The 111,909-nt window shown below is 58.2% G+C and carries 117 protein-coding genes, 2 tRNA genes and 1 riboswitch (2 of these 120 cut by a window edge); of the genes, 55 read left to right on the plus strand and 64 right to left on the minus strand.

Annotated elements, in window-relative coordinates; translation table 11 throughout:
* A protein-coding gene (locus RA28_RS16875) for a DEAD/DEAH box helicase (protein ID WP_193747416.1) crosses the window boundary here: on the plus strand, positions 1–250 show its final stretch. Its footprint begins 1,094 nt before the window's first position; the window shows 250 of its 1,344 coding nt (coding positions 1,095–1,344); its start codon lies beyond the left edge, outside the window; it ends in the stop codon at positions 248–250.
* On the opposite strand, the gene RA28_RS16880 is transcribed toward RA28_RS16875, so the two are convergent.
* The 3 genes from RA28_RS16880 to RA28_RS16890 are packed head-to-tail and all read right to left on the minus strand — an operon-like array spanning position 247 to position 2,269.
* Positions 247–1,149 carry an EamA family transporter gene (locus RA28_RS16880; protein WP_039531143.1) on the minus strand — a complete coding sequence of 301 codons (903 nt, stop codon included), beginning with the start codon at positions 1,147–1,149 and terminating at the stop codon, positions 247–249. The two genes, RA28_RS16875 and RA28_RS16880, sit on opposite strands and share 4 nt — an antisense overlap.
* 21 nt (positions 1,150–1,170) lie before the next feature.
* Positions 1,171–2,073, minus strand: coding sequence for a fatty acid desaturase (locus RA28_RS16885; protein ID WP_039531147.1), 903 nt, complete (start codon positions 2,071–2,073; stop codon positions 1,171–1,173).
* Positions 2,066–2,269, minus strand: a complete 204-nt coding sequence (locus tag RA28_RS16890; RefSeq protein WP_039531150.1) for a DUF2061 domain-containing protein — start codon at positions 2,267–2,269, stop codon at positions 2,066–2,068. The genes RA28_RS16885 and RA28_RS16890 overlap by 8 nt, the downstream gene beginning before the upstream one ends.
* Before the next feature lie 108 nt (positions 2,270–2,377).
* Here RA28_RS16890 and RA28_RS16895 point away from each other — a divergent pair, with 108 nt between their 5' ends.
* From RA28_RS16895 to RA28_RS16905, 3 genes are all read left to right on the plus strand, one after another.
* Positions 2,378–3,238 carry a helix-turn-helix domain-containing protein gene (locus tag RA28_RS16895; protein ID WP_039531786.1) on the plus strand — a complete coding sequence of 287 codons (861 nt, stop codon included), beginning with the start codon at positions 2,378–2,380 and terminating at the stop codon, positions 3,236–3,238.
* A 98-nt stretch (positions 3,239–3,336) separates the two neighbouring features.
* Positions 3,337–3,519 (plus strand): hypothetical protein, encoded by a 183-nt coding sequence (locus tag RA28_RS16900; protein ID WP_039531789.1) that lies wholly within the window; start codon positions 3,337–3,339, stop codon positions 3,517–3,519.
* Positions 3,520–3,723: 204 nt separating this feature from the next.
* On the plus strand, positions 3,724–4,704 hold the full coding sequence (locus RA28_RS16905) for a GlxA family transcriptional regulator (protein WP_039531791.1): 981 nt from the start codon (positions 3,724–3,726) through the stop codon (positions 4,702–4,704).
* Between the two features lie 71 nt (positions 4,705–4,775).
* Here RA28_RS16905 and RA28_RS16910 read toward each other — a convergent pair whose 3' ends face one another.
* From RA28_RS16910 to RA28_RS16920, 3 genes are read right to left on the minus strand one after another with little or no spacing between them, the layout of a single operon-like run.
* The gene (locus tag RA28_RS16910; protein WP_039531153.1) at positions 4,776–5,822 is read right to left on the minus strand and encodes an aldo/keto reductase; all 1,047 of its coding nucleotides are present in this window, start codon (positions 5,820–5,822) and stop codon (positions 4,776–4,778) included.
* A 26-nt stretch (positions 5,823–5,848) separates the two neighbouring features.
* Positions 5,849–6,313 (minus strand): DNA polymerase III subunit chi, encoded by a 465-nt coding sequence (locus tag RA28_RS16915; protein ID WP_039531155.1) that lies wholly within the window; start codon positions 6,311–6,313, stop codon positions 5,849–5,851.
* 4 nt (positions 6,314–6,317) lie between these two features.
* Positions 6,318–7,784 carry a leucyl aminopeptidase gene (locus RA28_RS16920; RefSeq protein WP_039531157.1) on the minus strand — a complete coding sequence of 489 codons (1,467 nt, stop codon included), beginning with the start codon at positions 7,782–7,784 and terminating at the stop codon, positions 6,318–6,320.
* A gap of 231 nt (positions 7,785–8,015) precedes the next feature.
* Here RA28_RS16920 and lptG point away from each other — a divergent pair, with 231 nt between their 5' ends.
* The 5 genes from lptG (at position 8,016) to rsmA (ending at position 14,408) form a co-directional block, all read left to right on the plus strand.
* Complete coding sequence (lptG, locus tag RA28_RS16925) at positions 8,016–9,116, plus strand: LPS export ABC transporter permease LptG (protein WP_039531160.1); 1,101 nt, start codon at positions 8,016–8,018, stop codon at positions 9,114–9,116.
* A complete protein-coding gene (locus RA28_RS16930; RefSeq protein WP_052261487.1) occupies positions 9,116–11,275 on the plus strand; it encodes an LPS-assembly protein LptD in 2,160 nt (719 codons plus the stop codon). Before lptG ends, RA28_RS16930 begins: the two co-directional genes overlap by 1 nt.
* Positions 11,266–12,519 (plus strand): peptidylprolyl isomerase, encoded by a 1,254-nt coding sequence (locus RA28_RS16935; RefSeq protein WP_039531164.1) that lies wholly within the window; start codon positions 11,266–11,268, stop codon positions 12,517–12,519. The genes RA28_RS16930 and RA28_RS16935 overlap by 10 nt, the downstream gene beginning before the upstream one ends.
* Positions 12,516–13,481 carry a 4-hydroxythreonine-4-phosphate dehydrogenase PdxA gene (pdxA, locus tag RA28_RS16940; RefSeq protein ID WP_039531168.1) on the plus strand — a complete coding sequence of 322 codons (966 nt, stop codon included), beginning with the start codon at positions 12,516–12,518 and terminating at the stop codon, positions 13,479–13,481. Before RA28_RS16935 ends, pdxA begins: the two co-directional genes overlap by 4 nt.
* 84 nt (positions 13,482–13,565) lie before the next feature.
* Entirely contained in the window at positions 13,566–14,408 is an 843-nt protein-coding gene (gene rsmA / locus RA28_RS16945; RefSeq protein ID WP_039531171.1) for a 16S rRNA (adenine(1518)-N(6)/adenine(1519)-N(6))-dimethyltransferase RsmA, read from the plus strand.
* A gap of 54 nt (positions 14,409–14,462) precedes the next feature.
* On the opposite strand, the gene RA28_RS16950 is transcribed toward rsmA, so the two are convergent.
* From RA28_RS16950 to prfA, 3 genes are all read right to left on the minus strand, one after another.
* Entirely contained in the window at positions 14,463–15,044 is a 582-nt protein-coding gene (locus tag RA28_RS16950) for a DUF4167 domain-containing protein (protein WP_039531174.1), read from the minus strand.
* A gap of 239 nt (positions 15,045–15,283) precedes the next feature.
* Positions 15,284–16,129, minus strand: a complete 846-nt coding sequence (gene prmC, locus RA28_RS16955) for a peptide chain release factor N(5)-glutamine methyltransferase (RefSeq protein ID WP_039531177.1) — start codon at positions 16,127–16,129, stop codon at positions 15,284–15,286.
* A complete protein-coding gene (gene prfA, locus RA28_RS16960; protein ID WP_039531794.1) occupies positions 16,126–17,181 on the minus strand; it encodes a peptide chain release factor 1 in 1,056 nt (351 codons plus the stop codon). The genes prmC and prfA overlap by 4 nt, the downstream gene beginning before the upstream one ends.
* 63 nt (positions 17,182–17,244) lie before the next feature.
* Here prfA and RA28_RS16965 point away from each other — a divergent pair, with 63 nt between their 5' ends.
* A complete protein-coding gene (locus RA28_RS16965; RefSeq protein ID WP_039531180.1) occupies positions 17,245–17,547 on the plus strand; it encodes a hypothetical protein in 303 nt (100 codons plus the stop codon).
* On the opposite strand, the gene RA28_RS16970 is transcribed toward RA28_RS16965, so the two are convergent.
* The 4 genes from RA28_RS16970 to RA28_RS16985 all read right to left on the minus strand — a co-directional run bounded on the left by RA28_RS16970 (position 17,473) and on the right by RA28_RS16985 (position 21,101).
* Positions 17,473–17,871 carry a DUF1499 domain-containing protein gene (locus RA28_RS16970; RefSeq protein WP_241481153.1) on the minus strand — a complete coding sequence of 133 codons (399 nt, stop codon included), beginning with the start codon at positions 17,869–17,871 and terminating at the stop codon, positions 17,473–17,475. The genes RA28_RS16965 and RA28_RS16970 overlap by 75 nt on opposite strands.
* A 62-nt stretch (positions 17,872–17,933) precedes the next feature.
* Positions 17,934–18,881 carry an agmatinase gene (speB, locus tag RA28_RS16975; protein ID WP_039531186.1) on the minus strand — a complete coding sequence of 316 codons (948 nt, stop codon included), beginning with the start codon at positions 18,879–18,881 and terminating at the stop codon, positions 17,934–17,936.
* An 81-nt stretch (positions 18,882–18,962) separates the two neighbouring features.
* Positions 18,963–19,925, minus strand: a complete 963-nt coding sequence (gene speB, locus RA28_RS16980) for an agmatinase (RefSeq protein WP_039531189.1) — start codon at positions 19,923–19,925, stop codon at positions 18,963–18,965.
* Positions 19,926–19,937: 12 nt separating this feature from the next.
* A complete protein-coding gene (locus RA28_RS16985; RefSeq protein WP_039531192.1) occupies positions 19,938–21,101 on the minus strand; it encodes a M20 aminoacylase family protein in 1,164 nt (387 codons plus the stop codon).
* A gap of 66 nt (positions 21,102–21,167) precedes the next feature.
* On the opposite strand from RA28_RS16985, the gene mazG reads away from it, so the two are divergent.
* The 3 genes from mazG (at position 21,168) to RA28_RS17000 (ending at position 23,742) form a co-directional block, all read left to right on the plus strand.
* Positions 21,168–22,025, plus strand: coding sequence for a nucleoside triphosphate pyrophosphohydrolase (gene mazG, locus RA28_RS16990; protein WP_039531796.1), 858 nt, complete (start codon positions 21,168–21,170; stop codon positions 22,023–22,025).
* Between the two features lie 63 nt (positions 22,026–22,088).
* Positions 22,089–23,030, plus strand: a complete 942-nt coding sequence (locus tag RA28_RS16995; RefSeq protein WP_039531195.1) for a nucleoside hydrolase — start codon at positions 22,089–22,091, stop codon at positions 23,028–23,030.
* A 262-nt stretch (positions 23,031–23,292) separates the two neighbouring features.
* On the plus strand, positions 23,293–23,742 hold the full coding sequence (locus RA28_RS17000; RefSeq protein ID WP_039531196.1) for a GNAT family N-acetyltransferase: 450 nt from the start codon (positions 23,293–23,295) through the stop codon (positions 23,740–23,742).
* On the opposite strand, the gene RA28_RS22860 is transcribed toward RA28_RS17000, so the two are convergent.
* From RA28_RS22860 to RA28_RS17025, 6 genes are all read right to left on the minus strand, one after another.
* Positions 23,739–23,906: a hypothetical protein gene (locus tag RA28_RS22860; RefSeq protein WP_193747417.1), complete on the minus strand. Its 168-nt coding sequence runs from the start codon at positions 23,904–23,906 to the stop codon at positions 23,739–23,741. The two genes, RA28_RS17000 and RA28_RS22860, sit on opposite strands and share 4 nt — an antisense overlap.
* Positions 23,907–24,036: 130 nt before the next feature.
* A complete protein-coding gene (locus tag RA28_RS17005) occupies positions 24,037–24,351 on the minus strand; it encodes a hypothetical protein (RefSeq protein WP_039531199.1) in 315 nt (104 codons plus the stop codon).
* A 222-nt stretch (positions 24,352–24,573) separates the two neighbouring features.
* Positions 24,574–25,851, minus strand: a complete 1,278-nt coding sequence (gene eno / locus RA28_RS17010) for a phosphopyruvate hydratase (RefSeq protein ID WP_039531798.1) — start codon at positions 25,849–25,851, stop codon at positions 24,574–24,576.
* A gap of 145 nt (positions 25,852–25,996) precedes the next feature.
* Entirely contained in the window at positions 25,997–26,878 is an 882-nt protein-coding gene (locus RA28_RS17015; RefSeq protein ID WP_039531203.1) for a DMT family transporter, read from the minus strand.
* A 134-nt stretch (positions 26,879–27,012) separates the two neighbouring features.
* The gene (locus RA28_RS17020) at positions 27,013–27,426 is read right to left on the minus strand and encodes a Fur family transcriptional regulator (RefSeq protein WP_039531205.1); all 414 of its coding nucleotides are present in this window, start codon (positions 27,424–27,426) and stop codon (positions 27,013–27,015) included.
* Positions 27,427–27,514: 88 nt separating this feature from the next.
* The gene (locus RA28_RS17025; protein ID WP_039531207.1) at positions 27,515–28,219 is read right to left on the minus strand and encodes an endonuclease/exonuclease/phosphatase family protein; all 705 of its coding nucleotides are present in this window, start codon (positions 28,217–28,219) and stop codon (positions 27,515–27,517) included.
* Positions 28,220–28,433: 214 nt separating this feature from the next.
* Here RA28_RS17025 and RA28_RS17030 point away from each other — a divergent pair, with 214 nt between their 5' ends.
* A complete protein-coding gene (locus RA28_RS17030; protein WP_039531209.1) occupies positions 28,434–29,345 on the plus strand; it encodes an FHA domain-containing protein in 912 nt (303 codons plus the stop codon).
* On the opposite strand, the gene RA28_RS17035 is transcribed toward RA28_RS17030, so the two are convergent.
* A complete protein-coding gene (locus tag RA28_RS17035; protein WP_039531212.1) occupies positions 29,321–30,739 on the minus strand; it encodes a protein adenylyltransferase SelO in 1,419 nt (472 codons plus the stop codon). The genes RA28_RS17030 and RA28_RS17035 overlap by 25 nt on opposite strands.
* A gap of 86 nt (positions 30,740–30,825) precedes the next feature.
* On the opposite strand from RA28_RS17035, the gene RA28_RS17040 reads away from it, so the two are divergent.
* Both RA28_RS17040 and RA28_RS17045 read left to right on the plus strand, forming a co-directional pair.
* Complete coding sequence (locus tag RA28_RS17040; protein ID WP_039531800.1) at positions 30,826–31,245, plus strand: cupin domain-containing protein; 420 nt, start codon at positions 30,826–30,828, stop codon at positions 31,243–31,245.
* A 5-nt stretch (positions 31,246–31,250) separates the two neighbouring features.
* The gene (locus RA28_RS17045) at positions 31,251–32,141 is read left to right on the plus strand and encodes a fatty acid desaturase (RefSeq protein ID WP_039531215.1); all 891 of its coding nucleotides are present in this window, start codon (positions 31,251–31,253) and stop codon (positions 32,139–32,141) included.
* Here the strand turns inward: RA28_RS17045 and RA28_RS17050 are convergent.
* The gene (locus tag RA28_RS17050; RefSeq protein WP_039531217.1) at positions 32,107–33,249 is read right to left on the minus strand and encodes an anhydro-N-acetylmuramic acid kinase; all 1,143 of its coding nucleotides are present in this window, start codon (positions 33,247–33,249) and stop codon (positions 32,107–32,109) included. The two genes, RA28_RS17045 and RA28_RS17050, sit on opposite strands and share 35 nt — an antisense overlap.
* A 163-nt stretch (positions 33,250–33,412) precedes the next feature.
* Between RA28_RS17050 and tyrS the strand changes: the two genes are divergently transcribed.
* Positions 33,413–34,663 (plus strand): tyrosine--tRNA ligase, encoded by a 1,251-nt coding sequence (gene tyrS / locus RA28_RS17055; RefSeq protein WP_039531802.1) that lies wholly within the window; start codon positions 33,413–33,415, stop codon positions 34,661–34,663.
* 251 nt (positions 34,664–34,914) lie between these two features.
* Here the strand turns inward: tyrS and RA28_RS22865 are convergent, their stop codons facing one another.
* Positions 34,915–35,589 (minus strand): hypothetical protein, encoded by a 675-nt coding sequence (locus RA28_RS22865; protein ID WP_052261488.1) that lies wholly within the window; start codon positions 35,587–35,589, stop codon positions 34,915–34,917.
* 189 nt (positions 35,590–35,778) lie between these two features.
* Between RA28_RS22865 and RA28_RS17065 the strand changes: the two genes are divergently transcribed.
* Together RA28_RS17065 and RA28_RS17070 are read left to right on the plus strand one after the other, a co-directional pair.
* A complete protein-coding gene (locus tag RA28_RS17065; RefSeq protein WP_039531220.1) occupies positions 35,779–36,534 on the plus strand; it encodes an SDR family NAD(P)-dependent oxidoreductase in 756 nt (251 codons plus the stop codon).
* Positions 36,535–36,543: 9 nt separating this feature from the next.
* Positions 36,544–37,092, plus strand: a complete 549-nt coding sequence (locus RA28_RS17070) for a sugar O-acetyltransferase (RefSeq protein WP_039531223.1) — start codon at positions 36,544–36,546, stop codon at positions 37,090–37,092.
* Here the strand turns inward: RA28_RS17070 and RA28_RS17075 are convergent.
* From RA28_RS17075 to RA28_RS17085, 3 genes are all read right to left on the minus strand, one after another.
* A complete protein-coding gene (locus RA28_RS17075) occupies positions 37,089–38,897 on the minus strand; it encodes an ABC-F family ATP-binding cassette domain-containing protein (RefSeq protein WP_039531224.1) in 1,809 nt (602 codons plus the stop codon). The genes RA28_RS17070 and RA28_RS17075 overlap by 4 nt on opposite strands.
* Positions 38,898–38,965: 68 nt before the next feature.
* Positions 38,966–39,721, minus strand: a complete 756-nt coding sequence (locus RA28_RS17080) for a GNAT family N-acetyltransferase (RefSeq protein ID WP_052261504.1) — start codon at positions 39,719–39,721, stop codon at positions 38,966–38,968.
* Between the two features lie 97 nt (positions 39,722–39,818).
* Positions 39,819–40,292 (minus strand): outer membrane protein assembly factor BamE, encoded by a 474-nt coding sequence (locus RA28_RS17085; protein ID WP_039531227.1) that lies wholly within the window; start codon positions 40,290–40,292, stop codon positions 39,819–39,821.
* A gap of 85 nt (positions 40,293–40,377) precedes the next feature.
* Between RA28_RS17085 and RA28_RS17090 the strand changes: the two genes are divergently transcribed.
* The 8 genes from RA28_RS17090 to RA28_RS17125 all read left to right on the plus strand — a co-directional run bounded on the left by RA28_RS17090 (position 40,378) and on the right by RA28_RS17125 (position 45,746).
* The gene (locus tag RA28_RS17090) at positions 40,378–40,914 is read left to right on the plus strand and encodes a YceD family protein (protein WP_039531229.1); all 537 of its coding nucleotides are present in this window, start codon (positions 40,378–40,380) and stop codon (positions 40,912–40,914) included.
* A gap of 207 nt (positions 40,915–41,121) precedes the next feature.
* Positions 41,122–41,328: a 50S ribosomal protein L32 gene (rpmF, locus tag RA28_RS17095; RefSeq protein WP_039531231.1), complete on the plus strand. Its 207-nt coding sequence runs from the start codon at positions 41,122–41,124 to the stop codon at positions 41,326–41,328.
* Positions 41,329–41,352: 24 nt separating this feature from the next.
* Positions 41,353–42,441: a phosphate acyltransferase PlsX gene (gene plsX, locus RA28_RS17100; protein WP_039531234.1), complete on the plus strand. Its 1,089-nt coding sequence runs from the start codon at positions 41,353–41,355 to the stop codon at positions 42,439–42,441.
* A gap of 21 nt (positions 42,442–42,462) precedes the next feature.
* Positions 42,463–43,434, plus strand: coding sequence for a beta-ketoacyl-ACP synthase III (locus tag RA28_RS17105; RefSeq protein WP_039531237.1), 972 nt, complete (start codon positions 42,463–42,465; stop codon positions 43,432–43,434).
* Between the two features lie 96 nt (positions 43,435–43,530).
* Positions 43,531–43,833 (plus strand): integration host factor subunit alpha, encoded by a 303-nt coding sequence (gene ihfA, locus RA28_RS17110; RefSeq protein WP_008755922.1) that lies wholly within the window; start codon positions 43,531–43,533, stop codon positions 43,831–43,833.
* Positions 43,834–43,851: 18 nt separating this feature from the next.
* The gene (locus tag RA28_RS17115) at positions 43,852–44,466 is read left to right on the plus strand and encodes a MerR family transcriptional regulator (protein WP_039531243.1); all 615 of its coding nucleotides are present in this window, start codon (positions 43,852–43,854) and stop codon (positions 44,464–44,466) included.
* Between the two features lie 62 nt (positions 44,467–44,528).
* Positions 44,529–44,605, plus strand: a tRNA-Pro gene (locus RA28_RS17120).
* 61 nt (positions 44,606–44,666) lie between these two features.
* Positions 44,667–45,746, plus strand: coding sequence for a 2'-deoxycytidine 5'-triphosphate deaminase (locus RA28_RS17125; RefSeq protein ID WP_039531808.1), 1,080 nt, complete (start codon positions 44,667–44,669; stop codon positions 45,744–45,746).
* Positions 45,747–45,750: 4 nt separating this feature from the next.
* Here the strand turns inward: RA28_RS17125 and RA28_RS17130 are convergent, their stop codons facing one another.
* The 6 genes from RA28_RS17130 to argS all read right to left on the minus strand — a co-directional run bounded on the left by RA28_RS17130 (position 45,751) and on the right by argS (position 51,376).
* Positions 45,751–45,981, minus strand: coding sequence for a hypothetical protein (locus tag RA28_RS17130; RefSeq protein ID WP_039531810.1), 231 nt, complete (start codon positions 45,979–45,981; stop codon positions 45,751–45,753).
* A 63-nt stretch (positions 45,982–46,044) separates the two neighbouring features.
* Positions 46,045–46,698, minus strand: coding sequence for an SMC-Scp complex subunit ScpB (gene scpB, locus RA28_RS17135; RefSeq protein ID WP_039531246.1), 654 nt, complete (start codon positions 46,696–46,698; stop codon positions 46,045–46,047).
* On the minus strand, positions 46,691–47,485 hold the full coding sequence (locus RA28_RS17140; protein ID WP_039531249.1) for a segregation and condensation protein A: 795 nt from the start codon (positions 47,483–47,485) through the stop codon (positions 46,691–46,693). The genes scpB and RA28_RS17140 overlap by 8 nt, the downstream gene beginning before the upstream one ends.
* Complete coding sequence (nagZ, locus tag RA28_RS17145; RefSeq protein WP_039531252.1) at positions 47,475–48,482, minus strand: beta-N-acetylhexosaminidase; 1,008 nt, start codon at positions 48,480–48,482, stop codon at positions 47,475–47,477. Before nagZ ends, RA28_RS17140 begins: the two co-directional genes overlap by 11 nt.
* Positions 48,479–49,591 (minus strand): SPOR domain-containing protein, encoded by a 1,113-nt coding sequence (locus tag RA28_RS17150; RefSeq protein ID WP_241481154.1) that lies wholly within the window; start codon positions 49,589–49,591, stop codon positions 48,479–48,481. The genes nagZ and RA28_RS17150 overlap by 4 nt, the downstream gene beginning before the upstream one ends.
* A 39-nt stretch (positions 49,592–49,630) precedes the next feature.
* Positions 49,631–51,376 (minus strand): arginine--tRNA ligase, encoded by a 1,746-nt coding sequence (gene argS / locus RA28_RS17155; RefSeq protein ID WP_039531812.1) that lies wholly within the window; start codon positions 51,374–51,376, stop codon positions 49,631–49,633.
* 135 nt (positions 51,377–51,511) lie between these two features.
* On the opposite strand from argS, the gene RA28_RS17160 reads away from it, so the two are divergent.
* On the plus strand, positions 51,512–52,063 hold the full coding sequence (locus RA28_RS17160; protein ID WP_039531256.1) for a hypothetical protein: 552 nt from the start codon (positions 51,512–51,514) through the stop codon (positions 52,061–52,063).
* Here RA28_RS17160 and RA28_RS17165 read toward each other — a convergent pair.
* A complete protein-coding gene (locus tag RA28_RS17165) occupies positions 52,045–53,205 on the minus strand; it encodes a deoxyguanosinetriphosphate triphosphohydrolase (protein ID WP_039531258.1) in 1,161 nt (386 codons plus the stop codon). The two genes, RA28_RS17160 and RA28_RS17165, sit on opposite strands and share 19 nt — an antisense overlap.
* A 76-nt stretch (positions 53,206–53,281) precedes the next feature.
* Between RA28_RS17165 and RA28_RS17170 the strand changes: the two genes are divergently transcribed.
* Together RA28_RS17170 and xth are read left to right on the plus strand one after the other, a co-directional pair.
* Positions 53,282–53,605 (plus strand): HesB/IscA family protein, encoded by a 324-nt coding sequence (locus RA28_RS17170; RefSeq protein WP_039531260.1) that lies wholly within the window; start codon positions 53,282–53,284, stop codon positions 53,603–53,605.
* Between the two features lie 282 nt (positions 53,606–53,887).
* Complete coding sequence (xth, locus tag RA28_RS17175; protein WP_039531262.1) at positions 53,888–54,667, plus strand: exodeoxyribonuclease III; 780 nt, start codon at positions 53,888–53,890, stop codon at positions 54,665–54,667.
* A 4-nt stretch (positions 54,668–54,671) separates the two neighbouring features.
* Here xth and RA28_RS17180 read toward each other — a convergent pair whose 3' ends face one another.
* Together RA28_RS17180 and dksA are read right to left on the minus strand one after the other, a co-directional pair.
* The gene (locus RA28_RS17180; RefSeq protein WP_039531264.1) at positions 54,672–55,820 is read right to left on the minus strand and encodes an FAD-dependent monooxygenase; all 1,149 of its coding nucleotides are present in this window, start codon (positions 55,818–55,820) and stop codon (positions 54,672–54,674) included.
* A 72-nt stretch (positions 55,821–55,892) separates the two neighbouring features.
* Entirely contained in the window at positions 55,893–56,315 is a 423-nt protein-coding gene (gene dksA / locus RA28_RS17185; protein ID WP_039531267.1) for an RNA polymerase-binding protein DksA, read from the minus strand.
* Between the two features lie 370 nt (positions 56,316–56,685).
* Here dksA and RA28_RS17190 point away from each other — a divergent pair, with 370 nt between their 5' ends.
* From RA28_RS17190 to RA28_RS17205, 5 genes are all read left to right on the plus strand, one after another.
* Positions 56,686–57,531, plus strand: a complete 846-nt coding sequence (locus RA28_RS17190) for an AAA family ATPase (RefSeq protein ID WP_039531813.1) — start codon at positions 56,686–56,688, stop codon at positions 57,529–57,531.
* A gap of 184 nt (positions 57,532–57,715) precedes the next feature.
* Positions 57,716–58,105 (plus strand): GNAT family N-acetyltransferase, encoded by a 390-nt coding sequence (locus tag RA28_RS17195; protein WP_082029846.1) that lies wholly within the window; start codon positions 57,716–57,718, stop codon positions 58,103–58,105.
* Entirely contained in the window at positions 58,102–59,466 is a 1,365-nt protein-coding gene (locus tag RA28_RS17200) for a DUF2927 domain-containing protein (RefSeq protein WP_039531272.1), read from the plus strand. The genes RA28_RS17195 and RA28_RS17200 overlap by 4 nt, the downstream gene beginning before the upstream one ends.
* Positions 59,467–59,472: 6 nt before the next feature.
* Positions 59,473–59,643: a hypothetical protein gene (locus tag RA28_RS22870; protein ID WP_193747418.1), complete on the plus strand. Its 171-nt coding sequence runs from the start codon at positions 59,473–59,475 to the stop codon at positions 59,641–59,643.
* A gap of 4 nt (positions 59,644–59,647) precedes the next feature.
* Entirely contained in the window at positions 59,648–60,832 is a 1,185-nt protein-coding gene (locus RA28_RS17205) for a vWA domain-containing protein (protein WP_039531275.1), read from the plus strand.
* A 254-nt stretch (positions 60,833–61,086) separates the two neighbouring features.
* On the opposite strand, the gene RA28_RS17210 is transcribed toward RA28_RS17205, so the two are convergent.
* The 3 genes from RA28_RS17210 to RA28_RS17220 form a co-directional block, all read right to left on the minus strand.
* The gene (locus RA28_RS17210; protein ID WP_039531277.1) at positions 61,087–61,458 is read right to left on the minus strand and encodes a hypothetical protein; all 372 of its coding nucleotides are present in this window, start codon (positions 61,456–61,458) and stop codon (positions 61,087–61,089) included.
* A gap of 229 nt (positions 61,459–61,687) precedes the next feature.
* Positions 61,688–61,870 (minus strand): hypothetical protein, encoded by a 183-nt coding sequence (locus tag RA28_RS22875; RefSeq protein WP_039531280.1) that lies wholly within the window; start codon positions 61,868–61,870, stop codon positions 61,688–61,690.
* Between the two features lie 44 nt (positions 61,871–61,914).
* A tRNA-Leu gene (locus RA28_RS17220) sits at positions 61,915–62,001 on the minus strand.
* A 141-nt stretch (positions 62,002–62,142) separates the two neighbouring features.
* On the opposite strand from RA28_RS17220, the gene RA28_RS17225 reads away from it, so the two are divergent.
* Both RA28_RS17225 and lipB read left to right on the plus strand, forming a co-directional pair.
* Positions 62,143–62,802 (plus strand): DsbA family oxidoreductase, encoded by a 660-nt coding sequence (locus tag RA28_RS17225; protein ID WP_039531282.1) that lies wholly within the window; start codon positions 62,143–62,145, stop codon positions 62,800–62,802.
* Between the two features lie 39 nt (positions 62,803–62,841).
* Positions 62,842–63,501, plus strand: a complete 660-nt coding sequence (gene lipB / locus RA28_RS17230) for a lipoyl(octanoyl) transferase LipB (protein WP_039531284.1) — start codon at positions 62,842–62,844, stop codon at positions 63,499–63,501.
* A gap of 437 nt (positions 63,502–63,938) precedes the next feature.
* Here the strand turns inward: lipB and RA28_RS17235 are convergent, their stop codons facing one another.
* Positions 63,939–64,358, minus strand: a complete 420-nt coding sequence (locus tag RA28_RS17235) for an HIT family protein (RefSeq protein WP_039531286.1) — start codon at positions 64,356–64,358, stop codon at positions 63,939–63,941.
* Between the two features lie 294 nt (positions 64,359–64,652).
* Between RA28_RS17235 and ctaD the strand changes: the two genes are divergently transcribed.
* The 3 genes from ctaD to RA28_RS17250 all read left to right on the plus strand — a co-directional run bounded on the left by ctaD (position 64,653) and on the right by RA28_RS17250 (position 67,597).
* Positions 64,653–66,311 carry a cytochrome c oxidase subunit I gene (ctaD, locus tag RA28_RS17240; protein ID WP_039531288.1) on the plus strand — a complete coding sequence of 553 codons (1,659 nt, stop codon included), beginning with the start codon at positions 64,653–64,655 and terminating at the stop codon, positions 66,309–66,311.
* A gap of 154 nt (positions 66,312–66,465) precedes the next feature.
* Positions 66,466–67,065, plus strand: coding sequence for a 2-hydroxychromene-2-carboxylate isomerase (locus RA28_RS17245; protein WP_039531290.1), 600 nt, complete (start codon positions 66,466–66,468; stop codon positions 67,063–67,065).
* 43 nt (positions 67,066–67,108) lie between these two features.
* Positions 67,109–67,597: a DUF2244 domain-containing protein gene (locus RA28_RS17250; protein ID WP_039531292.1), complete on the plus strand. Its 489-nt coding sequence runs from the start codon at positions 67,109–67,111 to the stop codon at positions 67,595–67,597.
* 2 nt (positions 67,598–67,599) lie between these two features.
* On the opposite strand, the gene RA28_RS17255 is transcribed toward RA28_RS17250, so the two are convergent.
* The gene (locus tag RA28_RS17255) at positions 67,600–68,082 is read right to left on the minus strand and encodes a GatB/YqeY domain-containing protein (protein ID WP_039531294.1); all 483 of its coding nucleotides are present in this window, start codon (positions 68,080–68,082) and stop codon (positions 67,600–67,602) included.
* Between the two features lie 183 nt (positions 68,083–68,265).
* Here RA28_RS17255 and carA point away from each other — a divergent pair, with 183 nt between their 5' ends.
* Together carA and RA28_RS17265 are read left to right on the plus strand one after the other, a co-directional pair.
* Complete coding sequence (carA, locus tag RA28_RS17260) at positions 68,266–69,432, plus strand: glutamine-hydrolyzing carbamoyl-phosphate synthase small subunit (protein WP_039531814.1); 1,167 nt, start codon at positions 68,266–68,268, stop codon at positions 69,430–69,432.
* 80 nt (positions 69,433–69,512) lie between these two features.
* Positions 69,513–71,384 carry a glycosyltransferase gene (locus RA28_RS17265; RefSeq protein WP_039531296.1) on the plus strand — a complete coding sequence of 624 codons (1,872 nt, stop codon included), beginning with the start codon at positions 69,513–69,515 and terminating at the stop codon, positions 71,382–71,384.
* Between the two features lie 6 nt (positions 71,385–71,390).
* On the opposite strand, the gene RA28_RS17270 is transcribed toward RA28_RS17265, so the two are convergent.
* Positions 71,391–72,038, minus strand: coding sequence for a GntR family transcriptional regulator (locus RA28_RS17270; protein ID WP_039531815.1), 648 nt, complete (start codon positions 72,036–72,038; stop codon positions 71,391–71,393).
* A 101-nt stretch (positions 72,039–72,139) separates the two neighbouring features.
* Between RA28_RS17270 and RA28_RS17275 the strand changes: the two genes are divergently transcribed.
* From RA28_RS17275 to RA28_RS17285, 3 genes are all read left to right on the plus strand, one after another.
* Positions 72,140–72,784 (plus strand): pyrimidine 5'-nucleotidase, encoded by a 645-nt coding sequence (locus RA28_RS17275; protein ID WP_039531297.1) that lies wholly within the window; start codon positions 72,140–72,142, stop codon positions 72,782–72,784.
* Between the two features lie 85 nt (positions 72,785–72,869).
* Positions 72,870–73,118, plus strand: coding sequence for a hypothetical protein (locus RA28_RS17280; protein ID WP_039531299.1), 249 nt, complete (start codon positions 72,870–72,872; stop codon positions 73,116–73,118).
* A gap of 74 nt (positions 73,119–73,192) precedes the next feature.
* Positions 73,193–74,389, plus strand: a complete 1,197-nt coding sequence (locus RA28_RS17285; RefSeq protein WP_039531301.1) for a UbiH/UbiF family hydroxylase — start codon at positions 73,193–73,195, stop codon at positions 74,387–74,389.
* A gap of 12 nt (positions 74,390–74,401) precedes the next feature.
* Here RA28_RS17285 and RA28_RS17290 read toward each other — a convergent pair whose 3' ends face one another.
* On the minus strand, positions 74,402–75,529 hold the full coding sequence (locus tag RA28_RS17290; protein ID WP_039531303.1) for an aminotransferase class V-fold PLP-dependent enzyme: 1,128 nt from the start codon (positions 75,527–75,529) through the stop codon (positions 74,402–74,404).
* 230 nt (positions 75,530–75,759) lie between these two features.
* Between RA28_RS17290 and RA28_RS17295 the strand changes: the two genes are divergently transcribed.
* Entirely contained in the window at positions 75,760–76,461 is a 702-nt protein-coding gene (locus tag RA28_RS17295; protein ID WP_039531305.1) for a GntR family transcriptional regulator, read from the plus strand.
* 7 nt (positions 76,462–76,468) lie between these two features.
* On the opposite strand, the gene RA28_RS17300 is transcribed toward RA28_RS17295, so the two are convergent.
* Positions 76,469–76,927 carry an Lrp/AsnC family transcriptional regulator gene (locus tag RA28_RS17300; protein WP_039531307.1) on the minus strand — a complete coding sequence of 153 codons (459 nt, stop codon included), beginning with the start codon at positions 76,925–76,927 and terminating at the stop codon, positions 76,469–76,471.
* A complete protein-coding gene (locus tag RA28_RS17305; RefSeq protein ID WP_039531309.1) occupies positions 76,924–77,379 on the minus strand; it encodes an Lrp/AsnC family transcriptional regulator in 456 nt (151 codons plus the stop codon). The genes RA28_RS17300 and RA28_RS17305 overlap by 4 nt, the downstream gene beginning before the upstream one ends.
* 131 nt (positions 77,380–77,510) lie before the next feature.
* Here RA28_RS17305 and ilvC point away from each other — a divergent pair, with 131 nt between their 5' ends.
* Positions 77,511–78,533 (plus strand): ketol-acid reductoisomerase, encoded by a 1,023-nt coding sequence (gene ilvC / locus RA28_RS17310; RefSeq protein ID WP_039531314.1) that lies wholly within the window; start codon positions 77,511–77,513, stop codon positions 78,531–78,533.
* 45 nt (positions 78,534–78,578) lie between these two features.
* On the opposite strand, the gene RA28_RS17315 is transcribed toward ilvC, so the two are convergent.
* Entirely contained in the window at positions 78,579–79,034 is a 456-nt protein-coding gene (locus RA28_RS17315; RefSeq protein WP_039531316.1) for an SRPBCC family protein, read from the minus strand.
* Positions 79,034–79,339: an ArsR/SmtB family transcription factor gene (locus RA28_RS17320; protein ID WP_039531318.1), complete on the minus strand. Its 306-nt coding sequence runs from the start codon at positions 79,337–79,339 to the stop codon at positions 79,034–79,036. The genes RA28_RS17315 and RA28_RS17320 overlap by 1 nt, the downstream gene beginning before the upstream one ends.
* 78 nt (positions 79,340–79,417) lie before the next feature.
* On the opposite strand from RA28_RS17320, the gene RA28_RS17325 reads away from it, so the two are divergent.
* Positions 79,418–80,320 (plus strand): DMT family transporter, encoded by a 903-nt coding sequence (locus RA28_RS17325; RefSeq protein WP_039531321.1) that lies wholly within the window; start codon positions 79,418–79,420, stop codon positions 80,318–80,320.
* Here the strand turns inward: RA28_RS17325 and glmM are convergent.
* From glmM to RA28_RS17365, 8 genes are all read right to left on the minus strand, one after another.
* Entirely contained in the window at positions 80,317–81,660 is a 1,344-nt protein-coding gene (gene glmM, locus RA28_RS17330; RefSeq protein WP_039531324.1) for a phosphoglucosamine mutase, read from the minus strand. The genes RA28_RS17325 and glmM overlap by 4 nt on opposite strands.
* Positions 81,661–81,692: 32 nt before the next feature.
* Positions 81,693–82,691 (minus strand): dihydropteroate synthase, encoded by a 999-nt coding sequence (folP, locus tag RA28_RS17335; protein WP_039531325.1) that lies wholly within the window; start codon positions 82,689–82,691, stop codon positions 81,693–81,695.
* Positions 82,688–83,608 carry a dihydroneopterin aldolase gene (locus RA28_RS17340; protein ID WP_039531328.1) on the minus strand — a complete coding sequence of 307 codons (921 nt, stop codon included), beginning with the start codon at positions 83,606–83,608 and terminating at the stop codon, positions 82,688–82,690. The genes folP and RA28_RS17340 overlap by 4 nt, the downstream gene beginning before the upstream one ends.
* 122 nt (positions 83,609–83,730) lie before the next feature.
* On the minus strand, positions 83,731–84,372 hold the full coding sequence (locus RA28_RS17345) for a cell wall hydrolase (protein ID WP_039531330.1): 642 nt from the start codon (positions 84,370–84,372) through the stop codon (positions 83,731–83,733).
* A gap of 188 nt (positions 84,373–84,560) precedes the next feature.
* The gene (locus tag RA28_RS17350; protein ID WP_052261489.1) at positions 84,561–87,122 is read right to left on the minus strand and encodes a putative PEP-binding protein; all 2,562 of its coding nucleotides are present in this window, start codon (positions 87,120–87,122) and stop codon (positions 84,561–84,563) included.
* Between the two features lie 68 nt (positions 87,123–87,190).
* Positions 87,191–89,512, minus strand: a complete 2,322-nt coding sequence (gene glyS, locus RA28_RS17355) for a glycine--tRNA ligase subunit beta (RefSeq protein WP_039531332.1) — start codon at positions 89,510–89,512, stop codon at positions 87,191–87,193.
* Between the two features lie 9 nt (positions 89,513–89,521).
* Positions 89,522–90,736: a sodium/glutamate symporter gene (gene gltS, locus RA28_RS17360; protein WP_039531335.1), complete on the minus strand. Its 1,215-nt coding sequence runs from the start codon at positions 90,734–90,736 to the stop codon at positions 89,522–89,524.
* Between the two features lie 7 nt (positions 90,737–90,743).
* Entirely contained in the window at positions 90,744–91,265 is a 522-nt protein-coding gene (locus tag RA28_RS17365; RefSeq protein WP_039531338.1) for a DUF6446 family protein, read from the minus strand.
* A 91-nt stretch (positions 91,266–91,356) separates the two neighbouring features.
* On the opposite strand from RA28_RS17365, the gene RA28_RS17370 reads away from it, so the two are divergent.
* Positions 91,357–91,989: a MarC family protein gene (locus tag RA28_RS17370; RefSeq protein WP_039531340.1), complete on the plus strand. Its 633-nt coding sequence runs from the start codon at positions 91,357–91,359 to the stop codon at positions 91,987–91,989.
* Between the two features lie 8 nt (positions 91,990–91,997).
* On the opposite strand, the gene RA28_RS17375 is transcribed toward RA28_RS17370, so the two are convergent.
* The gene (locus tag RA28_RS17375) at positions 91,998–92,927 is read right to left on the minus strand and encodes a glycine--tRNA ligase subunit alpha (protein WP_039531817.1); all 930 of its coding nucleotides are present in this window, start codon (positions 92,925–92,927) and stop codon (positions 91,998–92,000) included.
* 204 nt (positions 92,928–93,131) lie between these two features.
* On the opposite strand from RA28_RS17375, the gene RA28_RS17380 reads away from it, so the two are divergent.
* The gene (locus RA28_RS17380; RefSeq protein WP_039531819.1) at positions 93,132–94,862 is read left to right on the plus strand and encodes a serine protease; all 1,731 of its coding nucleotides are present in this window, start codon (positions 93,132–93,134) and stop codon (positions 94,860–94,862) included.
* 71 nt (positions 94,863–94,933) lie between these two features.
* Here RA28_RS17380 and RA28_RS17385 read toward each other — a convergent pair whose 3' ends face one another.
* The 5 genes from RA28_RS17385 to metZ all read right to left on the minus strand — a co-directional run bounded on the left by RA28_RS17385 (position 94,934) and on the right by metZ (position 101,538).
* On the minus strand, positions 94,934–96,511 hold the full coding sequence (locus RA28_RS17385; RefSeq protein WP_039531342.1) for a thiamine pyrophosphate-binding protein: 1,578 nt from the start codon (positions 96,509–96,511) through the stop codon (positions 94,934–94,936).
* Positions 96,511–97,959 (minus strand): TrkH family potassium uptake protein, encoded by a 1,449-nt coding sequence (locus RA28_RS17390; protein WP_039531344.1) that lies wholly within the window; start codon positions 97,957–97,959, stop codon positions 96,511–96,513. The genes RA28_RS17385 and RA28_RS17390 overlap by 1 nt, the downstream gene beginning before the upstream one ends.
* 51 nt (positions 97,960–98,010) lie before the next feature.
* A complete protein-coding gene (locus RA28_RS17395; protein ID WP_052261490.1) occupies positions 98,011–98,751 on the minus strand; it encodes a hypothetical protein in 741 nt (246 codons plus the stop codon).
* Between the two features lie 307 nt (positions 98,752–99,058).
* Entirely contained in the window at positions 99,059–100,162 is a 1,104-nt protein-coding gene (folE2, locus tag RA28_RS17400) for a GTP cyclohydrolase FolE2 (RefSeq protein WP_039531347.1), read from the minus strand.
* A 185-nt stretch (positions 100,163–100,347) separates the two neighbouring features.
* Positions 100,348–101,538: an O-succinylhomoserine sulfhydrylase gene (gene metZ, locus RA28_RS17405; RefSeq protein WP_039531350.1), complete on the minus strand. Its 1,191-nt coding sequence runs from the start codon at positions 101,536–101,538 to the stop codon at positions 100,348–100,350.
* Between the two features lie 63 nt (positions 101,539–101,601).
* Positions 101,602–101,679, minus strand: a riboswitch (SAM riboswitch).
* A gap of 91 nt (positions 101,680–101,770) precedes the next feature.
* Here metZ and RA28_RS17410 point away from each other — a divergent pair.
* A complete protein-coding gene (locus RA28_RS17410; RefSeq protein WP_241481155.1) occupies positions 101,771–102,748 on the plus strand; it encodes a DUF726 domain-containing protein in 978 nt (325 codons plus the stop codon).
* A gap of 23 nt (positions 102,749–102,771) precedes the next feature.
* Complete coding sequence (locus tag RA28_RS17415; RefSeq protein WP_039531352.1) at positions 102,772–103,461, plus strand: glutathione S-transferase N-terminal domain-containing protein; 690 nt, start codon at positions 102,772–102,774, stop codon at positions 103,459–103,461.
* Positions 103,462–103,493: 32 nt separating this feature from the next.
* Here RA28_RS17415 and RA28_RS17420 read toward each other — a convergent pair whose 3' ends face one another.
* From RA28_RS17420 to RA28_RS17435, 4 genes are all read right to left on the minus strand, one after another.
* Positions 103,494–104,387, minus strand: a complete 894-nt coding sequence (locus RA28_RS17420; RefSeq protein ID WP_039531825.1) for a DMT family transporter — start codon at positions 104,385–104,387, stop codon at positions 103,494–103,496.
* A 187-nt stretch (positions 104,388–104,574) separates the two neighbouring features.
* Complete coding sequence (locus tag RA28_RS17425; RefSeq protein WP_039531354.1) at positions 104,575–106,413, minus strand: amidohydrolase; 1,839 nt, start codon at positions 106,411–106,413, stop codon at positions 104,575–104,577.
* A 193-nt stretch (positions 106,414–106,606) separates the two neighbouring features.
* Positions 106,607–107,386, minus strand: coding sequence for a VOC family protein (locus RA28_RS17430; RefSeq protein ID WP_193747419.1), 780 nt, complete (start codon positions 107,384–107,386; stop codon positions 106,607–106,609).
* Between the two features lie 51 nt (positions 107,387–107,437).
* Entirely contained in the window at positions 107,438–107,806 is a 369-nt protein-coding gene (locus RA28_RS17435) for an OB-fold nucleic acid binding domain-containing protein (RefSeq protein ID WP_039531357.1), read from the minus strand.
* A 127-nt stretch (positions 107,807–107,933) separates the two neighbouring features.
* On the opposite strand from RA28_RS17435, the gene RA28_RS17440 reads away from it, so the two are divergent.
* Both RA28_RS17440 and RA28_RS17445 read left to right on the plus strand, forming a co-directional pair.
* Positions 107,934–108,257 carry a 2Fe-2S iron-sulfur cluster-binding protein gene (locus tag RA28_RS17440; RefSeq protein WP_039531359.1) on the plus strand — a complete coding sequence of 108 codons (324 nt, stop codon included), beginning with the start codon at positions 107,934–107,936 and terminating at the stop codon, positions 108,255–108,257.
* 86 nt (positions 108,258–108,343) lie between these two features.
* Positions 108,344–109,036, plus strand: a complete 693-nt coding sequence (locus RA28_RS17445; RefSeq protein WP_241481156.1) for an FG-GAP repeat domain-containing protein — start codon at positions 108,344–108,346, stop codon at positions 109,034–109,036.
* Between the two features lie 90 nt (positions 109,037–109,126).
* On the opposite strand, the gene purD is transcribed toward RA28_RS17445, so the two are convergent.
* Positions 109,127–110,392 (minus strand): phosphoribosylamine--glycine ligase, encoded by a 1,266-nt coding sequence (gene purD, locus RA28_RS17450; protein WP_039531361.1) that lies wholly within the window; start codon positions 110,390–110,392, stop codon positions 109,127–109,129.
* A gap of 75 nt (positions 110,393–110,467) precedes the next feature.
* Between purD and xseA the strand changes: the two genes are divergently transcribed.
* Positions 110,468–111,909, plus strand: the 5' portion of a protein-coding gene (gene xseA, locus RA28_RS17455; protein WP_039531363.1) for an exodeoxyribonuclease VII large subunit. It continues 43 nt past the right edge of the window; 1,442 of the gene's 1,485 nt are visible here — the first part of the coding sequence; the start codon lies at positions 110,468–110,470; its stop codon lies off the right edge, out of view.

A 111,909-nucleotide genomic window follows, 5' to 3' on the forward strand; every position in this document is an offset into this window, starting at 1 on the left:
TGCGATTGAAAAACTGATCCAAAAAGATATTCCGCGCATCGACAACCCGGTCAAGGAAGAACCCAAACCCGAAAAGCCGAAGCCCGAGAAGAAATCCAAACCAAGCGACACCAAGAAGACCGAGCGCAAGAAAGACAAAGAACCCAAGAAACGGGATCGTCGCGAAGATGCGGGTCCGACCATTGTTGGCATGGGCGATCATCTACCAAGCTTCATTGCCCTAAGCTTTGACGAACGTCGCGCCGGCTAGATCGCCAATACCAGCACCAAAATCGACAAGCCCAACAGCGCAATCCCGGCTATCTCGCGCCGGGTGATCGTTTCTTTGAAAACAAAGGTCGTTGCCATCAGGCTGAAAATCAGCTCGACCTGCCCCAACGCTTTGACATAGGCAGCGTTTTGCAAGGTGAAGGCAAGAAACCAACTGAATGATCCGCCAAGACTGGTGAGCCCGACAAAAACGCCAGTGCCGCGTGTGTCCCAGACCGCGCGCAGTTCCGCCCTGTCCCGCCACAACAACCACAGCCACATGCTGAGAAACTGGAACGTGACAACGGCTGCCAATGTCACCAGCGCACGAAACCAAGCCTCGATATCGCCCAGTTGCAACGACGCACCGCGATAACTGACGGCTGAAAATGCAAACAGAACACCTGAACCCAACCCCAATTGAGAGGCTCGGTTGGTCAGGTGGCGCCACCAGGCTCCGCCACCTCCCGGTGATTTTGATAACAGCAGGACGGCGAGTAGCCCCAGCAAGATTGCCAGGAACGCTCCGGCAGAAACCTGATCACCAAGTATCAGGAAGCCGACAATCGCCGTTTGGATCACTTCGGTTTTCTTGAACGTGATCCCCACCGCGAAATTTCGTTGTTTGAACAGGGCCACCACGCAGATCGTAGCCAGAATTTGCGTCGTGCCACCGATGACAACAAAGACCCAAAACATCCCCGGCAAAGGCGGCATGGAATGACCGCCACCCCAAAGCACGATCCCCAGACCAAGTATGGCCAACGGGGCTGAATACGCGAACCTGGCAAAAGTCGCGCCAGCTGCCGAAAGCTTGACGGTGCTCAGTGACTTTTGCAGCATGAACCGCACCGTCTGAAAAGACGCCGCAGCAAGGGTTACGGGAATCCACAAACTCATGGAGCCCGTTTTGTCGTGAAATCAGGACTTTGGCCAGAGTGGATGCGCAACCGGATCCTTGGCGCGCCAAAAGAACTCTTTGAAAATCTGCCGGTAAGACCTGTAGACATAGGTTTCATTGCAAGCCAGGTATCGTTCTTTCCCGGATCGATACAGCGTCGGCAGATGATACCACGGAGCCGTCGGATTCATGTGATGTACGACGTGCAAATTGTTGTTCAGAAACAGAAACGCAAGCGGGCCACGATCTTCGACAATCACGGTTCTGGCGCGCGCTTTCTCATGCGCTCGGTGTTCCAGAAATGTCCGGATTTTTACCAGCCCCAAACCCATGTAGGCTGAAAGCACAAAGGCCCAGATCGGCATGGAGGCGTGTGCGACGATCCAAAGCACGATGATCAAGCCCGGCAGATGCAGGGCCCATGCCGTCAGGATCGCGCGATCGCCGCGTCTTGCGCCTTGCCATTCGTCTTTGAGAAACGCGCTCTCGCTGATCGCCGGACCCAGAAGAATCCGCCCCATCAACGTGTTGTTCGCGGCGAAAACGCGCTGCTTCCACCCGGGCAGTTTGGACCAGACGCGCGGATCGAGGTAGTTGGATTCCGGATCGTCATAGGGATCGGTCAGGTTCGAATCCTGATGATGCGCCAGATGCAGGTCACGAAATCGATTGAATGGAATGAACAAGGTCAGCGGCAAGGCCATCATTGCTTCGTTCACCCATTGCCACCGAAATGGATGACCGTGCAATGCCTCATGTGTCAATGACGAGTGAAGCGCCGCCACCAACGCCATCGCCGGAACCGCTGCCCACAAATACCCGTCTGCCAACCAAAAGATGACCGCCAACCAGGCTGCATAGCAAGCGACAATCAAGCCAACCGTTATCCACTCGGGCGATCTGTTCGTGACGGGATCAGCCATTGCGACCCCACGAAATACCGGCCCATACGCGTTCATAAACGATGTACATCGTCAGGCCGATGGCTGTGTTGACCACCGCCAGCGCACCACCTACTGCAGCCGAACCGGTTGCGATCAAACCGACCAGCGTCATAACCGCCAATCCCATCGCATTCCACACAACTGCCTTCACGACAGATCTTTGCCGCGTTTCCATTCCGGACCCCATAATTATTGCTTTGTTAAAAAGGTTACGAACAACCAGCGAAATTTAGAATTCTGAATGTGATTAACAAAATTCATCATGCGTGATATTTTTAAACACATGACTGATAAAATAGACAAACGCGACCGCGCATCACAATTTCGAACACGTCTGACGCAAGCGATGGAAGACCGGCAGATCAGCCAAAGTGCCCTCGCCCGAAGCATCGGGGTGGATCGTTCTACAGTTTCGCAATTGCTGACGGGCTCTGGTGCCCGCCTGCCCAATGCCCATGTTGTTGGGTCCTGCGCTTCGGCATTGGGCGTATCCGCAGATTGGTTGCTCAGCTTGTCAGACCGCCCGGAAAGTGCGGCAGAGCTTCTTGCAAGTTCCCTGTCCCTGACAAAGGCGCCGCGTGCCTTGGTGGATGAGCGTATCTTTGAATGGCATCGTGAGGCGGCGGGATACAAAATCCGATATGTTCCGGCAGCCCTGCCCGACATGCTGAAAACCCGCGCCGTTCTGGAATGGGAATACGCACCCCATCTGGGGCGAACAGCGGATCAGGCCATTGGTGCGTCGGCAGATCGCCTTGCCTGGATGCGAAGTGCCCAGTCAGATTATGAGATCGCGATGCCGATGTACGAGGTTCGCAGCCTCGCGCAAGCCACCGGGTATTACGAAGGCCTGCCGTTGAATGTCCGGCTGGAGCAGATTGAGCATTTGATTGATCTGTGCGAACAACTCTACCCGCGTCTGCGCCTGTATCTTTTCGATGCCAAGCGGCTTTACAGTGCGCCAATGACGATCTTTGGTCCCATGCTGTGCGCTTTCTACGCAGGCGGTCACTACATGGCCTTTCGTGACCGCAACAGGATCGAAGTTTTTTCCCATCATTTCGACACGTTAGTGCGCGAAGCTGATCTAACCGCCCGCGACATCCCCACACATCTGAGAGAGTTGCGAACCAAGATTTCCTGACACCAGCAACCGGACGGATGCCAAAGGGACGAACCTGTTGTATGATCAAGCTGCGTGAACTTTCGGGCAATCCGCCCCAGACATGGAGGATGACAGAAATGGACGCACTCAAAACCGCTCAGTATGCGCGCGCGCTGTATTCGGCGCATGGGGACCGCGCCGAGGCAGAAGCCGCCCAGAAAATGCGTGAATGCGAGGCGGCGGGAAACCAGCAGCAAGCCCAGGATTGGCAGGCCGTTCGCCAGACCATTCGCCAAATTCGCGGCCCGAACCAGGGCTGACCACTTCGCCTCTCAGAACACTCCAGGCGCGGCCTGTGTGTCGCGCCTGATACCCAATAAACTCGGCTCCATGAGTTTTCCCCAGCTTATACTGACTTGGTGTACTGGTTATCCCCAGCGTTCTCCCCCGAAACCGGTTTGCCTTTGGACCTGTTCCTGCGCCAGCCTTGGCGCAACAACTTGTCACTATGCGAATCGAACTTGATGAAATCCGCAACCAACATCCTACAACCCGAACCGCGCGCCTTAAAAACAGCCGTTTTGGTTCTGGATGAGTGCAGCACGCTTAGTTTTGCGTCCGTTGTCGATCCAATGCGGGCGGCAAACCGACTGGCCGACCGTCCCGCGTTTGACTGGGATTATGTAACGGCTGCTGCGGACCCGGTCCGGTTGAGCAGCGCGTTGCTGGTGCCGGGCATACCGCTCGCGACACTGGGACATTGCGAATTCATGATTGTTATAGACGGGCCACGGTCGACCGGGCACGCGACACCTGCTTTGCTGAACGGGTTGCGGCGCATTGCAGCAACCGGAGCCGCAATGGCGGGCATTGATGGCGGCCAGTGGCTGCTGGCCGAGGCCGGCCTGCTTGATGGCAACTCTGCCTCTCCACGACCCGAAGAATGCGCCAGATTCGCGGACCGCTTTCCCAATGTAACGCTCAGCGATGGACGATTCACAGCGTCAGGACACCGATTGACCGCCAGTGGCGCGGTGCCGACCATCGACATGATGTTGCACATCATGTCTGCAAGGCTGGGGGCAGGCTTTGCCGCACAGATCGCCGGCCTGTTTGCGCAGGATACCGCAGCTGCCCCACCCAAAGCGCCGATCACCGCACCACACCGCCATGCTTCGCTGACGGAACAGGCGAATACGCTGATGGCGGCGGCCCTGGACGACCCAATGCCACTGGTGGACATTGCCGAGACGCTGGGCACGAGCCCACGAACATTGCAGCAACAATTCCGTCTGCGCCTGAACACGACGCCGCAAGATCACTATCTGCAACTGCGTCTGGCCGAAGCCAGACGACTTGTAACCGACACCGACATGTCACTGATGGACGTCGCGACAGCGACCGGGTTTGCATCCCAATCCAGTTTTGCGCGCGCGTTTCGAACGGCGCATGGACTATCTGCGCGCGACCTGCGGCAGGAACGCAGCCTGCCAACACGGCACTGACGCATCATCCCCCGGTCGCGCCACGATTATAACGCCAAAAGCAGGCTGAGGCAGCGCCCCTGCCCCTTGGATCAGTACGGCATGGGGTAGGCTTTGTGCGCCGCGGCGATTTCGCTCAGGACTTCATTCGACAACTCAAGGTCCGCGCCGTCCAGAATATGCTGCAACTGGGTTTCGGTGGTCGCGCCAAAGATCGCGGACATCATGAAGGGCCGGGTCTGGCACCAGGCCAACGCCATATGGACCGGGTCCAATCCGTGTCGGTTGGCGATGTCCAAATAAGCGTCGACCGCATCGAACACACGATCTGACTTCCGCCCGCCCATCGAGGGAACCAGCGACATACGCGAGCCATCCGGCACAGCGCCACCTTGGTATTTGCCGGTCAGAAATCCGGCTGCCAGTGGAGAAAACGCCATGAGGCCAACGTCCTCGAACATGCAAAGTTCGGCCAGATCCGTATCAAACAGACGGCACAACAACGAATACTCGTTTTGAATGGATGCCACGCGCGGGGCTCCCATCTCGTCTGCCAAACGCACCCATTGCGCCGTACCCCAAGCACTTTCATTCGATAAGCCAAAGGCCCGGATGTTGCCCTTATCCACCTGCGCCTGAAGAGCCTCGAGGCAGTATTGCATATCCGCGATCACCTCATCGCGGTTGCCGCCCGATGGGTCATAATGCCAGTTCTGTCGGAACATGTAACTGCCGCGATTGGGCCAGTGAAACTGATAAAGATCAATGCAATCGGTTTGCAATCGGCGCAGTGAACCCTCGATGGCCTGAGGAATGGTTTCGCCTGAAATCGGCGCGCCATCCCGCGCGTGCATGAACCCTTCGCCCGAGTGTTTGGTCGCCAGCACATAATCGCCGCGACGATCTGGATTCGCTGCGTTCCAGGTTCCCAGAATTTCTTCGGTGCGGCCGACGGTTTCTTTTGAAATCGGATTGACCGGGTACATCTCGGCGGCGTCCACAAAGTTTATCCCGGCATCCAGCGCCATATCCATCTGGCGGTGCGCTCCGGCTTCGGATGTCTGGGTTCCGAAAGTCATTGTACCGAGGCACAAATCCGACACCATGATGCCGGTCCGACCTAAGGGATTCATTTTCATTGAAAATCTCCTGAGATTTTTTTCTTTCAGGCCTGCGACTCGGCCTTTTTCTGCCACCGCCCGGATTCTTCGGACCAGTATTGGGCCGCGCATCCGGCTTCCGTCAATGTCTTCCACTGACCCCGTGCGTTCTGAACCGCCGCCTCATTGTTGCCGTCAAACAGAATACAAACCCGCTCCATCGCCGCCACCTCATCCGGGTCAACCGAGGCGCCGTCCACTGCCATTACACAGGCCGGGTCATTCGCGGCCTCTGCGCCGGTCGTCAGCAGGATTGGTTGATCGGCATCATGTGGCCCGCCTGCCCGACCGTGGGGCAGAAAGCCCTCTTCGGATGAGAGCCACAGTTTTTCATTCAACCAATCCAGTTGTGCCGGATCGGTGCCGCGAACGGCAACTCTCCATCCGGCCTGCTGTGCCTTGTCCAGCAGAACCGGCAACGTGTGTTCAAGCGGCTGCCGGGTCAGGTGATAGAAATAGACGGCACCCATATGGTCACTCAAAGTTGTCCTGCACAAACCGGCTGAGCGCTCGTACACCCCAACCGGTTGCGCCTTTGGGTGCATACGATGTCTCGGACGAAACCGACGCGACTCCGGCAATGTCGAGGTGAATCCACGGCGTTTCCTCCTTCACGAAGCGCTGCAGAAACTGCGCCGCGGTGATCGAACCCGCAGCCCGACCACCTACGTTTTTCATGTCTGCGATACGCGATTTCAACAGGTCATCATAGGGCTGCCCCAATGGCATCCGCCATGCGCCTTCATCCTCGGCCTTTGCAGCTTTGAGAAAGGCGTCGCAAAAGACGTCGTTGTTTGAGAACACACCGGCATTCTGATGCCCAAGACCGATGATGATCGCGCCGGTCAGGGTTGCCAGATCGATCATGCCAACCGGATTGAAACGATCCTGCGCGTACCACATCACGTCGCACAGGACCAATCGACCTTCGGCATCGGTATTGATGATCTCGACCGTATCGCCTTTCATCGATTTGACCACATCACCGGGACGTGTCGCGTTGCCCGATGGCATGTTTTCGACCAAGCCGACCAAACCCACGACATTGGCTTTGGCCTTGCGTTTGGCAAGCGCACGCATGGTACCCGCGACTACACCCGCGCCGCCCATGTCCATGGTCATGTCTTCCATGCCGCCAGCGGGCTTCAGCGAAATGCCACCTGTGTCGAACACGACACCTTTGCCGACCAGAGCCAGCGGCGCATCATCCGCATCGCCGCCTTTCCACTGCATCACCACAACTTTCGACGGGCTGACCGAGCCCTGCCCCACGCTCAACAGCGTGCGCATGCCCAATTCTGCCAGCTTGTCTTCTTCGAGAACCTCAACCTCCAGCCCCAGTGCAGACATCTCGGACAAACGGTCAGCGAATTCTGTTGTCGTCAACACATTTGCGGGCTCGTTGGTCAGATCGCGTGTCATGCGGACGCCATCAGCAATCGCGTACAGCGGTGCAAAGGCGGCTTCGACCTCATCGGGTTTGTTGTGGCTGATAACAACCGTCCCCGGCTCGGTCGCATCCTTGCTTTTGTGTGCGTCGAAATCATAACTCCGCAACACCATGCCCAGTGTCAGGTCCTCGGACCGCACCTGATTGCCGGCCATCACAAGCATGTCTTTCCCGCCTGCCAGTTTCGCCAGTTTTGCGCCCGCTTTCCGTGCCTCGTCCTGATCGGGACGGCGCGGCAGGATAAGGATATCCAACGCTTCGGCTTCCAGCCCGGTCGGCCAGGCCATCGATACGACATCACCGGTTTTGACTTTGCTGAACCGGTCACTTTCTACCATCCGTGCGACGGCGCCTTTTGTCAGACGATTGGCGCGGCGTGCTGCGGGGCCCATTTTCCCCTCGGCCGGAATAATGACCACTACGCGACCGTTTGCCTGCGCGATCGAATCCAGATCAAAAGGTTCAAAGCGGACCGGTACCAAACTGCTCATATCATGCTCCTGAAAAATATGTTGCCCAAGACCTAGCCCGCACCGCCGCAGTTGACCAGATAGCAGTTTTCCCCGACACGCATTTGCATTAAGGTCGCCCGAAAATAACCGGCAGGCTCGGGGGAATAAAAAATTGAGACCAATCGGCAGGCAAGAGCCGTCGCGCATGTTCTCGTGTCGGATCATCGTCGGGGCGATTCCCTTGGATTGCCGAAACGAAGGGGGTCCTTCGTGATCCTCGACCGCTACTTCGCCCGCCGATTCATCCAGAGTTTCGTGCTCATCGGCGGTATTTTTCTGACGCTTCTGATCCTGATTGATCTGGTCGAACAGGTGCGCCGGTTTGACGATGCCAACCTGTCCTTCGGTCAATTGCTGCAGATCACGTTGCTCAACACACCGGCTGCCATCAGTGAGATGTTGCCGCTGTTGGTGATCCTGGCAACGATTGCTTTGTTTGTTGGACTTGCCCGCAGTTCAGAGCTTGTCGTCACGCGCGCGATCGGCAGATCAGGCATCCGCGCATTGGTCGCGCCTGTGCTGCTGGCGCTTGTGATCGGGGCTATAGCCGTTTCACTGTTGAATCCGATCGCTGCGGCGACGTCGGAAGAGGTTCAGCGCCTTTCGGATAGGTATCGCAACAACGGTGACTCGACCCTGTCGATCAGCCGCGAGGGCCTTTGGCTGCGGCAGGGCACGGCCACCGGTCAATCCGTGATCCATGCGCGCAGCATGCTGGACAACGACACCTTTGGATTGCGCAATGTGACAATCACTGCGTTTCTGCCAAATGGTAAACCGACGGAACAGATTACGGCCAAAAGGGCCGAGTTGGAGAATGGCCAATGGGTGCTGCACAAGGCTAAGGTATGGACCATCGAGGATGATCTGAATCCCGAAGCCAATGCCGTTACACACGAGGTTCTGAACCTGCCGACATCGCTGACGCGCGAACGGATCATCGACACGTTGGGCCAACAGGACTCGGTTTCTATCTACGATCTTCCGCAATTGATTCGTGACCTGCGCGAGGCCGGATTCTCAACCAAGCAATACGAAGTTTGGTTGCAGGTCGAACTGGCCCGCCCGCTGTTTCTGGTATCCATGGTCCTGATCGGTGCTGCGTTCACCATGCGCCACGTTCGCTTTGGCGGAACCGGCGTCGCGGTCCTTTCCGCAGTGTTGCTGGGCTTTGGCGTCTATTTCGTTCGCAATTTCGCTCAGATTCTTGGTGAGAACGGGCAATTGCCGATCATGGTTGCAGCCTGGGCGCCACCGGTTGCCGCCATATTGCTGTCGCTCGGCCTTTTGCTGCACGCGGAGGATGGCTGATGCGACCCCTCTTTTTGCTGTTGTTGTCCAGTGCGCTGCTGCTGTCGTTGCCCTTGGCTGTCCTGGCCCAGTCCGATGGCCCGGAGGCGGATCAGACGTCTGCCGAACAAGACCAGCCCGCATTGCTTGTCGCGGATACAATCTACATCACCAAAGACAACAAACTGGTGGCCGAAGGCAACGTCGAGGCCTATCAAGGCGACGTGAAGCTCACTGCGCAAAGCGTGACATACGACCGGGAAACCGGATCACTTTCGCTCACCGGTCCCATTCGGATTGATCAGGCGGGCGAAACGACCCTTTTGGCAGATTCAGCAGAGTTGGATGATGGTATCCAAAACGGGCTGTTGACCGGCGCGCGGATGGTTTTCGATCAGCAGGTCCAGATTGCTTCCGTCCAGGCAACACGCGCGGCGGGTCGATACACGCAGTTCAGCAAAGTGGCTGCGACTTCATGCCATGTCTGTGCCGATGGACGACCGCCGCTGTGGCAAATCCGGGCCCGCAAGGTCACTCATGATCAACTGGAACGGCAGCTGTATTTTGAAGGTGCTCAGTTCCGCATTCTTGATCTGCCGGTGTTTTACTTTCCTGTACTGCGTCTACCGGATCCGACGTTGGAGCGGGCCACAGGCTTCTTGGTGCCATCAATCCGCACCACCACCCAGCTTGGGACAGGCGTCCAGATACCTTATTTCATTCGGATCGGTGACCACAAGGATTTGACCCTGACACCTTATGTGTCGCCCAAGACCCGAACGTTGGGATATCGGTATCGCCAGGCGTTCAAGCGGGGCGATATCAGGATTCGAGGTGCCCACACCCGGGATGATCTGCAGGAAAACCAGGACCGCGGGTACTTTTTTGCGGACGGGCGTTTCAGCCTTGGCAATGACTTCAAACTGAAGTTCGACATTCGAACGACGTCTGACAATTCTTACCTGGCGGATTACGGTTTGCCGAACTTCGACCGTCTCCGCAGTGAGATCTCGGTCGAAAGGATCAAACGGGACACGGCCTTCAAAACCGGTTTCATCCACTACAAATCCCTTCGCGACAGCGAACCGCAAGATGAAATCCCCTCTCGGGTTTTCGACCTGAATTATCGCAAGCGGTACTTTCCAAAATCGGTGGGGGGAGAAGTTCGACTGGCGTTCATCGGCCATGCACACCAACGCACAAGTGATGAAAACATCATCGGACGGGATATAGCCCGCGCCACATTCGACGCGGAATGGCTTCGAAGCTGGACGCTGGCCACGGGGATCCGTGCGGATGCCCGGCTGGGTGCTTCGGTCGACACGTTCAACATTAAAGACGACGATGATTTTCCCAACAACGTGACGCGGTCCACGCCACGGGCGGCCTTTACACTGCGCTATCCCATGATCCGGCGCGAACAAAGCGGTGCGACGCAATACCTTGAACCCATTGCACAGATTGGTTGGGCGCATGTGACCAACACGGACGTTCCCAATGACGAAAGCACCTTTCAGGAGTTTGATCAGGGCAATCTCGTGTCGCTGTCGCGTTTTCCTGCCGAGGATGAGCGCGAAGATTCCGCGACTGCCGTTTTTGGTGTGAACTGGGCTCGTTACCATCCCAACGGAATGGAAGCGTTGGCGACTGTCGGTCAGGTTTTCAGAACAAAAGCCAACCCTAACTTTACGCTGTCTTCCGGCCTTCAAGGCACGTCCTCGGATATTCTTCTGGCCGGTCAATTGCGAAACGGAAATGGCCTGACCGTCGCCGCCCGCGGTCTTTTGAGCGGGGACCTGAGCTTTACCAAGGCGGAATTTCGCGCGGCATGGGCGCAGGGTGACACCGGGGTGTCAGGCAGCTATGTATGGCTGGAACCGGACCCGGCAGAAACGGGTGGAGACGAGATTTCCGAACTTTTGCTGACCGGGCGTTACCGGATAGATGAGAATTGGTTGACGCGCGCCAATGCACGCTATGACTTCAGCGCGTCCGAACCGATCCGGGCCGGGTTTGCCGTAACGTACAGTAACGAATGTGTGGAATTTAATGTGACCGTCAGTAGACGCTTTACATCGACATCAAGTATTGATCCTTCGACGGAATTCGGCTTTAGCGTGGCCCTGACCGGGTACTCTGTCGACAGCGATGGTGAGAAGTACAAGAAAAGATGCAGTTGATCTCAGGTTTAACAAACACGCTCCGTCGCGTGCGTCGTATTTCACCACTGCCGATTCTGGCCGTTGCGCTGATTCCGTTCGTCCCGGCATCGACACATGGACAAAGTCTGTTTTCGCCCGCCATTCGGGTTAATCAGGACATCGTGACATGGTACGAACTGGAACAAAGACAGCAGTTTCTTGACTTACTCGGTGCCCCCGGCAGTGCAGAAGCCGAAGTCAGACAAGCACTGATCGATGACCGTCTTCGCAAGCAGGCGATGCGCGAGGCCGGCATTCAGGCCGCGCCGGAAGACATTCAGAATGGCATCGACGAATTTGCGGCACGCGGCAATCTGAACGCCGAGCAGTTCCTGAAACTTCTCAACGACGCCGGGGTTTCGCAGGAAACAGTGCGCGACTTTATTGGCGATCAGATTGCGTGGCGCGATTTTATTGCCGCGCGTTTCATCTCGCAGGCGCGTCCGTCTGAAGAGGAAATCGACCGCGCGTTAGGACAAGGCGGCGGTGGCGGGCTTGAGGTCCTGTTGTCCGAAATTATCATCCCCGTTACACCGCAAACACTGGCGCAGGCCGAGGCACTCGCCGATGAAATTTCTCAGGTTTCTGGACAGGATGCATTTTCATCGGCCGCCGCGCAGTATTCAGCCGCCGAGACCCGCACCAATGGCGGGCGACTCGAATGGTTGTCATTGACCAATCTTCCACCTGCACTGCAACCGGTGATCCTGGGTTTGGAAATCAATGAGATCACCAATCCGTTGACACTTCCCAATGCCATTGCCCTGTTCCAGATGCGGGGCATACGCGAAGTTGCCTCGGGAACACCTCGGTATTCGCAGATCGACTATGCGCAGTATTACATACCAGGTGGGCGCAGCGCCGATGCGCTTGCCGCTGCGGCAGAATTGAAAGAAAATATCGACACGTGCGACGATCTGTATGGCGTGGCCAAAGGTCAATCTGCCGAAGTTCTTGACCGCAAGTCTGTCAGTCCTTCCGAGATACCGCGAGACGTGGCCCTTGAATTGGCAAAGCTCGACCCGAACGAAGTATCCACGGCGTTGACCCGCAACAACGGACAAACGCTCGTGTTTCTGATGATGTGCAGCAGGACCCGGGAATTGGGCGAGGATACGACGCGGGTGGATGTAGCCAACGCGTTGACGCAGCAGCGGCTGCAGGCGTTCGCGGAAAGCCTTCTGGAACAGCTGCGCGCCGACGCAATCATTGTTGAGCAATGACACGTCCCATCGCACTCAGCTGCGGTGAGCCCGCCGGGATCGGACCAGAAATTGCTGCAAAAGCCTGGGAAGCCCTGCGCCAAACCTGCCCGTTTGTCTATGTCGGCGACGCGCGGCACCTGCCCAAGGGCACGCCTTTTGAGCGGATTGAAGACTTAACACAGGCACAAGGGGTCAGCGAAACAGCTTTGCCCGTCGTGCAACTGGACTTCGCCGCAGACCGGATCGCCGGACGGCTTGACCCGACCAACGCCCCCAACGTAATCGACGCAATCGAACTGGGTGTATCGCTTGTGCAGTCGGGTGCCGCGTCTGCGCTTTGCACGGCGCCAATCCACAAACAGGCTTTGATCGACGGCGCCGGTTTCACCTACCCCGGCCACACCGAGTTTCTGGCAGCACTGGCGGGGTGCGAGCGCGTTGTGATGATGTTGGCCAGCGATGAATTGCGCGTTGTTCCGGCGACGATCCACATTCCGTTGTCGCGCGTTCCGACAGAACTGACCCCCGAGGTGTTAAGCGAGACAATCGCCATAACTGCGCGGGGCCTGCAACGGCAGTTTGGCATCGCACATCCCAGAATCGCGGTGGCGGGTCTTAACCCACACGCCGGCGAAGGCGGCAAAATGGGGCGCGAAGAGATGGATTGGATCGCGCCGCTTTTGTCTGAGCTCACGCCCGATGGCTATACGGTGACAGGACCGCACCCTGCCGACACTCTGTTTCATGCAGCGGCGCGTGCCCGATACGATGCGGCAATTGCCATGTATCACGATCAGGCGCTGATCCCGATCAAAACACTGGATTTCGACCGGGGCGTTAATGTAACGCTGGGTCTGCCATTTATCCGCACGTCGCCCGATCACGGCACGGCATTGGATATCGCGGGGGACGGTGTTGCCAATCCCACAAGCCTGATTGAAGCCTTGAGAATGGCGCAGCAGATGGCGGGTTCTGAGTAGTATGGTAACTGGCAATACATATCCGGGCGTGACGCGCGGTTACGCGGGCGCCACAAAACTACTCCGGTCGGCAGCGGCCAGAGCATGAGCGCTATTGATAGCCTTCCCCCGCTGCGCGAGGTCATCGCGACACATCAGCTTTCCGCGCGCAAGTCGCTGGGACAGAATTTTTTGCTGGACTTGAACCTCACCGCAAAGATTGCGCGGCAGGCTGGCGACCTGAATGACTGCGACGTGCTGGAAATTGGACCGGGACCCGGGGGATTGACCCGGGGTTTGCTGGCGGAAGGGGCTCGCAAGGTTGTGGCGGTGGAAAAGGACACCCGCTGCATCGCTGCATTGAATGACATTGCCGCAGCTTATCCAGACCGACTTGAGGTCATCAACGGCGACGCGTTGGAAATCGATCCGTTGGTCCATCTGACGCCGCCAATCCGGATCGCCGCCAACCTTCCCTACAACGTGGGCACCGAGCTGCTGGTCCGCTGGTTGACCCCGCCGGAGTGGCCGCCATTTTGGCAAAGTCTAACCCTTATGTTCCAGCGCGAGGTCGCAGAGCGTATCGTCGCCCAGCCGGGCAGCAAGGCCTATGGGCGATTGGCCATACTCGCGCAATGGCGAAGCGATGCCCGCATCGCCATGTCGTTGCCGCCGGGTGCGTTTACCCCTCCGCCCAAAGTGTCCAGTGCGGTTGTTCATCTGACCGCCCTGCCCGAACCGCGCTATCCCGCGGAAGCAAGCACCCTGTCCCGCGTCGTGGCCGCGGCGTTCAATCAGCGCCGCAAGATGCTGCGCGCCTCGCTCAAAGGAGTGGCGCCTGATATCGAAGATCGATTGGTCGCAGCAGGGATCAAACCGACGGAACGCGCCGAGCAGGTCTCGCTCGAAGCGTTCTGCGCACTGGCTCGGCAAATCAAAACGGCATAACGCAAAAAGCCCCGGCTCGTGCCGGGGCCATCGCTGCTTGTTTTGTGCTGGCTGCTACTCAGCCGCCTCTGGCGTGTCACCATCATCAGCCGGCTGTTCCGCTGCGGCCTTTGGTTTTCGCGTGCGGGGGCGTCGCGCGGGTTTTTCCTTGCGCTCTTTCGCCTCGGTGGCGGCAGGATCCGCGGTCTGGCTTTCCGGTGTTTCAACCAGCCCGCTTTCGGGCTGGACCGGTGCCTGTGGGTCAAACCCCATCACATCAGGTTGCGGTGCATCCGCCGGGTCCGCTTGGCGGGCGGCTTCACGTTCCTGACGTTCGGCGCGCTCACGGTCGCGTTCCGCCTGGCGTTCACGGTTCTGCCGCTCCTGCTCTTCCCGGCGGGCTTCAATCTCGCGCTGCGCCTCGCTCAGAAGGCGAAGATAGTGCTCAGCATGTTGCTGAAAGTTTTCTGCGGCCACACGGTCATTGGACAGTTGGGCATCACGCGCCAGCTGATTGTATTTATCAATGATCTGCTGCGGGGTTCCGCGCACCTTGCCTTCCGGGCCCGAGCTGTCGAAAACGCGGTTTACGACGTTGCCGCCCGAAGGACGATTGCGGTTGTTCTTGGCCCGCGAACGGGATTTCGAGGATCTCATCTTACTTTACGTCAGCCTTGTCACTTCGCTGTCTGCCGAACCGTATCTCACGTCACTTTCAGGCATCTGCCATGACGTGTCGTCGACTTTTTGGGCTTGGCGTCAGGGGCACGCTGCATCAGCGTCGGCCTCTCCGACTACTCTGAGTAAACATGTCCTGAGCGTGCAGACAAGAGGTTTGTGAGACTTTTTGCAGGTTTTTTACTTCAACCGGCGTTTTTACGCCTCACCTTGTGCATTCAGCCGGGCAATCTGGCTCTGACAACCCGATCCCGACCATCCAGGTCCGGTATCACGCGGATATCGGACAGACCGGCCGCATCGAACAGAGCGGACACAGCCGCGCCCTGCGTTGGGCCGATTTCGACAAGTATACGTCCACCTTTCGTCAGAAAGTCCGGGGCCGACGCCGCGATATGACGATAGGCCGTCAGGCCGTCGCCTTCGTCCGTCAGCGCCAAACGTGGCTCGTGTTCGCTAACCTCGGGGGAAAGGTGCTGCATTTCCTCCAAAGAGATATAAGGCGGGTTTGCGACGATCAGATCGAATTCGCCCTCAACGGCGGCAAACCAATTGGACTGTCGGATCTCGGCGCGGTCCTGCACGTTGTGCTGAACGGCGTTCGCACTCGCTTGCAAGCAAGCGGCCTCACTCAGATCGACACCCAGGCCGACCGCGCTGCCGCGTTCAGCCAAAAGCGTGATCAGAATACACCCCGAGCCAACCCCCAAATCCAGCAAATGGTCAAATGGTTCACTCAGTGCAGCCTCGACCAACACTTCGGTCTCAGGCCGCGGGTCGAGCACATCGCTGCTGACCTTAAACCGACGGCCGTAAAACTCACGCTCGCCCAACAAATGCGACACCGGCACGCGGACAGCCCGAAGGGAAATCAGGGTGTCATATCGTTCCGCGATGTCGGGGGCCAGTTCTTCCGGTGCGATGAGCGTTACGCGGCTCGCCTCGATCCGCGCGGCATGGGCCAGCAAAAGCCGGGCATCCCGCGCCGGATCAGGTACGCCAGCGGCCCGCAAGCGGGCCGTCGCGGCCACCATTGCCTGCGCTGCGGTCAAAGCGCCAATCATAGCGCCATCTCGGCCAGCAAGCGCGCCTGATCGTCAGCGGTCAGCGCGTCGATAACTTCGTCCAGGTCGCCCTGCATCACCTGATCCAGTTTGTACAGGGTCAGGTTAATTCGGTGATCCGTCATGCGCCCCTGCGGGAAATTATAGGTTCTGATACGCTCGGACCGATCACCAGACCCAACTTGACTGGCGCGATCCGCAGATCGTTCGCTGTCGATCCGCTGGCGTTCCAGATCGTAGAGGCGGGTCTTCAAAACCTGCATTGCGATCTCGCGGTTGCGGTGCTGGGATTTCTCGGAACTGGTCACAACGATCCCACTTGGAAGGTGCGTGATCCGCACCGCCGAGTCCGTGGTGTTCACATGCTGCCCGCCTGCGCCCGAGCTGCGCATCGTGTCGATGCGAATGTCATTCGCGTCGATCTGGATGTCCACATCTTCGGCCTCGGGCAAGACCGCAACGGTCGCCGCCGAGGTATGAATGCGCCCGCCGCTTTCGGTTTCGGGGACGCGCTGAACGCGATGTACACCGGATTCGTACTTCATCCGGGCAAATACGTTGTCGCCCTTGATGTGGGCCACGACCTCTTTGATACCACCCAGATCGGATGCCTGTTCTTCGATGACCTCGAACTGCCAGCCCCGCCCTTCCGCATACCGCTGATACATGCGCAAAAGGTCGCCTGCAAAAAGTGCTGCCTCGTCCCCGCCGGTCCCCGGTCGGATTTCCAGCATGGCCGGGCGCGCGTCCGCCTTGTCGCGGGGCAGCAGCGACAGTTGCAAGGCATGCTCGGCTTCGGGGAGGCGGGCCTGAAGCTGCGGAATTTCTTCCTCGGCCAATTCCTTCATGTCCGGATCGGCCAACATGGCCTGCGCTTCGGCCAGATCGGCGACCAGTTGCCGCCAATCCGTTATCTGATCCACAACGGGTTTCAGATCGGAGTATTCCTTGGCAAGAGCCGCAATGTCCCCGCCCGAGGCGCCATCGGCCATGGCAGCTTCGAGGTATTGAAAACGTTGCGTGATCTGTTCAAGTCGTTCTTCGGGGATCATCCGGGCGGTGTCTATCATCCGGGGGCGTTGGTCAAGGGCCGAAGGCGTGCTAAGCTTTCACCTATGAAACAGATTGTGCTGGCTTTGACTCTTGTTGCGACCCCCGCCTTGTCCGATGTCATCGGCCCGGGCGGAAAGGTTCAGGACTGCTATTGTACCGACAAATCCGGGACACGCGTGGAACTCGGCGAAATGATCTGCCTGCAGGTCGACGGCCGCATGTTCATGGCGCAATGCCAGATGTCGCTGAACGTTCCCATGTGGCGTGAAGTTCAGGAAGGGTGTTTGTCGTCAGGGCTGCAGCAGAGCAAGCCACTGGGTGACGCGTTCCCGATTGACGCCGAAATCCTTCCGTCCAAATCGTAACCGCGCAAAGATACGCAGTGTGTCACCGTCCTGCTGGGCGGTTGTGTAATCGGGAAATCCAAAGACCCTGGTGCGTGTGATATAGGTAACCATCCCCTCAGCGACCGAGCCGGCCAGAACGCTGGTTCGCGGAGTTTCCTTTGCGATCCTGTCCAGCCGCATCAGCCCGTCCGGACCCGTTTCGACAATGCGCAACACACCGATGGGATCATCCCTGTCAGTTTCCCCGGCTGGGGTCTGATGCCAACGTGTCGGATCGGAAGGCGCCAATCGGATGTAGGCACCCATTGCAACGCCGACGGCAATCAAAAGCCATAGCAGCATTTTAAACAGCCTGTTTGATCTCATTTATCCCAGCTTAGCCAGTATGTGTGGAGGTCACACCCCTACCGTGACGTCACACCGGGTAGGATACACAGCAATTCGAACAGAATATTGGCCCCGGTCAGCGCCGTGTTGCCCGATGGATCATAAGGCGGAGAGACCTCGACCAGATCGCAGCCGACCACCTTGATACCTTGCAGAGCGTAGATCAGTTGCAACGCTTGCGGCGTCGTGAGGCCACCGATCTCGGGCGTGCCGGTTCCCGGCGCGTAAGCGGGATCCAAGCTGTCGATGTCATAGGTAACATAAACCGGGTGGTCACCGATGGTCTTGCGGATCTGCGACCCGATCTCGGTCAGGTTCTGCTGCCACAACTCCCACGCGGGAAACTGGCGAAAGCCCCAGCCCTGCGCCTCGGTAAAGTCGGTGGACGCGTAGCCGGAACCACGGATACCGATCTGAAAGGTCTTGTCCGGAACGATCAGCTTTTCTTCATAGGCGCGCCGGAATACGGTGCCGTGGGTTTCCCTTTCGCCGAACATCTCATCGTTCACATCCGCATGCGCGTCGACATGCACCAGTGCCACGGGTCCATGTTTTTCGGCCACGGCCCGCAAAATCGGCAGGGTAATCGAATGATCGCCGCCCATCGCCACGGGGATGACCGCCTGATCGAGGATGCCGTCATAGCTGTCTTTGATAATCTTCAGGCTGTCAGAAAGGGAAAACGTATTGATCGCCAGATCACCGATATCCGCAATGTGCAGACTGTCGAATGGCGCGGCCCTGTTGGCCATGTTGTAGGGCCGGATCATCGCACTTTCCGCGCGAATTTGTTTTGGTCCGAACCGAGTGCCCGATCGCCATGATGTGCCGATATCCATCGGTATTCCCAAAACAGCGACATCAAGACCCGCCAGCGAGGCCGCCTGCGGCAGACGCATGAACGTGTTTGGACCGGAAAACCGTGCCAGATCGTTGCCGCTGATCGGTTGATTGAATTCAGTCATTTATGATTGCGCTCCCATCCTGCCGGTTCACCTTAACAAGCCAATACCGGAGACTTGGCTAACCAATGGTTAAATTCCCCGTCACGTCAGCTTGTTCCAACCCAGCAGGCAAATGATTTGCGTTGCAACATGTGCGCCCGCAATCGCCGTCGCGCCCGACGTGTCAAATGGCGGGGACACTTCGACCACATCGCCGCCCTTGATATTGATCCCGGCAATGTCACGCAGGATGATCTGCGCCTGAATGGAGCTGAGCCCGCCCCAAACAGGCGTCCCTGTTCCCGGCGCAAACGCCGGATCCAACCCGTCAATATCAAAACTCAGATACACAGGGTTGTCCCCCAGAATTCCCTTGATCTTCTGCGCAACCGCTGCTGGGCCGGCCTCGTAAACCTCGCGTGCATCTATGATGTTGACGCCCAGTGTGTCCTCGTTTGTCGTGCGAATCCCCACCTGAACCGAACGTTCCGGGTCCACGATGCCCGACTTCACCGCCTTGTAGAACATCGTCCCGTGGTCCACGCGATCCAGATTGTCGTCGACCCAGGTGTCGGTATGTGCGTCGAACTGCAGCAAAGACATCGGTCCGTACTTTTCTGCGTAGGCGCGCAAAATTGGAAAACTGATATAGTGGTCCCCACCCAACGCAACCGAGGCAACATCTGCCGCCAGAATGGTCCGGATATGATCTGTAAGTGTGTTTGGAAACTCTGGAATGTTGGCGTAATCGAAAGCGACATCGCCATAATCGACTATGGCCAGTTCAGACAGGGCTTTGAACGGCCAACCGTATGGCTCGTCAGGCGATTGCAACGTGCTGGCCTCACGAATGGCGCGCGGGCCAAGGCGCGTGCCGGGTCGGTTCGTTACGGCCTGATCGAACGGTACGCCGGTGACCGCGATGTCCACGCCAGAGAGGTTCTTGGTGTAGAGACGCCGCAGAAAGGACACCGCGCCACCAAACGTGTTTTCATGCGAAACACCCTTGAGTTCAGGGTTGCTAAACGCCTCATCCACGAAATTCTTTGAGTCTTCCAGTGCCATCTTGGTCCCCAATCAGCCCAAAGGCTGCGCTTTTTCGACTAGTCGCGCGAAGAAAGACGCACCCACCGGCGCGATTTCGTCGTTAAAATTGTATTTCGGATGATGAAGACTGGGCCCGTCGCCTTGCCCAAGAAATAGGTAAGCACCGGGCCGGGACTGCAGCATGTAAGAAAAGTCTTCGGCCCCCATGTCGCGGCCCATGTCATCGACGACGCGCTCAGCGCCGGAAACCTCGCGGGCGACATCGGCCGCAAAAGCCGACTTGTCGGCGTCATTCACCGTCGCGGGGTAACCGATCTGATAATCGAGGCGCGCCTCTACCCCGTACGAAGCCGCCTGCCCCTGCACGATCTGCTCCATCCGTTCGATCACCATTTTCTGGACCGAAGGATCGAAGGTACGGACTGTCCCGTTCAGATACGCCGTGTCGGGAATCACGTTGTTGACGGTTCCTGCATGTATCTGCGTGACCGAAACCACCAGATCCTCGACCGCGTAGTGATTGCGGCTGACAATCGTCTGAATGGCTTGCGCTATGCCGCACGCGGCCATGACCGGGTCTTTTGTCTGATGCGGCAATGCCCCGTGACCGCCGACCCCCTGTATGTGAATGTCGAACGTGTCCACCGCAGCCATGATGGGACCCGCAGTCGTGTAGAATGACCCGACCGGATTGCCGGGATCGTTGTGCAGCCCAAAGACTTGCGTGATATCGAAGCGATCCATGATCCCCTCGTCGACCATCACTCCTGCGCCACCGCCTTCCTCTTCGGCGGGTTGAAAAATCAATGCGACCCGGCCCTTGAAATTGCGCGTTTCGGCCAGATACCGCGCAGCGCCCAGCAACATTGTTGTGTGACCGTCATGCCCACAGGCATGCATTTTGCCCGGGTTGTGCGAGGCATAGTCGAGCCCGGTATCTTCGGTAATCGGCAACGCATCCATATCAGCGCGCAGGCCGATGGTCGGGCCGTCCCCCCGCCCGTTGATGATTGCGACCATGCCGGTCTTGGCAATCCCTTCATGCAGCTCATCGACCCCGAACTCGCGCAGACGCTCGGCCACATAGGCGGCGGTTTCGTAGCATTCGAATTCCAACTCGGGAATCGTGTGTAAATGCTGACGCCAAGCGGTCATTTCTGAGGAAAACTCGGCAATTCTGTTGACGACGGGCATCTGGGGTGGACTCCTGATCCTGACTGCGGAATGGATGCATCTGACACCGGAACGAAAGGGTTCGCAATGGCTGAAAATCCTCTGATCCACGACAGCGATGCGGGTATCGAACGGCTTCTGGAAATCATGCGGCGTTTGCGCGACCCGCAAACCGGTTGCCCGTGGGATATCGAGCAGGATTTTTCGACCATCGCCCCCTATACGATCGAAGAAGCCTATGAGGTCGCCGACGCCATCGAACGCGAGGCTTATGATGAGTTGAAGGGAGAGCTGGGCGACCTGCTGTTCCAATCCGTCTTTCACGCGCAAATGGCTGAAGAGGCTGGGCATTTCACCTTTCAGGACGTTGTGCGCACGATGTCCGACAAGATGGTCGACCGCCATCCGCATGTCTTCGGAGATGAATCCCGGGACAAGTCCGCGGATCAGCAGACGCAGGACTGGGAGACGATCAAGGCCGCCGAACGCGCTGGCAAGGAACAGCAAGGGGCGCTTGATGGCGTTGCTGCAAACCTGCCTGCCCTGCTCCGCGCCCACAAGCTGCAGAAACGCGCCGCGCGCGTGGGCTTTGACTGGCCCGACGCCAGCCACGTGCTCGCCAAGATCACCGAAGAGGCCGCCGAACTGGAAGAGGCCCGTGACAGCATGGACGCCGACGCATTGGAAGACGAGTTCGGCGATCTTCTGTTCGTCATCGTCAATCTGGGCCGCCATCTGGGCATCGAACCCGAGGCCGCCTTGCGCCGCACAAACGCCAAGTTCACGCGCCGCTTCGAAAAGATCGAAGCCCGGCTGGCTGAACGCGGAAGAACGCCGTCGCAAAGTGATCTGGCCGAGATGGATGCGCTTTGGGATGAGGTCAAAACCGAAGAACATCGCGCAAACGGCAAACTCCCGCCTGCGGATGTCCCGGCTGAGGCGTAATTCGGGTAGACAAGTTCAGCGACAGTTGCGACTGTCCCACCTTCACGACCCCCGGAGAAGACCATGCCCCCCCGCAAAATCATCATCGACACCGATCCCGGTCAAGATGACGCCGTTGCCATCCTGCTGGCCTTTGCCAGCCCCGAAGAGATCGAAGTTCTGGGCATCACTGCCGTTGCGGGGAACGTGCCGCTTGAATTGACGGCGAAAAATGCGCGGATTGTGTGTGAACTGGCAAATCACACTCATATCCCGGTCTATGCGGGGTGTGATCGCCCCCTGAAACGGGATTTGGTGACAGCCGAGCACGTACACGGAAAAACCGGCCTGGACGGGCCGGTCTTGCCTGACCCGGAAATGACCCTTGCCGATGGACACGCTGTTGATTTCATCATCGACACGTTGCGCGCGCACGAGCCCGGGACGGTAACGCTTTGCCCGTTGGGGCCGTTGATGAACATCGCAACAGCTTTCCAAAAGGCGCCGGATATAGTCGACCGGGTGCAGGAAATCGTTTTGATGGGCGGTGCCTATTTCGAGGTTGGAAACATCACGCCGACCGCTGAGTTTAACATTTATGTTGACCCGGAAGCTGCTGATATTGTGTTTAAATCCGGCGCGCCCATTGTCGTCATGCCTTTGGATGTGACCCACGACGCGCTGGTCACACCCCATCGCAACGACGCGTTCCGGGCGCTCAACAGCAAAGTCGGTCATGCGGTTGCGGAAATGACCGACTTTTTCGAACGTTTTGACAAAGAGAAATACGGCTCTGAGGGCGCACCGCTGCATGATCCCTGTGTGACAGCCTACCTTATACGACCTGACCTGTTTTCAGGTCGCCACGTCAACGTCCAAATCGAAACGCAATCGGAATTGACGATGGGCATGACGGTCGCGGACTGGTGGCGCGTCACGGATCGCCCGCCAAATGCAATGTTCATGAACGACGTTGACGCCGATGGGTTCTTTGACCTGCTCACCGAACGTTTGGCCCGGCTATGAGCCTCGTGGAACGACCGCCTGCTCGACTTTCCGATACGGCCAGAGCCAAATTTGAGCGCTGGATTTCCCGCGGTCTGCCCCGTCGTCAATGTCTTCGACTTGATAACCCGATGATCGGGCAACATCAGTTTCAGGTGCGTCGCTGTAGACTGGGGGCAAGCGAGATTTCGCGACTTCTGGGTTGCCGCAACGCTCGTCTTTGTGACGCTATCCGCGCAGGCTGGATTGCCGGACCTGAGTCAAAAATAATGGAAAGAACCGTATGACCGCCGCACTCCGCCTTGCGCGCCCCGATGATCTGGACCGACTGATGAATTTGGTCGCGGCCTTTCATGACGAATCCGGCATTGAACAAGACCAGGAGAGCCGACGCGCAGCTTTGTCGCCCCTTTTGGAAGGGATTCCCCACGGCTGCATCTACCTGATTGGTCCAGGCCGCGCGCCGTTGGGTTACATCATCCTGACATTCGGCTGGTCGGTGGAATTTGGCGGCATGGACGCTTTTGTCGATGAAATCTACATCCGACCCGCCGTTCGCGGACGCGGAATCGCCACCGAAGTTCTGCATGATCTGCCAAAGGCTCTTGCGGATGCCGGATTGATGGCGCTGCACCTTGAGGTCGACCGCACCAACGAGGCCGCGCACAAGTTGTACATTCGGTCAGGCTTCAAGCCGCGCGACCGCTACATGCTGATGAGCAAAAAGCTTTAGCGAGACTCGCCGCGGAAAATCAGACCGGGGTTGTACATTTCCTGCACCGGGTCGTTCTGTGACACTTCCATCCCGGTAATCGGATAAGTTCCCGGGCCCGAGCAGGCGGCCAGAAAACCAACGGAAACAACTGAAACTACGAGAAGGAATTTTGAGGCGGACATCGCGTTCTCCTTTCTGCAATGCAGTCAGGCTAACGTCCACGTAAAGGTCTATATATGAACAAGTTCACACATAAGCATGCTTTGTGTGATGTTTTTCACCAATTCAGATAAAAAGACGGAATTGTCTACGTTAAAGACAATTCTGTTTCATGCCCCGTTCCATTCTGCTGAACTGTTTTTTGACCCTTTTGGGATTCGGCAAAGCGTTTAACTGATCCGTTACGTTCTCTCCGGTGTACCAGGATTTGAACAGAAGTTCCTTGATATCGTCATCCAGAATCTGATCGGCCACCTGATAGGTGCACAGACATTCCTCCATGGTGATTTGGCCACTGGGATCGGTATCAACCATCACCTGGCATGTGGCCTGCGGCGTGGGCGCGGCTAATGCAATCTGGGGCAGCAACAAGACGGCCGCGCAGCCAAAAAAGTGTTTAATCGTCATTGGAACATCCTCGTTAAGCAATCATACCACGTGCTTGCGCCAGAGTTCCGTCCACCTCCGGGCATTGCCAACCGAGCTTACCCCATTCGCGGGTTCGCGCCCAATAGTCTTGTTTACCGCGGGGCTCGAAACCTTTGACATTGAACAAAGCAATTGGCGTGTTGCACAAAAAAACCGGCCCCCTGAAGCAGAAGCCGGTTCCAAATTCTCGCTACGTTAGGCTCAGCGTTTGAGGATCGAGGCGCCTGCGTATTCGGCGACTTCGCCCAGAGACTCTTCGATACGGATAAGCTGGTTGTATTTGGCCAGCCGGTCAGATCTTGCCAACGACCCGGTCTTGATCTGACCGCAGTTTGTCGCGACAGCCAAATCGGCAATGGTGGCATCCTCGGTCTCTCCCGAGCGGTGCGACATCACGTTGGTGTACCCTGCCCGGTGGGCCATATCGACAGCACGCAGCGTTTCCGTCAACGACCCGATCTGGTTGACCTTGACCAGCATTGAGTTCGCGCAACCGTTTGCGATCCCCTGTGCCAAACGCTCTGGGTTGGTGACAAACAGATCATCGCCAACCAGCTGCACTTTGTCGCCGATGGCATCGGTCAAGGCGCGCCAGCCGTCCCAGTCGTCCTCGGACATCCCGTCCTCGATCGAGATGATCGGATAGTCGTTGACCAGAGTAGCAAGATATTCAGCGTTTTCTTCTGAATTCAGCGAGATATTTTCACCCGCCAGCACGTATTTGCCATCGCGGAAGTATTCGGTGGCTGCGCAATCAAGGGCAAGATGGACTTCTTCGCCCGGTTTATAGCCCGCTTTTTCCACAGCCTTCAGAATGAAGTCCAAAGCCTCGCGCGTGCTGGCGATGTTGGGCGCAAAACCGCCCTCATCACCGACACCCGTGGCCAGTCCGGCGGCCGACAGTTCGCGTTTCAGTGTATGGAAAACCTCCGACCCCATGCGCACCGCTTCACGGATGTTCGCGGCCGAGGTCGGCATGATCATGAATTCCTGAATATCGATCGGGTTGTCCGCGTGTTCACCCCCGTTAATGATATTCATCATCGGCACCGGCAAAACCCGGGCCGACGTGCCGCCCACATAGCGATAAAGCGGCTGTGTCGTGAAATCCGCCGCTGCTTTCGCGGTTGCCAGCGAAACGCCCAGGATGGCGTTTGCACCCAGTCGGCCTTTGTTTTCGGTCCCGTCAAGCTCGATCATTGCCTCGTCGATGGCGACCTGTTCCGTGGCGTCGAACCCAACCAGTTCTTCGGCAATCTCACCATTGACGGCAGCGACAGCTTCGAGCACGCCCTTGCCCATATAGCGGCTTTTGTCACCGTCTCGCTTTTCGACCGCTTCGTACGCGCCTGTCGAGGCCCCCGACGGGACAGCCGCACGACCCATTGTGCCGTCTTCCAGGATCACGTCCACTTCGACCGTCGGGTTGCCCCGGCTGTCAAGAATTTCGCGTGCGTGAATGTCGATGATCGTGCTCATGAGGCCGGTCCCTGTGGCTGCGTTCCGTTGCATGCCTCATAGCATCACATTGCAAAAAGTAAACCGCTCGTGTTATCGCTAACAGGCGGATTGACGGGCCCAATGCAACGTTCGACAGATGTTTGCGCAAAACTGCGACGATCCGTCAGACTGTAACCGCCGTCTCTCGTGCAAGCCTGCGCTCACGCAGAAATGTGTACATACCCGAACTGATGATCAACGCCGCACCGGCCAATGTCATAAGATCCGGTCGCTCGCCGAACATCAGCATCCCGGCGGCAATGGAAAACACCAACCGAGTGTATCGGAACGGCGTCAGGGCCGAGGCTTCGCCAATCCGCATAGCCGTCACAATCCCATAGTAGCCGAGAACACCAAACCCGATGGCTCCGATAAAGGGGCCGATCTGCGCGGATTGCAGCGGCACGATGGGTTGGGCGAACATCACCATGAGAACCACGCCGGCCAGAGTCACCGCGATATACGCCTGAAAGGCAACAACGGACGAGGCAATGCGTACGTCCAGCCGCCGCGTGATCAGATCCCGCGCGGCGATGGCAAAGACCGAGACGACGACAAACAGCGACTCGGGTTGGAACCCCTCCAGCCCCGGACGAATGATCATCAGAACGCCAACAAATCCGACGCCAATAGCGCTCCACCTGCGCCAACCGACATGCTCACCCAGAAACAGGGCCGCCCCCATCGTCACCGCAAGCGGCATGGCCTGAAACACTGCGGCGACCGTCGACAACTCGACCAGCGACAAGGCGGTAACGAATGTAATCGCACCAAAGGCTTCGGTCGCGGCGCGTGCTATCGGCAGCGGCTTCCATGCCAACGGATCAAACACGGATTTGCGCGTGGCAATGGCCATGATCAGAAAAATCAGGCCGCAAACCAAACCCAAAGCGACCAAAATCTGCCCGGTCGGCACCGTGACAGACAAATGCTTGATGAACATATCTTCCAGCGCGAAAGCCGCCATCGAGCCGACAATCAGCAATATGCCGTTAACGTTGTTCATCCGAGTGTCCGTCAATGCAGGCGCCGGTCACGCCTATTTCAAGCACCTGAACCGTAACTTAAGCGACAGCGCAAGCTGTATTGCGACAGGACGCATGAATTGGCGTGCGATACCAAATCGCGGTTTGTGATGGATCAGTCCTGCTTTAGCGGCACACCATACAGCTCCAGCCGGTGGCCCTTCAGCTTGTACCCCAGCTTCGCCGCGATCTTTTCCTGAAGCGCTTCGATCTCGGGATCGACAAATTCGATCACTTCACCAGACTGCACATCAATAAGATGGTCGTGATGATCGCGCTCGGCATCCTCGTACCGGGCTCTGCCGTCGCCAAACTCGTGCCGCTCGAGAATCCCGGCCTCTTCGAACAGTTTTACCGTCCGGTAAACAGTGGCAATTGAAATCCCCGAATCCTCGGCTGAGGCGCGCGCATAAAGCTCTTCAACATCCGGGTGGTCCTCGCTTTGTTGCAACACATGCGCAATGGTGCGGCGTTGGCCTGTCATACGCAGGCCCTTGGCTTCGCACCTGGCGATGATCGTATCGGACATTGTGACCCCCCGGCGATTGTTCGGGCTTCTGTCTTAATAGGTCTGGGTCGGTTTCGCCACAGCCGATTTATGGGCGCAGTATGCGACACTAGGCAGCGCGCTGCAGATCCGCCCAAATCGGTAGGTGGTCCGACGCGATATGCGCAGGCCGAACGTCGTGGACCCCGTGCCCACTGGCTTTCAGGCCCTGCCCCAAGGCAATCCGATCCAATGCGCCCAGCGGTTGCGCAGCCGGAAAGCTGGGCACAGGTGGCAGGAACCGCATATCAGGCGCCAGATGATCCAGCACCGGCTGACGCGACCATTCGTTGAAATCCCCTGCCCAAACGGTCGGCATCTGTTCAAGATCGGAGTCGCATCTGCGGATATGCGTTATCTGTTGTCTGCGGGAAGCCGGCAAAAGCCCAAGATGCATGCCCATGACACGCAACGGACCTATTTGAGTGTCGAATTCCGCGCGTACGGCACCGCGGGGTTCGAAACCCGGCAGATCGTGATGCCCGGTTTTCCGAACGTTGATCCTGTCCCCCCGCCAGATCACGGCGTTGCCGTGCCATCCCAGGCTGCCTGCGCCCCCCAAATCGACGACCTGCCATCCGGCCTCATCCAACATGAAATGCGGCAGCGCGGCCGGACGCGGCGGCAACCGTTTGTCCGCCTCTTGCAACACCACGATATCGGCACGCAGACCTGCCAACACCTGCATGATGCGCTGCGGCTGGCGGCGGAAATCCAACCCGACGCATTTCTGGATGTTGTAACTGGCGATGCGAAGGGTCGGCGTGGAATTCATGGCAACCGGGCAAATGTTCAAAGCCCAACAGTGCCATGCCCAGATTTTGGCGCAACCAGATTCTCAATCGGGATTGGCGATTTGATCCAATTGCGAAGATCAGACGGGTTTCTGAACACGAATTAACCTTAAAGTGCCTCAGGAAAACGTAAATTGCGTGTACAGAGCAAACAGTGCCGTTAAAGTGCTCTTAAACAGGACCTGAGGATCATTCGTGGATACCACATTCGCTACCCTGGTGATTGCTGACATTTCGGGGAGCACACCGCTTTACAAAGCGGTGGGCGATGGTGAAGCCCAGCGATTGATCCAAATGGAACTGGACCGGCTGCGCCGTGTCCTGCGGGAACATGGGGGCACGCAGGTGGGACAGAAAGGCGATGATGTTCTGAGCTACTTTCTCGATCCCAACGCAGCCCTGAATGCCGCGTTGAACCTGATCGAAGGGTCATCGGAAACCTCGCTGTCGGTACATGTGGGCGTGCATTGTGGGCCCATCGTGATCGCCGAAAAGGGCGTTTATGGTGAAGCCGTCAACGTCACCGCACGCCTTGCCACGGCTGCCAACCCCGGTGAAGCCTGCGTGAGCGACGGGGTCGCAGAGATGCTGCAGATCGAATTGCGCCGGATGCTGAAACCGTTGGGGCGGCTCAACCTCAAGGGACTGACCGAGCAATTCATGGCGCATTCGCTTATCAGCCCCGCAATGGACCCTTTCACCCAGACGCGGCTGCCCTTGTCCTATGGCCGAAACGAAGATCATTGGAAAAGTGCTGAAAGGCTGACACTTGTCCTCAGCCACGAGGAACGATCCTGGCGATGCCACGACAATGGTGAGCTAAAGATTGGCCGGTCGCCGGACTGTGATGTGGTGCTGACCCAACCCTGGGTCTCGCGCCTTCATGCCGTTCTCAGCATGAAGGATGGCAAGTTGATCCTGTCGGATCGCAGCACGTCCGGTACGTATGTGAAATCCGAGGCGGGCCGCGAAATCCAGTTGAAACGCGAATCCGTTATGCTGGCGGACAGCGGGCTCATCTCACCAACGCTGCCGATCGAGCATTCCGAAGCGTGCCTGCAGTTTGAAATTCTGGGCCGTCGTCAGGTGCCGCAAAACGTCGCCTGAACAACCTCGTCGTCCGCTGGCGGACGCTTCAGATCCTCGGCGTCAGCCTGATCATCGTATGGGCGTTCAAGAACAGCATTCAAACGGTTGAAAGGGGTGTAGTCCCCCGCCACTGCGGCCTGAATCATCTGCTCAACCCGATGGTTTCGCGGTATGAACGCGGGGTTCACAGACAGCGTGACGTCGATCGGAGCCTTTTCGCGTTCCAACCGCGCGCGCCATCCGTCTGACCATGTGTCATACGCTTCGGGATCGAGGAACTGATCGCGGGCCTTGTCAGAGCCCAATGCCCGGAATGTGTTTGTGAAATCTGCCCGGTTTTGCGCCATACGTGTCAAAAGGTCCGAAATCAGCGACAGATCGTCATCCTCTGCCGTCACGAGGCCGATTTTGGCCCGGAACCTGTCCAACCAGTGCTGTTGCATCAGGTCCGGCATTTCGTGGACGATTTCGGTCGCCTCTTCCACGGCACGGTCTTTGTCGTCCATTTGCTGGATCAGGGCTGTTGCCAGTTGCGCGATATTCCAAACGGCAATTTCAGGCTGGTTCGAATAGGCATAGCGCCCCATCCGGTCAATCGAACTGTAGACCGTGTTGGGGTGGTAGGCGTCCATGAACGCGCAAGGACCATAATCAATGGTTTCACCGGCAATTGAACAATTGTCGGTATTCATGACCCCGTGGATGAATCCAACGCTCATCCATTGAGGGATCAAGCGGGCCTGGGCATCGCGAACAGATCGCAGCAGCCCCATTGGGCCGCGGGCATCCGGATAGTGACGCGCTAGGGCATAGTCCGTCAGCGTCCTGAGACCATCCAATTGCCCGCGGGCGGCAAAGATCTGAAACGTGCCCACACGCAGATGGCTTTGCGCAACGCGGGTCAACACAGCGCCGGGCATCGGCCCTTCACGAAGAACGATTTCCCCGGTTTCCACAGCCGCAAGGGCGCGCGTCGTGGGAATGCCAAGACCATGCATGGCCTCGGACACAACATATTCCCGCAACACCGGCCCCAGCCACGCGCGTCCATCGCCCTGACGGGAAAACGGTGTCGGGCCTGACCCCTTCAACTGGATGTCGCGCCGAACACCGTCGGTGCCCACCGTCTCTCCCAGCAACACCGCGCGGCCATCGCCCAGTTGAGGATTGTAGTGCCCAAACTGATGACCGGAATAAAGCTGCGCCAAAGGCTCCGCCCCTTCGGGCAGAGCATTGCCCGCAAAGGCTTCGGCCATCTCAGTCACGTCCCCCGGTGTCACGCGCAAGATACGGGCCAGGTCAGCGTTGAAAGCGACCAGACGGGGCGCACGAACTGGAACCGGAGCCTGCCGCGCGTAAAACACGTTGGGAAGGCGGGCATAAGTGTTGTCAAAAGGGATCGTCAGGGTCATGCGGCAAACATATGGCCTGTTCTCACGATTGCCATAGCGGATTGGCGCCCGCCGTGCATAATCCCATCAAGACAGAAGGACAGGCCATGACACCACAACAAATCATCGAGCATCTGGCATTGCAAAAACACCCCGAAGGCGGTTGGTTTCGTGAAACATGGCGTGCCGATAATCCCGGGCGTGCCACAGGCACCTGCATTTACTTTCTGCTGCAGGCGAACGAACGCAGCCATTGGCACAAGGTCGACGCCACCGAGATCTGGCTGTACAACGCCGGCGCGCCTTTGGTTCTGTCGCTCGCCGAAACCGAGGCGGGCCCGGCTGAGGATCACCTGCTGACGCCCGACCTGACCAAAGGTTTTCCTCAGCTCATCGTTCCCAAAGGGCATTGGCAGGCGGCCCGCAGTACCGGTGATTTCACCTTGGTGAGTTGTACGGTTTCGCCGGGGTTCGAATTCGACGGGTTCGTATTGGCCAAACCCGGATTTGATATTCCGAGAAAGTGACCGCTATGGATCACCGCGCCCTCATCGCTTCAATCCCGCCCGAAACCAAAGACAGGCTTCAAAGGCGGTCGGATCGTGCGGGCTTGATACATCTTGCGATCTACTTCGGCGCGCTGGCGGCATGTAGCGCCGGAATCGTCGTGAAGATTCCGTTTTGGCCCTTGTTGATGCTGCCGCAGGGCGTTTTGCTGGTGTTCCTGTTCACGCTCAGCCACGAATGCACGCACAAGACACCGTTCAAATCCGCCTGGATCAACGAAGTTGTCGGGCACCTCGTTTCGGTACCGATCTGCCTGCCATTCACTTGGTTTCGATATTTCCACCTCGCGCATCACAAGTGGACCAACCACCCGACAAAAGACCCCGAACTTGACGGCAAACCGCGCCCCGACAATTGGATCAGTCTGGCTGTTTACCTGAGCGGTTGGCCTTATTGGGCGGGTATGGTGCACGTTCTGTTCAGCAATGCACGTGGACAAATAAACGCCAAGTATCTGCCGATCCGACAACACCGTTCGATTAGGGTAGAGGCCATAGTGCTTTTGGCAGTCTATTTGTTTGCCGCCACTAGTCTGTTGTTTACGCCCGTGTTGTTCTGGGTCTGGATGTTGCCCGTGATCATCGGACAACCGTTCCTTCGCATTTATTTGTTGGCGGAACACGGGTTGTGCCCGCCCGTCGCGAACATGCTCGAGAATTCGCGCACCACTTTTACCAATCGGCTGATACGGTTTCTGGCCTGGAACATGCCCTATCACGCGGAACATCACGCGTTTCCGAACGTGCCGTTTCATCAATTGCCCGCATTTCACGAATGGACCTGTACACATCTGAAGTCCACGTCAGCGGGTTACGCCGAATTCACGGCAGACTACGCGCGCGCTCTGGAGCGCTGACGATACCCCCGCCGACCAGCGCTCTGACCCCCGTCGTTCCGGGGCAGGTCGTCGGCAGACCGCGGGCGACGCGCACGGCGAGGTAGGCAAAGGCCTGCGCTTCCAGCATGTCGCCATCCAGCCCGACCGCTTCGACCGGTTCCACAGGGCAATCAAGAGCAACACGCAGCATTTCCATCAGAACAGGGTTCTTCCGGCCGCCACCGGTGACCAGCACACGGCTGGGCGGTTTTGGACAATGCTCCATCCCTTGGGTGACACCGGCTGCACACATGGCCGTCAGTGTTGCGACGGCATCCGAGTCGTTCAGCTCTTTCACCAACCCTACCATCTCGGCAAAGTCGTTCCTGTCCAGCGATTTGGGCGGCATCTTGGAAAAGAACGGCTCGGCCAAAAACAGCTCGAGCGCGCCTGTTTCTACGGTCCCGCCCCGGGCGACTGCGCCATCGCGGTCCATTGCCTGCCCCAGCCTTGCTTGCATCAGATCATCGACGGGTGCATTCGCTGGCCCGGTGTCAAAGGCCAAAAGTGCGCCGGGGTCCTCGGGCCGCTCAAAAGCCGGGTCGACATAGGTCAGGTTCCCCACCCCACCGAGGTTCAGAAAGCACAGCGGCTTTTCAGCCCCGATCCACTTTGCGCAGGCAAAGTGAAAGAACGGGGCCAGCGGAGCCCCCTCGCCCCCCAACGCCACATCGTCGCTGCGGAAATCCCAGACCACCGGCAGACCCAATGCCTGAGACAACCAAACTCCGTCGCCAACCTGCAAAGTTCCGCGTCCGCGCGGTTCATGGGCCAGGGTCTGACCATGAAAGCCGATCAGGTCAACGTCTTCGAACTCTGAAAGCGCTTCGGCATGCGCGCGCGTCACCAAGTCAGCGGCGTTATCGACGTCCGGGCCATGCCAAAGCCCCAACGCCGCGCGCAAAGCGGAACGCTCTTCATCGTCATAGGCACGATAGCTGCTTTGGCCGAAGCCAATAATAGAGTGCCCGTCGGTTTCGACCACGGCAGCGTCCACACCATCCAAGGACGTACCCGACATGGCCCCCAACGACCTGACCGCACCTGATTTGCTGATCGCCCTGCCCACGTTGCCCTCTTCAGCCATTGTACACCCTTGAATTCGGGCTCTGGGCACAACCTGCACGGTAATGTATCGCCAATACAAGACACATCATGCGCGAGCGGTGTCTTTATTGGAAATCGTGCCTTTTCCTTGTCTCTGGCGCCGCCTATACAGTGCCCCGCAACATGAAACCAAAGGGCACGATATGACCTACCACCCCAAATCGGATTTCATCGCCACGATGATCGAGCGCGGCTTTCTCGCCGACTGCACCGATTATCAGGGCCTTGACGACGCGCTGATCTCTGGGGTGCAGACGGCTTATATCGGCTATGACGCCACCGCGCAGTCGCTGCATGTGGGTCACCTGATGAACATCATGGTGCTGCGCTGGCTGCAAAAGACCGGCCACAAGCCGATCACGCTGATGGGTGGCGGCACCACCAAGGTGGGCGACCCCTCGTTCCGCTCGGACGAGCGCCCTCTGCTGGGCCCCGAACAGATCGACGCCAATATCGCGGGCATGAAACAGGTGTTTTCGAAATACCTGTCCTATGACGACAGCGACACCGGCGCGCTGATGCTGAACAATGCGGAATGGCTGGACAGCCTGAACTACCTCGATTTCCTGCGCGACATCGGGCGGCATTTCTCGGTCAGCCGGATGCTGTCGTTTGAATCCGTCAAGTCCCGGCTGGACCGCGAGCAATCGCTGAGCTTCCTCGAATTCAACTACATGATCCTGCAGGCCTATGACTTCCTCGAACTGAACCGCCGTTACAATTGCGTCCTGCAGATGGGCGGCAGCGATCAGTGGGGCAATATCGTCAACGGCATCGACCTGACCCGCCGCGTGTTGGATCACGAGATTTACGGCCTGACCACCCCCCTGCTGACCACCAGCGATGGCCGCAAGATGGGCAAATCGCAGGGCGGCGCGGTCTGGTTGAACGGCGACATGCTCAGCCCTTATGAGTTCTGGCAGTTCTGGCGCAACACCACCGACGCGGATGTGGGCCGCTTCCTGAAAATCTTCACCGAACTTCCGGTGGGTGAATGCGACCGCCTGGGCGCATTGGAAGGGTCCGAGATCAACGAGGCCAAGATCCGCCTCGCCAACGCGGTCACAACCCTGCTGCACGGCGCTGATGCGGCCGCAACCGCCGAAGCCACCGCCCGCGATGTGTTTGAAAAAGGCGGCGTAGGGGGTGATCTGCCGACGCTGACGCTCAGCGCCGAGGAACTGGGCGACGGCATGTCCATCGTGCAACTGATCGTCAAATCCGGCCTCGCCAAATCCGGCAAAGAGGCCAAGCGCCTGATCGCCGAAAACGGTGCCAAGCTGGACGATTCACCGCTGACCGATGCCGGGCTGATGATCGACGCGGGCGCGCTGTCCTCACCGATCAAGCTGAGCGCGGGCAAAAAGCGCCACGCGCTTGTGCAATTGGCGTGAACCAAACCGGCTCAGGCGTGAATTGCGGCGCCTGAGCCGAACATTGTTGATAGCTTCGCTCTCGAACATCTGCGACGGCGCCGTTACGCGTTTGGCTGTTTACTCTTTGGACCGGCAATTGCCAGAGCTCTTACAATCATAAAATTGTTAACGCCGCAGATAAGGCAAAGCGACCGGCATCCACTGCCAGTCGCCTGATGATAACGAAAACAACGTGCCCTTTGGGCGCGTTTTCAACTTAGGTGGTACGCTTATCGCTTTCCTTTTCCGCCGCCTTTACCGCCTTTGTCACCCCCGTGGCCGCCCTTGCCACCACCTTTACCGCCGCCTTTTCCATCGCCGCCTTTGCCACCACCTTTGCCGTCGCCGCCTTTGCCGCCACCTTTTCCGTCGCCGCCTTTGCCGCCGCCTTTGCCAGGTCCGTCACCACCACCGTTTCCGGGATCGCCGCCTCCGTTTCCGGGATCGCCGCCACCGTCACCGGGGTTGTCACCGCCCGAACCACCGCCGCCGGATCCGCTGTTGCCGCCGCCAGAGTTATCGTTGCCGCCACCGGCCTCGCCACCTGCGCTACCGCTTGATCCGCCTGCACTGGGGCCGTCGGAATCCCGGTTCTCACCACCGTTTCCTGCGCTCGCCAGCGTCGCGGTCGGCAGGTCAGTCAGCAGACTGGCCAACCCTGGGCATTGCTCTCCGGTCACGCGCAGCGTGGTTTCGAAATCTGACCGGCTTTGCAGGCGATCCAAAAAGCTGGGCGTGACCTGCACACAGTCACACAAAGCCGCGTAATCTCCGGCGTTTGCAAGATCTCGCGCTGTCTTCCAGTTGCAGGTTTCGGCCGCTGCAGCTGCGCTGCCGCTCATCAACACACCGACAACCGGAACCGCGATGAAAGCGCCAAGCGCCTGCTTAGAACTCTTTAACATATCAGTACCTCCTAAGTGGTAATCACCCAACCACAATCGGTTGTTCGGTCTCGAGGTGGCGACTCAGAGTGAAGCAAAGATTAAGGTTTTCTGAGGTTTCGTTGAGGAAACCTTGCATCCAATTCAGTGGACATGCCACGTGGGATGCGTTTATTGAACAAATGTTCATATCTCAATGAGGAGGCCGCAATGCGTATGTCCAATTCAGCCGCCATCATAACCGGTGGCGCGTCGGGTCTTGGAGAAGCAACCGCCCGTCACTTCGCCGAAGAGGGCGCGCAGGTCACGATACTGGACCGGGACGCCGAACGCGGCTCAGCTGTCGCTGCGGAAATCGGCGGCCATTTTGCGGAAACGGACGTAACCGACGCAGACTCCGCCGCGGCCGCCGTCGCATCAGCAATGGAGTGTATGGGCAAAATCAGCGTCGCCGTGAACTGTGCGGGGATCGCCTACGGTATCAAGACCGTTGGGAAAGACGGACCGCACCCTTTGGACGCGTTTCAACGGACCATCGACATAAACTTGATCGGTACATTCAATATTTGCCGCCTGGCTGCTGCGGAAATGGCGAAAAACGACCCGGATTCGGAAAACGCACGCGGCGTCATCATCAATACGGCGTCAATTGCGGCCTTTGATGGACAAAAAGGCCAGACAGCCTATGCAGCTTCCAAGGGGGGCGTTGTCGGAATGACTCTGCCGATGGCGCGTGACCTGGCGTCGACCGGAATTCGGGTCATGACCATTGCGCCGGGCATATTCATGACGCCGATGCTTGCCGGTCTGCCCGACGAGGTGCAAAAGCAACTGGCCGCAGATGTTCCCAACCCGCCCCGTCTGGGCGATCCGCATGAATACGCCCGGCTGGCCAGCTTCATAGTCGAAATGGGCTATCTGAACGGCGAGGTCATTCGGATCGACGGCGCACTTCGGATGCGATAGAGCATTCGTATGACCGAACGCGAAAAAATGGAAGCCGGGCAATGGTATTGCTGCGTCGACGACGAGCTAGAAGGCCTGCGCGCCAACGCCCGCCGCGCGGTGCATGCCCATAACTCGTGCCACCCAGATCAACGCAGCGGCATGGAGTCGTCGTTGCGCGATCTAATGGGAAATCCCGGTTCCGATTGTTACCTCGAAGCCCCGTTTCATTGCGCCTATGGCATCAATATCCATTTGGGCAGTCGTGTGTATTTCAACACCGGTTGCGTCATATTGGATACCGCGCGGGTTCAAATTGGGAACGACACGATGTTCGGCCCGCAGGCGCAAATCTACTGCGCTCAACACGCCAAAGATCCCATTGATCGCGCAAAAGGACTGGAAATCGCCCTGCCCGTAACCATCGGGGACAACGTCTGGATCGGAGGCAGCGCAATTATTCTGCCGGGCGTAACCATTGGCGATCACGCAATCGTCGGAGCCGGTGCCGTCGTCACCAAAAACGTTTCCTCCGGCGCAACCGTGGTGGGCAATCCGGCGCGGCCTGTCGGCACCTAGGCCCCTTCGGACTTTTCCGCGAGCAACAGCCATTCTTCCTCGGCAGCAGACAGCTTCTCTTGCCGTTCAACCAAAGCCTCTGTCGCTTTCTGAAATTTCACCGGTTCACGCGTGAACAGGTCAGGGTCAGACATGAGCTCTTCCAACTTGCCGATTTCCGCCTCAAGGCGCGAGATTTCATCCGGCAGCTTTTCAAGACGGTGCTTTTCCGAGAACGACAAGCCTATCTTCGGCTTCGCTTCTTGCTTTACCTTCGGCCTTGATGACTTTGTTTTAACTTCATCTTTTTCCTGCGGATCACTGCGCTGCGCGACATAATCCGACCAACCGCCCGCATAGACGGTCGCCCGGCCATTACCCTCCATCGCAATGGTGGTTGTCGCAACCCGGTCCAGAAAATCCCGATCGTGGCTGACCAACAATACGGTACCGTCAAAGTCATCCAGAAGCTCCTGCAACAGATCCAGCGTTTCGACATCCAGATCGTTGGTCGGCTCGTCCAGCACAAGCAGGTTTGAGGGTTTGGCCATCAGCTTTGCCAAAAGCAAACGCGCCTTTTCACCGCCAGACAGGGATTTGACAGCGGCCCGCGCCTGCTGGTCGTCGAACAGGAACTCCTTCAGGTAACCCACCACATGTTTCGGCTGCCCCCGCACCATGACCTGATCGGCCTTGCCTGAAACCCGCATTTCGGGATCGCCTGTCAAACTGTCCCACAAGGACATTTCCGGGTCCAATTGGGCGCGTGACTGATCGAAAACCGCGACCTCGAGATTGGTGCCCAAGGTTACCGTACCTGCGTCAGGCGCTTCCTGACCCAGCACCATGTTCAAAAGCGTTGTTTTGCCCACGCCATTCGGACCGACAAAAGCCACGCGATCGCCACGCTGAACCAGCAGGTCAAAGCTCCGGACAATCTGCGTGTCCCCGAAACGTTTCGACAACCCGCTGGCTTCGATCACCTTGCGGCCCGATTTCGGGCCGGACTCCAACGACATCGCCGCCGTTCCCTGCCGTTTGATCTGGCTGGCGCGTTCCGCGCGCAGCGCCTGCAAGGCCCTGACACGCCCCTGATTACGTTTGCGGCGTGCGCTGATGCCTTCCACGGCCCATCGCGCTTCGGACTTGATCAGCCGGTTCAGTTTGTGACGCTGCTGGTCTTCTTCTTCCCAGACCTTGTCCCGCCAGGTTTCAAAGCCTTCAAAGCCTTGCTCCTGCCGCCGCACAACTCCGCGGTCGATCCAGAGCGTTGCCCGTGTCAACGCGCGCAGAAATGCGCGGTCATGCGAAATCAGCACAAACCCGGCGCGTGCAGCACCCAGTTCGCGCTCCAGCCAGGCAATTGCTTCGATATCCAAATGGTTTGTCGGCTCATCCAACAGCATCAGATCGGGCGCTTCGGCCATAAGCTTGGCCAACGCGGCCCTGCGACGCTCTCCGCCCGAGGCGGTTTCAACCGCCCGGGACGGGTCGAATTTCAGCCCTTCGCTGGCGCGTTCGACCTTGTAAAGCTCCCCGGCCTCCAGCCCGCTGGACGCATAGTCGCCCAGCGTTGCGAAGCCCTCCATGCTGGGGTCCTGCTCCATGTAGCCGACAGATTTGCCCGGCGGCACAACGATGTCGCCGCTATCCGCCTCGATCATGCCCGCCATCACCTTCATCAGCGTGGACTTGCCGGACCCGTTTCGCCCAACCAGCGCCACGCGATCGCCGGGCTGAACCACCAGATCCAGATCGGAAAACACCGGATCACCCCCGAACGTCAGGGAAATGCCGGACATCTGCAACAAAGGAACTCTCGCCATGCCCGCCAGCTAAACCGGCTGAGTGAACGCGTCAACGGCCCTGCTTCATCTTTTCAGAAATCCTCAATTCACACGCTTACGGCCCGCAGCAAACGCTTTCGGGCCGGGGGAATCGCGCCAATTTCCAGACCGGTGAACACGTGCAACGTGTTCATGTGCCGGTCCACAACAGCGTGATCACTGACCCAGCCGCCCATCATCAGATATGTGCGCAGCAACGGCGGCATCCGCAGCATGGCCTTCTTGGCATCAGGCCTGCGGCGCAAACGCGCGGCGAATTTGAAGACATCAGGTGCCTTGACGCGCGGCAGCCAGCGTTTTGGCGCCAAGTGGCGATGTTTGAGCATTGCAAACGCATCAAGATATTCATCTGTCTCGGTCCCGGCGAAAGACGAACAGCCGAACAACATCTGCACGTTGTTCTGATCCACGAACGCAGTCATTGCGCCCCAGGCGACGCGCAATATGTCCGGATCCGTCCAATCCGGGTGGATGCAAAAGCGCCCCATCTCGACCATGCGCCCATCAAATACCTGCAGCGCTGAAAGGTCGTAATACTGAGCTGAATAGCTTTTTGCGATTTCGGTGCCATTGTTCATGGTCAGCATTCGAAAACAACAAACCAGCGCGTCATTCTCACGGGTATCCTCAACGAGAATGTGCGCGCATATGCCGTCGAATTCATCGCCGTCGGTCTGCCCCGTCGCAAATGCAAGAGTTCTGAGACCTCGGGCTGCTTCCAAATCCTGAGAGGTCCGCGCCAGTCTGGCGCGGTAGCGTCCCCGGTTCAATACTCCGACATCCAGCACATCTGCTTTGGCCATGGTCGCATACTCCGCGGTCGTCGACCTGTTCGACTTTGCCACGTCCCTAGCACAAAGATTGTGACCCTCCTGTGAAACGACAAGAGAGCGTGGGAATTTAGTTGTTCACGCCTGGAATGTTTGCCGGATTGAAGTTGCCGATGTTGCCCAGCAGCTGACGCAAGAAGCCCTTGTCCTGAACACTGGAATCGGTCACGCGACGCTCAAGCGGTATGACCAGCCCATCCTCAAGGCCATAGCGTTCGATATTGCGAACCACACCGCGCTGATCAAAACTGATCGCCACCAGTTCGCGCGAAACGACTTCGGGCCGTTTGGGCCCATAGTGGCGAATGCGTGAGGCGACATAATAGTAATCCGAATCCCGCACTACGCCGGACGAGGTTGGCGCGCCGATCGTTTCGACAACCGTATCGCGCGTATCCACACCAACCTTGATTTCTGCCAAGTCCTCGGGCGGTGGAATATAGCCATGTTTCTTGACAATTGGGGTGCAGGCCGCCGCTGCCAAAACACCGCCAAGGGCCAGCATCCTGAACGTCGGTCTAATGTTCTTTGTCACCTTCACCATTTACACCCTCTTGTCTTGGCCGCGCGCGGCTTCTATCCGATTACAGAAACCGTTGCCGTGGTTCAACACAAAGAAAGGGTCACAAATGACCGCAACCAAGCCCCTGCGCGTTGCCGACCTTCCGCAAAACGCCGCGACTCAGTTCGAGCTGCGTCCGGGCGCTGCTGAATTGGAGGCGCTAAAACAGGATCTTGACCTGTTGGGCCTTCGAAAACTGTCCTTCGTGGGTGCCGTGCAAGCACAAGGCAAACGGGATTGGATACTGACAGCCAAACTGGGCGCGACAGTCGTTCAACCCTGCGTGATAACGCTTGAGCCGGTCACGACTCGTATCGAAACTTCGGTTCGACGGTTGTTTCTGGCCGATTGGGATGAGCCCGACGAACCCGAATTCGAGATGCCCGAGGACGACGAAACCGAAGCTTTGGGTGCCGAAATCGACCCGTCAGCCGTCATGGTCGAGGCGCTTTCGCTCGCCCTGCCCCAATATCCCCGCAAAGATGGCGCGGAACTGGATCAAGCCGACTATACCGAACCGGGCAAACAGGCGATGACGGACGACGATGTCAAACCCTTCGCAGGACTGGCCGGATTGCGTGATGCGATGAAAAAAGACGAGTGACAGAGGTCTGATTTCCTGTCATAGCAGGCGCTCAGAAAAATCGCTTGAACATGCCGAGAATCGCAGTATTTTCGCGCGCTCATCGGAATTTGGGTTGGACATTGCGGGGCTCGTCCCCTAAACGCGCGTCAAACCACGAGAAAAACGAAGAATGAAACCCGGTCGGCAGCGACTCTGCTGGCCCTTAATTAGACAAAGGTTGAGACCATGGCTGTCCAACAAAACAAAGTTTCCAAGTCGCGTCGCAACAACCGCCGCGCACACGACGCTCTGGTTGCTGCAAACCCGAACGAATGCCCGAACTGCGGCGAGCTGAAGCGCCCGCACCACGTTTGCGGCGCCTGCGGTTATTATGACGACCGTGAAGTCGTCGCGCAGGCCGACGAAATCGACCTGGACGAAGACGCGGCCTAAACCTGATCGGACGCAGGCCAAGGCATGACGGATCAGCCCACGCAAACCGGACGGATCACCATCTCGGTTGACGCTATGGGGGGAGATTCGGGACCCGCCGTTGTTGTGGCGGGGATCGCCAAGTCTGCGGACAAGAACCCGAAGATCGGGTTCATCCTGCACGGTCAGGAACAGGAACTGCGCAAATTGGTTGCCAAGCGGCGTGTCCTTGATGGGCGCGTCGTTTTTCGTGATTGCCCCGATGTGGTCACGATGGAGGACAAGCCCAGTCAGGTCGTTCGCAACGGCAAGCAGACCTCGATGTGGTCAGCATTGGAATCGGTGCGTCAGGGCGATGCGCATGGTGCGGTATCGTGCGGAAACACGGGCGCACTGATGGCCTTATCCATGATGCGGCTGCGCAAACTGCCGGGCGTGAACCGTCCGGCAATCGCCATTCTGTGGCCCTCGCGCAACCCTCAAGGTTTCAACGTGATGCTGGATGTCGGCGCCGACGTACGCGCGGACGCCAAGGATCTGTTGCAATACGCACTGATGGGCGCCTCTTATGCGCGCAACGGCATGGCATTGGCGCGTCCACGGATCGGGTTGCTGAACGTCGGCACTGAAGAACACAAGGGCCGCGCGGAACTGAAAGAGGCCCACGCGATGATTACGGATTTTGCCGATCAGGCAAACTTCGACTTCGTGGGTTTTGTCGAGGGCAGCGATATTCCCGGCGACAAGGCGGATGTCGTTGTAACAGATGGGTTTACCGGCAATGTGGCGATCAAAACCGGCGAAGGCACCGCCAGTCTGATCGGCGATTTGCTGCGTCAGGCGTTCAAGTATTCGCCGCTGTCGCGGCTGGCTTCCGTGCTTGCGATCACTTCTTTGAACCGCCTCAAAAAGCGCATTGATCCCCGCCGGGTCAACGGTGGCGTATTTCTTGGTCTCAACGGCACCGTCATCAAATCACACGGCGGTGCGGACGCCACTGGCGTTTCAGCCGCGGTTAAGCTGGCATTCACTCTGGCCGAGTCCGGCTTTTCTGAAAAATTGGCGGCACGGGTTGCATCGACAGCCGAGCTTGCACAAGATGCCGCGCACACTGCGTCGCAGTCGGAAGAATAACAAAAAAGGCAGTACCCGAACATGGCAGGCCGTTCAGTTGTTGTAGGTGTTGGGCACTATTTGCCCGAGCGTGTTGTTCCAAATGCCGAGTTCGAAAAGACACTGGAAACGTCGGACGAATGGATACGGACGCGGTCGGGAATCGAGCGCCGTCACTTCGCAGCAGAGGACGAAACGACCTCGGATCTCGCAACACATGCCGCTCAGGCGGCTTTGAAGGATGCCGGGCTGGAGCCTGAAGACATCGACGCCATCGTTCTGGCCACATCCACTGCTGACCTCACATTTCCATCCGCTGCCACTATGGTTCAGGCACGTCTGGGCATGACCAATGGCTTCGCCTTCGACGTTCAAGCTGTTTGCGCCGGGTTCGTTTTTGCCCTTAGCAATGCCAATGCGCTGATCCTCTCCGGTCAGGCCAAACGCGTTCTGGTGATCGGGGCCGAAACATTTTCCCGGATCATGGATTGGACCGACCGGTCAACATGCGTTCTGTTCGGCGACGGGGCCGGTGCACTGGTTCTCGAATGGCAAGAGGGTCAAGGTACCTCGGAGGATCGTGGCATTCTGGCGACGGACCTGAATTCCGACGGACGCTACAAAGACCTGCTTTACGTTGATGGCGGTGTATCGACTCAATCCACCGGACATTTGCGCATGCAAGGCAACCAGGTCTTCCGCCATGCTGTCGAAAAACTCTCCAAAACGGCCGAAGTTGCGCTGAACCAGGCTGGTTTGACCAATGATGACGTCGACTGGATCGTGCCGCATCAGGCCAATATTCGAATCATTCAGGGCACCGCCAAGAAAATGGGCGTGCCGATGGATCGGGTTGTGGTCACGGTGCAGGATCACGGCAACACCTCTGCCGCTTCGATTCCCCTGGCGCTTTCCGTCGGCAAGAATCGCGGCCAGATTAAGCCCGGCGATTTGATCGTGACCGAGGCGATTGGCGGTGGTCTGGCCTGGGGTGCCGTTGCACTACGCTGGTGACCGGCACAAACCGGCTTACACAGCCACCTGCAATTCATTGATATTGACAGCGAATTTCCCCCCGCCATATTCTGTGGTATCAACAGGGGAAATGGTATGGGCGATAAAACACTGACCCGAATGGATCTGAGCGAGGCCGTCTTTCGTGAGGTTGGCCTGTCACGTAACGAAAGTGCGCAGCTTGTAGAAAGCGTCTTGAACCACATGTCCGACGCGCTGGTGCGTGGAGAACAGGTCAAGATTTCGTCCTTCGGTACGTTCAGCGTTCGGGACAAAACGGCCCGTATCGGTCGCAACCCCAAGACCGGCGAAGAGGTGCCGATTCAGCCCCGCCGCGTTCTGACCTTCCGCCCGTCGCACCTGATGAAGGATCGCGTCGCCGCCGGGAACCGGAAATAACCCCGAGGTTCGACTGAGATGAGCAAGTCGCCCGATGCATTTCGCACGATCAGTGAAGTTGCGGATTGGCTGGGTGTTCAAGCTCATGTCCTGCGCTTTTGGGAGAGCCGGTTTTCTCAGGTAAAGCCCGTCAAACGTGCGGGCGGCAGACGGTATTATCGCCCCAATGACATGAAGTTGTTGGGCGGCATCAAAAAGCTGCTGCACGATGATGGCGTGACAATCAAAGGCGTTCAGCGAATTCTTCGCGAACAAGGCGTTGCGCATGTGGCGTCACTGTCGCCCAGTCTTGATGATCCAGTTGCAGACGCAACTGCCCAAGACAGCACTGTCGTACCGTTTGCAGCAAATCCTCCTGCGGCTGGCGAGCAGATCAGGATGGACCTGCAAGACACTGACGGTCAGGGATCGGAACCCGTTGCCCCCGCGCCTGACACAGGAAGCGAAGCAGGCGCAGATCAGTCAGATGAACCGGAACTGGCGGAGGTGGACGCAGCCCCATTACTGGGCGGTGTCGCGTCGCTTGCGTGGAACCGGGACGAATTCGACGACGCGCTTCTGGCGCGCATTGCGCCCATCGCAAAAGACCTTCGGACATGGTTGAATCGGGTCGATGGACAAGCTGCGGGATAAGAACAAAAGGCGATGATTTCCTCTTGCCCCCGCCGGGAAAGTCTTTATGAACACTCCAACGTCGGGCTATGGCGCAGCCTGGTAGCGCGTCCGTCTGGGGGACGGAAGGTCGCAGGTTCGAGTCCTGCTAGCCCGACCAAATCACACCGACGTATATGGCAAACCGGCCAGATCCCGCTCTGGCATCAGAGGGGATCGAGATGACCGGCGTTTGCGCAAACCAACAGATACAGGCTATGATCGAGCGGGGCGAGATCACCGCGCAACCTGCTGTCATTCCAAAACAAATCCAACCGGCCAGCCTTGATTTGCGCCTTGGAACCGTTGCCTACCGCGTCCGTGCCTCGTTCCTGGCAGGCGAAGGGCGAACCGTTTCCGATCGTTTGGCGGAATTCGAAATGCACCGGATCGACATCTCGGGCGGCGCAGTTCTGGAGAAAGGGTGCGTCTACTTGGTGCCACTGATAGAGTCACTGGCCCTGCCCCAAGGAACGAACGCCGTTGCAAACGCCAAAAGCTCGACCGGTCGTCTGGATTTACTGACACGCACGATCACCGATGGCGGCACCGAGTTTGACCGCGTTCCCTCAGGATACACTGGTCCATTGTACGCAGAGATTTGTCCGCGTTCGTTCTCGGTTCTCGTTCGACCGGGCATGCGATTGAACCAAATCCGGTTTCGCGAGGGACAGGCGGTTCTCAGCGATGCGGAACTGGTCGCGCTTCACACGGAAACGCCCTTGGTGGACGGCCCTGCTGTTATACAGGATGGATTGGGTTTCTCGGTCGATTTACAGCTGCCCGAAACCGATCTGGTCGGCTATCGCGCCAAACCGCATACCGGCGTAATCGACCTGGACCGCATCGGCGGGTACGAGCCTCAGGACTATTGGGAAGAGGTCCGCACCAAAGACGGGCGCATCATTCTGGACCCCGGCGCATTCTACATTCTGGTCAGCCGCGAGGCGGTGCACATCCCGCCGATGTATGCCGCCGAAATGGCCCCTTATCTGGCGATGGTCGGAGAATTTCGGGTACATTACGCCGGCTTCTTCGATCCCGGCTTTGGGCATGCAGCCGCCGGAGGCGCAGGCTCGCGCGGCGTGCTTGAAGTGCGCTGCCACGAAGCACCTTTCGTATTGGAGCACGGCCAAGTCGTCGGTCGTCTTGTTTATGAGAAAATGGCCGAGATGCCGACGCAACTATACGGTGCCGGTATTGCATCAAACTATCAGGGACAGGGGTTGAAACTGTCCAAGCACTTCAAAGCCGCTGGATAAACCGTTAGAATTTCATAAATTTGCGCGCCTGACGCGACATTCGTTGCGCTTGCCGCATTGTTCTTTTTTGGTTTTTGCCTGCCTGCTGCATTTTCCGGTTTGCTTTTGGATTTGCAGCACCCTGACCCGGCTCGCCGGTCCGGCTTGCAAGATCAAACCCCTTGTTCACACCTTTGCTGACAAGGCGGCGCATCAAACGGCGCACGATCATGTCGATGATCCGATTTGCGTTCATTGTGCCCTCCGTTTTCTGCCTGTCTATATAGGACGTTGATATGGCCACAAAAGGGCACCGCGTTCATTCTTCCTCGAACAGTTCCGACTGGTCATCATCGCCTTCTTCCTCGGACGACCCGATCGGCACCGTGCCCGGCGGGGGGCGATTTTCCAGTAGCCCGGCAGCGCGCAGTTCCTTCAACCCCGGCAGGTCGCGGGCATTTTCCAGCCCGAAATGATCCAGAAATTGCGGCGTGACCACAAATGTCACCGGACGCCCCGGGGTCATCCGCCTGCGGCCGAGCCTTATCCACTCCATCTCCAGCAACTGATCTATGGTTCCCCGAGAAACCGAAACGCCGCGGATTTCCTCAATCTCGGCTCTGGTACAGGGTTGATGATAGGCCACGATTGCCAGCGTCTCGATGGCTGCGCGGCTGAGTTTGCGGGTCTCGACGGTTTCCTTTTGCATCAGGAAACCCAGATCCGGCGCAGTGCGAATGGCCCATGCTTCACCGACCTGCACGACACGCACTCCCCGACCCTCATAACGTTTCTGAAGCATTTCAACAGCTTGTGAGGCATTGCTTCCATGCGGCATCCGCGCTTCAAGATCGGCGATGGACACCGGTTCGGCACTTGCGAACAAAACGGCTTCGACCATGCGTTCCTGTTCTGCCATCGGCGGGGCCTCGAACAGTGTGCCGGTGCCTTCGTCCTGTGGGGCGTCAGTCACGTGTTTCTGTCCTCTTGCGCAAATGGATCGGAGCGAAGGTTTCGCTCTGCTTCATCTCCATATGTCCTTCTTTCACCAGTTCCAGCGAGGCAGCAAAAGTCGCTGCCGTTGCAGAACGCCGCCGCACCGGATCCGCATCCCAGCCGTCCGGCAAATAGGTTTCCATGTCTGTCCAAGTCCCTGCAAATCCGATCAAGGGCCGCATACGCTCCAGCGCTTGCTCCATCGTGAAAACCGCATCGCGATCCATTACAAAAGGACGAAACTCGTCCCGGGTACGGATGCGGGCATAGCCCTGCATCAGGTCCAGAAGGGTGGCAGAGTATGTCACGGTGCGAATGCGGCGCACGTCTTCACCCTGCCCTCGTTTGAAAAAGTCCCGGCCAAGCTGGTCACGCGCCATAAGCCGCGCAGCAGCGTCGCGCATCGCCTGAAGGCGCTCCAACTGAAAGGCGAGGTGCGCGGCCAATTCTTCGCCTGTTGGCCCTTCTTCGTCGGGGTCAGGCGGCAACAGCAGCCGTGACTTCAGAAAGGCCAGCCATGCGGCCATGACCAAATAGTCTGCCGCCAGTTCAATCCGCAACGCGCGGGCACGCTCGACAAAAGCAAGGTATTGCTGGGCCAGCGCAAGAACCGAGATTTTGCGCAAATCCACCTTTTGCGTGCGCGACAGGGTCAACAGCACGTCCAGCGGGCCTTCGAACCCGTCAACATCTACGATAAGCGCCTCGGCGGCCAAACGATCGGCGACCGAGATCGGGTCTTCGCTGAAAAGGTTATCCGACATATACCTGCCCGCCCATGAGGCGAGATAGTTCCGCCTCGGCGGCCTGAATGTCAAGCGGCTGCGCCGGGGTTTGCATGGCCAGCGCCCGCTCTGCGCGGGTCTGCGCCAACTCTGTCATTTCACCGGCAGCTTCAAGAACTGCCGAGCGATCTGACAGCGGATCGTTGCAGTGCAAAACGACATCACAGCCCGCTGCAAGCGCCTTGGTCGCAATCTCTGCCGGTGTACCACGAAGCGCCTTCATCGAGATGTCGTCTGTCATGATCAACCCGTCAAAACCAATCGTCTCGCGGATCAACTGGATCATCCTGGAAGAAATCGTCGCTGGCTGCGGATCGATCTGGTCATAGACCAGATGCGCCGTCATCCCCATTGGCACGTCGTTCAACGCGCGGAACGGGGCGAAATCAGCGTGCTCAAGATCTTCCTGCCCCATGTCCACATGCGGCGGTTCATAGTGGCTGTCCAGCGTGGCAAGCCCATGGCCCGGCATATGCTTTACAATCGGAAGAACGCCGCCGTCCAGATGAGCCTGGGCGACGGAACGTCCGATCCTGGCAACCTGATCCGGCGCTTCGCCGTAACAGCGATTTCGAAGAAAGGCATGAGTCGTATCGCGGGCCAGATCAACCATCGGCGCGCAGTTGCTGTCTATCCCGAGTGACAGCAGTTCATGCGCAATAAGTCGGTACCTCAGGTACATCGCCCGCTCGGCACGTGCGCCTGCTGCTGCGGCATGATCCAGCGGCGGCATCCATTCCCGGGCCAAGGGTGCCCGAAGCCGTTGTACGCGGCCACCCTCCTGATCAATCGTGATCGGACATTCCCGTCCGACGGCTTCACGAAAGTCTGAACACAAGGCGCGTACCTGGTCGGCTGTGTCGACGTTGCGGGCAAACAGGATGAACCCGAATGGGTTCATCTCGCGAAACAGGGCTTTTTCATCGGCGGTCAGGCGCAGACCTTCAGCATCGGTAATTACCGCGCCAAACCTCACCGAACGGCAACCGGGATGCAATCGGCCCCTTGTGCCACCAGCGCCGCGCAAAACTGACGCGACTCGCTCAGGTCATTGAACCCAAGGACGCGCAGGCGATAGAATGTGCGCCCGCCGCTTGTGGTTTTTTGGATGACGCGCTGTTTGTCGCCCATGTAATCGCCAAAGCGCGCGGAAATGCGGTCCCACTCTGCCTTGGCGACGTCCGGGCTTTCATAGGCTCCCAGCTGCGCCAATCGTGTACCCTTGGCAAGCGTATCCGGCGCAACATCCAAGCCAGCCGCAGCTTTTACAGCAGCGTTTATCGTCGCCTCGGTACTGCTGTTGGCTGGAATCCCGCTCTGTGTCGCGCGCGCCGGGCGCGTTACGGGACGCAGCGAGCGGCGCACGCCGGGCAAGGCCGCAATCGCTGGATCCGGTTGCAATGCAGCCAGATCTGCCGGGTCGATCGCCGGTTCTTCATCAGGCGTTGCCAGCGATGCCACCTGAACGCCCTGCTCCGGTGATGGCTCCTTTTTTGCTTCGCCGGCCAGTTCAGCGACCAACGCATCGACCGCGCTTTGCCGCAGCTTCGTCGCGTCTTCCGCGGAAATCTCTTCTTCAACCACATGCACTGCATTGGTTGGTTTGAGCACGCCCATCGGCGTATCTTCATCCGTCAGCGAAACGGGGCGCGGGGCAAGGATCAACAGATCCGCAGGAGCCGCAGCCGACCCCTTTGCGGCGACCGTATTCACCGCGAGGCCTTGGTGATCGGCTGGCGTACCGCCCGGGTTCTCTGGCTGAATGCGCATCGGACCTTCGATGGCCCTGACAACGGGAACGCCGCTGACGTCACGCATCACCAGCTGGTAACCCCAAACCGCAACGCCCGCAACCAATGCGAGGGACGCCGCCGCCCCCAGAAAATTCACCACACGTCCAAGCCCTGCGGCAGCGCGCGGCGCGTCGTCAAACCCCTGTTCTTCGTCAGGATAGTAATACGCATCCTCGGGGTGCGATTGATTCGGGTAATGCATCTGCTCGGGGCTTGCCTGCCCCGAGTAATCGTAACTCGCCATTTCCGCCTCACCGCCCGATTGCGCCTTAAAATGTGGCGCGCGGGTCATTTCTTGTCTGCCTCAGACCGGCGGTTCGGGCGGTATTTGTTACCGCATCTCCTGCGCCGGGGTGACGCCAAGAATACCTAACCCCGCTGAAATCACAACAGAAACGGCCCGTGCCAGTGCGATTTTCGATTGGCTTGTGGCAACATCGCCATCCTGGATGAAGCGCAACCGGGTTTCGTCGTTCCCCTTGTTCCACAATGCGTGGAAATCTCCTGCCAATTCATACAGATAGAAGGCGACCCGGTGCGGTTCGTTGGTCCGCGCTGCGATTTCGACCAGACGTGGCCATTCTGCCAGCTTCTTGGCAACAGTCAGCTCAGAGGCGTGGTCGATTTTGCCCAAATCGGCCCCAACAAGGGTCGCATCATCAGCAGCAATCCCAGCCTCGGCTGCACGGCGCAGCACGCTCATGACCCGGGCATGGGCATATTGCACGTAGAAGACGGGATTCTCGCGGCTCTGCTCCAACACTTTATCAAAGTCGAAATCCAGCGGTGCGTCGTTTTTGCGGGTCAGCATGACAAACCGGGTCACATCCGGGCCCACCTGATCGACCACGTCGCGCAGGGTCACAAAGTTGCCAGCCCGCTTGGACATCTTGAACGGTTCACCGTTTTTCCACAGCTTCACCAATTGGGTCAGCTTGATATCCAGCGACACCTTGCCGTCAGACAGCGCCGAAACCGCCGCCTTCATCCGCTTGACGTAGCCGCCGTGATCTGCCCCGAACACGTCAATCAGCGCATCAAAGCCCCGGCTTACCTTGTCATAGTGGTAGGCAATATCCGGGGCGAAATACGTCCAGCTGCCATCCGATTTCTTGACCGGGCGGTCGACATCATCGCCGTGTTCGGTCGATTTGAACAGGGTTTGCTCGCGCGGCTCCCAATCTTCGGGCTTTTTGCCCTTTGGAGGCTCAAGCACGCCCTCATAAATCAGGCCCTTGTCCGTCAGCGATTGTAGCGCCGCCTCGATCCGGCCCGTGCCATAGAGCGATTTTTCCGAGAAGAAGACATCCATCTCGACACCCAGCGCCTTCAGATCGGCCCGGATCAGGTCCATCATCGCGTCCGTCGAGAACTCGCGCAGTTCTTGCAGCCAGTCGCTTTCAGGCTTGTCGATCAGGCTGTCGCCATATTTCTCTTTGATCGCCTCTCCGATCGGGATCAGGTAATCGCCCGGATAAAGCCCCTCGGCAATTTCAGGACTCAGCCCGTTGGCCTCGCGATACCGTTCATAAGCCGACCGGGCCAGCACATCCACCTGCGCGCCGCCATCGTTGATGTAGTATTCGCGGGTGACGTCATGGCCGGAATAGGCCAGCAGGCTTGCCAGCGCGTCACCGAACACCGCACCCCGCGTATGACCCACATGCAGCGGCCCGGTCGGGTTGGCAGACACGTATTCGACATTCACCTTTTGACCATGTCCCATGGTGGAACGGCCATAATCGGTGCCCTTTTCCAGCACCGACACCAGAACGCCTTGCCAGACCGAGGGGGCCAACCGGAGGTTCAGAAACCCCGGCCCGGCGACTTCGGCGCTGGTGATCCGATCGTCCGCCGCCAGCTTTTCAGCCAACATATCGGCAATGTCGCGCGGCTTCATCTTGGCGGCTTTCGCCAACACCATCGCGGCATTGGTCGCCATGTCGCCATGCGCCGCGTCACGCGGGGGTTCGACAGTCACGTTGTCAAAGCTCAACCCCTCGGGCAGCGCGCCTTCGGACTGCATCTGTGCCAGCGCGTCCAGAACAAGGGCGCGGATCTCGGAAAACAGGTTCATTTCGAATGTCCTTTTGCTTGCCGGGCGGTTTACCACGCAAAGCGCCAAGGTCAATGGACGCCTAAAGTTTGGGCTTGGTTTGGCGGCTCTGGCGGGTACTCTCGGCTCATCGCAGCCAACCCCGGAGCCGACCCCATGCGCCTTGCCCTGCCCTTTGCCGTGTTAATGACCGCCGCTTCGCCGATCTGGGCCGATATGCCCGCGCCGCAAGGCCATGTTCTGCTGACACTCGGCGGCGCGGTCACCGAAACCAACCTGCCAGCCCGCGGCGAAAATGACGGCGGATTACTGGGGTTTCTTGACGTGCAGCACAACGGGGCAGCCGGGTTTGACGCGAACGCATTGGACGCGCTGGACCAGGTCGAGATCACGATCCCTTATGGCCCTGAAGGCAATCAAAGGGACATCCGATTTTCAGGTCCGCGCCTTGCGGATGTCATGGAAATGGCCGGCGCAAAAGGAAAGACCGCAAGGCCGATGGCGATGGATGGCTATCAATCCGAAATCGGTTGGGACAGCATCGCCGAACATCAACCCATCGTGGCAACCCACGCTGACGGCGCCCCGATGGGGATCGGCGGCTATGGTCCAACGATGATCGTTTTTCCCCCGACCGACGACGAAGACCTGGCGCTACAACAAGCCGGTCAACAGGTTTGGGCGTTGGCCTATATCGAGGTTGAGTAATCAGCTCCTGTCAGCCGAGCATGATCCTGCAACGCAAACCGGTCCGTCATCCCGGCAATATAGTCAGATACAATTCTTGCCAGCGCGATCTCATTTTGCGCCGCTTCGATTTCCTTGTGCCATCGCGCAGGCATCTGTTTGGGATCGCCAAGGTAGATCGGGAACAGATCTTCGACCACTTTCCCTACTTTGGCCCGCACGTCCATCACGCTGGGTGCGCGGTACATACGTTCGAAAAGGAAGCCTCGGATCTCTTTCAGCTGCGCCCACAGCTCCGTTGAAAACCGGATAACAGGATATCCAAGCATGCGAATGTCTTCGACGGTCTGCGCATTCGATCCCGCAATCAGCGCCCCTGATGTATCGATGACATCCGCAACCATCACGCCAAACACCCGACGCAGCGCCTCATGCCTGCGGCGGTACGGATCCAGACCGGGATATCTGTGATCAACCCGGGCATAACACGCGCCAACGATCGGCAATTCCTCTATTTCCGCGTCGGTGAAAAGCCCTGCGCGCAAACCGTCCAGAAGGTCGTGATTGTTATAGGCAATATCATCGGACAAAGCTGCAACCTGCGCCTCGGCACTGGCATGGGTGTGCAGTTCAAGATCGAACCCGCCATTGCATTCGGCCAGCGCCCACGGCAGTTCGCCCGTGACCGGCCCGTTGTGTTTAGCGATGCCTTCCAGGCACTCCCAGGTCAGGTTGCACCCATCAAACTCGGCATAGTGCCGCTCAAGTTTGGTCACGATTCGAATGGCTTGCGCGTTATGATCAAACCCGCCGTAGGGCTGCATGAGCGCGTGCAGCGCGTCTTCGCCGGTATGCCCAAACGGAGTGTGCCCAAGGTCATGCGCCAAGGCGACAGCCTCCGTCAATCCCGGATTCAGGCCCAAGGCGCCCGCAATTGTCCGTGCGACCTGCGCCACCTCTATGGAATGAGTCAGGCGGGTGCGATAGCTATCGCCCTCATGTTCGACGAAGACTTGTGTCTTGTGCTTGAGACGTCGAAATGCGCTGGCGTGGATGATCCGATCTCGGTCCCGCTGAAAGCATGACCGGAAACTGCTTTCATCTTCGGGCACAAGCCGTCCCCGCGCCCGGCCCGGATCCGAAGCAAAACCCGCTCGTTCCAATCGTCTTGTCCTTGTCGCCAGTCCTTTGGTTCCATATATTGTACAGTGCTGAGGAAATAAACCTTTGGAGTCCGGCATGAATCTGCCTCCGACAGTTACAGAGCGCGCATTTGAGCGGCTGGCCGAAATTGGCGCTGCAGACCAGGGTCAGGCCCTGCGGGTCGCCGTTGAAGGCGGCGGATGTTCCGGATTTCAATACGAAATCGCGCTGGATAAACCGAAAGAAGACGATCTTGTGTTGGAAGGTAAAGGGCAGAAAGTAATCGTTGACGCCATCTCACTGCCGTTTCTGGAAAACGCTGTCATCGACTTTACACAAGAACTCATCGGGGCGCGATTTGTGATCGACAATCCGAACGCCACGTCATCCTGCGGCTGCGGTACATCCTTTTCGATGTAGCACCAGGTGGGGGCTTTGCCCCCACACCCCCAGGATATTTTAGCCAGATGAAGCTGGGATCCGCTCTCTGACTGACCTGTCAGAGAGCTTCACCTGGCTCGGTCATCGGCGTCCCCGCCTGTACCGCTCGACCTTTTTTGGACGATTTGGTTAAGAATCCGTTTCTTCATCTGGCCAAAAAATATCCCGGAGCGCGAGGCAGAGCCTCGCAAAACCACCCTTCACCTTGCCGCTGGGTTCATTCTGCGCGATAGATTGCGGCGAGGCACCGGAGGGCTTTGCATGAAAATCGCCACGTTCAACATCAACGGCATCAAAGCGCGAGCCGAAGCCTTGCCCCGTTGGCTTGATGACGCCCAGCCGGATGTGGTTCTTCTGCAGGAAATCAAATCCATCGACGAGAACTTCCCCGCCGAACTTTTTGAAGAGCGTGGCTATAATGTCGAAACGCATGGGCAAAAGAGCTTCAACGGCGTTGCGATCCTTTCCAGGCTACCGCTCGAAGATGTCTCGCGCGGGTTGCCGGGGGACGACATGGATGAGCAGGCCCGCTGGATTGAAGCGACTGTCGTAGGGAAACAGGCCCTGCGGATTTGCGGCCTTTACCTACCCAACGGCAACCCGACGCCCGGCCCCAAGTACGATTACAAACTGGCGTGGATGGAGCGGCTTTACGACCGTGCGATAACGCTTCTGGCCGCAGAGGAGCCAGCATTGATGGCGGGCGACTACAATATCATTCCACAGGCGGAAGATGCCAAACGCCCGGATGCGTGGCGTGAAGACGCTCTGTTCCGGCCCGAAAGCCGCGCTGCATTTCGGAGAATCCTGAACCTTGGATTTACAGAAGCATTTCGTGCCGAAACGCAGGGCCCCGAACATTATTCGTTCTGGGACTATCAAGCCGGCGCGTGGAACAGAAATGACGGCATTCGCATCGACCACTTTCTGCTGACACCGCAAGCGGCCGATTTGATGCGCGACTGCAAGATCGACGCCGAGATTCGCGGTCATGAAAAGCCCTCGGATCACGTTCCGGTCTGGGTGGATTTGGATCTGTGACGCCTCAGGCCGTCGCGTCGAACGCATAAATCCAGTCGTAACGCCGACCAAGTCGTGGTCCCATCGCCGTCAAAACCATCTGTGCGGCCAGACGCATCGGCCCCCGAAGGTGAAAGTTGCGCGCGTTGGCCGCAGCGGCATCGACAACATGCCGCGCCCGGGCAAAGCGCGCGCGCTCATACGCCGACAGGCTTTCCTCGAGGGTTGCGTGATCAAACGAACGCGCCAGAACCAAGGCGTCTTCAAGCGCAAGACAGGCACCCTGCGCCATAAATGGCAGCGTCGGATGGGCTGCATCGCCAAGCAAGGCAATACGCCCGTTCTGCCATTTGCGGGCAACGGGACGCAGGAACAGCGCCCAAAGATAGGTCTGCTGAACGTCTTGAAGAACCTCGCGCACCTTTCCGCCGAAATCGGAAAATCGATCGCGCAACTCGTTTGCATCGCCCTGCAGTCGCCAGCCCTCTTCCTGCCAATCTGAACGTTCTTCAATCGCGACGATGTTGAGCAAGCTCTGATCCCGCAGCGGATAGGTCACAACGTGCCGACCTGGCCCAATAGTCAGATGCGCTTTGGGCGCTTTGAGCTGGCGGTCCCATGGAATTGTGGCTCTCCAGGCGACCTGATTGGTGAACCCCAAAATCTCCTCACCGTTGAGCATCGGACGGATAACGCTGCGTCCGCCATCAGCAGCGATCAGGCAATTGACACCCAAAGTCTGACCATTTTCCAACCGAACCTCAACCTGCTCCGAGGTGTCTTCGACGGCCTTCACGCAACTGTTCAGTTTGATCTCGACATGCCCATCGAGCGCTGCGCGTTGAAGCAGGTCGATGAGATCGGCCCTGTGGTAATAATATGTCGGACCCGCCGCCGGAGAGGGTATCCGGCTGATAAAACGACCGTTGCGGTAATCGCGTACAACGGTGCCGTAAGAACGCTGGCCCAGTTTGGGTATGTCAGAAACAACATCCAAAGCCCTCAGGACTTTTATTCCGTTTTCACTGACCTGAAGGCCCGCGCCAATTTCGGCTATTGCCGGTGCCTGCTCAAGCACGACCACATTGGCGCCGCGTTTGCGCAACGCAAGCGCTGCCGCCAAACCGCCGACGCCGGCGCCCACAACCGCAAATTTCAACCCAGCAATGTCCATGACCTCGGTTTATCCCACAAAAAACGCCAGAGCCACAGGCTCTGGCGTCGATTGGTTTTTGTGGTCCGACGCTTAGTCGTCGCGATGAACTTTCTCGCGGCGCTCGTGGCGTTCCTGCGCTTCAAGCGTCATGGTCGCAATCGGCCGGGCGTCCAGACGTTTCAGCGAAATCGGATCACCCGTCATTTCGCAGTAACCGTACTCACCCTCGTCAATCCGGCGCAGCGCCGAGTCGATCTTGGCGACCAGCTTGCGCTGGCGATCCCGCGTGCGCAGTTCAAGCGCGCGGTCTGTTTCTTCGCTTGCGCGGTCGGCAACGTCCGGGATGTTGCGGGTGTTGTCCTGCAGCCCTTCGATTGTGTCGCGGCTGCCCGCCAAAAGTTCATTCTTCCAATCCAACAGCTTGCGGCGGAAATATTCAAGCTGGCGGTCATTCATGAAAGGTTCATCTTCGGCCGGTCGATAGTCTTCCGGCAGAAAAACTTCCTGCTTCATATTGGCTCCCTCGGTATGGCCAGAAACGTCGGTCGCGGTAGTATCACCTGACATTTGGCACCCCCTTCTGCGCAGCGTTTATCTGACGGACGTGGGAATGTCACTACACAAACGTAGACCCGACGCCCCGTTATAATTGCCGGTCTAATTCTGAGACTTATGTGCACAAATCACCGTTTTTCTGTGAAACAGGCGGGGCGATTTCAAGGCGGCCACTGCGATCACGTCGCGGTTGCAACAACGAATCAATGAAATTAACGCACCGTCAACGGCGGGGTCAGATGTTCGGTTGCCGCGGGCCGCTTGTAAATCGGTTCTACGCTCTGTAACCCGGTCACGCAGCGCAAAAAACGATCCGGATGAGGCCCCGATGACCGCACGATTTGAAGGTACCGCAGAATACGTCGCCACGGACGATCTGACGATTGCGGTGAACGCCGCCGTCACGCTGGAACGTCCGTTATTGGTAAAGGGTGAGCCGGGTACGGGAAAAACCGAACTGGCCAAACAAGTGGCCGGTGCGCTTGGGCTCAAGATGATCGAGTGGAACGTGAAGTCCACCACCCGCGCTCAGCAAGGGCTGTACGAATATGATGCCGTCAGCCGTCTTCGCGACAGCCAGTTGGGGGACGCGCGTGTGCACGACGTTTCCAACTACATTCGCAAAGGCAAGCTGTGGCAGGCGTTTGACGCCGACGAAAAGGTGGTCCTGCTGATCGACGAGATAGACAAGGCAGATATCGAGTTTCCCAACGATCTGCTGCAAGAGCTCGATAAGATGGAGTTCCATGTCTACGAAACAGGGGAAACCATCCGAGCAAAGCACAGGCCCATCGTCATAATCACCTCGAACAACGAAAAAGAACTGCCGGACGCGTTTCTGCGTCGTTGCTTTTTCCACTACATCCGGTTCCCGGACGAGGCGACAATGCGCAGAATTGTCGAGGTCCACCACCCCGGTATCAAAAACGCCCTGCTGACGACAGCGTTGACCCAGTTCTATGAAATCCGCGAAACGCAGGGGCTAAAGAAAAAGCCTTCGACCTCGGAAGTTCTGGACTGGTTGAAGCTGCTTTTGGCCGAAGATCTGACTTCCGAGGATTTGAAACGCGACGGGGCCAACGCCCTGCCAAAGCTGCATGGCGCATTGTTGAAGAACGAACAGGACGTGCATTTGTTCGAACGCCTTGCTTTCATGGCACGCAGCAAGAGGTGATCCCGCCACAATTGGTGCTGATCCGCCTATCGTCTCTTGCCATAGATCAAACCGGATGCCAGCATCGTTTCGCATAAGCTCCGGCGCGGTCGGGGATTAAGTTCCGAGCAGACAGGACACTCAATTGCCCGACGCACCATTGATCCGATCATTGCGACCTGACGACCGCGAAGAATGGGCGGATATGTGGCGCGATTATCTGGCGTTCTACGAAACGACGGTCGCGGACGAAATCTATGACATGACCTTTGCGCGACTGCTGGGCGACGATCCGCAGGATTTTTCGTGCTTCGTTGCCGAAGCGGACGGGCAGCTTGTTGGGCTGACGCATTTTCTGTTTCATCGCCACGCGTGGAAGGCGGAAAACGTCTGTTATCTGCAGGACCTGTTCGCCAAACCCGACGCGCGTGGAACCGGCGTTGGACGTGCGCTCATTCAGGCCGTTTACGATGAGGCGGACCGACAAGGCTCGCCTTCGGTCTATTGGCTGACGCAGGACTTCAACCATACGGCCCGCAAGCTGTATGACCGCATCGGAAAATTGACGCCTTTCATCCGGTATCAGCGATCATGAAGCGGTGGGCGGCGGTATTGATGGCTCTGGGCTTGGCCGGGTGCGACACGGTCGCACCGACGGAATTGCCTACCCGCGAGAAAATGGTCGAAGCTGCCCTGCCCCCGACCCAGAGTTTTGGTGCGACGCGACCCGTTCCTCCGGCCCGGTCGAACGCCAATATCGCGGATGACTTTATCGCGCTGCACTTTGCGCTGGAAAGCGGCGCGGAACTGCCGGTTTTCACGCGTTTTGAAGAACCGATAACGCTGCGCCTGACCGGATCGCCGCCAGCCACGATGCAAGCCGACCTTAATCGCTTGTTGTCGCGATTACGGCGCGAGGCCGGCATCGACATTCAGCAGATCTCCGACGGTCAGGCCAACATCACGATCGAAGCGGTCAGCCAAAAGCAGATCCGCCGCATTCTGCCGCAAGCGGCCTGTTTCGTGGTTCCCAACTCCTCGAGCCTAGAGGAGTATCGCCGCGACCGGCGCAAAGCCAAAAGCAACTGGACCCAACTGCGCAAGCGCGAACGGATTGGAATCTTCATCCCGTATGACGTCAGCCCGCAGGAGATGCGCGATTGCCTGCACGAAGAATTGGCACAGGCGCTTGGTCCGTTGAACGATCTGTACCACCTGCCCGACTCGGTCTTTAACGACGACAACTTTCATACGATCCTGACCGGTTTCGATATGCTGATCCTGCGGGCTGCCTACGCACCGGAATTGCGAAATGGCATGACGCGCGAACAGGTGTCGGCAGTTATGCCCAAGGTCCTGCGTCGACTGAATCCGCGTGGCGAAACCATCGCCAAACAGGCGCAATCCGAAACGCCGCGCGAATGGATCAATGCCGTTCAGAAGGCGCTTGGGCCCGGGTCCCCCTCACCCCGTCGCGTGCGATCCGCGCAAGAGGCTTTGAGGATCGGACAGGCTCAGGGCTGGACCGATCAGCGCCGCGCCTATCCACATTACCTGTTGGGCCGTATGAGTCAGTTCGATGACCCGGATGGCGCGTTGCAGCAATACCAGATCGCGCTGAGATACCTTCAGGCCACCCCCGGAACCGAAGTACACAGAGCGCACATCACGGCCCAGACAGCGGCTTATGAGCTTGCGCAGGGGCGCGGTGCGCAGGTTCTGCCCGAGTTGAACCAGGCCATCGCCGTCATGACACGGGCCGAAAATGCCGCCCTGATGGCCACGCTGATGCTGCTGAAATCCGAAGCGTTGCGTCAGTCCGGTCGGGTCGATCAGGCACGAACCGCCAGACTGGACAGTATCGGTTGGGCGCGGTACGGCTTCGGCTCGGATTTGGTGGTACGCTCGGTGACACAGGAAATCGCTCAGGGTGCCCCGCGCAATACGGGTGGATGACGACAGATGCTGGTGGTTTTGGGAATGGCCCTATTGGGTGCCGTGCTGGGGGCTTTGAAGGCGCGCAAGCGTAATGGAAACGGCGCAGACATGGCGCAATACGCCGCCGGGTATGGCATCGCTTTTGCGTTGCTCGGTCTGATCCTGTCTCTGATCCTTGTGCGGTTCGTGGTTTAGTCAGATGTTCCTGCCGTTCTTCGAAAACCTGCGAAAAACCGGCATTCCCGTGTCCTTACGGGAATACCTGACGTTTTTGGAGGGCATGAAGAAAGGGCTGGCGACCTATGATATCGAGGCGTTCTACTACCTGGCCCGCGTGTCTATGGTGAAAGACGAACGCAATATCGACAAGTTCGACCGCGCCTTTGCCGCCAGCTTTGAAGGGTTGAACGAGATAAGTTTCGAGCAGGTCATGCAAGCTGTCGACATCCCGTCGGATTGGCTGGAAAAGATGGCTGAAAAGCACTTGTCTGACGAGGAAAAGGCTGAAATCGAGGCGCTCGGCGGGTTTGAGAAGCTGATGGAGACGCTGCGTGAACGCCTGCAAGAGCAGCAAGGCCGCCATCAGGGTGGAAACAAGTGGATCGGCACCGCCGGCACCTCTCCGTTCGGGGCATACGGCTACAACCCGGAGGGCGTGCGCATTGGTCAAAAGGAAAGTCGCCACCGGCGGGCCGTGAAAGTCTGGGACAAGCGTGAATTCAAGAACTTGGATGACACAGTTGAACTCGGCACCCGCAACATCAAGGTCGCTCTTAAGCGCTTGCGTCGCTGGGCGCGCGAGGGCGCTGCCGAGGAACTGGATCTGGACGGCACCATCCGCGCGACAGCAGAGCACGGCTATCTGGACGTCAAGACGCGGCCCGAGCGCCACAATGCGGTAAAAGTACTGCTGTTTCTGGATGTCGGCGGGTCGATGGACCCGCATATCAAGGTGGTCGAAGAGTTATTCTCGGCCGCCCGGTCCGAGTTCAAGCATCTGGAATATTACTATTTCCACAACTGTCTCTATGAAGGCGTTTGGCGCGACAACCGCCGTCGCTGGGATCAGCAAACACCCACACACGAAGTTCTGCGCACGTATGGGTCGGACTACAAATGCATCTTTGTCGGCGACGCCTCGATGAGCCCTTATGAAATCGCCTACCCCGGCGGCGCGAATGAACACTGGAACCAGGAAGCAGGCCAGGTTTGGCTGCAACGTGCACGCGAGCAATGGCCATCGAACCTGTGGATCAACCCGGTGCCAAGGAAGTACTGGGATTACACTCACTCGATCGGCATGATCCGCGAAATTTTCGAAACCCGCATGGTTCCAATGACACTGGCTGGTCTGGAGCAGGGCATGCGCGAGCTGACCCGGTAGCAAATTGGTGTTTGCGTAATGGTCCGCGAAGCTTTCCAGATGCGTGCGCTGCGTTCTTTGACGTGACAAGCGCTTTGAGCCGTATCCGCTACTCTGACAATGCACTTTTGGAAAATGGTGCGTTCCTGCATAAGAACTCAGCGTAACGGTCTGTAGCAGTTTGCGGGGCAGCCCAATTATCCTCGATAATTTACACTACCCCAGTTTGCCAGGGGCGGCACACTCTTGCAGAAGCTTGCAAATCGAATGCAGTGTTATGCGTCCAAGACATCTTTCTGCTTTGTGAGTTCGCGGAAATTTCGGACGGTTAGCTCTTCGTGGTTGCTTTCGGCGCCATCATACCAGAGATCCACGAAAGGGTGGATGTTGTCCGGATGGATGTGAAAGCCAAGATTTGAAACCTTTTGGTGGAATCTGTTGCGCTCCACCTCCCAATTGGTGAGAAAATGAATGCCGAAATTGTCGATCAGCGGAACTTCGGTGTGGATATGGCACACAAACGTGCCTTCGGAATTCAGCCTAAGATCGATCTCTTCCAACCGTTCGTGGGCAACGTCGCACTGATCCTCGGGAATTGCTGTCGCAAGTTCACCGATGAGACCTATGGTGACTCGATCTTCGCTCATTTGAAACTCTCCGATTCCTCGTGGATTGACTATGCAAGTTTGAGCCAATCGCCGTTTGGGTTCATTCAATCATCGCCAACCGATGTGGCTTATGGAACAACGCCCAGGGCACTCTGGGGCATTTATCTGGTGGCGGCTTCTCGCAAAGCCGCGCCGATTGCAACCCATTAATTTACCGGCGTTTCTTACCTTGCAGTCTTTACCGAACTGGATGCCGCAGATGCCGACATCAGCCCATGGCCGAAGTCAGCGCCAATGAGACAGTTTGGCCCAGCATTGAGAGACCAAGAACGATCTCTTTCTTGCCGATGATCGCTTGATATTCGTTCGGACTGAGATTTTTGATCGTGCGCTCTTTGCCTCTTTTAAAGAGGCCCTTACACACGCGTACATCTATCTCAAAAGGCGCCAATGGTCGTAACTTTCGACGAAGCAACCTCTTGCAAGTCAATCATTTGGTGCGGACGGAGAGACTCGAACTCTCACGGGTGTTACCCCACAGCGACCTCAACGCTGCGCGTCTACCAATTCCGCCACGACCGCACTGCCAATGACTTGGTAGAGGCGCGTATAGACGTTGATCAGATGGATGTGAAGAGGCAAAAATCGGGATTGGTTTGAATTCATGCCGATCCTTCTTATGTTGCGTTCAGAACCCTTGGCCACATAAACCCGGAGCTGATCATGTCGCCCGCAGATCCCCGCCCGATCATACAAATCGACGTTGTCTCGGACGTGGTTTGCCCATGGTGTATCATAGGGTTTCGCCAATTGGATCTTGCGTTGCAGCAGGAAAATGTTCTGGCGAACCTCAGGTGGCATCCATTCGAACTGAACCCCACGATGGGGCCGGATGGTCAAAACCTGCGTGAACACATTGCCGAGAAGTACGGATCCACTCTGGAACACAGCCAACAGGCTCGCGATCGGTTGACAGCTTTGGGCGTCGATCTTGGATTTACGTTCAAATTCAACGACAACAGTCGGATTTATAATACTTTTTCTGCGCATCAATTGTTAGACTGGGCCGAAGCCCAAGGGCGGCAGCACCCGCTGAAACTTGCGCTATTTGACGCGTATTTCACGCAGCAACAAGACGTGTCGGACCTTGATGTTTTGCTCGGTGCCGTCACGGCGGCAGGGCTGGATACGGATCTTGCGCGTCAGGTTCTGGCCTCGGGCAGTCACGTGGGCTCTGTACGAGAAAAGCAGCAGTTTTGGACAAGCCGCGGGATCTCGGGCGTGCCGTCGATGGTGTTTGGCGGCAAATACCTTTTGACCGGCGCGCAGGGAACTGAGACCTATGCGCAGGTTCTCAAGCGTTGCCGGGCCGAAGCCGCCTGATCCCTTTCCCCTGCCCGCTGAACTGTCTAAGGACGTGTCATGGAATGGAAGACGACTGACGGGCTGACCGATTACGACGACGCCGTCGCCTTTATGGAGGCGCGCGTGGCAGCGATAGCTGCGGGAGAGGCCGATGAGTGTATCTGGTTGCTGGAGCATCCGCCGCTTTATACGGCAGGCACGTCAGCGCGGATTGAGGACCTGACTGATCCTGACCGATTTCCAGTCTACCAAAGCAAGCGCGGCGGGCAGTACACCTATCATGGGCCGGGTCAGCGCGTGATTTACGTGATGCTGGACGTGGGAAAGCGCGGGCATGATGTGCGTCGCTTCGTCAAACAGCTCGAGACCTGGGTGATTGACGCGTTGGATGAATTCAACGTCAAGGGCGAGATACGCGATGGGCGTGTTGGCGTCTGGGTTCAGCGTAACGAAAAACCGTTGACCGCACTGGGCAACCCCGCCGAGGACAAGATAGCTGCCATCGGCATACGTTTGCGAAAATGGGTCAGTTTTCACGGTATCTCGATCAACGTCGAACCTGATCTGAGCCATTTTTCGGGGATCGTGCCATGCGGGATTCAGGAACACGGCGTCACGTCACTGGTTGATCTTGGATTGCCGGTCACGATGGCAGACGTTGATGTGGCCTTGCAACGTACGTTTGAAGATGCTTTCGCCGATTCAGTTCAAAATTGAGCAAAACTCGAATCGGGAATTGATGTTCATCGGAACGACAATCTGCTTGTCCCGTGCATTCTGTTTCGCAAAGGCGAATTCGTTGCTCATCCGTTAATCAAAAATCGTTTAAAATTCAGGGTTTCTTTACTTCGCACCAATACAAACCAAACCAGACCACGTAGTATGTGATCGCCGTTCACGAGTGAGTGGTGTGTTAACCGGTGATCTCAGGCTTGCCTGCGAAATCCGTCTTGTGATTGGTTACGAGTCTGCCGTTCCGACCCCATATCGGAACGGCAATTCTCGACCGTTTTGTCATGACACTCTGTCGCCCTGCGCGCAACAATTTCACATTTCGGCGCGCTGATTTTTCGCGACACGATTAATGTGCGCTGAATTCAGGGCACGAAAACACAAAAGCAGAAGTTTTGAAGCCTGCCCGGAACGCGGTAACATCAATCCAGTGCGGCCCGGATTTTCTCTGCATGCGCGGCGATCTCGTCAAAATCCCCCATCTGTCCCGGTGGACGCATCGAAACGCCGTCTTGCCGGGGCAAAACATGGAAATGCAGGTGAAAGACCTCCTGCCCGCCTGCGGCCTCATTGAATTGCTGGATCGTGACACCGCCCGCGTCAAAGGCCGTCTTGGCGGCGCGGGCCAGTTTTTGCACCGTTGCGATGACAGAGGCCAGTTGTTCCGGCGTTGCGTCCAGCACATTGCGGCATGGCGTTTTCGGGATCACCAGCAGGTGCCCGTCCGTGCGCGGCATGATATCCATGAAGGCCAGCGTTTCGTCATCTTCGTAAACGCGGGTTGCGGGAATTTCGCCGCGCAGGATCTTGGCAAAGATGTTTTCGGTGTCATAGGCGGTCATTTTTCGGTCTCCGACGTGGTGGCGCTTTACCCTGTTGTGCTGTCGGGTCAGACACGGGTCAAGCCGCGAATTCGGCGCCGACGATCGGCCCTTGAAATTGCATTGAAAGTGACCAGATCAGCTGCGTCGGGCATCAAGAACACGCGCGCAACCCAGGTTGCCCGCGACAATTAATCTTGATCCATATCAAACTCGACCATTGAAGGTCGCCCCTTCGCATTCTAAAACCAGCAGGAATCCCGCGCGCCGGAGAGGTCTGGCTGCGCGGTGCAGTTGCAACAGGAGGCACCTATAATGGCAGACGCAGCCATTCATGGTCACGATCATGAAGACGAGCGCAGCTTTTTCCAGCGCTGGTTCATGTCGACCAACCACAAGGACATCGGGATTCTGTACCTGATCTTCTCGGCTGTCGCCGGGTTTATCTCGGTCGCGATGACCGTTTATATGCGGCTCGAACTGATGCACCCCGGTGTTCAGTACATGTGCCTCGAAGGCTTCATGGCCGATCCTTGCACCCCCAATGGACATCTTTGGAACGTTATGATCACCTATCACGGTGTTCTAATGATGTTCTTCGTTGTCATCCCTGCCCTGTTTGGCGGTTTTGGCAACTATTTCATGCCGTTGCAGATCGGTGCGCCGGATATGGCGTTCCCGCGGATGAACAACCTGTCCTTCTGGCTGTACGTCGCTGGCACCTCTCTGGGTGTGGCCTCGCTGCTGAGCCCCGGTGGTAACGACCAGCTCGGCTCGGGTGTGGGCTGGGTTCTGTACCCGCCGCTGTCGACGACCGAGGGCGGCATGTCCATGGACCTTGCGATCTTCGCCGTGCACGTATCGGGCGCCTCCTCGATCCTCGGCGCGATCAACATGATCACCACCTTCCTGAACATGCGTGCGCCGGGCATGACCCTGTTCAAAGTGCCGTTGTTCAGTTGGTCGATTTTCGTCACATCATGGCTGATTCTGCTCTCGCTGCCGGTTCTGGCAGGCGCGATCACCATGCTGCTGATGGACCGCAACTTTGGCTTCACCTTCTTTGACCCGGCTGGCGGCGGCGATCCGATCCTGTATCAGCACATTCTGTGGTTCTTCGGACACCCGGAAGTGTACATCGTGATCCTGCCCGGTTTCGGCATCATCAGTCACGTCATCGCGACCTTCGCGCGCAAGCCGATCTTCGGCTACCTGCCGATGGTCTGGGCGATCATCGCGATCGGTGTTCTGGGCTTCGTCGTCTGGGCGCACCACATGTACACCGTAGGCATGTCGCTGCGTCAGCAGGCCTATTTCATGCTGGCCACGATGGTCATCGCGGTTCCGACCGGTGTTAAGGTCTTCTCGTGGATCGCAACCATGTGGGGCGGATCCATCGAGTTCAAAACTCCGATGCTGTTCGCCTTTGGCTTCCTGTTCCTGTTCACCGTTGGTGGTGTGACCGGTGTGGTTCTGTCGCAGGCCGGTGTGGACCGCGCCTATCACGACACCTACTACGTGGTGGCACACTTCCACTATGTGATGAGCTTGGGTGCGGTCTTTGCGATCTTTGCCGGCGTGTACTTCTATTTCGGCAAGATGACTGGTCGTCAGTACTCGGAATTCTGGGGTAAGGTTCACTTCTGGATGTTCTTCATTGGTGCCAACCTGACCTTCTTCCCACAGCACTTCCTGGGTCGTCAGGGCATGCCGCGCCGCTATATCGACTACCCCGAGGCATTCGCCCAGTGGAACTTTATCTCTTCGATTGGTGCATTTGTGTCCTTCGCTTCGTTCCTGCTGTTCTTCGGCATCGTGTTCTACGCGCTGTTCCGCGGCGCAAAGATCACCCAGAACAACTACTGGAACGAATACGCGGACACGCTGGAATGGACCCTGCCTTCGCCGCCGCCTGAACATACGTTCGAGCAGCTGCCCAAGCAGGAAGACTGGGATAAGGGCCACGCGCACTGATCTCAAATTAATCCAAAGAAAACCCCGCCTGAATTGGCGGGGTTTTTTCGTTTAGGGCATCGTCTGACCCGCCAGCCCGGCAGGCACGTCGCCAGATCGACAAAAATACGCTATTCTGGTTCGTACAGCTTTTCCGGCAAACCGGAGGGTACAGATGCCAGAAATCGACTTTTGGTTCTCCATTGGCAGCACTTATAGCTTCCTGACGATCATGCGCCTGGACGATTGGTGCAGCGAGCGGGACGCGACCGTTCACTGGCGTCCTTTCAACGTGCGAACGGTGATGTCGGTTCAGCAGAATGTCCCATTTGCCGGCAAGCCGGTGAAATCCGCCTACATGTGGCGCGACATCGAACGGCGCGCGGCCAAGTACCACATTCACGCCAGTTTGCCCGCGCCCTACCCGATTTCCGATCTGCCGCTTGCGAACCAGGTTGCCCTGTTGGGTATGAGCGAGGGATGGGGCCAAACCTTCGTTCAGTCGCTCTATCGCGTCTGGTTCGAGGATGGCGTAGAAGCCGGAAGTGACGCTGCCTTGTCCGAGGCATTGCACCGCTGTCAGCAGGATCCGCGCCTTGTCCTCGCGCGCGCCCGCAGCCCGGATACGGTCAGCGCACTCGAAGCCGAAACGGACACGGCCACCGAACTCGGCGTTTTCGGCGCACCAAGCTTCGTTGTTCGCGGCGAGGTATTTTGGGGCGATGACCGCCTTGACGATGCGTTTTCCTGGGCTCGGGTCGGTCACGTCGTGTAAATTGCTACTTCGACTTTGCAGCAACCTGGGCTAGGTATCGGCCATGCCGTATGAATGGACGCAAACCCACGACGGGGATCAGGAACTGCGCCTTTGGCCCCACAACTCATTACCCCCACGCGGGGCAATGGCGGTGGTTCTGGCCGTGTTCCTGTTCGGCCTGATCCCTCTCTTTGCCGTATTGGGCTCGGTGCTTTTGTGGGGGCTGCTGCCGTTCCTGCTGGTAACGGTTTTGGGACTGTGGTTGGCCTTCGAGATGAATTACCGCGCCCGCAGCGCGTCCGAAGTTCTGACCCTCAGCACCACCCAAGCGCATCTGGTCCATCACGACCCGCGCAAAGGCGATCTGGAATGGTCTTGCAACCGTTATTGGGCGCGTCCCGAGATACACGCTCAGGGCGGCCCGGTTCCCAATTACATCACGCTGGCCGGTGATGGCAGACAGGTCGAAATCGGCGCATTCCTGTCAGAAGAGGAACGCGTGGCATTGTATGATGATCTGGTGCAAAGGCTGCGGGCACCCGCAGCCTGAAATCAGCAGCCGTTTGTTGCCGCGCAAAGGTGATCTTTGACCATTGGTCCGACCTTGCCGAAATCCATTTGGCCGGTGTAGCGGGTTTTCAACTCGCCCATGACCTTGCCCATGTCGCGGATTGAGCCTGCACCGGTGGACGTTATCGCGGTCTGAATCGCCTTGGCGACTTCGTCGTCGTCCAATTGTTTTGGCAGAAACTCCTCGATCACTTCCACTTCGCGCAGTTCACGTTCCGCCAGATCCAGCCTGCCGCCCTCTTCATAGGCGCGTGCGCTTTCCTTGCGTTGCTTGGTCATTTTACCAAGAATTTCAAGGACATCCGAGTCACCGCAACCCTTGGCCTCGTCATTTGCGGTCCCACGTGTTGCGATGTCGCGATCCTTGATCGCGGCATTGATCAGGCGCAATGTCGAAAGCCGCTCGGCCTCTTTGTCTTTCATTGCTTGCTTCAGGGCGACATTCACCCGTGATCGCATATCCATTTGTTGTATCCATCCCCATGGCAAAGGAACCCTGACCATATCGAAACAAAAAGCCGGGCACAATGGTGCACAAGTACAGCTAAGCCATTGATTCTTAACAATAGCCCAAAATTTGAACAGGCTTGACCAGAGCGTGTATCCCCCTTAGGTATGCGTCCGTTTACCTTGCAGGAGAGTCGCGCCATGGCCCAGAACGCCCCGTCCAAGCCCACCGCATGTCTGGCACTGGCCGACGGAACGCTGTTTTACGGTATGGGCTTCGGCGCAACGGGTCAGACCGTGGCCGAACTGTGCTTTAACACCGCCATGACCGGGTATCAGGAGATCATGACAGACCCGTCCTACGCCGGGCAGATCGTGACTTTCACATTCCCGCATATCGGCAATGTCGGCGTGAACCCCGAGGATGACGAAACCGGTGATCCTGTCGCCGCTGGCATGGTGGTCAAATGGGACCCGACCGAGCCGTCGAATTGGCGTTCGGCCGAGGAACTTAAGACCTGGCTGGCGCGTCGCGGTCGCATCGCGATCGGCGGCGTTGACACGCGCCGCCTGACCCGTGCGATCCGCCAGCAGGGCGCGCCACATGTTGCGCTGGCGCATGACCCCGAAGGCAAATTCGATATCGAGGCACTTGTCGCGGCTGCGCGTGGGTTTGCAGGGCTTGAGGGCATGGACTTGGCCAAAGACGTGACCTGCGCCCAAAGCTACCGCTGGGATGAAATGCGGTGGGCGTGGCCCGATGGCTACAAGCGGCATGAAGCGCCAGTTCATAAAGTTGTCGCGCTCGACTTCGGCGCCAAGCGCAACATTTTGCGGTGTCTGGCGTCTGCAGGATGCGACGTGACCGTGCTGCCAGCCACCGCCACAGCAGCCGAGGTTTTGGCACATGACCCCGACGGCGTTTTCCTGTCCAACGGCCCAGGCGACCCGGCGGCGACAGGCGAATATGCCGTCCCGATGATCAAGGAAGTTCTGGACACGACCACCCTGCCGGTCTTCGGAATTTGCCTCGGGCATCAGATGCTTGCGCTGGCTTTGGGTGGCGAGACCGTGAAAATGAACCACGGACATCACGGCGCAAACCATCCGGTCAAGGACCTGGAAACCGGAAAGGTCGAGATCACGTCTATGAATCACGGCTTTGCTGTTGATGCGCAATCACTGCCCGAGGGCGTGGTGGAAACGCATCGGTCGCTGTTTGACGGATCGAATTGCGGGATCCGTATGACGGATCGTCCGGTTTATTCCGTGCAATATCATCCCGAAGCCTCGCCTGGACCACAGGACAGTTTCTATCTGTTTGAGCGTTTCACCGCCGCTATGGCGGAACAAAAAGCGCAGGTTTAATCTGGCATAGTCGCCAATTAACCAGCCGTTAACCCTGTTTCAGCAAACCTGCCGCCTGTTTGGTCTGGCAGGGTTTGCGTATGGTTGAGTTAAATTTACAGCAATTGAAATCGGCAAAGCCGGTGCCCGGCCCGCAGGCCCGCAAACCGCTAGGCACCTGTCTCGTGGACCGGGGAATCATCTCGCGACGCCAACTGGTGCGCGCGTTGCAGATGCAGGCCCGCCAAAACGCCCCGCTCGGCGAAATTCTGGTTGGAGAGGGCTGGGCCAGTCGTGAGGATGTATTGACGGCGCTGTCCGAGCAGAGCGGCTGGCAAATCGCTGATCTGACAGAAGCCCCACCAACGCCCGAGCTCTGCGCGTTGAAACCTGTTGAATTCTGGCTGAAACACAATGTCGTCCCATGGCTTAGAATGGGACCATTGTTGTTGGTTGCAACCGCCCGTCCGGACGACTTTGCCGAGGTGTCAGATGCCTTGCGGGACTGCGATTTGACGGTTGTACCGGTTCTGGCTGGGCCCGAGCAGATCGACACTGCAATCGCCAGATGTCATTCGGCGCAATTGGCAAAAACTGCGGAAACACGGGTCGAGGCGGATCAGAGTTGCCGCAACTGGCAAACCGGGTCACGGTTTTGGGCGACCTTGGCGGTATTGGCCATTTGTGCCACATGCGTCATCTCGCCAACGCTCGCAGTGTACGCAGTGTTCTGGGCCGCAGTTGGAACGCTTTCGATGTTCACAGCGCTTAGGGTCTTTGGCGCGGCTACATCAATTTTGTGCCGGAAATCCGGTCCCCGCGAACACCAAGTCGGCCCGACGCGATTGCCCTGCATCTCGATCATGGTTCCGCTCTACAAGGAACGCGAAATAGCGAATGCATTGATCACGAGATTGCGGCGCCTGAGTTATCCCAAGGCGTTGCTGGACGTCATTTTGGTGCTTGAAGCGCGCGACGACGTGACCCGGGCGGCTCTGGACAAGGTGGATCTTCCAAGTTGGATCCGCGCAATCGAGGTTCCGGAACGCGGAAAACTGACCACAAAACCCCGCGCGATGAACTATGCACTGGATTTCTGTCGCGGGGAAATCGTTGGCGTCTGGGACGCTGAAGACGCGCCCGCCCCCGATCAACTCGAAATCATAGCGCAAAGATTTACCGATGCGCCTGACGAAGTCGTCTGCCTGCAAGGCATGCTGGACTATTACAACCCGCGCACAAACTGGCGGTCGCGCTGTTTCACGATCGAATACAGCGGATGGTTTCGCGTAATCTTGCCCGGAATCGCGCGCCTTGGCCTTGTTGTGCCGCTGGGGGGAACCACATTCTTTTTCCGCCGGGACAAATTGCTGGAGCTGGGCGGCTGGGACGCTCACAATGTGACAGAAGACGCCGATTTGGGCGTACGCCTCAGCCGGGCGGGTTATCGCACCGAAATCGTGAACACCGCGACGTATGAAGAGGCAAACTTCCGCAGGTGGTCTTGGGTCAAGCAGCGTTCGCGATGGCTCAAGGGGTTCATGGTGACGTATCTGGTGCACATGCGCACACCGCTGCGATTGCTCCGGGATCTTGGGGTCAAACGTTTTCTGGGCGTTCAAGCCTTCTTTTTGGGCACCATCGGGCAATTTCTCTTGGCCCCGGTTCTTTGGGTTTTTTGGCTTCAGACGCTGAGTCTGTCCCACCCTCTTCAAGGCATAATTGACGCGGACATCCTTTTGCCTTGCCTCTACTTCTTTCTCGCGGCCGAGGTTTTGAATTTTCTGGTCGGGTCGCTTGGCGTCATTGCCGGGAAAAGACCGTACCTGGTCCCATGGGCCGCCACGATGGTCCTGTATTACCCGCTAGGCGTTCTGGCGGCGTACAAAGCACTATGGGAACTGGTCGTTGATCCGTTCTTTTGGGACAAAACGGAACATGGTCACGCGGGCGAAGAGGCGTTGGACGGTTAAGCGCTGCTACTTCTCGCGCTGCACTGCGTCCTGCTTCAAGCGCGTCATGAACGCGACTGAAATGTGATCCTTCAGGGCCTTGTCTGCCGCGTCCTCATCCCGTGCCGCAATGGCCGCGACGATCCCCTTGTGTTCGCTTTGCGCAATCTCTCCGCGCCCCTGAACCGCAAGCGATGTAGTCGCCATCAAGGCCATTGTTCGATGCACCAGATCCAATTGCTGGACCAGATAGCGGTTGTGCGAGGCCAGGTGAATCTGCTCGTGAAAACGTCTGTTTGCCCGCGACAGGGCTGTTGGGTCATCAACCAGCGCGTCGTCTTCCGCGACCATCTCTTGCAGGACCTTGATTTCCTCGGGCGTTGCGTGACGCGCCGCAAGGCGCGCCGCCAACCCCTCCAACTCGCGCCGAACCACGTAAAGCTCTGACATCTGGTTGTGGGTCAGCGAAGCCACGATCAACGACCGCCCGTCCCGCTCCAACAAAGACTGCGTTTCCAGCCTTTGCAACGCTTCGCGGATCGGGGTGCGCGACACGCCGAACCGTTCCGCCAGTTCGCTTTCGACCAAACGGTCACCGGGTTTGTAGACGCCGACGTCGATTGCTTCGAGTATCAGGCTGTAAGCGTCTGTGTTCGACTGTTTGGACTGGGGCATGGGATGTTTTTCTCCTCGTTCGGACATGTCTATCCGTCGAAACGGGGCGCGATCAAGAGTGACCATTGAAAACCCGCATCGCGCGCCCTAAACCCGGACTTATGGTTAAACTGGCTTTCTCTCACGTCACCCAATGGGTGTTCGATCTCGACAACACGCTTTATCCGCCGCAAATGCGGCTGTTCGATCAGATCGAAGTGCTGATGACGGACTATGTGGTCAGCGCCATCGGTGTGGAAAGGTCCGAAGCGGACCGTCTGCGCGCGCACTATTGGCGGCAATACGGCACCACCTTGGCCGGGCTTATGGCAGAACATGACCTGGACCCCGACCCCTACTTGCATGCGGTGCATCAGGTCGACATGAGCCATTTGGAACCCGATGCGGCGCTGGCCGATCACATCCGCGCCCTGCCCGGTCGGCGCATCGTCTACACCAACGGTTCCGCCCCTTACGCCGAGCGTGTTCTGGCGGCACGCGGCCTGAGCGGGCTGTTTGACGCAATCTACGGTGTCGAGCATGCAGGTTATCGCCCCAAGCCGGAACGCGCGGCCTTTGAGGCTGTCTTCGCGCAAGACGGAATTCAGACCGAGAAGGCAGCCATGTTTGAGGACGAGCCGAGAAATCTGGCTGCGCCACACGAAATGGGAATGCGCACAGTCCACGTGGCACCGGACCCACATGACGCCGATCACATCCACCACCATACCGACGACCTGACCGGCTTTCTGGCACGGCTGCGATAGGCTGTCACACTGCGACGATCCGCACATTCTGCAGCTGCAGCATCACTCCTATATCGAGTTAGCGACGAACAGAACGGAGATCCCAATGAGCGCGATCGACATGCCTCGGCGCCTGCCAGTCTGGCAGCGCCTTTTATTTGCGATACCCCTGTTTGGCTGGATGGCCCGCGACCTGGCCAATAGCTCGGGCGAAGATTGGTATTACACAGCGGCGGCGCTGGTCAGTATCTGGGGCTGCTCGATAATGCTGTTTGGCCTGCCCGGCCTTTACATCCCTGCCCTGATCATGGTGCCGATCATGTTCCTGATTCTTATCCTGATTTCCCGCGGCTAGACCGCGGGACAGGATGTCACTTGGCCAACATACCGAAACACCACTAAAGTCCGCGCGGTACGGAGTTGATCGCAATGACAGAAAGCTGTGACATCCTTGTTTCCGGCGGCGGGATCGCCGGACTGACCGCAGCCGCTGCATTCGGCGCCGCAGGGTTCGACGTGATCTGCGTAGACCCCACGCCACCGGTGACCCAACGGGATGTCGAAGGGTCCGACATGCGCACCACTGCGTTTTTGCAACCCGCACGCGCCCTTTTGGAACAGTGCGGGTTATGGGAACGATTGGAAGCCGAAGCCGCGCCCCTTCAGATCATGCGCATCGTTGATGCCGGCGGAGACATACCCGAACCAAGAGTTGTGCGGGATTTTAACGCCACCGACATCTCGGATCAGCCTTTTGGGTGGAATTTGTCCAACTGGTTTTTGCGTCGGGAAATGGTTGCCCGCCTTTCCGATCTTGCAAATGTCGATTTCCGTCCGGGCGTCGGCACCCAAAGCTTGTTTACCCGCACGAGCGAGGCGCGTGTCGGGCTGAGCGATGGCAGTCGCGTGCGTTGCAAATTGGTGGTCGCTGCCGACGGACGCGGATCGCCTATGCGCGAAGCCGCCGGAATCTCGGTTAATACAACGCGGTACGGTCAAAAGGCGCTTGCCTTCGCGGTGTCGCATCCAATCGCGCATGAGAACGTGTCGACCGAAATCCACCGTTCAGGCGGACCTTTCACACTGGTTCCACTGCCCGATTGGCAGGGGCAGCCGTCATCGGCAATTGTCTGGATGGAAAGAGGTCCACGCGCGATTGAGTTAAAAAACCTCGATGATGCGGCCTTCGAGGCCGAAATGACCAAGCGATCCTGCGGATTGTTCGGACCATTGAAGCTGGCCTCGCGCCGGACGATCTGGCCGATAATCAGCCAATCCGCCGAGCGGCTGTCGGGCGAACGCATTGCCTTGATGGCCGAAGCCGCCCATGTGGTGCCGCCGATTGGCGCGCAAGGTTTGAACATGTCACTCAGCGATCTGCGGTGCCTGCTGGAACTGTCGCAGGCACGGCCGGACGGTTTGGGGGACGCGCAAATGCTTGAGACCTACCACAAGACCCGGCACACCGATATTGCGCTGCGGGTCAAAGGTATCGATTTGCTGAACCGCGCATCAATGATCGAGGCGCGTCCACTGCGCGACGCACGGGCGATGGGGCTTAACGCGCTGTATTCCCTGCCACCCGTGCGCAAAACCCTGATGCAGATGGGCCTTGGTGTGCGCTGAACTCCAGCTGTGTCACAGCACCTGATCCAAAACACTTTTCAATCGGGCGATTGTGCCATCCACATCATAAAGCTTGTCCAGTCCAAAAAGCCCCAGACGGAACGTGCTGAATCCTTCCGGCTCGTCGCATTGCAGCGGAACGCCGGCCGCAATCTGGGTCCCAAGGGCCAGAAATTTCTTTCCGTTCTGAACATCGGGATCCGCCGTATAGCTGACAACCACGCCGGGGGCGCCAAACCCGTCCGCCGCAACCGAAACGACGCCCTTGTCTTTCAAAATCGCCCGAACACCATCGCCCAAAGCCCATTGCGCATCGCGCAGTTTGTCAAAGCCGAAGTCGCGCGTCTCTATCATCGTGTCTCGGAAAGCCCGCAATGAATCCGTCGGCATGGTTGCATGATACGCGTGACCGCCATTTTCGTAGGCCTGCATGATCTGCCGCCATTTCTTCAGATCGATCGCAAAACTGTCCGACTCTGTTTCCGCCAGCCGCGCCTCGGCCCGTTCTGACAGCATCACCAGACCCGCGCAGGGCGTCGCGCTCCACCCTTTCTGCGGGGCTGATATCAAGACGTCGACACCGGTCGCCCTCATGTCAATCCAGGCGCAACCCGAGGCAATGCAATCCAGAACCATCAACGCACCGACCTCATGCGCCGCATCGGCCATCGCGGTCACATAATCGTCGGGCAGAATCACTCCGGCGGACGTTTCCACATGCGGGGCAAAGACAATATCCGGGCGCTCGGTGCGTATTGTCTCAATAACCTCATCAATCGGTGCGGGTGCAAACGGGGACGGGCTGACATTGCCCGTCTGCCGCGCTTTCAGCACAACCGCTTCAGCCGTCAGACCTCCGGTCTCGAATATCTGGCTCCACCGGTACGAGAACCACCCGTTCCGAACGACCACTGCCTTGGCGTCACGCGCAAACTGGCGTGCCACGGCTTCCATCCCGAAGGTGCCACCTCCGGGCACGACCGCAACGCCTTCCGCGCCATACACATCACGCAACATGTCCGAAATGTCGCGCATGACGCGCTGAAAGCCAGCCGACATATGATTCAGCGAACGGTCCGTGAACACGACCGAAAACTCCTCCAGACCATCGGGATCCACGGTATTCAACAATGCTGGCATGACATGTCCTTTCCTTGACTGAATCGTTTCTGCACCGTCTTGAAGCGGCGGTAAAGGCGCAAAGAATTATGCTCAATTGACCTAAGGGAAAGAGCAACCCAAGGTTTTGTTTTCGAATTCCCCATGCAACAAATAGAAGAAATGACGTCAATCAGCGTCACCGTCTATTTACACCCTGATGTGTTTCTGAACAGATACCCGGGCTTTGAATAAGAAGGATATTATAGCCAGTGGCTTCGCAAAAGCGGATTAGTTTTCAAGTTGTAAGAGATGAAGTCAAACGAAGGATCGAGTCGCGGATTTGGCCGCAAGGTTCGTTATTGCCGACCGAAACTCAATTGGCCGAAGAATTCAACTGCGCCCGCGCGACCGTGAACCGCGCATTGCGCGAACTGGCCGAACAAGGCTTTGTCGAGCGCAAGCGCAAAAGCGGAACACGCGTCACCAAGGAACCTCAAAAGCAGGCCAAGCTTGAGATCTCCTTGGCCCGCCAAGCGGTCGAGAAACAAAACTCGGCATATCGTTATGCCCTTGTCGAGCGAAAAGTGGTCTACAGCCCCGGATGGCTTACTTCGCAACTGAACGTAGAGCCGGACGCGCGGGTGCTGCATGTGATCTGTATGCACTATGCCGACAACCGGCCGTTTCAACTGGAGGAGCGCTGGATCAACATCTGCGCCGTTCCCGAGGTCGAACATGCCGATCTGAGCAACAGCGGTCCACATGAATGGCTGCTGAATGCGGCACCGTTTACCGAGGCTGAAATCTCGTTCTGCGCCGTATCTGCCGATGGTCGGCTTGCGGAATTCATGGGGACAACAACCGGCGCGTCCATGATTCAGCTGGAACGTACGACTTGGAAAGACGGGCAGCCGATGACCTTCGCCCGGATGACACACCACCCCGGCTATTGCATACGCTCTCGGTACTGACCCAAGTCTAGCCGATTGGACCGGGCAAGCGCTCCTCGCTCAGCAGAACATTCGCCTCTACATCACCGGCACCCGGCAGGGTCATGATACGCCGCCGCAAAACCCGTTCAAAATCGGATATATCGCGCGCCACGACCCGCAAGCGATAGTCGTACAGTCCCAAAACGTGTTCAACGGTCTGAACTTCAGGGATCGCGCTCACGGCACGTTCGAAATCCTCAAGGCTCACCTGCCCCTTGCGGGCGAGCTTTATCCCAAGAAATACGGTGACGCCAAAACCCAGTGATCCGGCGTTTAGGCGCAGCCGCCGCCCCTTGATCACACCGGCCTGTTCCAGCCTGCGTATCCGCCGCCACGTCGCGGGTTGTGACAGGCCAAAGCGACGCCCCAGCTCCCCGGCACTTTGCGTCGCATCCTGAACCAACGCGCGCAGGATCATCCGGTCGATCTCGTCCAGTTCGATCATACCGGTAGAACCTCGTCCCGCTTGACCCGCGCGATGTGCATCAACGCCTCGATGTCCGCGATATGTGGCAGCGTCAGGATCCGGTCGCGATAAACCTGCTGATACTGCGCCATGTCACGCGCCAGAACCGACAGGCGTACATCGACCCGGCCCAGAAAGGTCTGAATCTCGATCACCTCAGCCACCTCGCGCGCCGCAGCGGTGAACTCGTCAAACGCCCGCGCTTGCGTCTTGTCCAAGGTGATCCGCAAGGACACCTCGACCGCGTATCCCAAGGTGGCCCAATCGATGACAGCCTCCTGCCCTTCGATGATGCCCGCCGCCTGCATCTTCTCAATGCGCCGCCAACAGACACCGGAACTGATCCGGCAGCGCTCGGCCAGTTCGGCGGTTGTCAGGCTCGGTTCCACCTGAAAATGGCGCAGAATACGCCGATCCACATCGTCAAGCATGAATTTTCCGTATTCCTCAAAATCAACGAATTATTCTTCGCCTTTTTCACAAATACTCAATCCCAACCCTCTCGCCAATACCAAAGGCGCAGGATAGAAGCACCGCAATCGAAACAGAAAGGACCGGCAACATGCGCGTCTATTATGATCGCGATTGCGACATCAACCTGATCAAAGACAAAAAAGTGGCCATCCTCGGCTATGGCAGCCAGGGCCACGCCCATGCGTTGAACCTGCGCGACTCGGGCGCCAAGAACTTGGTCATCGCCCTGCGCGAAGGCTCGCCCTCGGCCAAGAAAGCCGAAGCCGAAGGTCTGGAGGTCATGGGCATCGCCGAAGCTGCGGCCTGGTGCGACGTCATCATGTTCACCATGCCCGACGAGCTGCAGGCCGAGACCTACAAGAAATATGTGCATGACAACATCAAGCCGGGTGCTGCGATCGCATTTGCCCACGGCCTGAATGTCCACTTTGGCCTGATCGAGCCGAAAGAGGGCGTCGACGTCATCATGATGGCCCCCAAAGGCCCCGGTCACACCGTGCGTGGCGAATACACCAAAGGCGGCGGCGTGCCCTGCCTGGTTGCCGTCGACAACGACGCGACCGGCAAAGCGCTGGAAATCGGCCTGTCCTACTGCTCGGCCATCGGTGGCGGTCGCTCGGGCATCATCGAGACCAACTTCCGCGAAGAATGCGAAACCGACCTCTTCGGTGAACAGGCCGTTCTGTGCGGCGGTCTGGTTGAGCTGATCCGCTGCGGCTTTGAAACGCTGGTCGAGGCTGGCTACGCGCCCGAAATGGCCTATTTCGAGTGTCTGCACGAAGTGAAACTGATCGTCGACCTGATCTATGAAGGCGGCATCGCCAACATGGATTACTCGATCTCGAACACCGCCGAGTACGGCCAGTACGTCACCGGCCCGCGTATCCTGAAATACGACGAGACCAAAGCGCGTATGAAAGAGGTTCTGGACGACATCCAGCAGGGCAAATTCGTTCGTGACTTCATGCTGGAAAACGCGGTTGGCCAGCCGACCATCAAAGCGTCGCGCCGTGCCAACGACGAGCATATGATCGAGGAAACCGGTGCAAAATTGCGCGCCATGATGCCCTGGATTTCGGCCGGTAAAATGGTCGACAAGGAAAAGAACTAAACCTGACTTCTGTCAGCAACAGGGCGGCCCCGGTGGCCGCCTTTTTTAGTTCATGACGGCCCTTGCGTAGCATTCACCCAAAACGTGATCCCAGCCGCTGTCATAACCGGTGCGCTTCCCGCTGGCTTCGGTCGCCCAAACCTCCCAGCCCGAATGGGTCAGCGTCACCTTGGTCTGCTGGTCCCCCTGCGATTCGAATGCGACCTCAACCCGTGTGGGTCGATCCTTGTTTGTGCCGGGATGCCAACTGAAGGCCAGCCGCTTGTTTTCCTCAAAAACCAGAACCTCGCCCCAATCTGAGCGTGTACCGTCGAACATCGTCTCGTACACGGCCCCGCCAACGCGCGGCTCGATCACTACAGCAAGCGCGGGCTGGCCTTGCGCGGCAGATACGGCATGTCCGTCCAGCGGCCACCATTTCGCAATGCGGTTCACAAAAACATCAAAGGCGCGCTGCGGTGCCGCGTTCACGACAATGGTTTTGACGATTGGTTCGGTCATCACTCTTTTTCCTCATTCACTTCGGCGGCATAGCGTTCCAGCACATCTGACCAGTACCGATCCAGCCAGGCGCGCAACTCTGCCAAACCCTCGGGCCGCGCGGCGTAAATCCGGCGAGTGCCCTCGGTTCGGCAAACCACAAGCCCGGCATCGGACAGAACCTTCAGATGTTGCGAAACCGCAGGGCGGCTGACGGGCATACCAGCGGCCAACTCCCCCACCGCCCGAGGGCGATCGGAAACGGCCTCAAAGACCTGCCGACGGGTGGAATCGCCCAGTGCAGAAAACGCATCTTCGTAAGTCATGCCTTACGGTAAGTCGCAACTTACATTCTGTCAAGATCAGCGCGTGACACTGTTAGCTTCGCGCGATAAGGGGATGGAATGGTTCAACAACCCGACTACCGCGACTGGGGCGGCGTAATCACTCTCGGCCTCATCTGGGGCGCGACGTTCATGGTTGTTGCCATAGCGCTTGAAGGCTACAGCCCCGTCACCGTGGCAACGGCACGCACAACCTTGGGCGCGGTGATGTTGTTGCTTTTGATGCGGCTCACTGGGCGCAGATTACCCAGCATCAATGGCGCGCTTTGGGTCTCAATCACGGTGATCGGCGTGCTGTCGACCGCCCTGCCCTTTGTGTTGCTGAGCTGGGGTCAGCAATACGTGCCTTCGGCTTTTGCGGGCCTGTCGATGGCCGCGGTGCCATTGATGGTGCTTCCACTGGCGCATTTCTTCTCGGATGAGCCGATGAACCTGCGCCGGTTGGTCGGTGTAACACTGGGCTTTTCCGGCGCGCTCGTGCTGATCGGCCCCGGCCTTGCCCAGCTGGGTCAAGGGGCCGAGCCGCTGGCGCAACTGGCCTGTATCGGCGCGGCATTGTGCTATGCCATCTCATCCATCCTGACGCGCCGCTGCCCGCCGATTGATCCCGTAACCCTGTCGGCCCTGACTCTGGTTGTTGGCGCGGTGATCCTGCTGCCGATCATGCTGACCACCGAAGGCATACCCTCATGGCAAGGTACCCGGTCTGGCCTCGCCATCATCATTCTGGGCCTCATTCCGACCGCTTTTGCCACGTTGCTGCGCGTGTCGATCATCCGCAGCGCGGGTTCGGTCTTCATGACGCTGGTGAACTATCAGGTGCCCATCTGGTCGATGGTTTTCGGCGCGTTGATCCTGTCCGAAGCTCTGCCGCTGCGGTTCTTTATCGCCTTGCTGATGATCCTAACCGGGCTGGCAATCAGCCAATGGTTCAGCCTGCGCAAGATGCTGATCGGGCGCTAACCCGCTGCGGCTTCGACCTCGGCGACAATACCATCCACAACCTGTGCCAAAAGCGTATCATCCTCACATTCCGCCATCACCCGGATCAGCGGCTCGGTCCCGGATTTTCGGATCAGCAGACGCCCCTGCCCACTCAGACGGGCTTCAGCATCAACGATTGCAGCCTTGACGCCCTCGGCTTCCAGTGGAACTTGCCCAGCCTGGTAGCGCACGTTTTTCAGCAATTGCGGAACGGTGTCGAACTGGCGTGCCAGTTCCGAGGCTCGTTGCCCCGTCAAAACCATCTCGGCAAGGAAATGCAGGCCAGCCATTAACCCATCGCCGGTGGTGGCATAATCGCTCATCACGATATGGCCGGACTGCTCGCCGCCCAGATTGAAGCCGCCTTCACGCATACGCTCGACGACGTAACGGTCGCCAACCGCGGTGCGTTCAAGGCGCAGCCCCTGCCCCGTCAGATGACGTTCCAGCCCAAGGTTCGACATGACGGTCGCAACCAGCGCGCCGCCTTTCAACTGATCGGCTCGTGACCAAGCACCGGCCAGCAAAGCCATCAGCTGATCGCCGTCAGCCACCTTGCCGGTCTCGTCAATCACGACGACGCGATCCGCGTCTCCGTCCAGACAGATACCGACATCCGCGCCATGAGCCACAACGGTTTCCGCCGCCACGCGCGGCTTGGTCGATCCACAATCCTGATTGATATTCTTCCCGTTGGGAGCGGTGCCAACCGGTATCACCTCGGCTCCGAGTTCCCAAAGGACCTCGGGCGCCGTTCGGTGGGCCGCCCCATTGGCGCAGTCGATCACAACCTTCAAACCATCGAACCGGACCTGACGCGGCAGCGAAGATTTCACCCGCTCGCCATATCGGAAACGTGCATCATCAACGCGACGCGCACGGCCAATGTTCTGCGCCTGTGCCGGCGTGACGCCTTGCTCAATCAACTGCTCTATCTCGATCTCAGCGTGATCGGACAGCTTGAACCCGTCCGGCCCAAAGAACTTGATCCCGTTATCCTCAGCCGGGTTATGACTGGCCGATATCATGACCCCCAGATCCGCACGCATCGATTGCGTCATCAGACCAACAGCCGGCGTAGGCACCGGCCCCAGCAACAGCACGTTCATGCCGGTCGAGGTCAAACCCGCAGTGAGCGCGTTTTCCAGCATGTATCCGGACAAGCGGGTATCCTTGCCAATCACGACGCGATGAACACCCGAGGCGTCGCGGCGGAAGTACCGCCCAACTGCAGCACCGATACGCAGAGCCATTTCAGCCGTCATTGGATGCGTATTTGCGGTCCCTCGCACCCCGTCGGTTCCAAATAGCTTGCGCATTCATCGCTCTCCTTCGTCTCTACCAGAATGAACTACCGGACTGCGGCCCACAGGCGCAAGGCCTGAGCGGTTTCGGCCACGTCATGCACTCGAATGATTTGCACGCCTTGCGACAAACCCGACAGCGCAACGGCAATGGATCCCGGCGCACGGGCGTCTTTTCGCGGCTCTTTTCCGATCTGCCCGATAAATCCCTTGCGCGAAACCCCCAGCAAGATTGGACAACCCAACCCGTGAAACAGGCTGAGATTCCTCAACAATTCCAAGTTGTGCGCTTCATTCTTGCCAAACCCGATACCGGGGTCGACGACGATCAATTCGCGCGGCAGACCAAGCGCTTCCAGCTTTTCGATCTGTCCTTCCAGAAAATCGTAAACGTCCAGTAAGACGTTGTCGTATTTCGGATCGTCCTGCATGGTCGACGGGTCGCCCTGCATGTGCATCACGCAGACCGGCGCCTTGATTTCTGCACAGAATGGCGCAAGTTGCGCGTCATACGTGAACCCGGATACGTCATTGATCAGGCCCGCGCCGGCTTCGTGCGCCACCTTTGCAACGGCAACTTTTCGCGTATCGATCGAGATCAGCGCATCCGTTTCAGCCCGAATGGCTCGGATCAATGGTTGCGTCCGTTCGATTTCCTCGTTTGCTGGCACAAACGCAGCGCCGGGTCGCGTCGATTCCCCGCCGATATCCAGAATGGTCGCCCCATGCGCGACCATGTGCTTCGCGGCAATCCGTGCTGCGTCGACCGAGTTGTGCACGCCACCGTCCGAAAAGCTATCAGGTGTTGCATTCAGGATGCCCATGATTTGCGGCTGCGTCATATCCAGACCGGCAATGGGCGCGCGCGGAGCTGTCAATCTGGTTAAAGATGCCTCCGGAACCTCTTGAACAGGAACGATTTCAACAGAACCGCTGCGCTCAAGAGCTTCGACATGTGCGAACCATAATTCCTGCCCCGCCAGTGGAACCGCCCCTGCCGGTTTGTTTGTCCCGTGCTGAACAAGCGGTCGGTAGTATGCGGTCACAGTCTGGCCTGTTCTACCGAAACGGCGCGCAGTGGCGTTTTGGGCGCATCGGGCAGTTCGCCGCCAATCACAAGCATTTCGCTGGCTTCAAATGTAGCTGCGAACCACGCTGCCAATGCAACCGCGTCGGACGGGGCTGCTGACGGGCCATCCACAGCGTCCAGAACGATCTTGGACGGCGCCCAAACGCAAATCTGGCCATTTTTCATCGCCCAATCCAGTTCGGTCCGCGTCGAGACGACAACGCAGCGGTGATCCCGCGCCGCCAACACCCATGCGTTTTGCTCAATCGCCAACAGGTCAATCCGACGTTGGGTCATCGAATGACCCGTCTGCGAGACCTGCATATCCGCAGCACCCACGCACAGGATCAGAGGGCGTTGTCGATTCTCAAGCTGGTCAATCCAACCGGTCAGATTGGGCGACGCAATGGCTGCATTTGACAGGAACACGAGGCGCGGATGCGGGCGTTCTTCTTCCATCACATCGGCATGGACCGCGTCTTTGCCGCGTACAATTTCGACCCCTAACGCGCCTGGGCCACGATCCAGTTTTTCTATGCGAACGAAGGCTCTTACAGCCTGCGGCTCAAGCAAGATACGCTCGGCCACGCGGTCCGCCAGCGTCTCCAAAAGGTTCAACCGTTCGGCGGCCAGTTCAAAAGCGATCGCTTCAGTCACACGATCATAGGACAGGATGCGATCCACATCATCGTCGATTGGATCGGTCAGCGGGCGTACCTCGACTACGATGTTGAAGCAGATACGCTGCGTCGTGCCGCGCTCGGCTTGAAACGCACCGATCTCGACATCGACGATGTGATCGCGCAGCGAAATTCGGTCCAACGGCCCACGCGCCGCCGTCGCCTCAGAGCGTTCGGACGGGTGCGCAAAGGCAAGGCGGATTTCAGAACTCATAGGTCAGGCCCTTCGCCAACGTGTATGGTCCATCCAGTGTAGATGTCCAATGGGCCTATAACATCGCGACAAACGCCATTCTACCCGTCGAATGCGGCGCACACGTGTGATCCGGGCATCCGTCAGTTGCTGGCCGTCCGGTAGTTGTGGCGATAGAAAATGTGAACACCGATACGCGCGGTTTCTTTGTAGACACGCGACCAGGACGGGCGAACCGCCTTGGTGTGATAGTGGGTCGCACCGGCCGTCATTTCATCCGCGACACCGTCGATTGCGGCGCGGGCAACCTTCGACACGCGCTCGTACGCGCGTTTTTCGTGGATGACTTCTTTCTTGCCATCACAGGTGTAAGTGAACTGACACTGGTATTTTTTGCCTGTGCCCTGATTGATCACCCCACACAGAGAATTCGGAAAACGCGCGCTGCTGACCCGGTTCAGGATCACTTCGGCGACGGCAAACTGGCCGCGGATGCTTTCTCCGCGCGCCTCAAAGTACAACGCTTCCGCCAGACAGCGAAAATGTTCGTCCCCTGTCGCCTTGGGCTGCTGGTCCAGCCAGGCTTTGGTGTAGGACATTTCGATCGGTTCAGGCGTCTTGCGCGGCTTGAACAGTTTCAGATAGTCGCGAAAGCTTTGTGCCGGCAATTCGTTCCGGGCAACCAGTTCATTTTTCGTAGTTTCGACATCCTGCCTCTCGGCAGAGGACAGACTCGGCAGCACGGTTGCCGCCGTTAAGGCAACAGCCACTATGTAGCGTTTCATCAGATAACCTCGCACAGGCACACAAACGCGCCAAACCCTCCCCCGGCGGGCGCGAGGAGGCTGATACCCGATACGAGGGCAAACGTCCAGTTTTGTGGAAAACGCAAGAGGAATCTTGCGCAGGCAGTCAAAAAACTTTGACCACCAATCCATCCCAAACCCACTATTTCTAGGGCTATGGGCCTAAGTCAACCCCCAAGTTTGGAGGAAATCGCCAGTTGAGCGGCAGACAGCCGAGCGACCGGGACTCGGAAGGGTGAACATGAGACATAGTCGAAACCAAGGGCCCGACAGATGGCGATTGATTCGGGGTTGCCGCCATGCTCGCCACAGACCGATAGCGTCACGTCCGATTGGGTCTCGCGCCCGCGTTCGGCTCCAAGTTTCAGCAACTCTCCGACTCCATCCGCATCAAGCACGTGAAACGGATCTTCGTTGAAAACACCCAAACGTACGTAGGCAGACATGAACCGCCCCGCATCATCCCGAGACAGGCCATAGGTCATCTGGGTCAAGTCATTGGTCCCGAAACTCAAAAACGAACAGTGCGGCGCGATCTCACCCGCCCGCATACAGGCGCGCGGCGTTTCCACCATGACCCCCAGCCTGTAATTGATCTCCTGCCCCTGCTCCGAGGCGACCTCGGCTGCGACCGAATCGATGCGGGCCTTGACCAGTTCAACCTCGCGCTTGGCCGAGACCAGCGGGATCATCACTTCGGGCACAACGGCGGCGCCGTCTTTGCTGGCCTCAAGCGTGGCCTCAAAGATTGCACGGGCCTGCATGTCGTAAATCTCCGGCACGGTCACGCCCAGACGGACGCCGCGCAGACCCAACATCGGGTTGTATTCGCTCATCGAATCGACACGGCGTTCGACGTCGGAAACCGGCAGGTCCAGCGCTTCGGCCAATTCACGCTGACCGGTGCGTGTGGTCGGAAGGAACTCGTGCAAGGGCGGATCAAACAGGCGGATACAGACCGGCTTCCCTTCCATGATGCGGAAGAGTTGTACGAAATCCTGCCGCTGCATCGGCAACAGACGCTCCAGCACAGCGGCGCGACCCGATGGGGTCTGTGCAAAAATCATCTCGCGCATCACTGTCAGACGACCGGGATCAAAGAACATATGCTCGGTCCGGCACAATCCGATCCCTTGCGCCTGAAAGTTGCGCGCCGTTTGTGCGTCGGCGGGCGTATCGGCGTTTGCGCGGATCGCGATGTCCCGTTCGGCATCCGCCCACGACATAAGCGTTTGAAAACAATCATCCAGCGCCGCCTCAAGCATCGCGGGCTGACCCGCCAATACCTGGCCTGAAGACCCGTCAATGGTCAGAATGTCGCCGGTCTTGAACACGCGACCATCAGGGGCAGTCAACAGCTTCTTCTTGGTTTGGAACCGCATCTCGGATGCGCCAACGATGCAGGGCAAACCAAGACCGCGCCCGATCACGGCTGCGTGGCTTGTCATACCGCCTTTTTCCGTCAGAACGGCGACGGCGGCGTGCATTCCGCGCACATCCTCGGGCGACGTCTCGCGCCGAACCAGAACACAGGGTTCACCCCGCGCGGCACTCGCCTGAGCCTCGGCGGCGGTAAAGACGACACGTCCCGTCGCGGCACCGGGGCTTGCGGCAATCCCGGTTGTCAGCACGTCCCGCTTGGAATCCGGGTGGACCTGCCGGTGCAGCAGTTCGTTTAACGAGTGCGGGTCGATCCGCATGACCGCCTCTTGATGCGGTATGATCCCGTCTTCGGCCAGCCTGACCGCAATGCGCATCGCCGCGCGCGAACCACGCTGCACCCGAACGCCATCCAAAATGTGCACATGTCCATTCTCGATGACGAATTCGACCTGCATTTCTTCGCGCAGCCGCTCGCGCATCAAGGCAGCGTGCGCCTTGAGATCAGCAAATGCGTCAGGGGCCACATCCTCCAGCGACCTGCCGCGCGGATCCTTTTCCAGATAGAGCGCCGAAACGCCCTCACCCAAGGCATCCCGGCCCTGACTTTGGCTCAGGTAGCGTCCGGTGATCTGCGGCATTCCGGTGGTGGGATCAACCAACTGCAAAACGCCAGAACCACATTCGCCCTGACCGACGCCCGGCACCATCTCCTGGATCACAAGCCCAAGCCCTGCGTCCGCGGGTGCGCCCTTGGCCTGTCGCAAAAGACGTGCCGAGGTTCCATCCCAGGCCCGCGCCATGGACCGGAGCACGGCAATCAATTGCTCGCCGCGATCCTGCGGAAAGGCTTCATCCGTTTCATCTTCGTAGGCACGCAACGAAAGGCTCAGGCCCTCGCGGCCATCCGCCTCGATGTCGTCGAACACATCCGGGTCCAGGCGCGCCACATGCATTGCATAGCTTTGCACAAATCGCAGGTACAGCGCCGCTGCTGCGTCGGCCCCCATTTCGCCGGACAGGTCCAGATAACGCGCATCATTCATACCGATGTTCAAGACCGCCCCCGGACCACCCCAATCCGGGTCCTGAGAGCTGGGCCGCACGCATAGCAGCGTCGAAGGATCAAACTGCTCGAGGATACCGGACATGTCGGGCATCTGGCCCTTGGCGATCTGCAGCACCGCGTCAAAGGACAAAGCAACCGTCCGGGGGACTGGCATGTCCAGTCGCACCAGTCGTTGCAGGCACTTCGCCCGGCCGCCATGGGTATCGGCGGCAACCGGGGCGTCAGCTGCGATAAGCGTTGTATGCGGGTTATTCTGCACTGCGGCACCTTTTGGTTTCACCGCAGCATAGGCACCTGCGCCCCTTGCGCAAGGGCGTTATGGGCAGGGCTGAACCCGCGCCGACGCGCTCAGCCCTCGATTCTGCTCAGATCGGCCACGCTGGAACAGACCTGACGGATCTGGTTCAACAGGTTCAGGCGATTGCGGCGCAGGATGTCATTGTCGGTGTTGACCTGCACATCCTCGAAAAACGCATCCACCGGACCGCGCAGCCCCGCCATCGCAGACATCGCCGCCGGGAAATCCTCAGCCTCCAACGCCGGGTCAATCTGGGCCTTGGCCGCATCCAGCGCCTCGAACAGAGCCTTTTCGCTGTCCGTTTCCGCAAACTTGATCTCTGCACCATAGGAGTATTCGACCCCGTCCTTCTCCTCGGCCTGCGTCAGAATATTATTGGCGCGCTTGAACCCCTGCACGAGGTTTTCGCCATCCTCGGTCGCAATCACCGCGTTCAGAGCACGGGCGCGTTTGACCAGCAGGTTGAGGTCGTCATTGCCGTCCATCGCGATACAGGCGTCAATGATGTCATGGCGAATGCCCTCTTCGCGCAGGAAGACCTTGAGGCGGTCGTGGAAGAAGGAGAGGAGGTCGATGGCAGCACCACGAAAGTCCTTAAAACCTAGTCTCATGGTTTCCATGACACCTATTGTCTCAAACCCGCTATCTCCGTGGAGGTCGGCATCTAAGAGGCCAAACTCTACTTCTTCACCCACTAGCGATATTTCATCCAGCGATTCAGGAGAACGAATATGTCTGTAATCGCGACCTAAAACATCGATATATCCCTCTCCGTCTTCAGCCGTTCCAGCACGAATAGGCCCCAAAGCCACGATTGAGTTGTGTAGATTGTCGAAACTGGAAAGCTCGTTCCAAATTTTCCAATTTACTGTGTCAATCAAATCAATAGAAATATGGTTCTCCAAAACCAACCGAATAACCCCCAACGCCGCCCGACGCAGCGCAAACGGGTCTTTCGACCCGGTCGGCTTCTCATCAATCGCCCAAAACCCGGTCAGCGTGTCCAGCTTATCCGCCAGCGCCACGGTCACAGACAGCGGTGCAGTCGGCACGTCATCTGACGGACCCAGCGGCGAGTAATGCTCCTGCGCCACGGCGGCCACGGCGGCGTCCTCACCCGCCGCTTCGATGTAATACCGCCCCATAAGCCCTTGAAGTTCCGGGAATTCATAGACCATCTCGGAACTCAGATCAGCCTTGGCCAGACGCGCGGCTTTCTCGGCCTGATCGGCATCTGCGCCAACCACCGGGGCCAGTTCGCGGGCCAGCGCGGCAATGCGGTCGATGCGCTCGGCTTGCGTGCCCAGCTTGTTGTGGAAGGTCACATTCTCCAACGCGCGGGTCCATTGGGTGATGTCCGATTTGGCGACGCGCAGGTCGTTCTCCCAGAAGAACTTCGCGTCTGCCAGACGCGCCGACAGCACCTTCTGGTTCCCCGCCAGAATGGTCGCGCCATTATCCGCCGTCTCACGGTTGGCAACGGTGATGAAGCGTTCAATCCGCCCCGTCTTGGGATTGCGGACCGAAAAGAACTTCTGATGCTCTTTCATCGAGGTCTGCAAAACCTCGGGCGGCAAATCGAGGAATTCGGTGTCGATCTGCCCCATCAGCACGACAGGCCACTCGACCAGACCGGCAACCTCGGCCAGCAGGCCCTTGTCGTCGACCACCTCCAGTCCCGCCGCAAAGGCGAGGTTCTGGGCGTCGTTCCAGATATGCTCGGCCCGTTCCTCGGGCGACAGCACCACGAAGGCGCGTTTCAGCTTGGCGGCGTAATCCTCGAACGAAGTAACGGCAAAGCGGTTCGGGGCCATGAAACGATGGCCCTCGGTCGTATCGCCGGATTTGATCCCTTCAACCTCAAGCGGCACCACCTTGGCGCCCGCCTCGTCGCTCAGCAGGCACAGGATCGAATGCAGGGGCCGCACCCACCGCATCGCGCCACTGCCCCAGCGCATCGATTTGGGCCAGGGAAAGGTGCGGATCGTCGCCTCAAGCACCTCGGCCACGATGTCCGCCGCCGGGCGACCGGGCTTTTCGATGGTCGCAAAATACACCGCGCCCTTGGGCGTCTCGCGTTCCTCAAGCTGGTCGCGGGTCAGGCCAGCGCCGCGCAGAAACCCTTCGATGGCCTTGTCCGGCGCGCCGACCTTGGGCCCCTTGCGTTCCTCGCGGATCGTGGGGCTTTCCGCCAACAGCCCCTCAATCGCCAGCGTCAGACGGCGCGGGGTCGTCAACGCAGCAGCCGAGGCATAGGTCAAACCGCCCTCGACCAAACCATCGGTGATCCGCTTTTTCAGGTCTTCACCGGCGCGGGCTTGCATCCGCGCGGGAATTTCCTCGGAAAACAATTCGATCAGCAGGTCGGGCATTTTCAGTCCTTAGAAATTGACAATCGTCTGAATGACGATCGCATTGGCGATATCCACAAAGAAGGCGGATACAAGGGGCAGCACGATAAAGGCAATAGGCGACGGGCCATATCGCTTGGTCACGGCGGTCATATTCGCAATCGCGGTCGGCGTCGCGCCAAGCGCAAAACCACCAAAGCCGGCGGCCAGCACGGCGGCGCGGTAGTTGCTGCCCATGACAGGGAAAAGCACCCAGATCACGAAAACCAGTGCAAACAGTGTTTGCGCCGTCATGATCACGACAATGGCAAGCCCAAGTTCCGCTATCGTCCAAAGCTGCAGGCTCATCAACGACATCGCAAGAAACGCGCCCAGCGAAAACTCGGAAATCAGCGCCAAAGAAGGCGTCCGAGACACGGGCGGAGCCTTGGGTGCAAGCGTGCTGCGCACATTGGCGATGATGATCCCCATGATCAGGCAGGGCACGAACAAGGGCAGTTTTAGCCCTGCGGCACTGATCACTTCGCTCAGAAGATACCCGGTTATGATGGCGAGGTTCAGGTACAACAGCACGCGCATGATCGTCAGGTGATCAATCTTGGAATCCGCCTCGCTCGGATCGTTGGGAACACCAATCGTATGCTCTTCATCCGGTCGCGCGGGGCTGAGGTTTCGACCTTCGACCAGATACCGGGCAATTGGCCCGCCAATCAGTGCGGCCAACACCAAACCAAGAGTGGCGACGGCCACGCCAAGCTCGGTCGCGCCTTCCAACCCGGTCGCCTCTGCAACCTCGGGAGCCCAGGCGATGGCGGTCCCATGCCCCCCGATAAGCGAGGCTGAGCCAAACAGGACGCCGGCCTGCGCCGGATAACCGAACAACGACGCCCCAAATGCGCCAACCACGTTTTGCGCGACGATCGTGACAAGCGTCAGGATCAAAAGCAAAAACAGCGGCTTACCGCCCGCGATTAAATCAGATATGCGCGCATTCAAACCGATACCGGCAAAGAATACGACCAAAAGAAAGTCACGTGCACTTAACCCGAACGACAATTCGACATCGAACGCCAGATACAGAAGCAGCACGAAAATTGACGCCAGCAACCCACCGCTGACCGGTTCAGGGATGTTGAACTGCCGCAGTTTAGCGACTCGCGCGTTGATCTCGGCCCCCAGCAGATAAACCGCAAACCCCAAGGTTGCGGTCAAGAAGTCCGGAATATGCACTGTCACGGCCGTCATCTGGGCATCAATCCTGCGGTCGCGGCGGGCACTCCTCGCCCACCACCGTGCCGTCATAGGCTTTTTCGCCGCAATTGTTCAGTTCGTGCCACGCAAACCCTTTTCCGTCTTGAGTAACCGCGACAATGCGGTCGACGCCATAATGGACGTTTTTGATGCCCATGAAGGCTTGCGCCGCGCCGGATTTCAGCGCGTCCGCCAGATCAGCCGCATCAAAACAGTCGAACCAACCCGGCGCTGTCAGCGGCTCTGCATCCTCGACCCGCAGATACGTGCGCAGGTCATCAGGTCGTAGATCGGTCGCGAAGCATGCCCGGTACCGGATCGGAGAGCTGTCTGCGTCTATCGCCTGAAAGTCGCTGTATCGGATGGGAGTCGGATCTTCGCTGCCTTGTTCGATCAGCACAACGTCCTGCCCCGCATTCGGCTCAACCTCGTAGTAGAAACCGTAGATCTGCAAATAATACATGCCGATCCCGGCCGCCAAAGCCGAGACCAAAAGAATGATCGCAAGCAGCTTTCCTGTCATAGTCTTTCCTTCCCGCTCACGATGCCTCTTTCAAGATTGATGAAAATAGGACAGGTTCCAATGGATTACAGGGCCAAACGAGACTTTTGGAATGGACACGACCCTTGCCGTAGGATTCTTCGGTGCGCTGTTTGCGATCATGAATCCGATCACCAATTTGCCGGTTTTCCTGAGCGTCACCGACGGCTTGTCGCCTGCGGATCAACGGAAAGTTGCTGCAAAAACAGCGGTCTATTGCCTGATCCTTGGCGGCGCATTCGCGGCGATCGGCAATCAAACGCTGGGCCTTTTTGGCATCAGTGTCGATGACTTGCGCGTTGCAGGTGGGCTGGTTGTCCTGATGATCGGCCTTAACATGCTGAACGGCAACCAAAGTACGTCGCACCACGGCACGCAGGGCGAACGCGAGTCCTACCCCGAACCCGACACCGTCGCCTTTTACCCACTTGCGTTTCCAATCCTCGTCGGGCCCGGAACGATCACAACCCTGATCCTGTATGCACATCACATCAAAAGCGCCGTTGATACGGTTGTTTACGCAGGCGTTTTCCTGATCGTTCTTCTGCTTTTGTTTGTGACGTTCTGGAACGCGTCGGCCATTTCCAAACGTCTGTCCGAGAACGCCCGCGTGATCATGAGCCGTTTTATGGGCATGATCCTCTCGGCAATCGCAATTGGTATGATTGCCGCTGGCTTGAAAGTCTTGCTGCCCGGACTGGCCTAAGGATCGCATCAGGCCGCGTGCCCGGCGGCCTCGGTCTGAACAAATGCGTCGGCACATTGCTTTGCCAGTGCGCGAACACGCCCGATATAGGCTTGGCGCTCGGTCACCGAGATAACCCCGCGTGCGTCCAGCAGGTTAAAGATATGCGAGGCCTTGATGCACTGATCATATGCGGGGTGCGCCATGATGATACGCTTGCCGGTCTTCGGGTCGTCATGCTCCTGCGCGAGAATCGCGGCGCATTCGGCCTCGGCCTCTTCGAAATGACGCAACAGAACCTCGGTGTTCGCGACGTCAAAGTTCCAACGGGCGTATTCTTCTTCGGTTTGCTTGAAAACATCGCCATAAGTCAGCGGGCTGGGCGATTGTGGATCGTTGAACGGCATGTCCATGACATGATCGATACCCAGCACATACATCGCGAGGCGTTCAAGCCCATAGGTCAGCTCGCCTGAAACCGGTGTGCAGTCGTGGCCCCCAACCTGCTGGAAATAGGTGAATTGGCTGACTTCCATCCCGTCACACCAGACCTCCCAACCCAGACCCCAGGCGCCCAGCGTCGGGCTTTCCCAGTCATCTTCGACAAATCGGATGTCGTGCAGCTCCATATCGATGCCGATAGCCTCAAGCGACCCCAGGTAGAGCTCTTGAAGGTCCGGGGGGCTTGGCTTGATCAGAACCTGATACTGATAGTAGTGCTGCAGGCGATTTGGGTTTTCACCATACCGTCCGTCCGTAGGGCGGCGCGAAGGTTGCACGTAAGCCGCGGCCCACGCCTTGGAGCCCAGTGCACGCAACGTCGTGGCCGGATGGAACGTCCCTGCCCCAACTTCCATGTCGTAAGGTTGCAGAATCGCACAGCCCTTGGACGCCCAATAGGTCTGAAGACGCAGAATAATTTCCTGAAAGGATCGCGGTGCGCTGGACGGTTCGGTCATGACATTTCCTCTGGGCACCATCGCGCCCGGTTCCGGTCGGTTTCGCCCTTCCTATGCAAGGGGCAAAGGGGCGTCAACGGGCCATTGCCCACGCGCTGTCACTGTGCCGCCACACTGTCGAATCCACTTCATCCGGGCATGGCGTTCCACCAGTCCTATCGCGTATTGTGCGCGAAAGACAAAACACTGCGAAACGGGCAGACAATGACACGTGTATTTTCGGTATTTCTTTTGATTTTCTTTCTTGGCTTGCGCGCAGTCAGCGCACAGCAGGATCAGGGCGTTTGGGTCCAGGTCGAAGCGCAGCCATCACTGCGCGAAGCGCAGGAACGGGCGCAAGCCTACGCCAGCAACCTGCCGGACGTTAGCGGGTTCCGCCTGAACAGCGGCTGGTATGCCATTGTTATCGGACCTTATTTGCGCTCGGATGCGGAACAAGTCCTTCGCGTTTACAGAGCCGAGCGTCAGATTCCTGCGGACAGCTACATCGCGTTCGCCAACTCGTTCAATCAGCAGTTCTGGCCGGTTGGTGTGAACATTCTCGACCGTCCGGCCGTCGCCACCCCGGTCGAACCACAAGAGCAACCGCAGGCGAGCACAACACTTCAGCCGTCACAGGAAACACGGGCCGAAGCCCTGCGCGGGGAACGCCTGCTGACGGCACAAGAACGCAAGGACCTTCAGACCGCCCTGCAGGCAGCAGGGTTTTACGCCTCGACGATTGATGGCGCCTTTGGCGCAGGAACGCGCCGGTCCATGCAGGAATGGCAGCGATTCAACGGCTACGAAGCCACCGGCGTTTTGACGACCTTGCAACGCAAGGCATTGATGGATGACTATAACGCGCCGTTGATCAGTGTTGGCATGGGGCGTTACACCGACACCGACGCCGGGATAACAGTGGACCTACCGCTCGAAGCTTTGGCCTTTGACCGGTATGAAGCGCCGTTTGCCCATTTCAAAGCCACAACGGATCTGGACGCAAAAGCGTTGCTCATCAGTCAGGAAGGCTCTCCGGCCACGTTGCGCGCACTTTATGATGTGATGCAGTCCCTCGAAATCGTTCCATTGAATGGCCCAAGAGAGTTGAGAGGCAACAGCTTCACGATCGAAGGGCACGGAAATGGTATCGTATCATTTACGCAAGCCGCACTGAAAGACGGAAAGATCAAAGGCTTCACGCTGGTCTGGCCCGAAGGCGACGATGCCCGCCGGGCACGGGTTCTTGCGGCGATGCGGTCGAGTTTTGAAGCGACCGAGGGGGTACTGGACGACGGTGCGGGTGCCGATGCAGAGCAAAGCATCGACCTCATTTCCGGCTTGCAGGTTCGCAAACCGCGCCTGTCCCGCTCGGGTTTCTTTGCCGACACCGGAGGCTCAGTTCTTACGGTGGCTGAGGCGGCCGACAATTGCTCGCGTATCACACTGGACAGCGATCAAGAGGTGCAGGTGGCTTGGGCGGATACCGATCTTGGCGTCGCAGTCTTGCGCCCAACCCGAGCGCTAAGCCCCATCAGCGTCGCCGAATTCAGTTCGGAACAACCGCGTATCCAGTCTGATGTTGCCGTTTCCGGCTTTTCCTATCAGGGCGCCTTGGGTGCTCCTACCCTGAGCTTTGGGCAAGTCGCGGATATTCGCGGACTTAATGGGGAAAACGGCGTGAAGCGCCTGACGCTATCGACACAACCCGGTGACGCCGGTGGTCCGGTGTTTGATGTCAGCGGCAATGTGATCGGAATGCTGCTGCCAACACCCGCAGAGGGGCGCAGCCTACCCGCCAGCGTCAGCCTTGCGGCCAACGTAGACCGCCTGACAGAGATCCTTGGCAAAGCCGGCGTGGCCGGACAGCCCGGTCAGGGTACGGCAGACATCTCGCCAAATGAACTTAGCCGCCGCGCGACAGGCATGACGGTTTTGGTTCACTGTTGGGATTGATGTTCAGACCAAAATGGGAACGGCGCTGCCACCAGCAGCGCCGTTTTTTTTGTTTCAGACGATACCTGGCGTCACCCTGAGATATCTGGCGTCACCCTGATCAGTGTCGGCGCGGGGGCATCAAATGCATCGCGAACTGCTGTTTGCAACTCATCCAGATTTTCCGGAGCAGCTGATCGCGCCCCATAAGCCTCGGCGAGTTTGCCAAAGTCCGGGTTACGCGCCACAACTGCATTCGGCGCGATCTGGCTGCGCACCATACTGTCCTCGATCTCTTTCAGCTTGCCGTTGTCCCAAAGGATAATCGGAAGCGGCAACCGCAATTCAACTGCGGTTCCCAGTTCCGGCAGCGTGTATTGAAAGCCGGAATCTCCCACAATCACAGCAGTCGGCTTGCCGCGCCGCGCCACTGCCCCACCGACACCAGCGGGCATCGCGTAGCCCAGAGTGCCGAAGCCCGTCGGATGGTGCCAATGATAAGGGTGCGCCATGTCCCAAATCTCTTTCGCGACATAGGCAAACTGGGTCATGTCGGAGTAGATCATCGTGTCGACCGGCATCGCGGCACGCAGTGCGTCAATGACCGGAACAATGCCCGGGCGCTCAGCGTCAACCTCGGCCCGCCAACGCGCGCGGGCCTGCGCCACCTCTTCAGGTGACCAGCCGGTCGCCGGCTGGACCTGATCGGCGGCCGCAAGCAAAGCACGCGCAAAGCTTTCACCATCGGCCTGCAGCTTGACTGCGGCGCGATGGCGGTCCGACAACACCTCGGGGTCCAGGTCCACGCGGATTAGATTTGCAGAATGCCCAAGGTCCGTGCGCCACAAATCCACCTCGGCCAATTCCGTACCGACGGCAATTACCAGATCGGCTGACGCGATCATTTCCGAACTGCTTGGCCTTGGCAGCATTGCTCCGAAATCCAGAGCATAACCAACACCTGCCATACCGCGTCCGGCATAAGTTGTGAAACACGCCGCCCCCAACTGTGTCAGGATTTGACGCCACAAATTGGATCGCGCACCGCCACCCAGAATGAACAGGGGACGTTTCGCGATGTTCAGCAATGACATGATTGGGGCGACGTCCGGCGGCAGGCACTTGTTGTGCAGCGCCGGTTGGTTCGGAAACGGTGCCGGATCGGCCTCGGCCTCAAGCTGCGCGATGGGAACCTGAATGTGCTTGGTCCTGGGGCGCGACAGTTCAAACTCTTCAAACGCGCGTTCGATCAATCCATAAGCTGCCTGCGCCGTGTTGGCCTGACAGGACCAGTCCGCGACACAATCCGCCGCAGCGCGCTGATCCTTCATCTGATGAAGTTGTCCACGTTGTGCCTGCGCCTCATCAAGACAGGATGAGAAAACAAGCATCGGAACCGAGTCGCTGTAGGCCTGCCCCATGGGTGTCATGATGTTGCACAGCCCGGGCCCGGTGATGACATAGGCAACACCCGGTTTGCCGCTCGCGCGTGCGTAGCCATCCGCCATGAATCCCGCGCCCTGCTCATTCCGGGCCAGGACATGTGTGATTCCGGCCTCTTCGATGCCACGATACATCTCTTGGTTATGCACGCCGGGAATGCCGAATATGACATCCACGCCGCGCTCTTTCAGCGCGTGAGAGATTTGCGCGCCAAGGGGTCTTTTCATTATCCTCTCCAGAATTGGACCGTAAAGATTGCGTAAACAGCCAACAGCTCCAACCGCCCGACCAACATGCCGATCGTCAGCATCCATTTGGCGGTATCGTTGAGCCCTGCAAAGTTCCCCGCCGGACCGATCTGATCGCCCAGCCCGGGTCCCACATTGGCCAGCGCCGTCGCAGCCCCGGACACGGCGGTGATAAAATCCAACCCCGTCAAGGCCAGCGCCCAGGACAAAACACCCATGGACAAGACGAAGAACATGAAAAAGCTCATGACCGAAGTCAGAACATCGCGGCTTATCGGGCGTCCGTCATAGGTTGGGACAAACACGCCATGCGGTGTTCTGATCCGGTTGATCTGCGTCTTGATGGATGCGATCAAAAGTTGATAGCGGAAGATCTTGATCGAACAGGCGGTTGATCCGGCGCACCCCCCGATAAGCCCGATCAAAAAGAACACCATGATCGGAAATCCACCCCAGCCCATATAATCGACACTGGCATAACCCGTGCCCGAAATGATCGAGGTGATGTTGAACAATGACTCCCGAAACGCCTGTTCCCAATGGTGCGGAAACACGGATGTCAGAAACACCGTCATGACCACAACCAACACCAGAATCGTCGCCAGAAAGGCGCGGATTTGGCTGTCGTGCAGCAAAGAAAAGCTCTGACCGTTCGCCAGTTGTACATACCGCACAAATGGCAGCGCCGCGAGGATCATGAAAACGGATGCCGCGTATTCAGCAGTCCCGGAGAACGTACCAAACGACGCATCATAGTTTGAGAACCCACCGGTCGAGATGGTGGTGAAGGAATGCACGACTGCATCGAAAAAACTCATCCCCAACCCGGCGTATACCAGCGCGCAAACCACGGTAAGAAACACGTAGATCAACGAAATCTGACCTGCAATCTCTTGTGCGCGGGGCAGGATTTTCCCCATGGTTTCAAAGCCTTCCGATCGGAAGATCTGCATACCACCCACGCGCAGTTCGGGCAGGAACACCATCGCGACGACAATGATGCCGATACCGCCCAACCACTGCAGAAGGCCGCGCCACAGCAACAGGCCCCGCGGAAGATCATCCAGGCCGGAAATCACGGTCGAGCCAGTTGTTGTCAGGCCCGACATGGCCTCAAAATACGCATCGACAAACCGCAACTCGGTCTCGCCGAACAGGAAGGGGATCGCGCCAAAGACAGGCAGCGCGACCCAGACGCCCGTGGTCAGCAGAAAGGTCTGCCGAATGGTCAGCCCCTCACCCACGCCGTTGGAGCAACTGATCGCCAAAACAGCGCCGGTGAGCATCGTAATGACTGCGCTTTCAAGGAAAACGTGCCATTCTCCCCGGCCCTCGATCAGGTCCGCAAGCATAGGCAGAAGCATGGTCGCCCCAAGAATGGCGACCAGCAGGCCAATCACATATCCGACCGGGCGAAAGTCCATCATCCCCGGCAGGGTTGGCTTGGCGACCCGGCAGTGTCAAGCAGCAGGCTTGGATTAGTCCTCGGTTTTCGCGGTCTGTGTCGGCATTGCCGGAGGTTTGGACGGAGCACGGGTTTTACGAGCGGGCGCCTTGACTTCCGGCGCGGCCTGAACTGTTTCCGCTGGCTTGGCCACAGTCGGCTGAACCGCCTTAGCAGGTGCCGCTTTCTGCGCGGTCTGCGTGCTTGGCTTTGGCGCCGTTTTCGGTTGCGATTGCGCGGGTTTAGCAGCTGTTTTTGCGGCAGCCGCAGTTTTGGCCGCAGCAACGGCCTTGGCCGCCGGCGATGCCGCCTGCGCCTTAGGTTTGGGGGCCGCTTTGCGCGTCGGCGTGGTTTTCGCGACAGTTGTTTTTGGCTTTGCCGCAGGCGCTTTTGGCTTCGCGACCGCAACTGCGGCCTTAGGCTTGGGCGCAGCTTTTGCCTTGGGCGCCACTTTGGGCTTGGGTGCATCGGCCGCTTTTGGTTTTGGCGCTGCTGCAACTTTAGGCGCCGGCGCAGCCTTGGGTTTGGGCGCTGCCACCGTTTTGGCTTTGGGTGCGGCGGGTTTCGCCTTTACAGGCGCTTTTCGCGCTACGGGTTTCGGTTTGACCGGCGCGGGCTCGGCAGCAGCGGCATGCAGCGCGTGCACCGGTGCCATCGGCAATTCGATGGCAGAACGTGCCATGATCTGCATGATTTTCATTTGACTGACGAAAGCATATCCCGCGACGCGGAAAGCTGCGGCCTGAAGCTCGAGCGGTTGTGAAATAGGGTTCATTGCGTGTTTCTCCTGTAAAAACGATGCAGCGGGAGAAAAGAGAAAAGCACCCTGCCCGTCCCGATCCTGCGGGCGGTTTCACAAAGTCGCGGTCCAGGGCCTTGCACGTACCGGCTTCCTTTCAGGCTGCACCTTGGAATGTCGTCGTGGGTCTTGGTCGTAAGTTCAGGTTTCCGTGGTACAGCGGCTGCACTCGGCCCAGTAATACGCCAGATTTGGCGCAGTTGCAGCAATTCCTGCTGCAATGCGGCAATTTTACGCCAATCGCTGAAAATTTAGCCGGATTCCAATCGCTTCCGCTGGCCTGTCAGCCAACGTGGAAAAGCGTGGCGAACAAACGCGGGTCGACGCTGGCGGTTTCAAAGGTCGGACCTTCGGTCAGAATCGAAATCGCGTCGTGGCTGTGCAGGCTTTCCTGATGACTCGCAATCACGCGGAAATCACCCACATGGTGATCGGCCTGAAGCTCGGCACAGAACAGTCGCACGGCGTCTTCAACGAAGATCGGGTTGGCTGCATTCAATTCCGCAAAGGCCTGTTCGTCCTCGCGCTTGACCATAACCTGCGTTTCGGTTGGCACCGCGCGGCGGCACAGGGCAATAAGGTCCTCGAACCACAGGCAATCGGCATCACAATCGACAACAACCGATAGCCGCGCGACCGAACGCTGCGAATGCGGCGTTGCAAGTTGGCCGCGTGACGCACGCGCATGCTCGCTCAGTTCCAGCGAACACGGACACGTTGAGGAATAGACGTAATCGAGATGCATGATCTTCAGCCGTTCGCCGCCCTGCTCGACCAATTCCAACGCGATATCATAGTACTGATACCCGGACAGGCCTGACCGCAGGCTTTCGACCCGATCCGGAAACGAGAACCGCATCTGGATACGCGCATCAAGACTGTCGAGGTCCGACATATAGTCATTCAGCGCGGCTTCCATAACCTCGAAGCTAAAGGTGCTTTCCGCATGTTTGTAGAAAGACCGCATGATCCGGGACATGTTGATGCCCTTCTTCTCGGCCTCAAGACTGACAGAACCAGTCACCGATGTTTCCAGAACAACGTCCTCGCCCCGCTTGCGATGAAACCGAATCGGCAGGCGAAAGTTGGAAATACCGACATGCTGAATCTGTTGTTTTGCCCCGCGGATCAGGCTGGAGGGACCGTTCTGCAAATCAGGGAGATCGGACTTGTAAGCGTCGTCCACCCGGAATCCTTCCGGGTATTCACGCGACAATGCGGGGTAATTGGCCGGCGCAAGGCCAGGTATCAAACGCGCAACCGCCGGATCAAGCTGACTGATTTCCATATCCGACGCCGTGGTGGCCCACCTTCGCAAGACCTTAAGCGCGGCCTCAGCTTCGTCACGGTCAGGTGTCTCGTCCAATGTGCGTGGATGTACGTTCATACGCCGGGTTCCTTGTATCGCCGCCGGACTATAAGCGGTTTTGCATTTGATGCCAGTCCCCTCGAATACGCGTAAGATACCTGACCGGATTGAAAAAATCTGCGCAAATCTGTCGCTTCGGCGTCAGGCCGCGTGCGCCGCCTTGCAAACCGCCGCAGGTTTTGGTGCGCGCGGCGGTCTTTGCCCTATTTCTGCGATGCGGTCAGAGCCTGCTGAATGTCGGCCAGAAGGTCTGACGCATCTTCCAAACCGACCGAGAAGCGGATGAGGCCGGGTGTAATACCCAGTTCGACTTTTTGATCGTCGCTAAGGCGCTGATGCGTCGTTGTTGCGGGGTGCGTCGCAATGGATTTGGCATCCCCTAAATTGTTGGAAATCACAGGGATCGTAAGTGCATTCAGAAACGCAAAAGCAGCCTCCTTACCGCCTTTGATATCCAGTGACAGAACCGTTCCGCCCTTGCCGCCAAGCTGTGACTGAACCAAAGCGTTCTGGGCGTGGGTTTTCAACCCGGGATAAAGCGTGCGCTCCAACGCGTCGTGCCCTTCAAGCGCCTCGGACAAAGCCTGCGCGGTTTCGGCCTGCGCATTGACCCGCAGCGCGATCGTTTCAAGGCCCTTCAGCATGATCCAGGCGTTAAACGGACTGAGCGCACCGCCGGTATGCTTAAGGTAAGGCTCGACCGTACCGCGTATAAATTCCTTGGTGCCGATGATCACCCCGCCCAAAGCACGGCCTTGACCGTCGATATGCTTGGTTGCCGAGTACACGACAACATCCGCGCCCTGCTCGATCGCGCGCGAAAAAACAGGCGTGGAAAAGACGTTATCGACGATCACCGTTGCGCCAACCGCATGCGCCAGCTTGGAAACGGCTGATATATCAATCACCTCCAGCGTCGGGTTCGACATGGATTCGAAAAACACCGCCTTGGTTTCGGGACGAATGGCTGCCTCCCATTGCGCCAGATCGGTGCCGTCGACAAAAGTGACATCAACACCATAGCGGGTCAGAATGTTCTCGAGAATGTACAGACACGAGCCGAACAGCGCCTTGGCCGAAACAACGTGATCGCCGGCTTTGAGCATCGAAACCAGCGCACCATTCACTGCCGCCATGCCAGAGGCAGTTGCAAAAGCGTCCTCGGCACCCTCCAGCGCTGCGATCCGCTGTTCGAACATCGAAACTGTGGGGTTGCCGTAGCGGGCGTAAATGAATTCATCCGGGCCGCATTCCAGAAAACGCGCCTCGGCCTGTTCCGCGGATTCATAAACAAAGCCCTGGGTCAGATAGATCGCCTCGCTGACCTCATTGTACTGACTGCGACGGATACCGCCGTGGACCGCTTGCGTGCGTTTGTTCCAGCTCTCGCTCATGTCATTCCTTTCAGCCTCGGGATCGGAGGCAAACAAAAAACCCCAGACGCGGCCAAGCGAAAGGGGTCTTTCATCCTGACCTTTTAGCGGTGTTGTTTAGCGTGGCCCGCAATCCGGTTACAAATCGCCACGTATTGATGTTGCGCATACGCCTCACGCGCGGGCGCGTCAACCCTGCCGGGGGTCGTGTCACGGTTCTGTAACCTTCCTTTCACCTCAGCGTCATAGCGGTATGACAGATCGGCGCCACAATATCTTGTGTGAGGCAGAAATCGTGCCAGTTGTTCGGATCAACGCCATCGGCGACACATACGCCCTGCACCAAAGCACCCGCCCGCCCAGCAGCGCCTTGAGACAAGCACACCAAACCCAGGGGCCTGTGATCATCATGACCCACGGGTACAAGTATCGCCCTGATGCCATCAATGCATGCCCGCATCGTCACATCCTGTCGCTGCACGGCACCTCGTACAGCACGTACAGTCCCAGTTGGCCAAAGCAATTGGGCTACGGCTCGGGGTTTGAAGACGAAGGTCTTGGCATCGCCTTTGGCTGGAACGCGCAAGGCCCCTTGTGGTCGGCACATCGTCGTGCCCTTGAAGCCGGACGTGCGCTTGCGGATCTGATCCATGATGTGCATCGGATGCGCCCCAGTCGACCGATCCACTTCATCGGTCACTCCATGGGAACCGAGTTGGTACTGGAAGCCTTGCATCACCTCAGACCCGGCGCGCTAAGCCGCATCATCTCCATGACGGGTGCTGCGTATCAAAGCCGGGCCTTGCAGGCGCTGAGCACGCCTGCCGGGCGTTTGGCAGAGTTCATCAACATCACCAGCCGCGAAAACGATCTTTTCGATTTCCTGTTCGAGTGGGTGATCCGCCCGCCGAAACGCGGTGATCGATGCATCGGATCAGGCCTGCATGCTTCCAACGCAATAACGCTTCAACTCGACTGCCCGCGCACCCTCGATCATCTGTCGCGTTTGGTGTTTCCCGTCGGCGATCCCCAGCGAAGGATATGTCATTGGTCCAGTTACACCCGACCGGGTGTTTTGCGTGTCTACAACGCATTGCTGCGCCATCACGATCGGCTGACGCTGCCTGCTTTGCAAAATGGCATACCAGAGCGATCCGCCCGGCGTTGGTCACGACTTTTTGCCTTGCCCCGGTCGCAACACCACTTGCCGTTTGTACAGAAAGCCTCATGATCTGCTCAAACTGAGGAGCCGTCATGATTGATCTCTATTTCTGGCCGACACCAAATGGCTGGAAGGCCTCCATCGCGCTTGAAGAGATGGAATTGCCCTACAAAACCCATTTGATCAACATCGGTAAAGGCGATCAGTTCGATCCCGAATTCCTAAAAATCTCACCCAACAACCGAATGCCGGCGATCGTTGACCCCGACGGTCCGGATGGTGCGCCGGTTTCTGTCTTCGAAAGCGGGGCAATCCTGATGTACCTTGCCCGCAAAACCGGGCGCTTCTACGGCAAAACCGAGCGGGACCGGATCGCCGTCGAAGAGTGGTTGATGTGGCAGATGGGTGGGGTTGGGCCGATGGCAGGTCAGGCGCATCATTTCCTGAAATACGCGCCGCAACTGGATCCGCCTCAGGATCTGCCCTACCCCAAAGACCGGTACCGCTCGGAGGTGGGACGGCTATACGGCGTTCTGGACCGGCGGTTGGCTGAAAACGAATATGTCGCGGGCGACTTCTATTCGATTGCTGACATCTCGATCTGGGGCTGGGCCAGCCTGTGGGAAGGTCAGCAGCAGGTACTGGAAGACAAACCCCATTTTACCCGCTGGCTCGAAGCGGTCAGCGCGCGCCCCGGAGTTCAGGCCGGGCGGGCCCTGCACGCAGACTTGCGCGGAGATCATCGGGACAAACAAGCTCAGTCGGTGTTGTTCAAACGCTAGTTGCCGGCATAGCGATGAACCTTCCAACCGCTCTAACGTGATCGCAATGCGATAATTGCACCCGCAGATGCGATAAAGATGATCCCCAGGATTTGCCATCCGCCCACTGGCTGCCCGAACACGATCCAGGCAAAGAACGGGCCGAAGATCATCACCGAATACTCGAAAACCGAGACATATGACGGCTCGCCCAATTGATATGATTTGATGATCATGAACACCGCGCAGACCGAACCGACGGCTTGCAACAGGATCAACGGCAAGGCATCCCACATTGGCCAGACCCACGGCCGGGTTACAAAAAGAACCTCGTCTCCGGGTTGCCACATCGGCCAGATCATCAAAGAAACTGTGCCGATCCCACCCAATGCGCCCAGTGTGATCCACATACCCGCCAGCATTGCAACAGTGCTTTCCCCTGCGCAAAGGCTTCGCGTGGCAATCGCGCCCAAAGCGTAGAAAAAGCCGGCACAGACCGGGATCAGGACCTTCATGTCAAACTCTGACGGGTTCGGCTGCAGCACGAGGATTATGCCCGTAAACCCAACAGCAACCGCCAGAATGCGCCAGATCCCAATGCGTTGTCGCATTACGCCCGCCGTGATCAGCAGGATAAAGATCGGCGACGTGAACAACCCTGCCAATGCCTGCGCAATCGGCATCATAGCCAGCGCCGAAAAGTAGAAAAGCATTGAAATGGCAACCAGCAGGCTGCGCAGCGCTACAGCCCAAAGGCGAACCGGGATCAAACTGCCCAATCCGAACAGCGGCAGAATCGCCACCATCGGCCAAGCGAATGCCGCCCGCGTCAGGTGAAATTGCCACAGGCCGATATGTTGCGCCAAGGGAGCGATGTAGTTGTCGATCACGCCAATCACCGCCATTGCGCTTATCATCAGGCCAGCGGCCAAAAGCGGTCGATCCATTGGGGTTGCGGTCATCATCGGTCCAAGCGTGCGGTTCAAAGCTCCAGTGAGACACAAGCGCCGATTTCTACGTAAGTTTCAATAGGCTCTTTGACCACGTGACCTTTACCCAAAGCTGAACAGCCGCCTGTCCGTCATGACCGCAGACCAAACCCAAGTCCTGAAATACGCAAGCACGCTGATCGCTCTACTCCTGCGGTGTTGGCAGGGTCGTCAACCAAGGCCGTTCGACCCCCATCCCCTGATAGACCGCATGTAAAAACGTATGCGCGGTCACGGGATCGGTGGAAAATGGCGAGAATTGCAGACTTCCCTCCCGGACGTTTTCATCTGCCTCATAGACCACGGCATCACCTTTGACGGTCACCAAAACCCGAACATCTGCAAGGGTTTCAGGGTCAATGGCCGTTGGGTCGTCTGACAGGATCACAAAATCCGCCAGTTTTCCGGCTTCGATTGATCCTTTGCTGTCCTCTTCAAAATGTTGCCAAGCCGGCCAGATCGTCATGGCCTTGAGCGCGGTCAGAACATCAACGCGCTGATGCGGGCCCAGAATGTCACCCGAACGGGTGCGTCGAGTCACCGTCGCGGCCAGCACGCGCATGCTGTTCGGAAACGCAACCGGCGCGTCGTGATGAGTTCCAAACATCATGTCACGCTCGCGTATCCATCCAGTGGGCGAGATGTTTTCACCATTAACCGGACCCACCGTGTGATCCCGATGCCAGTCACCCCAATAGAATGTGTGCATTGGGAAAACAGACGGAAACACACCCAATCTTTTGTAACTTGCCACCTGATCCTCACGCAGAAATTGGCCGTGGATCAAAACGGGCCGGTTACCGGGGTCGCCGTATTTCATCTGGGCGACTTCCAGCGCGGCAATCAACATGTCCGACGCGCCTTCGCCGTTCGAATGGACCAGAATTTGAAACCCGTTCTCGTAGCACCAATTTACCGCGTCCTGCAGTTGCTCCATCGTGATCGCGGCATAGCCGGCGTATCCGGCCGGATAAGTGCCGACCGGATCGTAATACGGCCGATCTCTGAGCGCGGTGAACCCTTGGGGCGAGCCATCAATGGTCAGCTTGCATCCGCCGACCCGAACGCCGTCGGTGTAATCCAGTGAAACGTTCTGCGCGATGTAGTTCCGCGACTCCAAAACATCAGGGTACGCAACCACGTCAATTGGCAACGCGCCCGTGGCCGCAACTTTTTTCAATGCCTCCACAATCTGCCCGGAAGACCGCCCTTCCTGCCCGGTCGTATATCCATATTTTGCCCAGAGTTGACTGCCGGCGCGGGCAAATTCCTCAAGACCTTCATCGCCCAAACCGCCCAGCAAGGGAACCAGAACGGCGAAGAAGGCATACTCCTCCAAAACGCCGTTCGGGTTGCCGTTTTCATCCCGTTGTATCACCCCACCCGGCGGGGCCTCGGATTCTGCCGTGACCCCGGCGATTTCCAACGCCTTTGAATTCGCCACGCCAAGGTGCCCTGACTGGTGAATGATCACCACCGGCAGATCCTTGGACACGGCATCCAATTCCTGACGATTGGGATGTCGAAGCTCGGCCAATTGCGCGTTGTCATACCCAAAGCCTATGATCATCTTTACCTGTTCCACAGCTTCCGAGTTCTCCTCGGCCCACTTGGTCAGGGTGGCCTGAAGACTGGCGACATCGGTCACGTCACCATCTGGCGGGGAAAGCAAATTCGCAGACAGTGCCTGCAATCCCCCCATCACGACGTGCCCGTGACTGTCAACAAATCCAGGCAACATGGCGCGCCCATCAAGGTCAAACTGCTGTGTTCCTTCGCCCTGATGCGCCATAAGATCGTCCAGCGTCCCCACGGCCAGAATACGCCCGTCCTTGACCGCCACCGCTTCAACAGTCGGCGCTGCGTCCGAGATCGTCAAAATCGGACCGCCGGAATAAACCGTATCCGCTATTTCCTGCGAAAGAACGACGCTTGCTGACAGCAAATTCACGAGTGCAAGCAGGGTAAGTGAGAGAAGACGCATCCAAACACCTCTTGGGTTTTTCGCAGTTATGCCCCTGAGCCTAACACAAATTTATGCAGCTTCGCGAATATAACTGCCTTTGAACCGTCAACCGTTCTGCTGATCAATCTGAGTTGCGAACGCACGTTCCTCCCCCGCAACGCCAGAGACGCGCCTGCGACGCTTGGGTTCCGATATTCTCAATAGTTTGATTTTATGGGGATGCGTTCGCGAGTTCTGCATCGCTGACCATGAAATGCGCGCCCTGCCGGTCGAACACCAACGCGCGACGACCTGAAAGATCGAAACTGTGCCCCCCTTTTCGGGCCAAAATCCGTCGCACGGCCCCTTCGACAGAATCCACACGAAAACAGGGCATCCAATAGCGGAATTTTCCGCGCACGGCCTCCGGCACCTCCTCGATGATGGCGATCTTTGATCCGTCCGGATGCAGGACATCATAGGTTGGCCAAGGACCCGCGCCGTTCGGCGTAAATTCCCATCCGAAGAGGTCGGCATAGAAGTCCTTGATCAGAGCGATATCGGGCAAATGGTGAAATCGCGTCTGCACTCGACCGGGCCCGGAACCGTCAGCCCCCAACTCCGGCCCTTGGTACAATGTGAACCCGGCACCAGACGGATCGCGCACCAGCGCAATGCGCGAGTGGCTGTCGAAAGGCTGAGGCGAAACCTCGATAATGACGTTGTCGTGCCGCTTTGCTTTCTCGACCAGACCGTCCAGGTCGTCGACGTGCACGTAAGACATCCAGAAAGACGGCATGTCCATTTGAGCCAATCGGTGCGGCATTGGGAACACGGCTGCGACATCCCGGCCGTTCATGCGTGCAAAGTCATAGTCGTCGGAACCACCGAACGACCAGCCAAACAGGTCCGTATAATCCGACCGGGCGGCGGCCATGTCATACGTGGAAAGATCAGTCCAGATAAAGTGTCCAAAAGGCATGCGCTTGGGGCTTTCAATGGTTCGCGTCACACCGACATAGGGTCTGCCGTTGCGTGCTCCAACCATATGGCCTGCGATGCGTCACTGCCCTCTGACCAGCACATCCAACATCCCCGAGATATCTTCGATCTCTTCCGCGATGACATGCGTCACCGAATGCGCCCGCTGCATCCGCCCCGTTACCCGCAACAAACGCCCCGAAATCACCGCGCGGCGAAACTGTTCGTAAATCTTACGCCAGACCACCACGTTCACGATGCCTGTCTCATCTTCGAGCGTAACAAAGATGACCCCCTTGGCCGTTCCCGGCCTCTGCCGCAGAATCACCAGCCCGGCGACGGTAACGCGCGCGCCCTCGGGCGGATTGTCCAGCCTGTTTGCGGGCAGACAGGCAGGCGGACGCGGCCACTCACGGTTAGGAACTGCGGAACGGGTGGAGGCAACAAGCATGAGAACAAAAATAGAACAAAGCCCGGGAAAGTCCAGAGCCACCACGATGAGTCGCAAATGAGGCTGGTCAGACCTAAATGCCTTGACTAAGGAAGAATTCGACAAACGCAAAAGGAAGACGCACGCAATGGCAAAGATCACCTATGTCGAGCACGGCGGTACCGAACATACAGTCGAGGTCGCCAACGGACTGACCGTCATGGAAGGGGCCCGTGACAACAACATTCCCGGCATCGAGGCCGATTGCGGCGGTGCCTGCGCCTGCTCGACCTGCCACGTCTATATCCACCCCGACTGGGTCGAGAAAATCCCGGCCAAGGACGACATGGAAGAAGACATGCTGGACTTTGCCTACGAGCCCGACCCGGACCGCTCGCGCCTGACCTGCCAGATCAAGGTCACCGACGCGTTGGATGGTCTTGTCGTACAGATGCCGGAAAAACAGATCTGATGCACGTCAAAGCGCCGCCTCCACCCCTGTGCCCGCGGCACCGGTGGGGTCACGGCGCGCGATCGTTACTGATCGGATGGCTGACTTTGCTCGCATCCGCCGCCCTGGCTGACACAATCACGCATGCGCGTTTCACCGAACCCACCACCCGGTATGCGCATGGCGTCCTGGGTGACGACATCGAATACGGGGCTTTACAGCTCAGCATCACAAAGACCGGGCAAAACAGCCAATCAAGCGCTGGTCAGAGCATTGTGACAATCCGGCTGCCTCAGAATCGCGTGTTCGAGGACCTCGCCCCGCGTCTGGTCGATGTTGATCTGGACGGCGCAAATGAAGTTATCGTGGTCGAATCCAACACCCGGACCGGGGCGCAATTGGCAATCTACGACGCAAGCGGCACAAAGATTGCCGCCACGCCGCATATCGGCACACGCTTTCGGTGGCTCGCGCCGGTAGGAGCATCTGATCTGGACCGCGACGGGCGCGTCGAAATAGCTTATGTCGACCGTCCGCACCTGGCCAAGACGCTGCGCATCTGGCGTTTTGACCACGGCAGGCTGACCGCAATCGCCTCGCTCCCCAATCTCACAAACCATCGCATTGGTGAGGACTTCATTTCAGGCGGCCTGCGGGATTGCGGCGACATGCCTCAACTGATCCTCGCCAGCGGCGACTGGTCCCGCATCCTCGGCGTGTCCTACCAATCTGGCTGGACCAAAACCGATCTCGGCCCGTTTGACGGCCCCAGCAGCCTGAACCGCGCGCTTGCCTGCTGATCCACCACTTCATCTGGCCACAAATATCCCGGGGAGCCCGAGGGGCCGGCCCCTCGTCCGCCAGCAAACGAGACGGGCGCAGCCCGGCATTTAACCCAAAGCGCGCCAACCAATGTCGCGGCGGAAAAATCCGTCCGGCCAGTCGACGCCGTCGGCCAGTGAATACGCGTTGTCCCGCGCTTCTGACAACGTGTCTGCGCGGGCGGTCACATTCAGAACGCGGCCACCGGATGCGACGATCTGACCATCCGCAGCCTTGGTGCCCGCATGAAACACCATGGTCCTGCTGTCCTCGGACAAGTCATTCAACCCCCTGATGACAGTTCCCTTTTCATAAGCCCCGGGATACCCTCGCGCGGCCATCACAACCGTCATTGCATGGTCATCGGCCCAGTTCACCTGCGCGTCACGCAACCGGCCTTCAGCGGCGGCATGCAAAAGGTCCAGCACCTGTGCGCCAAGGCGCATCATCAACACCTGACACTCGGGATCGCCGAACCTTACGTTGTACTCGACCAACCTGGGCTTGCCGTCCTGGATCATCAAGCCGGCATACAACACGCCCTGAAACGGCGTACCCCGGCGCTGCATTTCCGCCATGGTCGGGCGCACAATCTCTTCCATTGCCCGCGCTTCGACCTCTTCGTTCAGAACCGGCGCCGGTGAATATGCGCCCATCCCGCCCGTGTTCAGCCCGGTATCGCCCTCGCCGACGCGTTTATGGTCCTGCGCGGTGCCGATCGACAGAATGTCTTCCCCATCGCAAAGCACAAACAGCGAGGCTTCTTCGCCTTCCATGAATTCTTCGATCACCACCTCGGCGCCCGCGCCGCCAAAGGTCCCGCCGAACATGTCATCGATGGCGTCCAGCGCCGTTTGTTCGTCCATCGCGACGATCACGCCTTTGCCAGCAGCAAGCCCGTCAGCCTTCACGACAATCGGTGCCCCGTGTTCTCGAATATAGGCCTTGGCCGGTTCAGCCTCGGTAAACCGCGCATAAGCCGCCGTCGGAGCGTTGGCGGCATCGCAGACTTCCTTGGTAAAACTCTTCGACGCCTCCAGCAGCGCAGCTTCTGCCGAGGGGCCAAAAACCAGCACCCCCGCTTCGCGCAGGCGATCCGCAACACCTGCGGCCAGCGGAGCCTCGGGGCCGACAATCACGAAATCAATGGCATTTTCTTCAGCAAAACCGACGACTGCACCACCATTTTCAATATCCAGCGCTGCGCAATCCGCAATCTGTGCAATCCCGGCATTTCCCGGCGCGACGATCAGGCGGTCGCATTTTGGGTTTTGCATCACCGCCCAGGCGAGGCTGTGTTCGCGCCCACCGCTGCCGAGAATGAGGATATTCATGAATGCTCTCCGATCTGCTTGGCCTCGCCGTGCGCGCGTTCTAAGCTGGGCGCGCATTTGATACAAGGCGCTGAAATGTCCGACCTGCTTGATGATCCCGTTCCCGGCCAAAACACCCCTGAATACACAGTCTCGGACATCTCGGGCGAGGTGAAACGGACACTTGAAGGCACCTTTGGCCGAATCCGTGTGCGCGGCGAGGTTGGGCGCGTGTTCAAGGCACGCTCGGGTCATTTGTACTACGACATCAAGGACGATCGGAACGTTCTGGCCTGCACCACTTGGAAGGGGCAGATATCGGGGCTCTCCGTCGTTCCTGAGGAAGGGCTTGAAGTCGTCGTAACCGGCCGCCTGACCGCATTCGGCGCACAGTCGAAATACAATCTCAACGTCGACGAAGTTGCGGTCGCTGGTCAGGGCGCGCTGATGGCGCTGTTGGAAAAGCGCAAGAAACAGTTGGAGGCCGAAGGGCTTTTTGCACAGGAACGCAAGAAGCCGCTGCCATATCTGCCTCGGATCATCGGGGTCGTAACATCTCCGTCCGGCGCCGTGATCCGGGACATTCTTCATCGATTGCGGGATCGTTTCCCACGCAAGGTTCTGATCTGGCCAGTCGCCGTGCAAGGCGCCAACTGCGCCCCCGAAGTGGCCCGCGCCATTGATGGGTTCAACGCCCTGACCCCGGGCGGCGCTTTGCCGCGTCCGGATCTGATCATCGTCGCGCGCGGCGGTGGGTCAATCGAAGACTTGTGGGGCTTCAACGAAGAGATCGTTGCCCGCGCTGCTGCCGCGTCTGAAATTCCCCTGATTTCCGCCGTCGGACACGAGACCGACACAACCCTGATTGATTTTGTCTCTGATCGACGCGCACCAACACCCACTGCTGCGGCGGAACTTGCCGTGCCGGTGCGGATCGAATTGCTCGCCTGGACCGGAGAGCAAGGCGCGCGCCTGTCCCGCGCCGCCACGGATGCCGTGCAGCGCCGCAGCCAGCGCCTGACGGATCTGTCGCGCGCTCTGCCAAGGCCAGACACTTTGTTGAACACCCCTCGGCAACGGCTTGATCTTATTGCAGATCGTCTTGCGCCCGCTCTTGATCGCGGCGTGCAAAATCGCCGCCTGCAAGTGGTCAGGCTGTCCGCGCATCTTCGACCATCAACGCTGCGGAACGTCGTCTCATCCCGGCAAGAAGCCTTGCGCAACCTGTCATCCCGTTTATCCGTGCGGCCAATCCAGCGCGATGTTGCCTTGCAGCGCCAGACCATTGCAGCTTTGACAGATCGAATGCACAAAGCGCAGGTTTCCCGCCTCGACCGCCTTCGCCAGAAAGTTGACGCGACTGATCGCCTGCGCGAAACACTGAGCTACAAAGCCACGCTGGACCGAGGCTATGCGGTGATCCGAGCCGAAGGCGATGTCATCACAACCAAAGCAGAGGCTTCGAAGCACCCCGCGTTGGACATCGAATTTGCGGATGGCACCCTGTCGACCGGTGCGCCAGCCAAACCGGCGGCAAA

Origin of the sequence: Ruegeria sp. ANG-S4, assembly GCF_000814005.1 — a bacterium.
GTDB lineage: Bacteria > Pseudomonadota > Alphaproteobacteria > Rhodobacterales > Rhodobacteraceae > Ruegeria.

Bases quoted from the DNA above. Each gene is read 5' to 3' on its own strand.
- RA28_RS22860 (WP_193747417.1), bottom strand. From the start codon at position 23,906: ATGTCCGCCTCAAAATTCCTTCTCGTAGTTTCAGTTGTTTCCGTTGGT.
- pdxA (WP_039531168.1), top strand. From the start codon at position 12,516: ATGACACGTCCCATCGCACTCAGCTGCGGTGAGCCCGCCGGGATCGGA.
- RA28_RS17045 (WP_039531215.1), top strand. From the start codon at position 31,251: ATGGATCACCGCGCCCTCATCGCTTCAATCCCGCCCGAAACCAAAGAC.
- RA28_RS17035 (WP_039531212.1), bottom strand. From the start codon at position 30,739: ATGACCCTGACGATCCCTTTTGACAACACTTATGCCCGCCTTCCCAAC.
- RA28_RS17050 (WP_039531217.1), bottom strand. From the start codon at position 33,249: ATGGCTGAAGAGGGCAACGTGGGCAGGGCGATCAGCAAATCAGGTGCG.
- glyS (WP_039531332.1), bottom strand. From the start codon at position 89,512: ATGCCCGACCTGCTGATCGAATTGTTTTCCGAGGAAATTCCCGCGCGG.
- RA28_RS16920 (WP_039531157.1), bottom strand. From the start codon at position 7,784: ATGAGCAGTTTGGTACCGGTCCGCTTTGAACCTTTTGATCTGGATTCG.
- RA28_RS17025 (WP_039531207.1), bottom strand. From the start codon at position 28,219: ATGAATTCCACGCCGACCCTTCGCATCGCCAGTTACAACATCCAGAAA.
- RA28_RS17190 (WP_039531813.1), top strand. From the start codon at position 56,686: ATGACCGCACGATTTGAAGGTACCGCAGAATACGTCGCCACGGACGAT.
- RA28_RS17000 (WP_039531196.1), top strand. From the start codon at position 23,293: ATGACCGCCGCACTCCGCCTTGCGCGCCCCGATGATCTGGACCGACTG.
- RA28_RS17085 (WP_039531227.1), bottom strand. From the start codon at position 40,292: ATGGTGAAGGTGACAAAGAACATTAGACCGACGTTCAGGATGCTGGCC.
- metZ (WP_039531350.1), bottom strand. From the start codon at position 101,538: ATGAGCGAGAGCTGGAACAAACGCACGCAAGCGGTCCACGGCGGTATC.
- RA28_RS17225 (WP_039531282.1), top strand. From the start codon at position 62,143: ATGTCGCCCGCAGATCCCCGCCCGATCATACAAATCGACGTTGTCTCG.
- prfA (WP_039531794.1), bottom strand. From the start codon at position 17,181: ATGATCCCCGAAGAACGACTTGAACAGATCACGCAACGTTTTCAATAC.
- RA28_RS17420 (WP_039531825.1), bottom strand. From the start codon at position 104,387: ATGGATCGACCGCTTTTGGCCGCTGGCCTGATGATAAGCGCAATGGCG.
- RA28_RS17235 (WP_039531286.1), bottom strand. From the start codon at position 64,358: ATGACCGCCTATGACACCGAAAACATCTTTGCCAAGATCCTGCGCGGC.
- RA28_RS17005 (WP_039531199.1), bottom strand. From the start codon at position 24,351: ATGACGATTAAACACTTTTTTGGCTGCGCGGCCGTCTTGTTGCTGCCC.
- RA28_RS17080 (WP_052261504.1), bottom strand. From the start codon at position 39,721: ATGGCCAAAGCAGATGTGCTGGATGTCGGAGTATTGAACCGGGGACGC.
- RA28_RS17115 (WP_039531243.1), top strand. From the start codon at position 43,852: ATGAGCAAGTCGCCCGATGCATTTCGCACGATCAGTGAAGTTGCGGAT.
- RA28_RS17140 (WP_039531249.1), bottom strand. From the start codon at position 47,485: ATGTCGGATAACCTTTTCAGCGAAGACCCGATCTCGGTCGCCGATCGT.
- mazG (WP_039531796.1), top strand. From the start codon at position 21,168: ATGGCTGAAAATCCTCTGATCCACGACAGCGATGCGGGTATCGAACGG.
- RA28_RS17130 (WP_039531810.1), bottom strand. From the start codon at position 45,981: ATGAACGCAAATCGGATCATCGACATGATCGTGCGCCGTTTGATGCGC.
- RA28_RS17015 (WP_039531203.1), bottom strand. From the start codon at position 26,878: ATGAACAACGTTAACGGCATATTGCTGATTGTCGGCTCGATGGCGGCT.
- carA (WP_039531814.1), top strand. From the start codon at position 68,266: ATGGCCCAGAACGCCCCGTCCAAGCCCACCGCATGTCTGGCACTGGCC.
- eno (WP_039531798.1), bottom strand. From the start codon at position 25,851: ATGAGCACGATCATCGACATTCACGCACGCGAAATTCTTGACAGCCGG.
- RA28_RS17305 (WP_039531309.1), bottom strand. From the start codon at position 77,379: ATGCTTGACGATGTGGATCGGCGTATTCTGCGCCATTTTCAGGTGGAA.
- RA28_RS17300 (WP_039531307.1), bottom strand. From the start codon at position 76,927: ATGATCGAACTGGACGAGATCGACCGGATGATCCTGCGCGCGTTGGTT.
- RA28_RS17435 (WP_039531357.1), bottom strand. From the start codon at position 107,806: ATGCTTGTTGCCTCCACCCGTTCCGCAGTTCCTAACCGTGAGTGGCCG.
- purD (WP_039531361.1), bottom strand. From the start codon at position 110,392: ATGAATATCCTCATTCTCGGCAGCGGTGGGCGCGAACACAGCCTCGCC.
- ctaD (WP_039531288.1), top strand. From the start codon at position 64,653: ATGGCAGACGCAGCCATTCATGGTCACGATCATGAAGACGAGCGCAGC.
- RA28_RS17195 (WP_082029846.1), top strand. From the start codon at position 57,716: ATGTGGCGCGATTATCTGGCGTTCTACGAAACGACGGTCGCGGACGAA.
- RA28_RS17285 (WP_039531301.1), top strand. From the start codon at position 73,193: ATGACAGAAAGCTGTGACATCCTTGTTTCCGGCGGCGGGATCGCCGGA.
- RA28_RS17395 (WP_052261490.1), bottom strand. From the start codon at position 98,751: ATGAACCCTATTTCACAACCGCTCGAGCTTCAGGCCGCAGCTTTCCGC.
- RA28_RS16900 (WP_039531789.1), top strand. From the start codon at position 3,337: ATGGACGCACTCAAAACCGCTCAGTATGCGCGCGCGCTGTATTCGGCG.
- RA28_RS17255 (WP_039531294.1), bottom strand. From the start codon at position 68,082: ATGGATATGCGATCACGGGTGAATGTCGCCCTGAAGCAAGCAATGAAA.
- RA28_RS17320 (WP_039531318.1), bottom strand. From the start codon at position 79,339: ATGACTTACGAAGATGCGTTTTCTGCACTGGGCGATTCCACCCGTCGG.
- folE2 (WP_039531347.1), bottom strand. From the start codon at position 100,162: ATGAACGTACATCCACGCACATTGGACGAGACACCTGACCGTGACGAA.
- xth (WP_039531262.1), top strand. From the start codon at position 53,888: ATGAAAATCGCCACGTTCAACATCAACGGCATCAAAGCGCGAGCCGAA.
- RA28_RS16970 (WP_241481153.1), bottom strand. From the start codon at position 17,871: ATGCTGCTATGGCTTTTGATTGCCGTCGGCGTTGCAATGGGTGCCTAC.
- RA28_RS16895 (WP_039531786.1), top strand. From the start codon at position 2,378: ATGACTGATAAAATAGACAAACGCGACCGCGCATCACAATTTCGAACA.
- RA28_RS17200 (WP_039531272.1), top strand. From the start codon at position 58,102: ATGAAGCGGTGGGCGGCGGTATTGATGGCTCTGGGCTTGGCCGGGTGC.
- RA28_RS17440 (WP_039531359.1), top strand. From the start codon at position 107,934: ATGGCAAAGATCACCTATGTCGAGCACGGCGGTACCGAACATACAGTC.
- dksA (WP_039531267.1), bottom strand. From the start codon at position 56,315: ATGAAGCAGGAAGTTTTTCTGCCGGAAGACTATCGACCGGCCGAAGAT.
- RA28_RS17345 (WP_039531330.1), bottom strand. From the start codon at position 84,372: ATGAAACGCTACATAGTGGCTGTTGCCTTAACGGCGGCAACCGTGCTG.
- RA28_RS17270 (WP_039531815.1), bottom strand. From the start codon at position 72,038: ATGCCCCAGTCCAAACAGTCGAACACAGACGCTTACAGCCTGATACTC.
- RA28_RS17380 (WP_039531819.1), top strand. From the start codon at position 93,132: ATGACACGTGTATTTTCGGTATTTCTTTTGATTTTCTTTCTTGGCTTG.
- rsmA (WP_039531171.1), top strand. From the start codon at position 13,566: ATGAGCGCTATTGATAGCCTTCCCCCGCTGCGCGAGGTCATCGCGACA.
- ihfA (WP_008755922.1), top strand. From the start codon at position 43,531: ATGGGCGATAAAACACTGACCCGAATGGATCTGAGCGAGGCCGTCTTT.
- RA28_RS17150 (WP_241481154.1), bottom strand. From the start codon at position 49,591: ATGACCCGCGCGCCACATTTTAAGGCGCAATCGGGCGGTGAGGCGGAA.
- RA28_RS17040 (WP_039531800.1), top strand. From the start codon at position 30,826: ATGACACCACAACAAATCATCGAGCATCTGGCATTGCAAAAACACCCC.
- RA28_RS17210 (WP_039531277.1), bottom strand. From the start codon at position 61,458: ATGAGCGAAGATCGAGTCACCATAGGTCTCATCGGTGAACTTGCGACA.
- RA28_RS17090 (WP_039531229.1), top strand. From the start codon at position 40,378: ATGACCGCAACCAAGCCCCTGCGCGTTGCCGACCTTCCGCAAAACGCC.
- prmC (WP_039531177.1), bottom strand. From the start codon at position 16,129: ATGATTGGCGCTTTGACCGCAGCGCAGGCAATGGTGGCCGCGACGGCC.
- RA28_RS16910 (WP_039531153.1), bottom strand. From the start codon at position 5,822: ATGAAAATGAATCCCTTAGGTCGGACCGGCATCATGGTGTCGGATTTG.
- RA28_RS17105 (WP_039531237.1), top strand. From the start codon at position 42,463: ATGGCAGGCCGTTCAGTTGTTGTAGGTGTTGGGCACTATTTGCCCGAG.
- plsX (WP_039531234.1), top strand. From the start codon at position 41,353: ATGACGGATCAGCCCACGCAAACCGGACGGATCACCATCTCGGTTGAC.
- RA28_RS17340 (WP_039531328.1), bottom strand. From the start codon at position 83,608: ATGAGTTCTGAAATCCGCCTTGCCTTTGCGCACCCGTCCGAACGCTCT.
- RA28_RS16930 (WP_052261487.1), top strand. From the start codon at position 9,116: ATGCGACCCCTCTTTTTGCTGTTGTTGTCCAGTGCGCTGCTGCTGTCG.
- RA28_RS22870 (WP_193747418.1), top strand. From the start codon at position 59,473: ATGCTGGTGGTTTTGGGAATGGCCCTATTGGGTGCCGTGCTGGGGGCT.
- RA28_RS17125 (WP_039531808.1), top strand. From the start codon at position 44,667: ATGACCGGCGTTTGCGCAAACCAACAGATACAGGCTATGATCGAGCGG.
- RA28_RS22865 (WP_052261488.1), bottom strand. From the start codon at position 35,589: ATGTTAAAGAGTTCTAAGCAGGCGCTTGGCGCTTTCATCGCGGTTCCG.
- RA28_RS17180 (WP_039531264.1), bottom strand. From the start codon at position 55,820: ATGGACATTGCTGGGTTGAAATTTGCGGTTGTGGGCGCCGGCGTCGGC.
- RA28_RS16995 (WP_039531195.1), top strand. From the start codon at position 22,089: ATGCCCCCCCGCAAAATCATCATCGACACCGATCCCGGTCAAGATGAC.
- RA28_RS17385 (WP_039531342.1), bottom strand. From the start codon at position 96,511: ATGAAAAGACCCCTTGGCGCGCAAATCTCTCACGCGCTGAAAGAGCGC.
- RA28_RS16915 (WP_039531155.1), bottom strand. From the start codon at position 6,313: ATGGGTGCCGTCTATTTCTATCACCTGACCCGGCAGCCGCTTGAACAC.
- RA28_RS16905 (WP_039531791.1), top strand. From the start codon at position 3,724: ATGAAATCCGCAACCAACATCCTACAACCCGAACCGCGCGCCTTAAAA.
- RA28_RS16950 (WP_039531174.1), bottom strand. From the start codon at position 15,044: ATGAGATCCTCGAAATCCCGTTCGCGGGCCAAGAACAACCGCAATCGT.
- RA28_RS17205 (WP_039531275.1), top strand. From the start codon at position 59,648: ATGTTCCTGCCGTTCTTCGAAAACCTGCGAAAAACCGGCATTCCCGTG.
- RA28_RS17070 (WP_039531223.1), top strand. From the start codon at position 36,544: ATGACCGAACGCGAAAAAATGGAAGCCGGGCAATGGTATTGCTGCGTC.
- RA28_RS17375 (WP_039531817.1), bottom strand. From the start codon at position 92,927: ATGACCGAACCGTCCAGCGCACCGCGATCCTTTCAGGAAATTATTCTG.
- argS (WP_039531812.1), bottom strand. From the start codon at position 51,376: ATGAACCTGTTTTCCGAGATCCGCGCCCTTGTTCTGGACGCGCTGGCA.
- rpmF (WP_039531231.1), top strand. From the start codon at position 41,122: ATGGCTGTCCAACAAAACAAAGTTTCCAAGTCGCGTCGCAACAACCGC.
- speB (WP_039531189.1), bottom strand. From the start codon at position 19,925: ATGGCACTGGAAGACTCAAAGAATTTCGTGGATGAGGCGTTTAGCAAC.
- glmM (WP_039531324.1), bottom strand. From the start codon at position 81,660: ATGCGCAAGCTATTTGGAACCGACGGGGTGCGAGGGACCGCAAATACG.
- RA28_RS17275 (WP_039531297.1), top strand. From the start codon at position 72,140: ATGGTTAAACTGGCTTTCTCTCACGTCACCCAATGGGTGTTCGATCTC.
- RA28_RS17425 (WP_039531354.1), bottom strand. From the start codon at position 106,413: ATGCGTCTTCTCTCACTTACCCTGCTTGCACTCGTGAATTTGCTGTCA.
- RA28_RS16880 (WP_039531143.1), bottom strand. From the start codon at position 1,149: ATGAGTTTGTGGATTCCCGTAACCCTTGCTGCGGCGTCTTTTCAGACG.
- RA28_RS17290 (WP_039531303.1), bottom strand. From the start codon at position 75,529: ATGCCAGCATTGTTGAATACCGTGGATCCCGATGGTCTGGAGGAGTTT.
- RA28_RS17250 (WP_039531292.1), top strand. From the start codon at position 67,109: ATGCCGTATGAATGGACGCAAACCCACGACGGGGATCAGGAACTGCGC.
- RA28_RS16885 (WP_039531147.1), bottom strand. From the start codon at position 2,073: ATGGCTGATCCCGTCACGAACAGATCGCCCGAGTGGATAACGGTTGGC.
- RA28_RS17280 (WP_039531299.1), top strand. From the start codon at position 72,870: ATGAGCGCGATCGACATGCCTCGGCGCCTGCCAGTCTGGCAGCGCCTT.
- RA28_RS16965 (WP_039531180.1), top strand. From the start codon at position 17,245: ATGAAACAGATTGTGCTGGCTTTGACTCTTGTTGCGACCCCCGCCTTG.
- RA28_RS16935 (WP_039531164.1), top strand. From the start codon at position 11,266: ATGCAGTTGATCTCAGGTTTAACAAACACGCTCCGTCGCGTGCGTCGT.
- RA28_RS17325 (WP_039531321.1), top strand. From the start codon at position 79,418: ATGGTTCAACAACCCGACTACCGCGACTGGGGCGGCGTAATCACTCTC.
- RA28_RS17415 (WP_039531352.1), top strand. From the start codon at position 102,772: ATGATTGATCTCTATTTCTGGCCGACACCAAATGGCTGGAAGGCCTCC.
- speB (WP_039531186.1), bottom strand. From the start codon at position 18,881: ATGACTGAATTCAATCAACCGATCAGCGGCAACGATCTGGCACGGTTT.
- RA28_RS17410 (WP_241481155.1), top strand. From the start codon at position 101,771: ATGACAGATCGGCGCCACAATATCTTGTGTGAGGCAGAAATCGTGCCA.
- RA28_RS17170 (WP_039531260.1), top strand. From the start codon at position 53,282: ATGAATCTGCCTCCGACAGTTACAGAGCGCGCATTTGAGCGGCTGGCC.
- tyrS (WP_039531802.1), top strand. From the start codon at position 33,413: ATGACCTACCACCCCAAATCGGATTTCATCGCCACGATGATCGAGCGC.
- ilvC (WP_039531314.1), top strand. From the start codon at position 77,511: ATGCGCGTCTATTATGATCGCGATTGCGACATCAACCTGATCAAAGAC.
- RA28_RS17365 (WP_039531338.1), bottom strand. From the start codon at position 91,265: ATGACAGGAAAGCTGCTTGCGATCATTCTTTTGGTCTCGGCTTTGGCG.
- RA28_RS16985 (WP_039531192.1), bottom strand. From the start codon at position 21,101: ATGCCCGTCGTCAACAGAATTGCCGAGTTTTCCTCAGAAATGACCGCT.
- RA28_RS16890 (WP_039531150.1), bottom strand. From the start codon at position 2,269: ATGGAAACGCGGCAAAGATCTGTCGTGAAGGCAGTTGTGTGGAATGCG.
- RA28_RS17370 (WP_039531340.1), top strand. From the start codon at position 91,357: ATGGACACGACCCTTGCCGTAGGATTCTTCGGTGCGCTGTTTGCGATC.
- RA28_RS17390 (WP_039531344.1), bottom strand. From the start codon at position 97,959: ATGATGGACTTTCGCCCGGTCGGATATGTGATTGGCCTGCTGGTCGCC.
- RA28_RS17160 (WP_039531256.1), top strand. From the start codon at position 51,512: ATGCGCCTTGCCCTGCCCTTTGCCGTGTTAATGACCGCCGCTTCGCCG.
- RA28_RS17315 (WP_039531316.1), bottom strand. From the start codon at position 79,034: ATGACCGAACCAATCGTCAAAACCATTGTCGTGAACGCGGCACCGCAG.
- RA28_RS17075 (WP_039531224.1), bottom strand. From the start codon at position 38,897: ATGGCGAGAGTTCCTTTGTTGCAGATGTCCGGCATTTCCCTGACGTTC.
- RA28_RS17020 (WP_039531205.1), bottom strand. From the start codon at position 27,426: ATGTCCGATACGATCATCGCCAGGTGCGAAGCCAAGGGCCTGCGTATG.
- RA28_RS17065 (WP_039531220.1), top strand. From the start codon at position 35,779: ATGCGTATGTCCAATTCAGCCGCCATCATAACCGGTGGCGCGTCGGGT.
- gltS (WP_039531335.1), bottom strand. From the start codon at position 90,736: ATGACGGCCGTGACAGTGCATATTCCGGACTTCTTGACCGCAACCTTG.
- lipB (WP_039531284.1), top strand. From the start codon at position 62,842: ATGGAATGGAAGACGACTGACGGGCTGACCGATTACGACGACGCCGTC.
- RA28_RS17245 (WP_039531290.1), top strand. From the start codon at position 66,466: ATGCCAGAAATCGACTTTTGGTTCTCCATTGGCAGCACTTATAGCTTC.
- RA28_RS17265 (WP_039531296.1), top strand. From the start codon at position 69,513: ATGGTTGAGTTAAATTTACAGCAATTGAAATCGGCAAAGCCGGTGCCC.